The sequence below is a fragment of the Vibrio frigidus genome (genome assembly GCF_042465995.1).
GTDB lineage: Bacteria > Pseudomonadota > Gammaproteobacteria > Enterobacterales > Vibrionaceae > Vibrio.
This window is the reverse complement of sequence record NZ_JBCDMC010000013.1, coordinates 1-115,343: the sequence shown is the minus strand read 5'-3', so window position 1 is coordinate 115,343 and position 115,343 is coordinate 1. Positions and strand designations below refer to the sequence as shown.

Genomic DNA, 115,343 nt, shown 5'->3' with positions numbered 1-115,343 from the left:
ACAAGTTACCAACGGTAAGTTTAACGACTTACACATGTTACCAGTAGTAACATGCTGTTTAAATATTTTAACAAACTAGATGCTTCATCGATTGATAATATTAACGACATTCAACATGAGTGCTGTTAATTATAATAAATAGGTGTTTATCTAATTGGTTAAACCATAATTTAATATTAATAATGCAGGATTATTATGGAACAATCTTCTATATGGCTCGATCTTCTGTCGAGTCAAACAACCTTGTCATGGTTGTTAGTCGCGAGTGTTTTTGGTGTCGCGCTGCTCATGAGCTTATTTGTCTTGGTAAATGGCACATCCAAGATAGACGGAGGCTTTAGCGGCAAGATGATTCAACGCTGGTCGATTCCTAGCGTAATTGTACATTGGTTAGGAGCAATTCCTTGCCTTATTTTGATTCTTACTGGCATCGTTATTGGTGCGGCAAAAGTTCTATTCGAACCTGGTAGCACGAGTTGGGCAAACGCGGTTCAATTTTCATCCAATTTGCATGAAATAGCCGTATTTCCGTTCATAGTTGGTGCTTCTATCATTGTGACAATATGGTGGAAGAAACAGCTATTTAAAAAATATGATATTGACTGGTTTAAAAAAGCAGGTGGATACATAAACTTCGGCGACAAACAACATCCAGAAGCAGGGTTTGCGAATGGTGGTGAGAAGCTTTGGTTTTGGGTATTCGCAATCAACTTCTTAATTCTATCTATTACAGGCCTTATGTTATTTTTTCCCGAAATAGCACCTACCTATAATACCGCGCCTGTTGTTATTTCTCTTCATATCATTTCTGCGATGATTATCGGTGCATTTGCCGTGGTACATATCTTTATGGCTACCGTAATATCCGAAGGTGGCTTAAGCAATATGATCAATGGTAAGTGCGATGAGAACTGGGCTAAACAGCACCATAATCGCTGGTATAACACTCTAAATAAAAAAGAAAAATAAGGCTAAAATCATAATGGATAGACGTAAAGCGATTAAGCTACTCGCCGGCGGAACTACCGTATCACTGGTGTCAGCCTCTCCTGTTATTGCATCAGTGATGGCTGGCGATTCAAAAACAAAAATCAAACGCTTAGCAATGGCAATTGATCTTCGCCGTTGCAATGGTTGTAAAGCCTGTGTTACCGCTTGCAATCAAGAAAACGGTAACGAAGCTCATGAACATCGTACCCAAGTTTTGCAAAGCAGCACTCAAATCAATGGCAAAGACTACGTAGTTAACCTTCCTCTCCTGTGTAATCAGTGTGAAAACCCTGTATGTACCAAGGTCTGCCCTACTGGCGCAACCTTTAAACGAAATGAAGACGGTATTGTTGTTGTTGATTCAACCGGTTGCATCAACTGTAATTTCTGTGTCTACACCTGCCCTTATGACGGTGTACGTTTTACCAACAGTAAAACTGGAACAGTAGACAAGTGCAATTTCTGTATTCAGAGAACATCTCAAGGCTTTTTACCCGCTTGTGTCGAAACCTGTACTGGTGGTGCTCGTGTCTTTGGCGATCTTAATGATCCAGACAGCGAAATAGCGAATTTACTCAACACACAAGAAGCGTTAGTGCTGCAATCAGATAAAAATACTCAACCTAACGTTTACTACATTGGCTTAACGGATGCAGAAAGTGAGCAACCGCATAGCTTGAACTCCGAACCGACATGGCAGCGCTAATTATGGATCGTAGACAATTTTTAAAAACTGGAGCCGCGGTAACCATCACAGGCGGAATGACAAGCATCGCAAAAGCCAGTGCATCTGAAACAAGTGCTGACATAAGCCGCTATGCACCATTAAGCCCTGAGCCTGAGTTCATTTTTGGTCCAGACAATAAACTCGTCAATAACCCGAAGCAACGCTTTGCATTTACCAAGTGTTTTGGCTGTTATAACGTGTGTGGAGCCCGTATACGGATTGACAATGAGACTGACCAAATACTGCGTGTATGTGGCAACCCATATGCGCTCTCTACCAATTCCGGAGGACCGATAGCAATGGATGTTTCTCCACAAGACGCCATGTTGCAACTTTCTGGAGAACAAGGAAATCAAAATCGAGCCACACTATGTGGACGAGGCAATGCAGTACCGAATGCGATAACGGATTCTCGTCGCGTGACAACGTGTTTAAAGCGAGTTGGGAAACGTGGCGAAAATCAATGGAAGACTATCTCGTATGAACAATTGCTCAAAGAAGTTGTTGAAGGTGGCGATCTATTCGGTGAAGGTGCAGTCGAAGGATTAAGGGATATCTATGACGAGAAAACCGTCGCTAATCCAAACTATCCTGATTTTGGTCCAAAGAAAAATCAATTATTAGTGACCGGGTGTTCTGAAGATCCTGCTCGATGGGGATTCTATAAACGTTTTTCTGAAGCGAGCTGGGGAACCCCTAATATCGGCAACAAAGATTCATATTGCGGGCACCAACAGGTTGCTGGTTGTGCATTAGGAGTCGAAGACGGAGCCAATAGTGGTGCGCTGCCGACCACTGATTTTGAGCATTGTGAATTTGCTATTTTTATCGGCACCAACCCAGGTTTAAGCGGCATCAGTCTAAACTCTGCGTCTAAGCGTCTCGCTGATGCCCGTACACAAAATCCTAGATTCAAGTATGTTGTTATCGATCCTATCTTGCGTTCACTTACCTCATCATCTACATCTGATAAATGTGAATGGGTACCTATACGTTCGGGTGGTGATACCGCATTAATGCATGCCATGATGCAGTACATCATCAATAACGAACGATACAATAAATCCTATCTAGCGGCGTGCAGCCAAGAAGGCGCAAGCAAAATTGGTGAGATCAATTACACCAACGCCCCGTTCTTAGTTGTTACTGATGAAAAACATCCTTTGTATCGTCGATTCCTCACAGCAGAGGCATGCGGTAAGGGAGACGCGGATACCAAGATGGTTATCGATGCTAAGAGCCAGCAATTAACTACAGCAGACAGCTCCGCACCTTGTAATGTTACCTTTGTCGGAGAGATAGCGGACAACGATGGTCAAGCCATACAGGTAGCCACTGCATTCTCTTTATTGGCAGATCGAGTTAATAAGTATTCGATGTCTGACTACTCTAACGAGTGTCAAATACCAGAAGAGAAGATCATAGAACTCGCTAATGAGTTCACTTCTCACGGACGTCGTGTCTCAATCGAAACGAATACTGGATGCAATGCCAGTGATGGTGGGCAGTTTGGATTTGCGATGATAATGCTTGCCACATTAGTTGGTGCACATAACGCGAAAGGTGGCATGCTGCATACCGGTAGTATGGGCTTTGAGAATACCTCGCCTTTATACGATATGATGGCGTTTGAACATGTCCACGTGAGTGGTTTTAATGCTGAACGTTCTGGTGACTATCGTCAAAGTAACGAATATAAAGAAAAGGTCGCAAAAAATATCAATCCATTCCCATCGGACTCTCCGTGGAATGAAACCTTTGTACAAGACAATGCAGGCGAACTGCTTGTTGCTCATGCCAACGGCAACCCGTTCAAATTTAAGGCTTGGATAGCATGGGCCAATAATCCTCTTTATGCATGTTCAGGTTTGAAAGATCAGGTCGAAGATTCCATCAAAGATCCAAAGCAATTGGGCCTAATTATCGCGTCAGACCCGTATTTTAATGAAACCAATATTTACGCAGATTATTTCGTGCCAGATTTGGCACAATATGAACAGTGGGGCGCTTCTCGTCAGTGGGGAAGTGAGTTAATGGGTGATGTCGTTTCATTCCCGATTATTTCTCCTAGAACACCAATAAATGCAGATGGCAATCAGGTGTGTATGGAACAGTTCCTTATCGATGTTTCAAAGCAGCTCAATCTTACCGGTTTTGGTGACCATGCCTTTAAAGACACAGCAGGAAATACAAAAGCTATCCACACTCCGGAAGATTACTATATTCCCGTATTGGCGAATCTAGCTCATAGCGACGAAGTACTCCCTAATCCAACAGAAGAAGACGTTAAGTTTACCAGCGTAGATAGAATATATCCGCAACTGAAAGCTCGATTAAAAGCGGAAGAAATAGGACCAACCATGTTCCTATTTACCCGAGGTGGCCGCTACTATCCAGTAGACAGCCGTTACGAAGGTGAATTCTTTAATGAGATGATGAGATGGGATGCTGAGTTTCAAGTCTATAATGAAGGTCTGGCGCATATCACTAACTTCCATTCTGGAGAGTATCTCGATGGCCAGCCTGTCTACGACAAGCAAAGGTTTTGGGATGGCACGGCTATCCGTGACTTATGGACCGAAAGTGAGTACCCGCTATCATTTTCCACCTTTAAACACCAGCTACGTAGTCCTTATTCGGTAACATTAAAAAATATTACGGCTCTAGGTGCATCAAACTTTATTCAGATGAACGAGATTGACGCCATTAAATATGGACTCAAAAGTGGAGACATAGCCCGAGTAACATCGCCAAAAGGTACCTTTATTGAAGGTGTTGTCCAAGCGGACTCTACCGTTGCAAAAGGCTGTATAGCGATACCCCTTGGCTTTGGACACACAGCATTTGGTGCCAGTGACATCACCATTGATGGAAAAACACTTGCTGGAATTAAGGAAAGGAGAGGTGGAATGAGTGTCAACGCCTTTAATGCTGTTGATCCAACCAGAAAAGGGGCGAGCTTATATCGAGATGCCACCTTTGGTTCCACTGCCCGACACGGAATACCCGTTAAAATAGAAAAAGCCTAATCGACTCTAACCAAGAAAAACAAGGACGCCATTCGGTATCCTTGTTTTTACTTGTCGTTATGTCGATGACGCCCACAGAATATTATATGGCGTGTGATAGCATTTCCTTTCTATAGGTTACGTACATTTCGCAGATACCTATCTTCAAGGTTATTTCATAGAGCTGAGACCAAACGTATTACCTTCGGTATCCATACATATGCTCACCCAACCAAATTCTCCAATCGACATTTTAGATCTAATTACTTCACCACCCGCGCCTTTCACACGTAATTCCTCTGTTAAACAATCTTCAACACCAAAATAAATAAGAGTGCCACCTGTTGCTGGACCTGACCCTTCTCTTTTTACGAGAGCTCCGCCAGCACCGTATGACATCATGTCGGTCGGAAAGCTCCTCATTACTGCATTACTATCTGTAGGGTCTCGCATACTATCTAATTTATTTTTAAAAACAGATTGATAAAAAGAAACTGCTCTATCCATATCATTCACATAGATATCAAACCAGCCGATTGCATTTTGATTCATGACTTCATCCTTTTTGTGTTTAAGTCATGACAGAGAATAATCAACCAGATATTTTAAGTATTGTATAAATCAGACATCAAATTTACGATAATATTCTTCCGGTGTGTATCCTGTAATTTTGCGAAAAGAACGAATAAAGTGTGATTGGTCGGCATAAGAATCCAAATAGTGCTGTTTGAATGACTGCTGTAATCGTAAGACTTTAATAAGGTCATGAGGAGAAAAACCTGTCGATTTTTTGAGTACACGTTGTAGTTGACGAGGAGACATTTGCACTGAATCAGCCATGGCAGTCACAGTATGAATAGAGTCTATCGTTGACAGTATTTTCTCTGTTACAGAGTTTGCTGCGACTTGTTTTTCATCGATAAGTTGATCGACTAATTTTGACAGAACGGACTGTTTGGAGGGAAAATTTAGTTCAGTAAGTTCGTTGCCTATACCAATCAATGGTAAATCACCTAAGTATGGCGTCCCGACAAAACTATCGGAGGTTTCATTTAGGTTACCTTGCCACACGCCAGGAAAGAATTGAATACCAACATAATGAAACTCTTTGCCCAGATTAAGTTTTTCGTAAGTAGTACGAAGTGCTGTAACACCAGCGATTCGAGTATCTTTTTGATTGAACAGAATATTCACACAAGCATCAGGCAAAGCATGAAGGCAAAAATCACTCGGTAATTTTATCTCTGTTTTTAACTCCCAAAAGCTATGTACTAACTTAGCAAGAACCCTTGGTGGTTTTGCTTCCTTATAACTTACTGATTGTACTACTTTCTCTATCCCGTCTTGTATTGGGTCATACATATATAAGCCTTATAACCGTTAATTGGATATTATCATCCACTATCTAAATAAAGGTTATAAGGCTTTTTGTAAAGAAATTAATACCATTGAGAATATAAAAGAGAGGACTTGAATCGCCATGACTTTCGGCAACAGATTTTGAATTCTAGGGAATAGACAGAAACAAAGACCGCAGCAATGATATTACATCTAAAAACTGATGGTTTTATCGGCCATAATTACCCACTGAGCTAAATCATCCATTGTGGCAGATTCACAGCCTTCAATAACATCAAGTCCAGAGAGCCCGCGAGCCTGAACGCAAGAGCCACAAAACTTCACTTGGTTGTTTTGCGCAATCACTATCTCCAGCATTTGTTGAATATTATAGCCTTCATTCGGAGACTGCTTAGGTAAAATAGCAGTAACAGCATCAGACAATAAAAATAAGCTCACCTTAACAGGTTTCCCCTCTTGCTCATTAAGTTGTATAGCAAGACGCAAAGCATTAAAAAGCTTTTCAGAGCCATAGGGAGCATCGTTAACAATAATAAGAACATGTTGCATAGAGTAGAACCTTCTACCAAAAAGCGGAAAGGAAAAGAGTAACATTGTAATAAAAATGAAAGGGTTAAAAAGATCACGTTATAAATGCTAAGTTTATAATTACTCTAGATACAACAAAGCCCCGACGTTAGTCGAGGCTTTGTTATTTAAATAATGGTACCGGTGGGCGGACTTGAACCGCCACGCCTTTCGGCAACGGATTTTGAATCCGTCGTGTATACCAATTTCACCACACCGGCATCGTAAGGCTAATGCCCTTTGATGCTTGGCATTATACGGATGAAACTAAGGGGTGCAAGAGGAAATTCCTTAGTTGTGAGTCAGTTGTTGAATAATTAGCCATGTAGTCATCGGTTCTCGTTCCATTAGCTCAGTTTCCTCAGAATGTAACGTTTACCCATTTGGTTCAAATATCGGAAACACAACTAGGAGTAAGCTCAATGATCAACTCTCGTAACCATTTGTGACTGGGATCATTTTCAAAATGTCGGTGCCATAATAAAAAATACCCTCCCGAGTCCAACTTTACAGGAATAGGCTTAACAATAAGATTAGCATCCATGTTAAGTACTTTTACCGAAGACTCTGGATAACACATCAACAGATCACTCTGTTCGCACAATTTAACGGCACTTGGCACATCTGACATGTTAACAGCATTATCTAGCTGCCTATTTTCAGATAGCAGTATTTCCTTTAACAACCACCCACTAATACCACCAATAGTCACCTGCAGATGACGGTACTTCAGAAAGGTGTCAATGTTCCAATCTTCGTTTAAGGCTGGATGTCCTTTCCTCATGAGGCAAACGGAATGATCTCGTACTAGTTCAATATAATTCAGCTCTTCAGGGATAGCATTAACATGGGATTTAGCCCGTTCGTCCCACTCAAAAATTGCGATTCCAAAGTCTATTTCCCGCCTCAGTAAACACACAAGGCTGTCTTCATTCCAAGTTCGGCTAGTAATACTAATACTCGGAGCCTGTTTGAGTAAACTAGGCATAAAATACGGATAGGCAACCGTATAGGCCGTTTCTACCAAATCAATATTGAACCTACGTCTGCTTTTATTGGGTTCAAACGTTGAAGGAATGGTGAGTTGATCTATTTGCTTAAGTACCTCATGGATGTTTGGCGCAAGAGATAATGCTTTGGGCGTTGGTGTCATCTCCCTAGACGTACGCTCAAACAACGGGTCATCAAATGCTTCACGTAATTTTGCCAGTTGCTTACTCACCGCGGATTGACTTAGGCATAGACGATCAGCCGCTGCCGTAACATTACGCTCTTCTAGTAAGACAGCCATTACTCGCAACAAATTCACATCAAAATCTTTCACATATGCTCCACTAACGACTGAGTTGATCCAACTTATTTTATAAGGATACTCACTGTTTTCAATCAAATTGAGCAATCGACTTCATTTATGTTCGTTTAATTGGCCTATATCGGAATTGAAAATGAACATTCTGCCGATAAGCTCTCTTTTCAAATACTCGACAAATCTATATGCTGTTTCAAAAATCAAATCAGAATAACTAAAATGACAACAAAACAATCCTTACCCCCAGCAGGCGTCATTCGACGTTTAGCCGCTCTTTTGTATGATGGCATTATCGTTCTTGCTATTGAAATGTTTGCTGCAGGATTGATCATTGCCATTTTGGAAGCCTGTGTGGCTTTAGGTGTGATGACTTACGGTTCATACCAAGATCCGGGTGAGTTACTAGGTTCGCACCCTATCTGGAGCCATGTCTTTACCCTTTATTTAGGTGTTATTTGGATTGGCTTCTTTGTCTATTTTTGGACAAAAGCAGGACAGACTGTTGGAATGCGAACGTGGAAATTGCGAGTTCAAAACCCTGATGGGAGCTTAATCTCTCGTACTCAAGCACTTATTCGAATTGGTACTTCTGGTTTTGGTCTAGCGAATCTTTTGGTCCCTTTTGATCTTAAAAAACGGGGTTTTCATGATATTTGGGCAAAAACCGAAGTCGTCGTTTTACCAAAGGTATACTAACAAGCGTAATAGATTAAAAAGCGATCATTTCATCAGAAGGTAAATGATCGCTCCAAAGGTGATTCTATAAAACTAGGCCACCATCAATCTTTAGAACCTGTCCAGTAATAAACTGGCTCTTACTTGATGCTAGAAATGCGACACCATCGGCAATATCTTGCGCGGTTCCCATTCTTCCTAAAGGCGTCTTTTTCTGCATATACTCAATGACCTTTTCTGGTAACTCATTGGTCATCTCGGTGGAAATAAAGCCCGGCGCAACGCAGTTCACCCTGATTTGAGCGCCTTTTCTTGCTAGCTCTTTCGCCCAACCTTTACTCATGCTTATCACGCCACCTTTTGAAGCCGCATAATTACTTTGACCTATGTTGCCGTCGGTTCCAACGATTGATGAAATATTAATAATGCTCCCGGAGCCCTGCTCTAACATTAATGTTGATACCTGTTGAGTGAGGATAAAAACGGCCTTTAGGTTGATATCGAGTACTTTATCCCAATCGCTAGACAACATATCGCCAAGCATTGCATCTCTGGTGATGCCTGCATTATTGACGAGCACGTCAACGTTATGGAACCTCTCTTTTATATCTTTTACTGAATTGGCGACTGCAACCTGATCACAAAGATCGAGTTGATAACAATAAAGCGCTTCACTTTTTTGCCAATCTATCACCACCATATCAATAGCAATCACAAAAAAACCATCTTTTATCAACTGCTGGCTAATCGTCTTCCCAATCCCTCGAGCAGCTCCCGTTACAATCGCAATTTTTTTATCCATTGTCATTATTCATCCTTAAATCAAAGTGAGTTTGGAAAATAGTTTTATCCATTTTGGTTAGGTTGGAAGCGATCTTGGGTTTAAATTCCATCTGTGATAGAACATCTTTTTCTAGGTCTATACCCGGCGCGATTTCTGTCAACTCCAATCCTGTTGACTCTAATTTAAACACTGCCCGCTCTGTAATATACAATACTGTTTTGTTACTTAATTGGGCTTGCTTCGCGCAGAAAGTAATCTGTTCAACCTGAGACAAAAACTTGGTATTTTCACCTTCAGAAAGAATATTTAGTTGGCCATCTTTACACTCAATTTCCAACCCTTTTGCAGTAAATGTTCCGCAAAAATAGACCTGTTTAGCATTCTGGGTAATGTTAATGAAACCACCACAGCCCGCTATTTTGTCACCAAATCGAGAGACATTAATGTCTCCTTTTTTATCGCATTGAGCTAAACCAAGGAACGCCTGATCTATCCCACCACCATCATAAAAATCAAACATTTGATCTTGGCTTATAATTGCCTGAGGATAAGACGAAGCGCCAAAATCTAACCCTCCAGCAGGATTGCCACCAACAGCACCAGGTTCAACGGTCAATACAAACTGATCGAGTACGCCAGATTCACTGGCTGCGGCTGCAATATATTCAGGCACACCAATACCTAAATTAAGGATAGATCCTCGTTTCAGTTCCATTGCTGCTCGACGAGCAATCACTGTTTTTGCATCCAATATCATAGGTGATACTTTGATTGTCTCCTTAGGCTCAGTATATTCTCCAACAAACGCAGGATTCATCTGAGTTGCAAAGGTTTGCATGTGCTCAGTCAAATCGTGACATTGAACGATTGCATCAACAAATATACCGGGGATCTTTACAGCATGAGGGGATAACTCTCCCGCTTTAACGATGTGCTTAACCTGCACAATAACTTTGCCACCACTATTTTTCGCCGCCTGCGCCGCCGCGAGACTTTCAACAATTAGACACTCATCTTCCATAGTGATGTTGCCATTTTCGTCAGCTGTTGTTCCGCGTAATATAGCTATATCAACTGGTAACTTATGATAAAAAAGGTGCTCTTCACCTTGTAGATCAATAAGCTCTACCCAGTCTTCCTTGGTGACTTTATTGATCTTTCCACCTTCAACTCTAGGGTCGACAAATGTACCAAGACCCACTTTACTGATCGTGCCTAATTTACCAGCAGCTGTATCCCTAAGGAGGTGTGAAATAATCCCTTGAGGTAAATTGTAGCCTTGAATGCGCTCAGAAACGGCAAGTTCTTGTAATTTGGGAACCAAGCCCCAATGACCGCCGATCACTGTTGATACCATCCCTGCTTTCGCCAAATGATTCACAGCTCGACCTTTTCCATCTCCCTGCCCAGCGGCGAAAATTAAGGTTAGGTCTTTCGGTGTGCCAAAAGAATCAAACCTTTCTCCAATTGCCCTTTCTATTGCCTCAGGAACAACACTACCTATAAAGCCACCTAGCATTATTGCTTGGCCATCTTCTATCCATTCCGCTGCTTGCTTCGCTGTTAGTTGAATTACCACAATTCACCATCCTTGTTTAACCTATAGGATAGTGATTGTTATGGATAAGTTAAATTGCAGATATAGAGAGAGACAATTTCAAAAATGAAATAATATAATCGGAATCGATTACAGCCTAAATTCCCATTCAAACGGGAATTTAGGGATACTTTTCTTCGCAGAACCCCATTACGTCTTTGCGGAAATAGTGACGCTAGATTTCTTTGTGTTTATGGATAAAGCCCCAATCAGCCAATATGGAGTAGGCTGCAGGAATCATAAACAATACCAACAATGTAGAGGCAAAAATTCCGAATACGATCGAGATAACCAGCGGTTGTATTACTTGAGCTTGCAAACTTGTCTCGGTAAGCAGCGGTAACAAACCCGCCGCAGTAGTCATAGAGGTTAAAAATACGGCTCTAAATCTTTCTCTACTCGCCTTCACGACCGAATCGTGCACGCTGTCTCCCTCATCGACATGATGTCGTATATATTGAACAAGCAATATAGAGTCATTAACCACGATACCTGCTAATGAAACAAAGCCCATCATACTCGGCATACTAAGAGAGTGCCCCAAAAGAAAGTGCCCCCAAACTACACCAATAAAGGCAAGGGGTATCGCAAGCATCACTACGAAGGGTTCTAGGTAGCTCCGGAATTGATAACTAAGAATGACAAAAACACCAAAGAGACCAAGCAAGAAACCTTTACCCATCGATGCGGCGGTTTTAGCAGAGTCCTTAGATTGACCTTCAAAGTCAAATCGCAAGCCGGGATATTTTATCTTCAGCTTCGGGGCTTGTTCCGTTTGGAATTGAGAAATTATCGATGCCGAACTGACTTTTGAGTTATCAACATCGCCATAAACACTTATTGTCCTAAGCCCATCTATTCGCTGGATGCGTACATAATTTCTCTGAAAATCTAACGTTGCAACCGTGCCAAGGGGCAGTTGGCTGCCGTCAGTCATTATGATGGGGAAATTAGCTAATTGCTGTAAGTTACCCGCTTGAATCTTATCTAAACGCACTTCAATGGATATATTTTCAACCCCAATTTGAATCTCGTCGGCTGTCTGACCAAAGAATGCTGATCTAAGTTGATTAGCAATAATCTGTCCGTTTACACCATAGGTTTCTGCGCCGGGACGAAGCTTGATCAATACTTCTTCCTTGCCCATACGCATATCGTCTAGAACGCCGTAAACACCGTAAAACTCATTCAGGTATTCTTGTATATCAATAGAGGCCGCTTTCAACTCATCAAGGTTGTCGTGTTTAACGCGGATTTCTATATCTCGACCACCCGGCCCCATTGTTGGTTGCTTAAAGACCAACGAAATAGGCTCCGCTAGTTCACCAATATCTTCGCGCCATGCATCGACAAAATCATCAATCACAGTATTACGAATCTCTGCCCCCAAAAGGTCCAGACGCACTGTCGCTATATGTGGCCCAGACTCATCGGCATCCTGATTGGCATTGAATTGGCTGGTAATGTGCTGCACAAGTGGCACACCATCTTCCACTTCCTCTGTCCACTTGGTATTCAGTCGTTTTGCAGACTCAATCAGTTTATCTACAACAATTTCTGTTTGGCTAAGTGATGATCCTGGAGGTAAAATAATTCTCGCTTCAACAATATCACCATCTAGATCTGGAAACGGGACAAACTTAACCGCACCTCCAACAATAAGTGCAACGGAGGCAAGCAACATAGTGAACACACCACCAATAAAGGCATAGCGGTACTTTACAACCTTATCAACGGCACGAATAAGTGTGGTATTGCGGAAATGTTCAAATCGTTCCAACAGTACTCGTTTAAATTTGACTGGCTGGCGTTCTTTTTTCGCTTTATGCAAAGAATGAGAAAGGTGATTAGGCAGAATTAAAAACGCTTCAACTAAACTTAATGACAGCACAAGAATAAGAACCTGTGGGACAGCTTTGAGTACCGCACCCATTTCACCATCAAGAAACAGTAAACTTCCAAAGATACAGACCGTTGTTAAGAATGAAGAAATGACGCCGGGCAATACTTTTTTAACGCCATTCACAACGGCATCATCTATTTTTTGCCCTCGATCTAGATGCGAAGCGATGGATTCTGCAATGACAATGGCATCATCCATCATGATACCTATTGCCATTAAAAGCCCAACCAAAGACATAATATTGATGGACAGACCCAACTGAGCCATTAAGAATAAGCCACCCAAAAAAGCGACGGGTAAACCGGCGGCGACCCAAAAAGAGTATCGAAAGCTAAAGAACAGCCACATGGTTGCAAATACCAAGACGATTCCCTGCCAACCATTACGTAGCATCATGGTTAGACGATCCCATAACACTGAGGACAGATCATTTGTCAGCTCTAAAGTGACGCCATCTGGAGCGACTAAGCGCATATCATCAACGAAACGGACGACGTTATCTTTAATTCTTAAAGCATCATCTTCTTTGTTTTTGCTTATTTTCAGCACCGCCGATGGATGACCGTCAAACAGCACTTTCTGTTCGTCTAATTCAAACCGATCCGTGATAGTCGCTATATCCTTCAGACGAACAATCGAACCATTAGGACCAGAGCCAACAGCAATCGTATTTAACTCTTCAGGTGTCACCCGTCTTTCATCAAATCGAATCAAAAAATTCTTGTCTGGGGTCTCTATATTACCACTTGGCAGTTTAATATTTTGTTTGCCTATCTGCGTTGCAATATCCCCAACGCTAAGCCCAAGTTGACGAATGGCTTGAGTATTTAGTTCAACTCTATATTGATGATCTGAGAAGCCACTTACGTCAACCAAAGAGACATCGTAATCAAGCTTCATAATGCGCTTTAATTCTTCCGCATAAGCCTTAAGTTCAGGCCACGAAGTATCAGCGGTAATAGCGACATCAACAACGGGCTCATTCCAATCGAGTTCTTGAACAACTGGGGATTCAATTTCTGACGGAAAGTCATTTATTGAATCGATCTGAGTCTGCACATCCACCAGCATTCTACTGATGTCGGCCTTTTCACTTAGCTTTATTATCAGTCTTGCCGAACCTTCGACCGCTTCACAGCGGGTCTCTTCGATATTCGCGAGGCCATCGACTGCGTCTTCCATACGAATGCAAATGCTTTCTTCAACTTCCTGCGGTGATGCTCCCGGATACACAACACCAGCCATAATATAGGGGGGACTAAATTCGGGAAATGTTTCTCGTTTTATGGTTGAAAGTGATGTGATACCCAATATAAGCAGGGACAACATCAATAGATTCGATGCGGTTGGATGCTTAGTAAAGAAACGGATCATGCCGCATCCTCCTCAACTGGCACTGGCTGTGCACTTTCGATTTTGAGCAGCATACCTTGTAGAGCAGGTAATAAATCATTTAATACCAATCTCTCCCCGTGCTCTAATTCGCCATCAATCACCACCTGGTTATCTCTACGATACAAAACAGAGACCGGTCTAATATCTAATTTGTTGTCCACGTCCATGATATACACGCTGTCACCATGAAGCGCGCGCTCTGGTATTACCCAACTCGGGTTTTCTTGACCAATTAGTTCCGCACTGACAAACATACCATTCACTAGTGGAGGGATATTGCTCGCGTTTAATGTCGAGTAATCTTGCTCGATTTCTAAAATAACCCCAGCGGTCGCCTGCGTAGCGTCCACCGTTTCACTTATACGAGCGACTTTTGCAGACCAACGAGCGGTCAAACTACCACTAGACAATTCAATCCAAGAGGTAATGCCACTCATATCCGGTTGCGAAACACCTGAATCATTGTTTATGAAATAGGCCAAACTGGAGGCAATCAATTGCAAATCATGAATAGACAACTGTGCTTCCACTTCCATCGTGGTAGTACCATGTGCTGTCACCATCGTTTGTTGAAGGTTTACAACTTGATTGTCTTCAATATCGACCTCGGCAATACGAAGGTCTTGCGGCAATATAATCGAGGTTTTCTCTAGTGAGCGTTTTGCCTCTGTTACCTTAGATTCATTTACTTTTACCTGAGCTTGAGATACTTTTCTTTCATCAGGATAGAGAGATAACTGATTCTGCATATCCTGCACCAGTTTTTGCTGGGATAGATAGGTTTGATTTTGCTGATCGACATCAGATTGAGAAGTAAGTCCTCTCTTTTTTAGATTTAGCTTTCTATCCAATTCATTTTGACTGATTGAAAGTCGGTTTTTCTCTATCTTCACTGTTCCTTTTAGATTTTTTTCTTCTTGGTTAAGCTTGGCTAATTGCGTTTTGCTGGAACTTAGATCGGCTTCTGCTTGGGCAAGTTTCAATTCATAATCTAGTGGGTCGATTCGCAATACCTCTGTTCCCGCTTGAAGAATACGACCTTTTTCTAACTCAGGATTTCTGTAAACAACCTTACCCGTAACCTCAGCAATCGCTTTCCACTCAAACTTAGGCGCAACCTTTCCAAAACCGATTGCAATTGGTGCCATCGCCTTTAACTCTAAAGGCATCACTTTTACTAATCGCGCTCTATCCCCAGCGGGTTTGACAGAGAGATCCGGCTTCATTTTGATAGCAGTAAACAGAATAACAATACCAATAGCCAAAACTGGAAAGAAAAGAAGTTTGCGATTAATGTTCATTATTTTCCCCAAGAGAAATTTGATGTTCTGGTGACAAAAAACCATGTGTTAAGGTTTTTATATTATGTTCTAAAAGTTGTTCAAGAAACGACGAGTTTAGCTCTACACCATGGAACTCCAGCATGGCGCGAGGGGCGATAAAAGGAAACACCATCATACTAATAAAAGTAACACGACACAGTTTTGGGTCTACTCCTTCTCTGAGGACTCCCTCTTCCAAAAGACGAATAAACATCGTTTCTTGTGCCGGTTTTGTCACCTCTTTGAATATTTTTTCAATTAGTCTGCGCTGCATATCCGATTCAGACATATTCATTATCTGGGCTATCAAGCGAGGAAATTCAGGTGTATTAGCCATAGTTTGATAATAAGCCCGCATTAAACCAATTAAACTATCTTGACTAGAAGATTTAACCATCGCCTTCATTTGCTGATTAATCGGCTCCATAGTGTCTCGGATTACCGTTTCAAATAAACCTTGCTTATTACCGAAATAATAGCGAATCATGGCAATATTTACGCCGGCACTGTCTGCCACTAATCGCGTAGATACCTTCTCATATGGCATCACCATATAAAGCTCTCGAGCATGACTAATCAATTTCTCTCGTGCCTGAGTACTCTCGCTAGGCCTGCCCACTTTTCGTGGCATAATTACGCTCCAATTAATCAACTGATTAATTATAGTTGCCTTTAGCCTAAAAATGGTACTCGTTTAATTCATCAATATTTGTTTATTCGATTAATTAATAACGTATTTCCTTGTGAAAGGATGGCATGGGTATATAGAACTTTAAAAACAAGAATGATTTATGCCATTTTCACTCATGTATAATTTTGAATAAAAACCCAACATATGACTTGACGCAAGTCATCTAGTGCGGTACTAATTGAAACATAAATTTGTGGATATCATTTACTTTTGGAAAAGAACATAAAATGACATTTAATTTTTCGACACTCCTCAACCTCCTCCTTATCGTGAAACAATCGCGCGGGTAGGCAGTGGACGAAAAACACCACATAGATTTCTAAAAGCCCGCTAACAAGCGGGCTTTTTTATAACTAAATAAAACTCAACAGCCAGTTAACAGAGACAAATGGTTAACATAGAAACGAAAAGGAAGCAGGTATGAACGATCAAGTCATTATATTCGACACCACATTACGTGATGGCGAACAAGCACTTTCAGCAAGCTTAACGGTAAAAGAGAAGTTGCAGATCGCCTATGCCCTCGAACGTCTCGGTGTCGATGTAATAGAAGCAGGGTTTCCTGTCTCCTCACCGGGTGATTTTAAATCGGTGCAAACCATTGCTAAAAATATCAAAGGTAGTCGTATCTGTGCACTATCGAGGGCGGTAGCCAAGGATATTGATGTTGCGGCTGAATCATTGAAAGTGGCAGAAGCATTTCGAATCCACACGTTTATTTCTACCTCCACAATTCATGTAAAAGACAAATTGCGTCGCGATTATGATGATGTCGTGGAGATGGGCGTTCAAGCAGTAAAACGCGCTCGAAACTATACCGATGATGTGGAGTTTTCTTGCGAAGATGCAGGGCGTACGCCTATCGATAATTTATGTCGTATGGTAGAGGCAGCAATCAATGCTGGAGCAACAACCGTAAATATCCCGGATACTGTCGGATACACAGTACCGAGTGAATTTGGTCGCATTATCGAACAACTTTTCAACCGTGTGCCTAATATCGATAAGGCGGTTATCTCTGTTCACTGCCATGATGATTTGGGCATGTCGGTCGCAAACTCTATTACTGCCGTTCAGGCAGGTGCTCGTCAGGTTGAAGGTACCATTAATGGTATTGGTGAACGTGCAGGTAATTGCTCGCTAGAAGAAATAGCGATGATAATCAAAACTCGTTCAGAGTTGATGGGAGTTCACACGGGTCTAAAACACGATGAAATACACCGTACGAGCCGCCTTGTTAGTCAGCTATGTAATATGCCAATTCAAGACAACAAAGCGATTGTTGGTGCTAACGCATTTAGTCATTCTTCTGGCATCCATCAGGATGGCGTATTGAAAAACAAAAATACCTACGAGATCATGACGCCTGAGTCTATTGGACTTAAAAACAAAGCGTTGAACTTAACCAGCCGTAGTGGCAGAGCAGCAGTTAAAAGTCATATGGATGACATGGGCTACAAAGAAGAGTCGTACAATCTAGATGCACTTTATGATGATTTCTTAAAACTAGCGGATCGTAAAGGCCAGATCTTCGATTATGACCTAGAAGCGTTAATGCATTTTGCTAATCTTCGTGATGAAGATGACTTCTACAAATTGAACTATTTGAGCGTACAATCGGGTAGCGTAATGGCAACCACCTCAATCAAGTTGCAGTGTGGTGATAAAGAACAGTGTGAGGCTGCGGTAGGTAACGGCCCTGTTGATGCTCTTTATCAATGTATTTATCGCTTGACTGGATACGAAATAGTGTTGGATAAATTCGATCTCACTGCAAAAGGTGAAGGCGAAGATGGCCTTGGTCAAGCTGACATTATTGCTAATTATAAAGGCTGTAAATACCACGGAACAGGTCTAGCCACCGATATCGTAGAGGCTTCAGGTCAGGCACTATTACATGTAATAAACAGCATTCATCGTGCGGATCAAGTGGCCGAAATTAAGCAGTTGAAAAAAAATACACAAACCGTTTAAAAATACCGATTACAATTTAACATACACAGGAAAAACATGACCATGGCAGGCAAAGAATACAAAATAGCCGTTTTACCGGGAGACGGCATTGGCCCGGAAGTAATGCAGCAAGCACATAAAGTATTAGACGCTATAGAGAAGAAGCACGGAATGAGCTTCTCTAAAGAAGAACACGATGTAGGTGGTATCGCTATCGATAATCACGGCTGCCCGTTACCGGAAAGCACGGTTAAAGGTTGTGAAGCAGCCGATGCGGTTCTATTTGGCTCGGTAGGTGGTCCAAAATGGGAACATCTACCGCCAAATGATCAACCAGAGCGCGGTGCTTTGCTTCCATTGCGTAAGCACTTCCAGTTATTTTGTAACCTTCGTCCAGCCCAAATTCACGCAGGGTTAGAGTCTTTTTCACCACTGCGTGCCGATATTTCAGAAAAGGGATTTGATATCGTCGTTGTGCGTGAACTAACGGGTGGTATTTACTTTGGCCAACCGAAAGGTCGTGAAGGCGAAGGACCAAATGAGAAAGCATTTGATACCGAAATCTATCATCGATATGAAATAGAGCGTATTGCTAAAATTGCCTTCGAATCTGCTCGTTTACGCAACAAAAAAGTATGCTCTGTCGATAAAGCCAACGTTCTACAAAGTTCTATTTTGTGGCGTGAAGTTGTTGAAGGTATCGCTAAAGACTACCCAGATGTTGAGCTATCACATATCTACATCGATAACGCGACAATGCAGCTCATCAAAGATCCGTCTCAGTTTGACGTGATGCTTTGTTCGAACATTTTCGGCGACATTATCTCTGACGAATGCGCCATGATTACTGGTTCTATGGGTATGCTTCCGTCGGCAAGCTTAAATGAGAGCAATTTTGGCCTGTACGAACCAGCTGGCGGATCCGCCCCTGACATTGCAGGCAAAAACATAGCAAACCCTGTTGCTCAAATTCTCTCTGCTGCTTTAATGCTTCGCTACAGCTTAGGTGAAGAGCAAGCAGCACAAGATATAGAAATGGCGGTATCTAGAGCGCTAGAAGCCGGAGAGCTCACTGGAGACCTTGCTAGTGACAAGCCTGCTCTATCTACATCTGAAATGGGCGACAAAATCGCTGGTTACATTTTTCACTAATAAAAATAGTTACTTGAATAAAAACGTTTAACTTAATAGAAAATGGCTGCTCCATATCGAGTAGCCAGTCGACTCCATCAAGGAAGAAGCAATGTCTAAAACCTTATATGAAAAAGTCTACGCTGCTCACGTCGCTGTTGCAGCCGAAGGCGAAAACCCGATTCTATATATCGACCGTCACTTAGTTCACGAAGTCACGTCACCGCAAGCGTTTGATGGCTTGCGTGAGAAAGGTCGTAAAGTACGCCAGTTGGGTAAAACCTTTGCCACAATGGATCACAATGTTTCCACAACCACCAAAGACATTAACGCTTCGGGCGAAATGGCTAGAATTCAAATGGAAACCTTATCGAAAAACTGTGAAGAATTCGGTGTTACCCTTTATGACCTAAACCATAAATACCAAGGCATAGTGCATGTTATGGGGCCTGAGCTAGGTATTACCCTTCCAGGTATGACCATTGTGTGTGGTGATTCACATACAGCAACACACGGTGCTTTCGGTTCTCTGGCTTTTGGTATCGGTACATCCGAAGTGGAGCATGTATTAGCAACGCAAACATTAAAGCAAGATCGCGCTAAAACGATGAAAATAGATGTCCAAGGTAAGGTAGCCGACGGCATAACAGCGAAAGATATCGTACTGGCTATCATCGGCAAAACAACCGCTGCCGGCGGTACAGGCTATGTCGTTGAGTTCTGTGGTGAAGCGATACGTGACCTTTCAATGGAAGGTCGTATGACTGTCTGCAATATGGCCATTGAACTTGGAGCTAAAGCAGGGCTTATCGCACCAGACCAGACCACTTTTGACTATATCCAAGGCCGTGAATTTGCACCTAAAGGCGCAGACTGGGATGCCGCAATTGAATATTGGTCGTCGTTAAAAACAGATGATGATGCAACCTTTGATGCAACTGTCATCCTTGAAGCTTCGAGCATTAAACCTCAAGTCACCTGGGGGACAAACCCAGGTCAGGTTATTGCTGTTGATGAACCTATTCCTGCTCCTGAAAATTTTGCAGATGCAGCAGAAAAAGCTTCCGCTATAAAGGCATTAGCCTATATGGGCTTAGAAGCTGGAAAAGCATTAACTGACTATAACGTGGATAAAGTGTTTGTTGGTTCATGTACAAACTCTCGTATAGAAGATATGCGTGCAGCCGCGGCAGTTGCAAAAGGTCGCAAAGTTGCCGATCACGTTCAAGCGCTGATCGTTCCGGGATCTGAGCAAGTTAAAGCTCAAGCGGAGCAAGAAGGCCTTGATAAAGTATTTATCGACGCTGGTTTTGAATGGCGTTTGCCAGGTTGCTCTATGTGTCTAGCAATGAATAATGACCGCTTAGGTCCAAAAGAGCGTTGTGCTTCAACCAGTAATCGTAACTTTGAAGGTCGTCAAGGTCGTGATGGTCGTACACACTTAGTCAGTCCAGCGATGGCTGCTGCTGCAGCAATTGCTGGTCATTTCGTTGATATTCGTAAACTATAAGGAGCAAACAATGTCAGGTTTTAAAAATCACACAGGCTTAGTTGTCCCTCTGGATCTTGCAAATATCGATACGGACGCCATTATTCCAAAGCAGTTTCTTCAAAAAGTAACACGATTAGGGTTTGGTCAGCACCTTTTTAATGATTGGCGCTTTCTAGATGATGCAGGTCAACAACCTAACCCTGAATTTGTCATGAACGAGGTTCGTTATCAGGGCGCTTCAATCCTTATCGCTCGTGAAAACTTCGGCTGTGGTTCGTCACGCGAACATGCACCGTGGGCGCTGGCAGATTATGGTATCAAGGTAATGATTGCGCCAAGTTTTGCTGATATTTTCTACGGTAACTCAATCAACAATCAAATGGTTCCTGTGCGCTTAACCGATCAGCAAGTGGATGAAATATTCCAATTTGTTCAAGCAAATGAAGGCGCTCAGGTTACCGTTGATTTAGAAGCGATGAAAGTAACCGCAAACGACAAACAATACTCATTTGAAATAGATGAGTTCCGTCGCCACTGCTTACTTAACGGCTTAGACAATATTGGATTGACGCTTCAACACGAAGAAAAAATATCTGCGTATGAAGATACCATCCCCGCATATATGAAGTAGACGTGGTAAATAACCAGTTTTGAGCGATTGATTCGAATCACTCGCTCAAAACTGGCTCATCTTAATTAGGATTAGAGTCCTCATCAATTTTAATTCAATGAAATTTAATTCTCACTTTCATGGTCTATCCTAATGAACATGTTCTTCAATTGGATTACCTATGAAATACTTATTACTTAGCATTGGCTTACTCTTCTCGGCTTTTTCCTTTTCAGCTCCAAAGGCTGAGCTTTGGGACTATTGGAACCGCACGGACGAGCAAAACACTCAAGCTATCTCTCATCTTAAGTGGCAATATTTTTTAGATAACTATCTTGTTGAAAAGAAGGAAAACACACTTGTTCGCTATAAAAATGTGACGCCATCTGATAAGCAGCAGCTCAAGTCTTATATATCAGATATGGCTAAGCTCGATCCTCGAATCTACAATAAAGCAGAACAATACGCTTATTGGGTAAACTTATATAACGCGCTGACCGTGAATGTTATTCTGGACAACTACCCTATCAAATCTATTACCAAACTAGGTGGGTTGTTTAGCTTTGGTCCATGGGGTGATGAAATAGTCACCGTTACAGGTAAAAAGCTAAGCTTAAACGATATTGAACACAGAATTCTAAGACCAATCTGGCAAGATGCTCGTACTCATTATGCGGTCAACTGTGCAAGTTTAGGCTGTCCCAACCTACAACCGGTCGCATTTGATGCAACGAATCAAGAGATGTTGTTAGAGCAAGCGGCGGGGAGTTTCATCAATAGCAATAAAGGTATTAAGCAGTCAGGTAACAGCATTGTACTGTCTTCTATTTACGAGTGGTTTCCCGAAGATTTTGGTTCTAAGGAGGCACTGACCAATCATCTAAAAAAATATAGACCAACGCTTTCTCTTAACTTCGATAAAGTTAAGTACGATTACAATTGGGACCTAAACGAGGCCAAATAATGATGCTGTACTTTCTCTAACCAAATACTGTCATTCCTGTAAAAACAGGCAAAATTGTACTTCTGTTGTCTCCACTTTCGTGGAGACAACAGACTTTGATAACCTCAAGCCCGTCATTCTCGTGAAAACGAGAATCTATGTTCTATTTAATCCCTTTCTCTTTTTTAATCAGATCATAAGCCGCTTGAATATCCTGTGCTTTCTCTTTGGCCATTTCCATCATTTCAGGAGGTAGACCTTTTGCTACAAGCTTATCTGGGTGATGTTCATTCATGAGTTTACGATAAGCTCGCTTCACTTCTTTAGAATCCACATCATCAGTGATGCCTAATACTTTGTAAGCATCCGTAAGCTGATCCGCTGTCGTTGCTTGTTGCCAAGCCCCGCCTTGCCCTTGAGAATGATTCCAACCGCCAGCACCGCCCTCTCTTTGAAAACGAAAGGCCGCCTCTTGCATTTGCAATCTCTGTTCAAGCTGCTGAGTTGAAAACCCTAACCCTTTAGCGATAGCATGCAGAACGGTCCTTTCTGAAGGATGAAGATCGCCATCAGCAAATGCGGCTGATATCTGCAACTCTAAGAAAAACTGTAAAAGATCATGCCTTCCTCCAGATGATATACGAACCCGCTCAAGTATTTCGTTCAACGGAAAACCACTGGATTTACCCTCGCGGAATGCATCTTGAGCCGATTTTTTCTGATCACCTCGAAGGTTCATTCGTTGCATCATCGTGTCAGCGAGCTGGATCTCTTCTTTTGTTACTTGCCCTTTGGCTTTAGCAACATGCCCCATAACAGAAAAAGCAGCCTTAAAAAACTCTGCCTGTTTTTCCGCTTGATTGGGTCCACCTGAAAACGCGCTGGATGCTCTAAATCCTGCTTGGCTAAGTCTTCTTGCTTTATCAAACTGATGCCCTAAGAACAAACCAAACAGTGCGCCAAAAGCTCCTCCAAAAAGGAAACCAAAAAATATGCCTAAAATTTTGCCAAAAATGTGCATTATTATGCTCTCAATTATGAATTTTTGTTATGTATTGCGATCTTACATTGTTTGAACGCTCAATTGCTTTGAATTAAAAATAACTTCGAATTAGCGACACAACTCAATAGTTAAGATTGTTTTTGATGCCCATCATCACAAGTTCAGGTTATTATAAGGAACATTTTATATCAGAACAGGTCTATTTGACCTCTGAATGAATCAAGTTACACAGGATAGTTAAACTCGATGCTACTTTTCCCTCGCACACTGTTAGCTGCATCTATTAGTGCAGCCGTATTCGTGCCAACAACTCAAGCTGAAACGTCACAAGACCCTAGTGTGCAGGAAATGCCCTCTACAGATCAATGCTTGATTGTGGATTCATCCACCAAAAATGACACAGAAGTCCCTGTGCATGTTGAAGCTGATAACGTCGAAGCGATAAATGGCGATAAAGCGACCTATACTGGTGAGGTTGTTATAACCCAAGGACATAAGCGCATATCCGCTGATACAATAACCTTACACCAACAAGATAATATTGTTGTTGCTGAAGGTAATGTGCATTCTTATGATGGCCAGATCAAAACCATTTCGGATAAAGCCACAACGAGTCTAGATTCAGACGTTGCCACACTGGAAAACACTCAATATGAGTTTCTATGTGAGGATGGACGTGGTGACGCAAAGGTTATTTATCGTAAAGATAAAGCATTTTATGAACTGGAAGATGGCACGATCACTTCCTGTCCAGAAGGTGACAATTCATGGAGACTAAGAGCGTCGTCGATTGAAATTGATCAGATTGATGAAGAGGCAACGCTGTTTAATCCAAGAGTTGAGGTTCTCTCGGTTCCCATTTTTTATCTGCCTTATTTAACTATTCCGATCGGTGATACCCGCAAAACAGGTTTCCTATACCCAGCCATCTCCTTAGACAGTAAAAATGGTTTCGGACTGACCGTTCCCGTCTATTGGAACCTTGCTCCTAATTACGATCTACAAACTGATTTTAATTACATGGAGAAACGCGGTACGCAACTTGATGCGAAGTTTCGTTACCTCACAGGTATAGGTTCCGGCTCATTCAGTACAGAATATCTTCCTGATGACAAAAAATACCTCGATAAAGGCGACCGCTGGGGTTTTAACTGGAGTCATACAGGCGTATTTAAAGAGGCATGGAAGTTTGAAATTGACTACTCAAAAGTCAGTGATATCACTTATTTTACCGACATCGATTCTAATATAGGTAATCGTGAAGACGGGCAACTGCTTCAATCTGGCGAAGTATCATACCGATCCGAACGTTGGGATACCACATTATTGGTAAGAGACTTTCAGGTATTGTCAACCGGCAGCTATCCCTATCGTTTGATGCCTCAATTAGAATACAACTATTACGCACCCCACTTTTACTCTAAGCTCGATTTTAATTTATTAAGCCATGTCAGTCGATTCGAAACGGATGACCCAGATAGCCCATCCGCTACTCGTTTACACTTTGAGCCAACGCTAGCCTTGCCGCTATCCACGACTTGGGGCACGTTTACTGCTGAAGCAAAGCTGTTTCAAACCTATTATGAGCAAGATCTTGACAACCTAACCACAAGCAATGATTACGAAGAACAGGTTTCAAGAACCATTCCTCAGATAAGAATTCATTCAGGATTGTATCTAGAGCGAGATACCTCTCAAATTTTAGGCTATACCCAATCACTTGAACCGCAGATTCAGTATTTGTATATTCCTGAAGAGGATCAATCGGAAATCTATTCTGGATACGATACAACCAAGCTACAACTTGATTACGACGGGCTTTTTCGCAGTAAAAAATACAGCAGTGTTGACTATATTGCTCCAGCAAATCAATTCAGCTATGGTGCATCTACGCGTTTCTTTGATGATGAATTTAAAGAGAGAATGAATCTCTCATTTGGACAGATTCTCTACCTCAATGATTCCTATAATGATTCCGTCTCAAATGAAAAATCATCATCTTATTCAGCTTGGGCATTGGATACTGAGTTTAACTACGATGACTACCTTTATTATCAAGGTGGATTTCAATTCGACACGGCGTCATCTAAGGTACAACTTGCTGATAGCACATTGGAATATCGATACTCAGGTGGGTACAGCCAACTAAACTATCGTTACGTTTCACTAGATTATATTGCTAACAATGTCGACTTTATCAGCGAAGATGATTATACATCCTACACACGTGAAGGTGTCAGCCAGTTAGGGTTTATCACCGCTTATGACCTTGGCCGAAGTTGGAAGCTAAATGGACAGTATTTCTACGATACCAACGAAAAAGTGAACCTTGAGTGGTTAGCAGGAGTCAACTATACCAGTGATTGTTGGTATATCGGCTTCTCATACAGCAATCAACTCTACAGTTGGGATGAAATAGGGGTTGGCTCACCGACCTATGAACAAAACTTTACGGTGAATTTTGGTATTGTAGGCTTTGGCCAAACGATAGCCGGTGGTTCAGGTTTAGCTGGTGTCGATTCATCTAATGCCGCTTTAGGCTATAGTCGACCTTTCTCTCTTGGAAATTAACAGTCTTGCCATCGAGCAAGACGAATTTATTGGTATACATTAAATGAAAATGTGGAAACACACCCTAATAGTTTTTTTATCTGTACTGTCAGCCTCAAGCATGGCAGCACCCGTTGAGCTAGATAGAGTCGCGGTCATCGTAAATGATGGTGTCATATTGCAAAGTGATATTGATATCGCGATTGTCACGCTTGAAACCAACTCGAAGAAAGGCAGCCAAGCTTTGCCAGATATCGACGTATTACGTGAGCAAGTATTAGAAAAGCTTATCGTCGATACTATCCAGTTCCAAGAATCAGAACGCCTTGGGGTAAAGATCGATGACAACCGTTTGAATCAAGCGGTTCAAGAAATCGCCAAAGAAAGAAACCTAACTGTCGACCAACTACAAAACTCGCTCACCGAAGATGGGGTGAGTTATGCCACGTTTCGAGAGCAAGTCAGGAAAGAGATTGCGATTTCCGAAGCTCGTAATGCACTCGTTCGTCGTAGAATCAACATATTACCAGCAGAAGTAGAGAGCTTATCCGAACAACTCGCTACCGAGACCAACGCCTCTGTACAATATCGACTTCAACATATCCAATTGCGACTTGAAGAGGGTACCGACAAACAAGCACTTGAGAAAGAGGCCAACGATATTATTAAGAAGCTTGATCAGGGTGAAGATTTTTCTACCATGGCAATCAGTTACTCAAAAGGACCTAAAGCATTAGAAGGTGGTGATTGGGGATGGCTACGTAAAGAAGAAATGCCAACAATATTTGCGGATCAAATAACAACGCAGGCAAAAGGAGCGGTTATTGGGCCATTTCGAAGTGGTGTTGGGCTTCATATCATCAAAATCACGGATACTCGAGGGTTAGAAACTGTCGCAGTCACAGAAGTTAATGCCCGCCATATATTGATCAAAACTTCGGTAATACTCAGTGATGAAGGCGCCCAAAAACAACTACAGAACTACGCTCGTCGCATCGAATCTGGAGAGATCAAGTTTGGTGAGCTCGCAGAGCAACACAGTCAAGACCCAGGTTCTGCGGCTAAAAATGGGGAGTTGGGCTACCAAACCCCAGATCTATATGTCCCAGAATTTAAACACCAAGTAGAGATATTACCCATTGGTCAAATAAGTGAGCCGTTCAAGACCGTTCACGGCTGGCACATTGTTGAAGTACTTGATCGACGTGAAGTTGACAAAACAGATACAGCACTGACCAATAAAGCCTATAGAATTCTTTTCAATCGTAAATTTAATGAAGAAGCCTCAGCTTGGATGCAAGAAATAAGAGCCAGTGCGTTTGTTGAATTTATTGAAAATGGCGAAGGTGAAGAACAATAATGTCGACCAGAAGAATTATCGTCACAGCAGGAGAGCCCGCTGGAATAGGGCCAGATCTTGTCTTAGCTTTATCACAATCGAATTGGACACACCAGATCGTGGTCTGTGCAGATAAAACCTTGTTAGCTCAAAGAGCAGCAGAGCTTGGGATCAATGTAACGCTTGTCGATTACGATGTAACCATCGCGGCAAAACCCCAACAGGCAGGATCACTGCTTGTTGATCATATTTCACAAGCTGAACCTTCAATCGCGGGTCAATTGAATGAAAAAAATGGCCACTACGTCTTAGCGACATTAGAACGGGCCAATAATGGGTGTATGAGCGGAGAATTTGACGCTGTCGTAACCGGTCCGGTCCATAAAGGCGCGATCAATCGAGCCGGTGTCGCTTTCAGTGGGCATACCGAATTCTTTGCTGAGAAGTCAAATACGCCCTTAGTAGTCATGATGTTAGCAACAGAAGGACTGCGTGTTGCTTTAGTCACTACCCATTTACCATTAGCTTATATATCAAAAGCCGTTACAGCAGAGCGGCTAGAGAGTATAATCCGCATCCTTCATGACGACTTGGTCAATAAGTTCGCCATCAAAGCGCCTAAAATCTATGTATGTGGACTCAATCCTCATGCAGGAGAAGATGGATGTTTAGGTGATGAAGAGATCAAAACGATCACCCCAACCCTTGAAAAGCTTAGGGCTGAGTGTGATTTTGATTTAATTGGGCCGTTACCGGCAGACACCATTTTTAATGAAAAATATTTAACAGACGCAGATGCCGTGCTTGGTATGTACCATGATCAAGTATTACCTGTGTTGAAATATAAAGGTTTTGGACGATCAGTAAACATTACTCTTGGTCTACCCTATATAAGAACATCTGTCGATCACGGTACAGCACTGGATCTGGCAGGAAAAGGGCTAGCGGACACAGGAAGTTTCCAAACAGCCCTTAAACACGCGATAGAATTAGTTGAAAAAAAACCTTTTGTTAATAAGGGTCCTTTAATTGAGAGATAATAATGAGAAATGATGTCCACTTGGGACACAAAGCGCGTAAACGTTTTGGTCAAAACTTCCTGAATGACCCCTATATTATTGATGGTATTGTTTCTGCTATCAACCCTTTACCCGGGCAAAACCTTGTTGAAATTGGACCAGGACTTGGTGCAATTACAGAACCCGTTGGGAAAGAGATCGATAAATTTACCGTTATTGAACTTGATAGAGATTTAGCTGAACGTTTACGTAATCACCCCGATCTTTCGTCCAAACTGACGATTTATGAAGGTGATGCGATGAAATTTGACTTTACTCAGTTGATTAAACCAAACAATAAATTACGTATATTTGGTAATTTGCCTTATAACATCTCTACACCATTAATGTTTCATCTCTTTAAGTTTCATAAAGATATTCAAGACATGCACTTCATGTTACAAAAAGAAGTCGTCAATCGATTAGCCGCAGGCCCTGGTAGTAAAACATATGGTCGATTGACCGTTATGGCTCAATATTACTGCAAAGTTGTGCCTGTGTTAGAAGTGCCACCAACCGCCTTTATCCCACCACCTAAAGTAGATTCAGCCGTCGTTCGTTTGGTTCCCTATGAAGAGATTCCTTATCCTGCAACTGACTTAAAATGGTTAGATAGAGTATGCAGAGATGGGTTCAACCAAAGACGTAAAACAGTCAGAAACTGCTATAAGCACTTGTTAGATACTGAAACATTAGAAGCTCTAGGTGTCAATCCAGGTATGCGCCCTGAGAATTTAACCCTTGAGCAATTTGTCGACATGGCAAACTGGTTAGAGAAACATCACAGCTAGAATAAGAAGCCCACAACGCTATTATCGACAATTGAACTATTGAGGTGAACATGGACGTTATTCAACCTTGTATCAAATGCCAAGTACACGCTAAGTATGTAGAAGAGCAATCTCAACCGGAACATAAACGGTACGTGTTTGCCTACATCATCTCCATCAAAAATCTAAGTAACCAGACGGTTCAACTCATTGGAAGACGCTGGTTAATTACGGATGCAGATGGAAAGCAGATGACAGTTGAAGGTGATGGTGTTGTCGGGAAGCAACCCTACATAAAAAGTAACGACGACTACACCTACACAAGTGCAACCGCAATAGAGACGCCTGTTGGTGTAATGCAAGGTCAATACATAATGAATGATGCAGACGGTGCTGAATTCATCGTAGAGATCGATCCGTTTAGCTTAGCTATCCCAAACATTTTAAATTAAAGAGTGTAATTACGTGGCGAACTACATTGTTGGTGATATTCAAGGCTGCTTTGATGAGTTACAACTACTATTAAACAAGGCCAATTTCGATCCGAAAAACGACACTATTTGGTTTGCTGGTGACTTAGTCGCCCGAGGTCCTAAATCCCTTGAGACACTGCGATTCGTTAAGTCTCTTGGCTCTGCGGCGATAACCGTTTTAGGTAATCACGATCTACATTTACTTGCCGTTTCTTTGGGGATTCACCCACAAAAGAAAAAAGACCGAACACTGCCTATATTCTCGGCACCAGATAGAGATGAACTTCTAGATTGGCTTAGGCATCAACCGTTGATTGCTGAGCATGACGAGTTTGTCGTTTGCCATGCGGGCATCTCACCTCAATGGGATAGAAAACAAGCCTGTGCAGCATCTAAAGAAGTCGAAGCTGAACTGCAAGGGGATAACTGGAGATGGCTCATAGAAGAAATGTATGCTAACTCACCAGATTATTGGGATGAGAATCTACAAGGAATCGAGCGCTATAGGTACATTATTAACGCCTTTACTCGCATGCGTTTTTGCTTTACAGATGGTCGGCTAGATATGCTATGCAAGCTCCCTCCTCAAGACGTCACATCTAAAAAACTGGTCCCTTGGTTCAAACTAAAACAGAGAATAAAATTGGATAAAACCATCTTATTTGGTCACTGGGCCGCTCTGTCCGGTTTTGAAAATAAACACGCGATAGGTTTAGATACTGGTTGTGTCTGGGGTGGCACTTTAACCATGCTACGCTGGGAAGATAAAACCTTTTTCAGCCAAGACAGCTTAAGCTAATTGTCAGAAACCCCAGAGCAATTAGCTTAAACAAACCGATTAGGTCCTACTGTACATAGAATCTACATGTACAAGGAGTCTCATTTTTCAAGAACAACAAACCGCATATTATGAACATTTTTTTCATCCGCTAAAAACGACTCAGAATAGGTCTCTTTCCACTCGTCTCCCCAATCAGGAAACTTGGTGTCACCCTCTACATCTAATTCTATGTAGGTTAAATACAAGCAGTCCGCCTTATCTAAACACGCTTGATAGATAGACCCACCGCCAATAATCATCACTTCATCATACTCAGTGACAAGCCCAACCGCCTGTTCAACCGAAGTAACACAATCGACACCTTCTATCACTAGCGATACATCGCGACTAATGACAATATTTTGCCGACCAGGAAGAGGACGGCCAATAGAATCATAGGTCTTACGACCCATAATAATTGGCTTACCCATAGTACATCGCTTAAACCAAGCGAAATCAGCGGGTAAATGCCAAGGCATTTGATTCTCTTTACCTATAACTCTGTTTTTCGCCATTGCGGCTATCATGCTGATTTTCATTTTATGATACTTCTCGTTTAAATCACGGATCTGCGTCGATAGAAGAGTAACCCTGGCATCGCCAACCCAATGGCAAGCCCTGCGATAATAAACATCGCTTTCAAAAAGTTCTCCATCAATACCGACACCAATTCAGGGGTATAACCTAAATGATTTATCTCTACTAATGCGATCATGGCTTTAAAAGCAAAGACACCAGGAACCATAGGTATTAGTGCCGCGACGGTAAATACCTTGGGATGAGCCAAAAACTTACGAGACCAATAAACACCAATCATACCAACGATTGTCGCAGCAAAAAAAGTCGCCCATTCTATAGGTACACCATATTGCAGCATCAGATACCTTGAACCATGTCCAATCGCACCACCAACCGCGCAATACTTTAGTGCTTTTTGTGGCACATTAAATACAAGAGCAAAACCTACTGCAGGAATAGAGGCAAAAAACATATCATTTAGAAGACCAATTACTATTTCCATTATCCTACCCAACCCCAGACGCCGACCAGCGTCATTGCGCCAACAATACCTAAACAGGTTGCCAGTGTTAACAAACTTCCCATTACAAAACGGGCAATACCTATGTTTATATATCCCTTAACCATATCAGCAACAGAATTAATCAATGGAAAACCAGGCACCAGCATCAATACTGAAGATGCCATTGCGATAAAAGGATGGTTACCGATACCATATACCATGGCTTGAGCAGAAATAAGTGTGGTGACAAAAGCCGTTACAGCAAAGTTAATTAAAGGGTTAAAGTGCCGATGACCGATCTCTTGTCTTACGACCATTCCAATAGCTGAGGCTAAAAAGGTTATCGAGACAATAGACCAATCACCTCCAGCCAAGTGGCTAAATGATGCGCAAGATAGTCCTATCATTAGAACAACCAACCAACGATTATACCTAGCAGGACTGATCTTATTCAATCTATCCTGTGCCAGAGAGTAATCTAGTAGCCCTTTCTCCATCATGATGCAGATACGTTGAATTTGAGTAACAACGCGCATATTTATGCCGCGATCTGGCGCTCGCCTTGTCGTCGTCATACAACGATCATGAATAAATGTCGTCACGACAATTGAATTAGCAGACAAAGACACTTCTACTTCGTCAGCATCACTTGCTAAGCCCATGCGTCGCATAATATCCGCAACCAGAGTACTTTCTGCTCCATGAGCCAACAACATCTGTCCTGCTTGAGCAACTAACCGAGAAATAGCGCGTTGCTTATCCTCTATACTCATATTTGTGTCCACTTAATGTCCTTATACTTGGGTCTGTTGATCTTTCGTGATTAAATTTTGTTCGAGATAAAAGCGTTGTTATCGCGGCGAGAGGTTTGTAGCTTAGTTATTTTCCCAATTTAGTATCATTTTATACCTACCTATCGATCTAACTCGCCTATACGCTATATATTGCCTCAAAATTCATACGTATAATATGATTTGAGCATAAAAAAACCGCAACATACTGTCGCGGTTTCATTGAGAATATTGATTTAGAGAACATCAGTCACGAACATAGATAACATGACCATCATCTAAATCGTCGTCATCATCATCATCCCAACCATCTTCTGTGATGACATCTTTGCCAGATATGGCATCTTTATGGTAGTCATCCCACATAAAGTCGACTTTATCTTCTTCAGTCAATTCAAGCTTTTCTCTTGGAAGCGCATCCATGAAATTAGCCAGCTTATAACAAAGATCTTTGGTCCCGTTCTTGTTTACAGCGGAGATCTTGAAATACTCATCTTCCCATCCTAAAGCATCCACTATTTCTTGAATCTTCTCATTTGCTTCATTTTCAGGAAGAAGATCAATTTTATTGAAGATCAACCAACGAGGTTTTTGCGATACTTTCTCACTGTACTGCTCAAGTTCGTCAATGATAGTAAGTGCATTCTGCACAGGATCACTACCATCGATAGGCAGAATATCAACCATATGCAATAGAACGCGACAACGCTCCAAGTGCTTGAGAAAACGAATACCGAGTCCCGCACCTTCTGCAGCGCCTTCAATCAAACCAGGAATATCGGCAACGACAAAGCTCTTTCCAGGAACAACACTCACCACACCTAAGCTAGGGATCAAGGTTGTAAAGGGATAATCAGCGACTTTAGGTTTAGCTGCAGACACAGAACGAATAAAGGTCGACTTACCTGCATTAGGCAAGCCTAGCATACCTACGTCAGCAAGCAGTAGCAGCTCTAAACGCAGTTCACGCACTTCACCTTTAGTACCCATTGTTTTTTGACGGGGAGCTCGGTTCACAGAAGATTTAAAACGTGTATTACCTAAGCCGTGCCAACCGCCTTTTGCGATCATCACTTTTTTTCCGTGCTCAGCAACTTCACCAACAATTTCATTAGTGTGTATATCTACTGCACGTGTACCAACAGGTACTTTAAGAACTTTGTCTTGCCCACGCTTACCAGTACAGTTACCACCACTACCATTTTGGCCACGTTCGCCAGGATAAAAACGTTGAAAACGGTAATCAATAAGGGTATTCAAGTTTTCATCGGCGACCAAATATACGTCACCACCATCACCGCCATCGCCACCATCCGGGCCACCTTTGGTGATGAATTTTTCTCTCCAGAAACTTACAATGCCGTTGCCGCCATCACCCGCTTCTACTTTTACAACCGCTTCATCTACGAATTTCATCTCTTACTCCGCACTGGGTGTAACTATCATCCTAAAGGAATAATAATAATGTTAGCAGATCCAACATCAATCAGATCGATCACCCAAGATCAATTACTATCTGCTCAATAGAACATAAAGAAAAAACTCTTTAGTCCAAGACATCTCTTTATTTATGTTCTGCTATAAATAAAAAACCCCGCCTAATCGGCAGGGCTTTTAAATTCAGCTTGAAACTAAAAATTAATCAGCTTCGATGCTTACGAATTTACGGTTTTTAGGACCTTTAACTTCAAATTTCACTTTACCTTCAGATAGAGCGAAAAGAGTATGATCTTTACCGATACCAACGTTTGTGCCTGCGTGGAACTTAGTACCACGTTGACGAACAATGATATTACCCGCTAGAACTGATTCGCCACCAAAACGCTTAACGCCAAGACGTTTGCTTTCTGAATCGCGACCGTTACGAGTAGAACCGCCAGCTTTTTTGTGTGCCATTGTATATCTCTCCTAACTAAATTAAGCGCTAATACCAGTGATTTTCACTTCAGTGAACCACTGACGATGGCCTTGTTGCTTACGAGAGTGCTTACGACGACGGAACTTAACGATTTTAACTTTATCGCCACGACCGTGCTGAATCACTTCCGCAGTTACTCTACCGCCCTCAATAAGAGGAGCACCAATAGCAATTTCTTCGCCATTAGCGACCATAAGAACAGTATCGAACTCAACTGTTGCGCCAGTTTCAACGTCTAATTTCTCTAAACGAAGGGTTTGGCCTTCGCTTACTCGGTGTTGTTTACCACCAGATTGGAAAACAGCGTACATTTTTTACTCCGCTTTTTCCGCACAGCCTATGCAATTGTACGAGCATTTGGGGTGTGCGCTAAACTAATCATCAATAGGGCGCAGATTCTACGTGAATGTACTTCCTATGACAAGCCATATTTGTAAAAAAATGGCGAAAAGATAATCGCCAAACAAAAGTGGGAGAATCATGCCTTTAGATGGTGTAATTTTCAATGTTTTTTAGTGTAATATTAGACAATTATTAGAAACAGATGCCCTTATGGGAACTGAACTCAGCCGGAAAGAAGATGGATTTTAAAGCTATCCAAGCACTTACTGCCAGTGACATGGTAAAAGTAAACGAAATAATTCAAGCTCAATTGAACTCAGAAGTAACATTAATAAACCAATTAGGTTTTTATATTGTTAGTGGTGGTGGTAAACGTATTCGCCCACTTCTTGCCCTTTTGTCGGCGAAAGCACTTGGATATCAAGGAAATGATCACCAAATGGCGGCTGCGTTTATTGAGTTTATCCATACCGCAACCTTACTCCATGATGACGTTGTTGATGAATCAGATATGCGTAGGGGGAAAGAGACCGCTAACATAGCCTTTGGTAATGCCTCTAGCATTTTGGTAGGCGATTATATGTACACTCGTTCTTTCCAAATGATGACAAGCTTAGGATCCTTAAAGATCCTTTCATTAATGAGTGAAGCGGTAAATGTAATTTCTGAGGGTGAGGTGCAACAGTTGATCAACTGCAATGACCCTAATACCTCTGAAAAAAACTATATGCAGGTTATATATTCCAAGACAGCTCGGTTATTTGAATCGGCCACTCAAATAGGTGCCATTCTAAACAACGCGTCTGAGGATGTTGAGCTCGCAATGCAGAACTACGGTAAATACCTAGGTACGGCATTCCAGTTGATTGATGACGTACTTGATTACACTGCCGACGGAAAAGAGATGGGAAAAAACGTTGGTGATGACCTAGCTGAAGGAAAGCCTACCCTTCCTCTTATCTATGCCATGCAAAACGGTAACGAACAGCAACGCATGATGATTCGTGAGGCAATAGAAAAAGCCAATGGTATGGAGAGGTTGGATGATATATTAGCGGTTATGCAAGAAACTGGTTCTCTCGAATACACCACTCAATTGGCCTATAACGAAGCAGACAAAGCCATTGCAGAGCTTAGTATCTTGCCGGAATCAGAATATAAAGACGCATTGATTGCCCTTGCCCATCTGGCTGTAAAACGAAATAAATAAGACGCTGACCTAGAATAAGCAGTTGAGCGAAAGGTATAGAAGAAGAGGATTCTAATCAGCCTCTTCTATATTGTGCCTAATTCAAATATTGTCTGCTTTCTCTTTTCATCTATAGCGCTGTCCTTTTCAGCCATCAAAGATATCAATCTATAGAAAACAATATCGAATATAGCCATTTGCGAGATTTGCGCAACACTGCTCATCACATCGAGATGCTCTTCGCTATAAAAGAAAGGAAGAGTTACATCAGAAAGATCATTTAACGTCGATTGGCCACCGCGGGTAATCGCTATAATTTTACACCCTGATTTCTTCGCGACCTCTACTCTAGAGACAATCTCTTCCACTTCACCATTTGCATTCAATACTAATACCACATCTTTCTCGCCTATTTGTCGAGCGAAGCCATCTTGTAAATAACTATCTGATTGGAAACGCACAGACTTATTCAACTGCATAAATTTTTGCATGATATGAGACGCAACCACAGATGATGAGCCAAGGCTAAAAATAACAATGGATTGTGCGTCAAAAAATAAATTCGACACTTCTTCTATTCTATCTGCCGCCAATGACTCAACACTGTGCTCTAAACTTTCTGTTAATAAATAAGACGAAGTTTTGATGATATTTTTCAGCGAGCCACTTCTGCTAAGGTCACTATACGATGAACGGCTACTTCGTTGCGCTTGCAATGCCATGTAGTCGAACTTAAACACCGAGTACCCCTTATATCCCAAACTCTGAGCAAAACGAACGATAGAGGCATTGCTAACCCCACAACGCTTACCAAGTGCAATAGCGCTCATTTCAGATATGTCGGTATCAAGTAATAAAAGCTGAATTGCAATTTTCATTTCAGCATCATTACCAACCTGCGATAACGATTCCAATTTTTTCATCAATATAGACATAATTAACCTAACACAAGCGTATTGCTCAATACAATTCAGGACGAAGACAGCTTAGGGCGAGACAATAGTAACAAAAAAGGCAGCGTAGATACGCTGCCTTTTAATCGCTGAATGACTTATTGTTACTTAGCGAACTCTTCGCCTTTAGCAATGTCACCGTTCAACGTATCTAACATGCCATCAAGCGCTTGCTTCTCAAATGCACTCAATACACCGTAACTTAATACCTCTTCGACACCATTCTTACCTAATTTAACAGGCTGTGCGAAGAAACGAGTATGTTCACCAGCCCCTTCAACGTATGCACACTCAACGATACCTTCTTCACCACTTAACGCTTTAACTAAAGCGATGCCGAAGCGACATGCTGCTTGGCCCATAGAAAGCGTTGCAGAACCGCCACCGGCTTTTGCTTCCACAACCTCAGTACCTGCATTTTGAATGCGCGTAGTTAATGCAGCAACTTCTTCGTCAGTAAACTCTACACCTTCAACTTGAGATAGCAAAGGAAGAATCGTGACACCAGAATGGCCACCAATAACAGGAATACGAACTTCACATGGATCTTTATCTTTTAGTGCCGCAATAAAGGTTTCTGAACGGATCACATCAAGAGTTGTAATACCAAATAAACGACGCTTATCGTATACACCCGCTTTTTTTAATACGTCTGCTGCAATAGCAACCGTTGTATTAACTGGGTTAGTAATAATACCAACCAATGCCTTAGGGCAAGTCACTGCAATTTTCTCTGCCAGAGATTTAACAATCCCTGCGTTTACATTGAAAAGATCTGCGCGATCCATACCAGGCTTACGAGCAACACCAGCGGAAATAAGCACAACATCAGCCCCTTCAAGTGCTGGAGTTGGATCTTCGCCAGCGTAACCTTTGATAGAGACAGGGGTAGGGATATGACTCAAATCAGCGGCAACACCCGGTGTAACTGGAGCGATATCATATAGGGCTAAATCAGTACCTGCTGGAAGTTGGTTTTTTAGTAAAAGAGCTAGAGCTTGTCCAATTCCACCTGCAGCACCAATAACGGCTACTTTCATAGTAGTTCTCCTTGATAAGTTAAGATTAATTTTGATTCACGTAAATTTTATGTTGTTAATATAGGGTATACATACGAAATTAAATGAATCATTAATCGATTACAATTAATTAACTTCAGCTTTGCGACTTAGCGCAACTCACATATGACGTGCTACAAAAGTCGTATTGAAATCTAGAACTTACCCGTAATGGTAAATGTAGATGAGATGTAGCAACTCTAAAATTTTTTGTCGCTATATAGAGTGATAAAAATAACAAATTTCGGGGGATTATTTGATGAATGGAGAGAGAATGTGAGAAGATGCAGCCATTGAATGGTATGAGACGAATAAAACATCATGCGCAATACAGAAAAACAAGATAATTTAGTTAAAGCCTTTAAATCAATATTAAAAGAAGAACGATTTGGTTCTCAAGGTGAAATTGTTGATGCTCTGAAATTAGAGGGATTTGACAATATTAACCAATCCAAGGTATCTCGAATGCTCACCAAATTTGGTGCGGTAAGGACGAGAAATGCCAAAATGGAAATGGTCTATTGTTTGCCTGCTGAGCTTGGCGTTCCTACTACGTCTAGCCCATTACGTGAACTTGTTTTAGACATAGACCACAACAATGCGATTGTTGTCATTCATACTGGCCCTGGCGCAGCACAACTCATTGCTCGACTCTTAGATTCCTTAGGTAAATCAGAAGGTATATTGGGCGTTGTCGCGGGCGATGACACCATATTCATTACACCAACGATGAATGTGACGACGAAGCAATTGTTTGATTCCGTTTGTTCACTTTTTGAATACTCTGGTTAATACTTGAATCTATGCAGTGCCAATATGTTTTTTCTTTGGCCGATAGTTCAAAAGTCCATAGTTGCTAAAAAAGCACCATTGATACCGTGACTTATGTCACAAATAAAAACTCTCCTTGCATGAATCAGTCATTATACTAAGTGACTGATTTTTCTGTGTAAAACAAAAAACCAATCGTTCACTCTCCCTCTGTGGCACAAAGTTCACCTTTGATTTAGTTAGGATTATTATAAGTAGAACCCTTTTTTTGTTACCATACGGCCACTTTTTCATGAATTTGATTGAAAAAGGTGCCTTTTCCAAACAGGAAGCGCCTGTAACAGCTAGACTTAAGCACTACAGGATAAATAATAAATAAAAAGGAACATTCATGGCATTTCGAAAACTTGTCCAAGTTGGTGTAATTGCAGCAACAATACTGGGTGCAAGCGCAGTTAACGCTCAGGAATTTATTACTATTGGTACTGGTTCTGTCACTGGGGTTTACTACCCAACGGGTGGCGCAATTTGTAAACTAGTAAACAAAGGACGCAAAACCCATAACATTCGTTGTTCTGTTGAATCTACTGGTGGTTCGATCTATAACATCAACACCATGCGTGCAGGCGAACTAGACTTTGGTGTTGTTCAGTCTGACTGGCAATATCACGGATACAACGGAACAAGCAAATTCTCGGAGCAAGGTGAATTTAAAAAGTTACGTGCAATGTTCTCCTTACACACCGAACCATTTAACATCATAGCCCGTACAGATTCAGGAATTAATGGCGTTGCAGACCTTCAAGGTAAGCGCGTAAACATTGGTAACCCAGGGTCTGGTGATCGTGCAACGATGGGCGTTGTAATGGATGCATTTGGTTGGACAAATGACAGCTTCAAGCTAGCTTCAGAGTTGAAAGGTTCAGAGCGATCACAAGCACTTTGTGATAACAAAATTGATGCGTTCATTTATATGGTTGGTCACCCAAATGGCTCTATCAAAGAAGCAACAACATCATGTGATGCGAAACTTGTTTCCGCGACGGGCCCTGAAGTAGATAAGATTGTCGGTGATAATCCATACTATACTTATACCGCTCTACCTGCAGGAACTTACCGTGGTACCGAAGGGGATATTAATAGCTTCGGTGTTGCCGCAACGATGGTTACCACAACCGATGTTTCAGATGAAGTTGCCTACAATTTAGCTAAGGCAGTCTTTGAGAATTTTAGCACCTTCAAGCGCCTGCACCCTGCGTTCGCCAACCTTAAAAAAGAAGATATGGTAAAAGCAGGTATCTCTATTCCTCTACACCCTGGTGCCGAGAAATACTACAGAGAAGTTGGCCTTCTTAAATAGTTATTTTTACGTTATTCGTTAATTTAAGGAGGCATTTGCCTCCTTATCAATTTATTTGTTAAAGACTTTCTTTAACACTATTTTCAGATAAATCAATTTGCTGTACTAAGCTAAAACGGAGCCGCTCTGTTTGAAAGGTAGAATCTTTGACCTTTTATAACCTAAACATATTTCACTCTTGTTTTGGCATACAACAATAGACCATCAATATAAGGATAAAGTACATGACGCAGACAACCAAACCGTCTCCAGATGTGCAAGAAATGGTGGCCCAATCCGATACCGGTGCCCGAAACCCGAAAGGAGTTCCTGGCCGTGTTTTGTGGTTTGTGCCGCTTTGCTGGTCATTATTTCAACTTTGGTACGCATCACCATTACCGTTTATTTTCAATTTTGGCGTACTTAATGACACACAAGCCCGATCTATCCACTTAACATTCGCTATTTTTCTAGCATTTACGGCCTATCCAGCACTTACCCATTCATCACGTGACAGAGTTCCTCTGGTCGACTGGGTTTTAGCGTTAGCGGGTAGCTTTTCTGCATGTTATATCTATTTGTTTTACGCCGAGCTCGCCGATCGCTCCGGTGCGCCAACAACATTTGATATTGTTGCTGCTGTTATTGGTATGGTGCTCCTTATGGAAGCAACGCGCCGAGCGTTAGGTCCCCCATTGATGGTGGTTGCCGCCGTATTTCTATTTTACACCTTCGCTGGCCCTTATATGCCAGATGTTATTGCCCACAAAGGAGCGAGCTTAAATAAAGCAATGTCTCATCTTTGGTTAACAACAGAAGGTGTGTTTGGTGTTGCATTAGGTGTTTCTACCTCTTTTGTATTTTTATTTGTACTGTTTGGTGCAATGCTTGATCGTGCTGGCGCCGGAGGGTACTTTATCAAAGTCGCCTTCTCTCTACTTGGTCATATGCGCGGAGGCCCTGCAAAAGCCGCGGTTGTAGCATCAGGCCTTTCCGGTTTAGTGTCCGGCTCATCTATTGCTAACGTAGTGACCACTGGCACATTTACCATCCCTTTAATGAAGCGTGTTGGCTTCTCTGGTGTAAAAGCTGGTGCCGTAGAGGTTGCCGCTTCTACCAATGGACAATTAACACCACCGATTATGGGTGCCGCTGCCTTCTTAATGGTTGAATATGTCGGCATCTCTTATGTGGAAGTTATCAAGGCAGCAATATTACCCGCTCTAATCTCATACATCGCTTTACTTTACATTGTTCACTTAGAAGCATGTAAGGCAGGTATGGTCGGTCTACCGCGACGTCACACACCAAAATTTCTAAACAGTATGTTGTCATTTGTCGGTTCGATCCTTGGCTTATGTGTGCTAGGTGCCGCCGTTTATTATGGCGTAGGTTGGACAAAAGACGTGTTCGGCGCTGCCGCAACGCCTATCGTAACCGTCGTATTGCTTCTCGCTTATTTAGGCCTAGTCAGTATATCGGCCAGATATAAAGAGCATGCTCATATGTCAATAGACGAAGAGCTATTGGAAGTACCTGATGCTGGGCCGACGATTAAGTCTGGTCTCCACTTCTTGTTGCCTATTGTTGTATTGGTTTGGTGTCTAACCGTTGAGCGTTTTTCCCCAGGGCTCTCGGCTTTCTGGGCAACGGTCTTTATGATATTCATCTTACTAACTCAACGTCCTCTTATGGTGTTTTTTGCAAAAGAAGGCGATATCAAAGAGAGTATTAAAGAAGGCTTTGTCGACCTATCAGAAAGCCTTGTATCAGGTGCTCGCAACATGATAGGTATCGGTGTTGCAACCGCAGCAGCAGGTACGGTTGTGGGTGTGGTAACGCTTACGGGTATTGGCTTGGTCATGACCGACTTTGTCGAATTCATCTCTGGCGGTAGTATCATATTAATGCTGCTATTTACGGCCGTCATCAGCTTAGTGCTGGGGATGGGGCTACCAACAACAGCAAACTATATTGTGGTATCAACGTTAATGGCTCCGGTCATCGTAACGCTTGGCGCCGCTCATGGTTTGATCATCCCATTGATTGCTGTTCACCTATTTGTATTCTACTTCGGTATTCTAGCCGATGATACGCCACCGGTAGGTCTCGCCGCCTTTGCCGCTGCGGCGATAGCGAAATCTGACCCTATTCGTACGGGTATACAAGGTTTCACCTACGATATACGAACGGCAATTTTGCCATTTATGTTTGTATTTAACACCCAGTTATTACTAATGGGTGTCGACACTTGGTGGCATTTATTCCTAACGGTAGCGTCTTCAATTATTGCTATGCTGATATTTTCAGCAGCAACTCAAGGATATTGGTTTACTAAGAGTAAGTGGTGGGAAACGGTGCTTCTTCTCATATTAACATTTACCTTCTTTAGACCCGGATTTTGGTGGGATATGGTCTATCCAGCGAAAGATCATTACTCAGGAGTAGAGATAGCTCAAATTACCGAAAATCTCGATGTGGGACAATCGCTTGAGTTAAGAGTCTCTGGTGAAAACCTAGAAGGTAAATACATCGAGAAAACCGTTGTTTTACCATTTGAAGACGACGCAAAAGGTGCAGAAGAACGAATTGCATCGATGGGTTTGATGCTGGTTGAAACCGACAATAAAATGATCGTCGACATGGTTGAATTTGGCAGCCCAGCAGAGTCTGCGGGAGTCGACTTCGATTGGGAAATCAAGTCGGTCATTGTACAAGCCGAACGACCAATGAAAGAGTGGGTATTTGTACCTGCACTGCTATTAGTTATTGGTTTAGGGTTAAATCAGAGACGTCGCGCTCGTAAGGATGAACTAAGCGCGTAGTATTTTTCGGCATTAACAATTTATCGTTAATGCCAGAAATAACTGAATAGGGATAAATAGGGTGAACGCCCTCCTAATGTAGAGATAATATAATGTATAAACAAATCCTTGTTCCTGTTGATTTAAATGATAAAGGCTTTTCAGATAGAGCGGTAGAACTGGCCGTTTGGCATGCGAAAGCATCCAATGCAGAGGTTCATCTTTTGACTGTGCTTCCTGGTATTCACATGTCAATGGTCGCGACTTATTTTCCAAAAGATGCAGCAAATAAGATGAAGCAAGACGTTAAGCGACAGCTTCAAAAGTTTGCCAGTCAGCATGTAAAGGAAGATGTGGTCTATAAAACACATGTAGCAGAAGGCAAGCCTTACGCTACTATTCTTGAGTTCGCAAGCAAACTAGGCGCAGACTTAATCATCATGCCTAGCCACAAGCGTTCAAAAGTAGATAAAGTTGTACTCGGGTCTGTGGCAAGCAAAGTTGTCCAAAACTCACCGATTAATGTACTGGTAGTAAAACCGCAAGGATAAGCGGCAGCAGCAACATTAATGATGGAATCAAAATAAACGCTATTGAATAACATTGCGCTCTCTGATTCTTAATTATTTTTTAATAGTTTATAATTTGGCAACACTTTATCTACGGTAAAGTGTTGTAATATCTCTTTTTTTGCCTCTTTATAAAAATCACATGCAACAAAAGCTGTGGTTAATTCATCGTTCCTTGGATGATAAAAACTTAGCTCCGTTGAATGTAGTTCTAATCTATTGGTGTAGGTTTGTGCCTCTGGATGTGCATAGAACTCATCGCCAATAATAGGGTGACCTATTGCCATCATATGCACTCTCAGCTGATGCGATCGTCCAGTGATGGGCAGTAATCGAACCAAAGTAGTATGGGCTTCTCGACTCACCACTTGATAATATGTTTGAGAGGGTTTCCCATGCTCATAACACACTTTTTGTCTTGGCCTATTAGGCCAATCACAGATGAGAGGTAAATCGATAAGCCCTTTATCTTGTTCAAGGTCACCCCACACTCTTGCGTAGTAAACCTTATGGGTCAATCGATATTGAAACTGTTTCTTAATGTGTCGTTCCGCATCTTTGCTTAACGCAAATAACATCAAACCAGACGTTGCCATATCGAGACGATGAACGACCTGAATTTCTGGGTACTCGACCACCAATCGACTCCAGAGACTGTCGTAATGCTCTTTTAGCCTACCGGGAACCGAAAGCAGTCCAGCGGGTTTATTAGCCACTAAGATATAGTCATCTTGGTCGATTATTTGAATAGGATCTTGCGATGGAAAATAGTCGATCATTGGTTTTCGATTTCTCAGTAAAAATTTTGATAGTTATCTAATAAAACACAAGCAACCTATGACAGGTTACTTGTGCCTTATTGTCATTGAGGTCAGATAAACCTAATCTTATTTATGCGAAACAACAATGAGTCGTAATGAATCGAGCTGAATCTGAGCTTTAGAGATATACCCCGTCAGCTCTAGAATTTGATTTTCTATCGCTTGTAGTTCTTCATCACGAATATTTGGATTCACCGCTTTTAGTGCTTGTAACCGCTCAAGCTCGCCATTTAAAGCGCTAAACATCTCTTTTTGCGCCTGCTCTCTAACGATGTCGAGTTTACCACCGATACATTCTTCACCTGCCTCAATAAGCTTGCGAATATCGCTTTGTACACTCGATACAAGCTTACTCGCTAAGTGGCGATTGACCGGGCTCAACTGGCGGTTAAAGCTTTCGAATTCTACTTGATCTGAAAGGTCATTCCCTTTGCCATCCATCATCAAACGAATAGGTGTCTGTGGTAAATATCCACTGATCCCGCTTCGTTTTGGTGCTTGTGCATCAACCAAATAGACAAGTTCTAATAGCATAGTGCCAACGGGTAATGCTTTGTTTTTAAGCAGAGAAACCGCCGTTGTACCAACCCCTTCACTCAATAAAAGGTCTATACCACCTTGAATCATCGGATGTTCCCAACTGATGAAGTTCATATCCTCACGTGATAGTGCCGTTTCACGATCAAAAGTGATGGTTGCACCTTCATATGGAAGACCGGGATAACTTGGTACCATCATATGTTCAGAAGGAGTCACAACGAGTGCTTTCTCGCCTTTATCATCTTGATTCAGACCAATGGTATCGAACAAGCTAAGCGCGAACGTGATCAGGTTTGTATCGCCATCGGTACTGGCAATCTTTTCTACTATTTTCAGTGCTTGTTCGCCACCATTAGAATGCATCTCTAACAACCTATCTCGACCATGTTCTAATTGAGCTTTGAGCTCTTGATTGAGTTTATTGGATGCACTTATTAACTGCTCAAGATCGCTACCTTTTCCACCCGCAAGAAGATCCACCAGCTCGTCGGAATATTTGTCATAAACTGCGCGCCCTGTTGGACAGGTTTCAGAGAAAGCTTGTAGCCCTTCCTCAAACCAACGAGCTAAAATACCTTGAGAAGAACCATCAAGATAAGGCACAAAAATATCGATATCTCGTTGCTGACCTATTCGGTCTAAACGACCGATACGCTGTTCCAATAAATCAGGATTAAATGGCAGATCGAACATGACTAGTTGATTAGCGAACTGAAAATTTCGCCCCTCAGAGCCAATTTCAGAGCAAATAAGAACCTGAGCACCACCTTCTTCTTGTGCGAAATAAGCAGCCGCTTTGTCTCGTTCTATAATCGACATGCCTTCGTGGAAAACGGTGGCACGGATACCCTCTCGTTCTCTCAATGCTTGTTCTAATTGAAGTGCCGTGGTCGACCTAGAAGCAATCACTAAAACTTTCTCTGAGCGCTTCTCTTTTACCTTCTCAATCAACCAATCAACTCGAGAATCGAACTGCCACCACGAACCACCCTCTAACTCTTGAAAAATCTCTTCTGGGTAGAGCTTTCGTATTGCCTTTGCTTCTGAAGGTAGATCTTTATCGAGCATGTTAGATACTCGCATTGCTCGTGCATACTGTTCAGGCATGACCATTGGCAACAAATGAACCTTACGCTTTGGGAAACCCTTAATCGCCGATCGTGTATTTCTAAATAACACACGCCCAGTCCCATGGCGGTCCATAAGATTATCGATCAACTCATGACGGGCTTTATCTTTCTCTTCGTCAGGAAGTTCTGCTTCAATAATTCGAAATAGTGGTTCAACATCTTGTTCAGAAAGCAGTTCCGTTATCTGATTTTTGACTTTATTTTCAAGCATATTTCCAGAAAGCAGATTACTTACCGCGTCAGCAACCGGTTCATATTGCTTTTCTTCTTCAACAAAAGCTTGATAATCATAGAAACGGTCGGGGTCAAGAAGACGCAAACGGGCAAAATGACTCTCATGACCTAACTGCTCTGGCGTTGCCGTTAATAGCAAAACAGAAGCCGTATTATTCGCTAAACCTTCTACAACCTGATACTGACGGCTAGGCGCATCCACACTCCATTCTAAGTGATGTGCTTCATCGACAACGAGCAGGTCCCAATTACCATCCACAATTTGTTCAAAGCGCTTTTGATTCTTGGTCAGAAAATCCAAAGAACAGAGCACATACTGCGCAGTATCAAATGGATTTTCCGCATCAACATCAACTTCGACACAACGTTCTTCATCAAAGATAGAGAAATGCAGATTAAAACGACGCATCATTTCAACAAGCCATTGGTGCTGTAGTGTTTCCGGCACAACAATTAGAACACGTTCTGCACTACCGGATAACACTTGTTGATGGATAATCATTCCGGCTTCAATGGTTTTACCTAACCCCACTTCATCAGCAAGCAAAACGCGAGGTGCGTGTCTGCGCCCTACTTCATGAGCGATAAATAATTGATGGGGGATAAGGCCTGCACGCATTCCGCATAAACCACGCATCGGGCTCTTATGCTGTTGGTATTGATTCTTCAACGCGCTATAACGCAATACAAAGTTATCCATTCGATCTATCTGACCTGCAAACAGCTTGTCTTGCGGTTTATTAAATCGAATTTGGTTACTAAGGAATATCTCTCTTAGCATAATGCCACTTTCTTGCGTATCTTCTCTTGTACCTACATAGGTTAGAAGACCATTATCTACTAAAACTTCTTCTACCTTTAGAGACCAACCTTCTTGGCTCTCTGTGGAATCTCCAACATGGAATATAACGCGGGTAATTGGGGCTTCTTTTTGGGCATAAACTCTATTTTCTTCAGACGCAGCGAACATTAACGTAACGGTTCTTGCGTCCAACTCTACGATAGTACCTAAACCCAAATCGCTTTCTGTATCACTTATCCAGCGTTGACCCAAAGCAAATGCCATATGATTGATTACCTCTATGTTGGAGTAGACTCGCGTCTATTATTCTATTTGATGATGCCTATTGATACACATATTATAGGCAGATAAAAGCGACTATTCTCCTATTTATCTAGAAAGAAAAGCCGAGTTTTTTAAGGTCGCCAATATTACTTCAAGCCGCTATATAGGTCACGACTAAAAGAGAATAAAGTGATAATTGTCGAAACGGAGTTTATCTAGAACCAAGAACGTTCAAACGATTAGGTCAACTTGTACCCGCTTTTACAAACGCACGTAATTTTTCGTTGCTGTGTTGAGCACTTAATTGAATGATGGGCTCATGAATGAGTGCTTTATACTCATCGACAAAGAGGAAATCTGTCGCTATCGCTTTCGCATCACTAATATGATGCGTCACCATCACTACGGTAATCTGTCTATCACCCGCAAGGCGTTTAACGAGCATCAACATTTCTTCTCTTAAGATAGGGTCGAGAGCCGAAAACGGTTCATCTAACAACCAAATACGGTGTGGTTGAACAAAACAACGTGCTAATGCTACACGCTGCTTCTGACCACCGGAGAGTTTTTCTGGTGTTCGATCTAATAGCTCATCCATGCCGACCTGTTTAGCCGCATCAATCACCTGATCTTTTTGTGTCACCGTTAGCTTTAAACCAGGATGCAACCCTAAGCCAATATTTTCTCTAACCGTTAGATGGCTAAACAAATTGTGTTCTTGGAATAGCATGGCGAAAGGCCTTAAATGGGGCTCTTTGTTAAGCAAAGAGGCATCATTAACCGATATGTTTCCACTTTCTGGATGGATAAACCCTGCAATAAGGGCCAGTAAGGTTGATTTCCCAGAGCCACTAGGCCCCATAAGCGCGACAATGCGGCCATCTTCAAGCATAAAATCAAACTTAAAAACTTCTTTATGATAGCGATATTGAACATTAGCGACGTGGAGCATACGTTTTCCCAAATACCTTTTCGACTAAAGTGAAACTGCCTACGCTTAATAGCAATAACGTTAAGGATACCACCGCTGCTGCTTCCATTTGATAACTACCTAATAGTTGAAAAAGATACAGAGGCAAGGTTCTAAAATCTTGGCTGCCAAACAGAGCTATTGCACTAAGATCACCCATAGAGAGCATGAAACTTATCGCAAATGCTTGTGCTATCGGTTTTTGTAATCCTCTCCATTCTATCAATAAAAATCGACGCCAACCTTTCATTCCCAAACTCATGGTGAGAAATTGATACTGTTGCAATATCTGAAAGAATGGTTGGGACAATGTTTTAATTACATATGGCAACGCCATCAAACTATTAACAGCAACCACAATAAAAAATGCGAGGCTATACACATCGGTTATTTTTCTAAGCAGTAAAAACAACCCTGTACTGATTACCAAACCGGGCGTAACGAGAATTATGGTACCAATAAGTTCGATACCATTCGCATAATTAGAAAGGCCCTTACTTCTCCATATTCGACTTGTTTGAAGTATCGCGACACCAATAAACAGAGCGATGACACTCGCCGAACAAGCAATACTTAATGAAGCCTTAACCGCTTGCCAAAATCGGTCATCTTGAAGCACTTGCCACAGTTTTGAATTCAATCCGCTCAGTACCACCATCATCAACGGTGGTAAGACGATAAATGACGCAAAGGCTATCCAACTGCAATCCCATAATTTTGCGCGGTTATTGTCTTTAGTAAAGATGATCGGGTGCTGATTGGATTGCATAGTTAAAATATTTGGCTTACTTATTTTTTGTATCGATAGCGATAACAAACCGCACAATAACATCTGCCATATTGCTAATAACGCACCAGCCTGCAAGTCAAAATCAAATTTAATAGCTTGGTATATCGCTAACTCTATTGTCGTTGATTTTGGCCCACCACCCAACGCCATAACGGTAGCAAAACTCGTAAAACAGAGCATGAATACTAAACCACAAACATGAGGTAACTGTTGTCGCAACCTTGGCCATTCTACCCACTTAAATTTGTACCAATGACTCATACCGAGGTGAGAACAGAGCTTATGTTGTTCAGGAGGAATACCTTCTAAAGAGAGAAGCAATAAACGACTAGCATAAGGTAAATTAAAGAATACATGCGCGAGCAATATGCCATTTAGGCCATATATTGAAAAGGGTAATTCAACGTCCCATTTATTGAGCCACGTCGCCAATAAACCGCTATTTCCATAAATGGCTAACAGACCGAAAACGCCCACAAGAACAGGTAAAACAAGTGTGCTTGAAAATAACTTTAATAGAAACGATTTACCCATGAAATTCCGTCTTGATAGCGAGTGCGCTACGGGTATAGCTAAACCAACACTGAGCAGCGTTGACAAAAAAGCTTGGTAAAAACTAAATTTGGTGACATGTAGATAGTAAGGGTCAGACACTACCTGAGTAAGATCGAGATGGGGCGCGTATGAAATAAGCGCCCCAAATGCCGAGGTGACAAAGACCACGATAAACACAGCAATAACAATGCCTAACTTCGGCGTTTTATTCATAATTCAGGGCACTCGGACACTACAGTCTCTATTGAAAATTCAGCTTATACCAATCAGGGGAATCAATTACAAACATGTCTGATTGAGTATTATTGGACTAACGCTGATTGCCATTCTCTTATCCAGTTTTTGCGCATTTTAGACACTTCATCAGAAGAATATGAAAGTGCTTTTTCCGGAACCGTCAGCGTCTCAAAACCTTCAGGCAGTGGAACATTCGTCACTGGGTACATCCAGTTACCTGTTGGCATTGCTGATTGGAATTCGTTACTTAGAATAAAGCTCATAAACTCGTCAGCGAGCTTAGGATTTTGGGAACCTTTCACTTTTGCAGCGACTTCAGTTTGCATGTAATGCCCTTCATTAAAAATAGCCGCGGCATATTTTGCATCATTTTCAGCAATTAAATGATAGGCAGGAGAAGTGGTGTAAGACAGAACAAGGTCCGCTTCTCCCTTCAAAAACATCGAATACGATTCAGACCAGCCTTTGGTCACGGTCACGGTTTTTTTAGACAGTATTTCCCACGCTTTACTAACGTCATCACCATACACAGACTTCATCCAAAGTAATAAACCTTGTCCAGGTGTAGAAGTACGTGGATCTTGATATATCACTTTTAAATCATCACGTTGTTCAACAAGTTCTTTTAAGCTCTTAGGTGGGTTTTGTAGATTATCTTTGTTATATACAAAAGCAAAATAACCGTAATCAAAAGGAACAAATATACTGTCTGACCACCCCTTAGGCAGTGTTGTTGTAGAGGTATCTACGCTATGTTCTGTTAACAACCCTGTCTTTTTTGCTTCCGTCATTAAATTCGTATCTAACCCTAAAATGATGTCCGCTTTACTGTTGCTATCTTCTAGACGTAAACGATTAAGAATAGACACCCCATCATCTAATGCGACAAACTCTAAGTCACAACCACATTGAGCTTCAAAGGCTTTTTCAATTTTTGGGCCTGGGCCCCAATCGGCGGCAAAAGAATCATAGGTGTATACCGTCAGTTTATCGGCGGCAAAAGTAGAAAATGAAAGGATTACTGTTAATATTGAAGCTAAGGTTGAAATAGTGTATTTCACTGGACGCTCTCCATGTTTTGAGCGGCACAGGCTTGAGGGAGGACTTTTGATTTATCCCGCTCAATTCCTACGCCAGTATTATCTGGTTCAGGTGTACGGGTTCTAAGGAAAACTTAATCTCAGCCCAATAGTTGATTATTTTAAAAAATAACTATTGAGCACCCCGATGAGTCGACAGTGATTGTATACGTAATGTTATGAAGATACTAGCCACGAGAACAGATGCTTATCCGCCATGTTAACAAGCCAATTTATCGATTGTCATATCCCCAACGCGCAACGAGTTTTTGCTCTATATCGAGATGATCTAATATTCTTGCCACCATAAAATCCACCAAATCGTCGATAGTTTTAGGTTGATGATAGAACCCCGGAGCCGCTGGCATAATAGTCACACCCATCTGAGAAAGCTTATGCATATTCTCTAAATGCAATGTAGAAAAAGGGGTTTCTCTAACAACCAACAATAGCTGACCGCGTTCTTTCATAACCACATCTGCGGCTCGTTCTATGAGGTTGTCCGACATGCCATGAGCAATGGCAGCCACACTACCTGCAGAACAGGGGCAAACCACCATTTTTTTAGGTGCGGCACTGCCTGAGGCAACGGGAGAAAACCAGTCTTCTTTACCACACACTTCTAATCGTTCAGGTTTGCAGTTCAGTTGTTTAATCAGCACCGCTTTGGCCGCTTCAGGACCACTCGGTAACTTTAGATTGTGTTCGGTTGCCATCACAACACGAGCCGCTGAAGAAATGAGCAGGTAAACCTTATAATCTGCCGCTAGCAGGCATTCTAGCAACCGTAAACCATAAGGTGCACCAGAGGCGCCAGTAAATGCCAAGGTAATTGTTTTTTCTTTAATCATCTACATTCTCTGTATTGTTAAAATGTTTACTATTTCGGTTGGATAAAATCTATTTACTCTTAGCCAATCCATCTAACAACCTATCGTGAATATCGTCAAAGCCACCATTACTCATCACGAGTATTTGATCGCCCTCCGCTGCCTCTTGCAAAATCTCAGCAACAAACACGTCTATATTATCACTCACAAAAGCAGGTTGAGCACAGTGTTTGGCAATGTCTTCTACTGACCATTTTAAGTTATTTGGCTGATACAGGTATACAGAGTCAGCTTTAGATAACGACGTCGCGAGCGTTTCTTTATGGATACCCATCTTCATCGTTGCTGAGCGAGGTTCCAATACCGCAATTATTTTTTTCTTCCCCACCTTATTACGCAACCCATCCAGTGTCAGTTCTATCGCGGTAGGGTGATGAGCAAAATCGTCATAAACCGTGACACCTGCAACTTCACCTTTTAGTTCAAGTCGTCTTTTGGTATTAATGAACGACGCTAAAGATTCGCAAGCCAGATCAGCAGTAACACCGACATGTCTTGCTGCTGCCACCGCCATCAATGCATTACTAACATTATGATCACCAACCAAATCCCACTTAACCGTACCAACTAATTCGCTTCGAAAAAAAACATTGAATTCGCTGCCATCTTTTTTAATTTTCTCTGTTTTCCAATCACAAGATTCATCTCCGATCAGCTCTTGTTCACTCCAGCACCCCCTTTTCAATACATCTTGAAGCGCCAATTCGGATTTAGGGGAGAATATTCGACCATTGCTCGGGATTGTTCGTACTAAGTGATGAAATTGTTTCTTAATTGCCTCAAGATCATCAAAAATATCGGCATGATCGAACTCGAGGTTGTTCATTACTAAGGTGCGAGGGTGGTAGTGAATGAATTTTGAGCGTTTATCGAAAAATGCACTGTCATATTCATCAGCCTCAACGACAAAGAACATACTGTTTCCTAGACGCGCAGATACCCCAAAATTCCCTAAAACACCACCCACAAGGAAACCTGGCTCGTAACCACAATCTTCAAGTATCCATGACAACATGCTTGCTGTTGTTGTTTTTCCATGGGTACCGGAGACGGCTAATACCCATCTATCATGGAGAAGAAACTCTTTTAACCACTGTGGACCAGACGTATATTTTAGATTGTGATCAAGGACATGCTCTACACACGGGTTCCCCCTACTCATGGCATTACCAATTACAACAAGATCAGGGTTGGATTTTAGTTGTGAGGGGTCAAAACCCTCAATAATTTCTATACCTTGAGATTCAAGTAACGTACTCATGGGTGGATACACATTTGCGTCGCTCCCTGTTACTTTATGCCCCAGTTGACGAGCTAACACCGCCGCGCCCCCCATAAAGGTTCCACAAATCCCCAAAATATGAATGTGCATTTTATTTTTCCTAAGCTTGCTTGTTTGACTGCACTAATGTGATCGATCTATCAGAGATAAGCAATCATTCGACTCAGTTGCAGATAATATGTGATACGTAGTTGAAACAATCTGTATATCAAGTAGTTACTTCATTACCAATAAAAAGTTTAATGCCATACAATTGAACCTGTTGCAACGAACATATAATAATGAATTAGCGCTATAAGTCATTGTAACGAAAAAGCCCTCTAAATCATCAGAAAACGTTAAGGATATAACATGTCTGAATTTCGCACACTTGGCGAATTTATAGTAGAGAAACAAAGTGACTTCCCCCACGCTAGTGGAGAACTATCTTCATTATTAGCCTCAATTCGCCTTGCAGCAAAAATCGTAAACCGTGAAATCAATAAAGCAGGACTTGTTGATATAACCGGCTCGGTTGGTGCTGAGAATATACAGGGTGAAGAACAACAAAAGCTGGATTTATACGCGAATGAAAAATTCAAAGCGGCACTCGAAGCTCGTGATCAAGTGTGCGGAGTGGCAAGCGAAGAAGAAGATGAAACCGTTGCATTTAATAAAGAGCTAAACAAAAACGCAAAATATGTGCTCTTAATGGATCCGCTGGATGGATCATCTAATATCGATGTCAATGTTTCCGTCGGTACGATTTTCTCAATTTACCGCCGCGTTTCACCCGTTGGCACACCACCAACGCAAGAAGACTTTTTACAACCGGGTGACAAACAAGTTGCCGCAGGTTATGTGATATACGGTTCATCAACCATGTTAGTGTACACAACGGGTAATGGTGTGCATGGTTTTACCTATGACCCTTCCATCGGTTCTTTCTGCTTATCTCATGAAAGTTTAATCACCCCTGAAACTGGCTCTATTTATTCCATCAACGAAGGCAACTATATTCGTTTCCCGCAAGGGGTTAAAAAGTATATAAAATATTGCCAAGAGAGTGTACCTGAAGAGAATCGACCTTATACTTCGCGCTATATTGGCTCGTTAGTTGCTGATTTTCATAGAAACTTACTAAAAGGCGGGATCTACTTATATCCGAGCACAGAAAGTCATCCTAATGGTAAGCTTCGCCTTCTTTATGAATGTAATCCTATGGCATTCATCATTGAACAAGCCGGTGGCATAGCGTCTGACGGTAAAAATCGAATCATGGAGCTGAAACCAACCGAGTTACACCAACGTGTACCTTTCTTTGTTGGATCGAAAGCGATGGTCAATAAAGTGGAACAGTTTATTGACCAGTATCCCAACGAATAACGTTTTATCTTCATAAGAAAAGCCGCTTATCGTCAAAAATAAGCGGCTTTTCTTTTTACCTTATCGACCCAAACACCTTCTAAAATTACTTATTTCGATACAACCAGTTGCCTGATGTTATCGCTTCATCAAGTGGACTCACTTCTTGATAAAGATAAATCCACGCCGATCCATAAGGCGTATCTATAGGGTCTCGTCTATAGTCAATTGGAACATTTTCGAGACGATCTAATCGCTGTAGAACATCATCATCAACACTATACACTTCACCTAACACCTTACAATTGCCCTGCGTGACGCCTGGAGAGGAGCCGTAATTGAACAATTGATAGTTCGGTTCAGTTTCAAAAAAACCAAGGTACTCACACTCACTAAGTACGTGATGATTAGATTCACCTTTACGCAACGTTCCGTAAACAAAAACCAGATGTCGCATGTATTACTCCCTAATCAAATTCAAATTGATATAACAGATCAACGGCACTATCCATTCCTGACACCGCTTCCAAATATAAATCGGTGACTAATTTATACCTAACTGTGAATTCCCCAAATGAGTCAAATATACCGACCCCATATTTCACTTGTAGTTCTGGAGTCAGATAACCACTGACCGTCACCTGAGATTCTTCTCCAGATCCAGCGGTGTCCAACTGCAGATCAGACACGCCAAAAGTTTCACCAATTTGTCCTACTAACTGCCCACTCTTAGCCAAACTTAGTCCAATTAAGGCCGTTGTCATACTACTGCCACCAGCCGCACCATCAAGATCTTGTCCTCTCAATAAGTAGGACAAAGCATTCTGTTGCGGCATAGATGGTTTAGAGTAAACCTCTATTGCTGGCTCGTTTGCCGGGCCAGTTACTCGAATACCCGCCACGACATCATCTTGCGTGTTGTCTGGGTTTCGTACCGCATCAATAGCAAGGTAAGGTTGATCTGCCGGCCCGTTCATCAACACTTTCCCTTCAACAATGATTAAGTCTTGTCCAAAAGATCGATAAGCGCCATTGACGACCTCAATCTCTCCAACAATAAATGGCCCTTTATCTTTTTGGGTTACATTCAGTTTGCCGACGAGTTCGCCCTTTAAACCAAAGGCCGCCAATTTAAAGTCATCGCCAATATGGATATTTACGTTTGTTTCCACCTCGATAGGAAGCGCTGTACTTGCTTCTTCAGGCTGAAGGTTTTTATTCAAAATTACTTCATCGGAAGAGACGCCTATTGCACTAGGCGGCAGTTCTTCAACCGTAATATTTCCCCAGGGTAGATAAATATCGCCTTCAATAATTGCTCGTTTAGGGGTAATGGCGATCTGCATGTCTGGCTTTATTTTTACTTGAACGATCGGTGGAAGAGTGACATTCAGCTCTTCGGCAAACACTTTCACATTGGTCGACCAAGCGGATAAATCTTCCCAGTTTGCGTCTCCATCAAGTTGTAACACACCGTCAGGTGTTTCGATATCCGCATTTAACCGCGCATTATAGCCAGAGAAATCGATGGCGATGATCCCATTATTAACTTCAACAGGTGCGATATCACCTTGAGCAATAATGTCACCGATGACAAATTTGCCATTAACTTTTGGATGTTTAACTGGACCTGAAATTCTTATATCGGAATTTATATCCGCATTTACCTTGCTGTACTCTCCCACCAAAGGCTGAATCATATCTAAATTAATATTATCTAAAATAATCTGAGCATCCAATCCTTGATGTGTAGCTTGAACATCTGGTACTTTCAGGTTTCCTTTAATATCCCCATTATTTGCAAGATCAAAAAGCCAATCGACCGCAAGGCTATCCTTGTGTAACTGAGCATTGAGTACAATGGATTCCCAAGCTAATACTATGGGTTGTTCTATCTGTTGTGTTAGCTTTCCTTTAGGTAATGAGACCTTAAATTCAGCATCTGGTTTTTTATTGGGCCCCCAACTTGCCCATGCTTCAGCATTGAATTCCCCATCGATAATGGTCCCTTTAGGGATAAACATATCAAGTTGACTAAACACAAAACTTTGAACTTCAAGATGCGCTTCACCTGACTGTCCCGCAACGAGATCTTTACTTAGACAAACCTCCGAGTTAGCTTGTGTCCAGCAATGGGCTTGGACATTGGCAACTTGACTATCGACAAGAAAACTAACCGCAACAGGATGGTCTAGAGACCAAGGGCCTTGCACCGTAGACAGTTCCGCTTTATCTAGTGTGCCCTTCCAAGTTAATTCAGGCTTTTCATGCAAACCACCAGCAATATGAATATTCGATTTTAGTAAATCAGACAGCACATCAAGACTAAGTTGGTGTTTTTTTTGCGAACCAAAAAATGAAAGATCAATCGAGTCTATTGTCTTATTTTCATACACAACGTTACTTATCTTAAGGTCAAGCTCGCCAGCAGGTGCTGGTAATGGTGCTAAATTACTGGAAAGAGTAATATTAGAAATAGTCGCAATATCTAGATACGCGATTTTTTCTGCAGAAAGATCGGTGCGAATTTCAGGTGTCTTAAGTTCACCACGTAATGCAATTTGACCATTAATACTGCCTTTAAAGTCAGGAAGTGATTTTTCAATATCCGGAAAATTAATACTTGTATCCATTGCCCACTTTTTATCGAGTTGCCCTGAAATATTTAATCCATTAGGCCCATGCTTGACGACAAGTCCACTTGTCATCACTTTGAGATCACCTGATCCCTTTGCATCGCTCGCGAGTAATTCACCTTCAATAGTAAGAGGGTATTCTCTAATTATTCCTTCAATATCCAAAAGCGGTAATTCAACCTGCCACCCCCCTGATTCAAATAACTCTCCAGTGGTCGTTAATGATCCGTTAACGACACCTTCTGCTTGCTCCCACTCCAATCCCGGTTGAATATTTGACAAGCCCAATTTGGCTTGCCAATTAACCGGGGATTGCCAGTTGGCCATGACTTGACCAGAAACCTCCCCGCCGAGAGTTTTAAGTAGAATAGATTCAAGCTCCACTTGTTCTAAATTGCCTTCGCCTTTTACTGCAAGGTCGAGAGGTGGGATACCTTTTCCGTCGGCAACGGTCGCGATATCTAATTGGTAGCCCTTTAATGAACCATTGGATTTAATATGGTCAACATCCACGGTGTAATCAGCGACCCCAGTTAATGGCCATTGCACGTGACCGGCAGTTAATTCGATATCAAAAGGTAATTCAGGATCAAGCGATTCAATTCGCCCATTTAACCGCGCTTCAATTACGCCGGTAAGCTGCGCATCAAGTTGTAGTTCTGCTACGCTCCCTTTTGCTATTAATACGAGATTTTGCCCTTTTAGCTCCGTCTGCTTGACCAACGCCGATGCGTCCAAAACTAGCGGATAGCCATCTTTCAATTCAATTTCTGACTTCAATTCAATATCAGCTTGTGGCGTATCTAACGTAAGTTGTTTTACATTAACCGCGTAGCCTTGTGCATGCGTGGATAACCCAAGATGATTTACTATAACGGGCGTTTCACCTTTTACGCTAAAACGAAATAAGTCAAATCTCTCCAGATCAATCTCTAAAGGAATCAACACATCGGGTAGCATAATTGACTGCTTGGTTTGATCAGTATTGGCAACATCTTTTGGTTCTGATGCTTTATCAGCAACCTCAGCCAATTCAACGCTAACGTCCTCAAAGATAGTGGGATGGATGGTTAACTTACTACCACTCATCTCTATTTGACTGGTGAAGGTTTGCCAATTGATTTTATTTCCCAAAATATCTAGGTCGATATCAGACAGCGATAGATTGCGAACATAAATGGGGACTGGTAGTCGGATTTCAGTTAAAGGTTCTGATGATTCAGAAGGGCGTTCTTCACTCGCGGGTGGCAATCCAGTTAAAGCCAAGTCTAGACCATCAATTTTCAACTGTTCAACGCAAACCGACGGCGTAAGAAAACAGCTAGGCGTAATAGCCAAAGTAATTTCTCTACTTTTTGCTTCGATATAAAACTCGTCCGACTTATAGGAGATATCAAACAGAGAGAATTCAGGTAACAACGCCCCTTCACTCTTCATAATCTCCAATTTAGGCAAGGCTTTCTGAGCCCCCCAAATAACAGCATTGAGGCCACTATTGGTAAACAGGAGCCCCAATAAAAGCAACAAAATAAGTAAAATCAGGCCTATAACACCAAATAAAGATCTTACTATCCATTTAGTCACTATCTTCGTCATAACTCTGGTCCCAACGCAAAGTGAACGCGGAACTGATCACCGCTTTCTTCAGCCAGTCCCCAAGCTAAATCAAGTCGAATTGGTCCAACAGGGGATGCCCATCGAACACCAAAACCAGTACCAATTTTAGCCTCTGGTGTAGCAGACCATGCATCACCAGCATCGACGAACGCCGCTAACCACCAATCACCTTTAATTCTATATTGATATTCAAGTGTACTCGTTGCCATGTATTTAGCCCCAATAAGAGCTCCAGTATCATCTGTAGGAGAAATAGATTCATAATCGTAACCACGCAGATTATTATCGCCACCAGCAAAAAAACGAATAGAAGGAGGAAGGTCAAGAATGTTATCGACAAAGTTTGCCGCTAAATCGACACGAGCGATGCCCCGATGATTGCTTCCCAAGCTATTAATCCAAGTTGAACGGGTCTGAATGCGCAGCATTCGTGCTCTTGATATCACGCTGTCATCAGACAATTCAAAACTCACCGAATACTTATTACCAAACTTAGGCATTGAGCCACCAGAGCTTTTCGTCTTTGAAAAGGAAACACCTGGAATCGCCATTTTTATATCGTCATTTTGAGAGCCTTGAGTAAAGTCTTCATGTAGATACTTTAAAAAAAGGTTTCTATGCCAACCATTTTCCAACTGCCAATGCCGTTCAACAACAGTGCTCACCTCTAAGCTATCTGTATCAAGTTTATCTTCATACTTCATACCATATTGAATCCGATAATATTCGTTAAGCACGTCCTCTAAAGGAATCTTATAGCCTAAAACAATCGTTTGCTCTGGAGAAGAGAGCGATAAGCTTGAATCAAAACTGTGTCCGTACGTGTTAACCCATGGTTTATTCCACTTCAATGTCCCCCTAACGCCAACATCCGTAGAATAACCTATACCCGTTTCTATCTTATTCTTCGATTGCGGAGTTAGAGATACTTCCATTGGTAGCAATTGATTTTCTTCCACATTTTTCAAATCTGGTTTGACAAAAACGGAAGAGAACCACTCTGTATTTGATAGACGTTGATTAAGCAAACCAACATCGGAAGCTAAGTATGGTTTACCTTCTTCATAAGGTATCAGAGAGCGCACTTTATCTTCTTCTATTTGGCTGCCCACAATAATGGTTTTTCCAAAATTATACCGAACGCCACTATCATAATGTAATCGTATAAAAGCTTGATTAAGCTCAGGTGCAACCTCTAATGCCGTCTTTGTAAAATCTCCATCAAAATACCCTTTTGACAAGGCTAAATTTCGGATACTCTTTTTTAGTGCGTCGTATTTACTATGATCTAATATCGATTGCTCTACCAAGCCAGACTTCGCAATCAATGATAGAAAATCTGGATCTTGTTTCGCTCCGCCCTCTAATTCAATGTCGACAACGTCAATCAATACAGGCTCACCTTTTGCAACTTTAGCCGTCAAGGTTTCCTCATTTTCAGAGATAATAAAAGTGATTTCAGGTTGATAATAACCAAGTGCTTTAAGTGCGGTGATAATAGTATCTCGAAGGCGAGACTGAAAGCGAAGCGATGTAGAGTAATCCTCTTCGGCGATTGCAGCGACATATACATTCGTATTCTCTTCAAGAGTCCCTTCTAACCCTTCAATATTTAAAGCAATGCTTGCCCATGCCCCCTTGCTTAATAGCAACAACATAGACAGAACAACGGTCAACTTTTTTATTATTTTAATAGTTTGAAACACAGACTGAAACGAACCTTATCGCGGTGATATATCCTTATGAACAAAGCTTAACCCATAATGAATCAACCTTATACACATGTGTTATCAAGATGTCATATTATGTGTATTATTAGTGAAATATCACATAAGTCTTTTGTTATATAAGCATTTGTTTCTGATTAGCTGATATCGATATAAGCAGAAGAAGACAATCCTTTATACTCAATCCATTAAGACTGGAAAAGGACCGAATATCATGTTCAACAAACAGAAAGTAGTGACAAGTGAAACCGCATTAAAAGGACGTTCGACACCGATATCCATCACCGAAAAACACGTTGTAAACGATACCGACATCACCGCTCCAGTACCTAAAGGTTATGAAGAAATAGTGCTAGGACTTGGATGTTTTTGGGGCGCCGAACGTTTATTTTGGTCACTGGAAGGGGTTCATTCGACGTCTGTAGGATACAGTGGCGGCCACACTGAGAACCCAACTTATGAAGAGGTATGCACGGGCAAAACAGGTCATACTGAGGCTGTGCGAATCATATTCAATCCTAGTATCATCAAACTATCACAACTTCTCAATTATTTTTGGGAGAAACACGACCCGACTCAAGGCATGCGTCAGGGAAATGATCTCGGCAGCCAATACCGCTCTGCAATTTACACGTTTAATAACGAGCAATTTAAGATAGCCAAAGAGAGCGAAGCGCAATACCAATCTGCATTAGATGAACAACAAAAAGGTCAGATCACAACGGAAATAGCAGTGGCCAACATATACTATTTTGCAGAAACCTATCATCAACAATATTTAGCAAGAAATCCAAACGGATACTGTGGATTAGGCGGAACAGGTGTCTGTTTCCCACCAAACGTATAGCCTAATTTTTTATGCGCTAGACGGATATTCAGAAAGCCCACATTTACACCACGGCAATAGTAAGGTTATCGATAGTGAAGTTCACTTCTTTCATTATCGATAGTTTTTTCTTATCCGTTAAATCAGGAAGTAATACTCTCCCGCTATCGAAATAAAATACGCCAACACCTTCAATTGAAAACTCCCCCTTAAAAAGGTTTTTTACAAAACGGGCCACTTGAAGTGGGCGATAGGTGGAAAAAATTCGAGTCATAATAGGCAACATTCCCTTCATCAATACCAAACCCGTCGTGGTAAATCTTTACAACATTCCCTGACAGCTAAACACAATGAATAATTAACTCAGAATAACACGCAACTTTAGAACCAAGTTCAAGAAAATCGTCACCTTTTTTTACTTTTTCAACTACGCTATGTATACCTAGCTAAACGCCATTCTTAAGAATGACCCGTTTATTTCTAGGAGGATAAACCCCAAAATTAATAAGGGGTTAAGCTAAAATAAAAGGAATATAAAATGAAAGGAAAGTCTCTCACTGCATTGATACTGTGCACCTCACCAATATTGGGCTTCGCGCACACTATTACCTTAGAGCAAACCGTACCTAATGTTGCCATTGTGGAACACGGCGAACTTTTTGTTGAAAATAAAGATATCGCTTATAGAGAGTGGAACAGCACCCAACTCCCCAATAAAGTTAGAGTTATTCAAGCTATTGCGGGGCGAAAAAGCGCTAAAAAAATGAACGCGGATTTGATGGCGGCAATAACCGCATCAAAATTTCCGGCAGATCGCTATCAAACAACCACCATTATCAACCAAGATGATGCGATGTGGGGTACCGGTTCATTTGTAAAATCATCCGCTGAAGACAGTAAGACCGAGTTCCCATGGTCTTCTATTGTTCTGGACAAAAATGGGACGGTCGCGAAATCTTGGCAACTACAAGAAGAGAGTTCAGCCATTATTGTGTTAGATAAAGAAGGAAAAGCTCTCTTTATAAAGGAAGGGACATTAGTAAAAGACGAGATAACTCAAGTACTTAATATTATTTCTGCTAGCTTGTAATCTCTTGTTCATCTTTTTATGAAAAAATGGCGCTATTGCGTCATTTTTTCATGACCGATAAATTTCAATCATTAATGACAATTATTCACATTTGTCTTGCAGAGTAATTGTTATATTATTACATTTAATGTCCTAGCATCCATTTTGTATCAATTATGAACGCACAGTTTGTTGGTTATACTCGCCTTACCGTAAAAAGGTTAACCTCATTTGTCTTAGTACTTGTACTATGGACCGGCTTTGCATTCATTGAACATCAACTAGATATTGATAAAGCACATCACGAACATCATCATTGCCAGCTTTTTTCTCACGCAATTCATGGTGTGTCATCTGCATTACCTGTTTTACCCGTTATCATTCAAAAACCATTTCAAATAGACATTGATTCTATCGCGGCGGCTTTTCGAACCCTACCGATAGAGAAAGCACGAGCACCACCGAAGTCCTCAATTCACTCATCGTAAATAGATAACCTGAACTCAGGCTAACTATATTTAATTATTTTCAAATTGAGGTTTTTCAACCATGACACACATATTCAAATTATCACTATTATCGACACTCGTTTTAGCTGTATCCGCACAAGCCGAAGAAGGTTTTCGCCAACATGAGGCTCACATACATGGCCACGTTGAGTTTAATATGGCGCAAGAAGGCAGCGAATTATTAGTAGAGATTACCGCTCCGGGCTCTGATATTGTCGGCTTTGAACATGCACCGGCAGACGAACAACAACATCAACTGATTGAACAAGCAGAGCAAACCTTAAAAAAAGCGGAAAGTATTTTGCTTATCTCTCAAGATGCTAATTGCCGTGTAGAACATATTAATGTGACCAACACATTGGAAAGCGAGGAGCAACATGCCGAGCATGAAGGTGATGAACATGATGGGCATGAAGGTGATGAGCATGATGGGCATGAAGGTGATGAGCATGATGGGCATGAAGGTGATGAGCATGATGGGCATGATGGGCATGAGCATGAAGAAAGTGGGCATGGCCAATTCACCGTAGAATATCATTTTGAATGCAGTGATATAACTAAGCTACATCAGGTGAAAACGACGTGGTTTGAGCACTTTCCTAAAACGGATAAAATTAGTGTCAATTTATTAACGGATACTAGCCAAAAAGCGTTAGAACTTAACAGTAACCACACTCTTATTCAGTTTTAGCTTATAGGTGGCTACATCGCTCTTTCAGATGTGGTCACCTACATCATGGCAATGGAACAAACAATGAACAGACCAACCAAAGTTGTCTCGCTCTCACAGATTAGTTACCGTTGGACGAACGATATATCACCAACGCTAAAGTTTGATCAATTAGATATTAATCGAAGTGAACATCTATTTATTAAAGGTCCAAGTGGAAGTGGGAAGTCGACATTACTTGGCTTGTTAACCGGGATCATTACCCCTCAAAATGGCAAAGTACAGATTTTAGATACCGACATTTCTACACTTAAGCAGAACCAAAGAGATAAATTTAGAGCCGATCATATCGGCTACATTTTTCAACAATTTAATCTGCTACCTTATCTATCAATGATTGACAATGTGATTCTACCTTGTCATTTTTCAAGAATTCGAAAGGAAAACGTCGGCGGTGATCTAAGAAAAACAGCGGCCCAACTGCTAAAACGCTTACACCTAGATGAAAAACTACTCAATAAACCCATTATTGAATTGAGTATCGGGCAACAACAGCGCGTAGCCGCTGCTCGAGCGCTCATTGGACGCCCCGAGCTGCTTATCGCGGACGAACCCACTTCTTCACTAGACTTTGACAACCGAACCGCCTTTATTGAACTGCTTATGGAAGAGGCTGAACTCGCCAAGTCTACACTGATATTTGTCAGCCACGACCCAACGCTTGAATCGATGTTCGATCGAAGTATTCAACTCAATGACCTTAATGAACAAGCGTTAACACTCGCTAAGGGGGCGATATGAAAACCATCGCTCACTTAGCTTGGAAAAGCCTTACCAACAGAAAAGCGACAGCAATACTCACTATATTAACCGTTGCCATTTCTGTCATTTTGTTGATGGGGGTTGAACGCATACGAACCCAAGCAAAAAGCAGTTTTGCAAATACTATCTCAAGCACAGATCTTATTGTCGGTGCTCGTTCTGGTTCAGTAAATCTTCTACTCTATTCCGTCTTTAGAATAGGCAATGCAACTGCTAATATAGATTGGAAAAGCTTTGAAGAAATCCGCCAACAGCGCTCTGTAAAATGGGCTATCCCTATCTCTCTCGGCGATTCGCACAAGGGTTTTAGAGTCATGGGGACGAATCAAGATTACTTCAAACACTTCAGGTACGGAAAAAAACAACCACTTGAACTAAAAAAAGGACGACCATTTAACTCGTTGTTTGAAACCGTTCTGGGTGCCGATGTAGCAAAGGAACTCGGTTACAGCATTGGCAGTGACATCATTATTGCTCACGGCATAAGTGATGTTGCTTTTAGTCGACATGACAACATCCCATTTAAGGTTGTCGGCATATTTGAACCGACAGGTACACCTGTAGATAAAACCGTACACGTTTCATTAGAAGCGATAGAAGCTATTCATGTGGGATGGGAATCAGGCGCAAATTTAGGTAATACACCTAATGTTGATGCGTTAACTCAACAAAAGTTCCAACCCGAACAAATAACCGCGTTCATGCTTGGATTGAAATCTAAAATTCACACATTTGCCTTACAACGGAAAATAAACACTTATAGAAAGGAACCCCTAAGCGCTATTTTGCCAGGTATCGCTTTACATGAATTGTGGGGCATGATGTCAGTAGCAGAAACAGCACTAATGGCGGTATCCGGATTTGTCGTTGTAGCAGGCTTACTAGGTATGCTAAGTAGTCTACTTACTAGCCTACAAGAACGACGTAGAGAAATGGCCATTTTAAGAGCGATGGGAGCACGACCCAGACACATATTTATATTGCTGATAAGTGAAGCAAGCGCATTAACCTTCGTAGGCATTATAGCTGGCCTCATTGGTCTTTACTCTCTGCTCGCAATTGCTCAACCGATTATCCAGCAGCTCTATGGCGTCAACGTCGAGCTATCCATGATCACTGGTCACGAATGGATGCTTTTAGGGCTCGTACAACTTGCCGGTGTCATTATCGGTTTTATTCCAGCATTTAGTGCTTACCGTCAATCATTGGCGGATGGCATGACAATTCGAATATAAAAGTCATAGGTAAAATATGAAAAATATAGCAATAATTATCAGTTTATTAAGCGTCTTTCTGATACCAATTCAAGCGGTTGCTTCAGGTGAAAGCACCTCAACAAAGCAATCCGAATTATTACAATTGGAATGGATAGATTTAATTCCAGAAAATGAAAGAAACCTAGTAGATAGTGTTGGCATGCCTTTGCAACTCAGTCACGAAAAAGACACTCCTGAACAGTCCAAATTGGGTGGTGTTAGGCAGGAATTGAACGGAAGCATTGTTAAGATCCCAGGCTTTGTTATCCCGCTAGAGGGTGATGAAAATATGGTTACTGAATTTATGCTTGTTCCCTTTTTAGGTGCTTGTATTCATGTTCCACCACCGCCACCAAACCAATTAATCTATGTACGCTTTAAAGGCGGAGCTCCCGTACAGGAATTATGGGATGTCGTCTATATCGTAGGAAGGCTAAAGACAGAAACGGTCAGTCACGAATTAGCAGAAGTGGGATATGTTATCGAAGGGATGGCAGTTGAAGCTTATGATGACCAGTAATCAAGAGGTAATCTAACTTACTTATTGGTTTATTTGTTTCATTGATTGATTATTACATCAAAAAATTAGACAGATAAGCCAATACTGCTACATATATAACGAAAAGCAATGTAGCAGATAGCTGCTTTTTAAACTTATTGTCGTTCGACTGCGCCATCTTGAATCTCATAATAGTTAACAACTTTAACATTTGATTATCATATCAGATAAAAATTGAAACACGAGCTAAAGGCAAACATTAATCGAGATAACTGCTGCCCTCCTGATCCACAACAATTTTATATATAATGAATGGTAATATCACCGTTTTTTTTATTGCTAATTGTAATGGTTACAACACCATTCACTATCGCTTTAGGTCTTATAACCTTCAAAAATCAACATTAGTTACACAAGCATTGAGCCAAATCAGTGGCATATAACGCGATAACACGTTACATTTTTACTGACTAAAACGGAATAGGATTGTGGGGCATGGCAGAAAAAAGAGCACCCGTCACTATAGATAACAGTGAAACGAATCAGAATAGTGACCACTCAAAAAAGAAATCTGGCTACATCAAAGATAGTGCTAGCCGTGTGGCTAGCATAGCCGAAACCTATGGACTGGATGCGTTGTTACAGTCGAGTCCCACGCAGAAATCCATTTTAGAAAGAGCACTAAATAGAGACAAACAACGTAGAGAACAAAGGCAGAAAAATTTAGAAACAATCATCAAGTTCTCACATTCATTCTGCAATGACGAAACCGCTGGTGACCCAGACCAAGATTGGCTCAATCGATTTTTCGATCTAGCTCAGGATATTCACAATAGCTCCATGCAAAGGCTTTGGGCTCAAATCCTAAAGCTTGAAGTAACAAACCCAGGGTCTACATCAGTAAAAGCTCTTCAGGTGCTAAAAGACATGACACCAAAAGAGGCGCAGTATTTACAAAAAGCAGCCGCCTTATCATGCAGCTTTGGGGGGGATAACTCGAAGAAACTGCTTATTGGATTCCGAACCCAAAGCGGTCTGTTTAGTTTCACCAAAAGGGACGTAGAAGAAACCATTAACTTAGGTAGCTATCAACTTCCCTATTCAAGTATCTTACTTCTGATTGAGTTAGGTTTAGTGATTGGCACAGAATTAGAGTCAGGCGAGATTGAATTTGACCCGGCGCTATTGCTCGATTACCAAGGGAAAATCGTCTCACTCCAACCAATGGGGAAAGGTAGCCGTTTACTCTATTATCGCTTAAGCCCCGTTGGAAATGAATTATGTAAACTTCTTGGCAATAAACCAAACATGAAATATTTTGACCAACTTGTTGGTTTATTGAGTCAGAAGTTTACCGTTCAAACTGAGGCCAAAGGAACGATTGACCACTTAGTTTGATAATAAGATCAAGGCATCAAGAAGTTATGATGCCTTTTTGCTGCAACACGGCTAAACATATTTCAACCAAATCATTAACCTCTTTGTCACCTGCCGGTAAGTTAATCTCTGGCTGTAACGGTAATTCGTAATTTGAATCTATTCCCGTAAAATTCTTAATCTCTCCTGCTCGGGCTTTTTTATACAAGCCCTTTGGATCTCTTTGCTCACACACCTCCATCGATGCATTGACAAATACCTCTAAGAATTCGCCTTCTGGGAGCAGTTCTCTCACCATTTGACGTTCTTCTCTATAGGGAGAAATAAAAGCAGAGAGAACAATTAGACCCGCATCCGCCATCAACTTACACAGCTCACCAACTCGGCGTATATTCTCTTTTCTGTCTTGTTCGGAGAATCCTAAGTCTTGGCATAGGCCATGGCGTACATTGTCGCCATCCAATAAATAGGTATGAAACCCCATATCTGCCAACACATTCTCTAGTGCACCTGCGACGGTAGACTTACCCGCGCCAGATAACCCCGTAAACCAGAGCACAACTGGCTTCTGCTGCTTAAGCCTCGCTCTCGTCTCTTTATTCACAGCATGCTGGTGCCACACAATATTACTATCTTGGGTAGACGTATTTCTTTCTGCCATGAGAAAGCAACTCCTTACATTAAAATGGGAAAAAATAGGGGATCAACGTTAAAACTAAAATGGAATAAATAATTGAAATAGGAATACCAACTCGTATGTAATCACTGATCCGGTAATTTCCTACGCTATATACAATTAGATTGGTTTGGTAACCGTAAGGAGAGACAAAACTTGCGCTCGCTCCAAATAATACGGCCATAATGAAAGGCATAGGATCCACACCATAAGCGACAGCCATGCTGTACCCAAGCGGAAACGACAATGCTGCCGCGGCATTATTAGTCACAAGCTCTGTAAGCACGAGAGTTAAAAAATATGTCGCAACTAACGCGCCAAAAACACCCCATCCATTAAGGGCCTCAATAAAAAACGCCCCCATTTGTGTCGATAGCCCAGACGAAAGCATCAACTGAGCAATGCTCAATGCGGACCCCACGATGACAACAATATCTATCGGAAAACGACGGCGTAATTCAGTAAAACTGATAATACCGAGCGCTAACAGTCCAAAAAGATAAACAGCTAACCCTTTGATCATGGGTACAATATCAAATAAAGCGAAGCCAATAACAAAAGCAAAACCGATTAAAACTATATTTGACTTACTCAAATCAAGTTTGGCGCTTGAGTCGAGATCATTCACTAACAAAAACTCTCGATTATGACGGCTAACTTCATACTCAAATCGTTTACCAGGGACAATGATGAGTGTATCCCCGGCCGCTAACTGTATCTTCCCTAAACCACCTTCTAATCTCTCATGACCTCTTCGAATTGCCACCACCACCGCATCAAAACGATCTCTAAACTGGCTTGAAATAAGCGTTTTATTGCAAATAGATGCGGAAGAGCTGACGACGACCTCAAGCAAATTCTGTCCATTTAGATGGTGCTGTCCAAACAGTGTGATACCTTTAATTTCTTGCAATGTCGCAACACTTTCTATATCACCGCAAAACATCAATCTATCTCGAGCTAGCAATACAAAGTCAGGTGTCACCGAAGTGATGACCTCGCCATCTCGAATCACCTCCGCCAAAAAAAGCTTACGCAATGCCCTCAATCCATTTTCAGTAATCGTTTTTCCCACCAATGGAGAGCCCGCTTCAACTCTAGCCTCAAGAAAATAAGGTAGATCGTCTTGATTCTTATCCTCATTATCTGGTAACAAATAACTGAGGGGGATAAGGATGAGCAACCCACCCGTGAGTACGGCTAAACCAATCATCGTTGGTGCAAAAAAACCAAGACTTGGTAAACCCACATTTTCGACAAAGCTGTTGATGATTAAATTGGTAGAGGTACCGATCAACGTCAACGTTCCCCCTAAGATGGCAGAATAGGAAAGAGGAATGAGCAATCTAGATGGGGGATGTTGTTGATTACGTTTTATTGCCCCTATTAAGGAAACAACAACCGCAGTATTATTGGTAAAAGATGAAAGTATTGCCGTAGACAACCCCAGTTTCGCTACAACCGTTCCGAGTTTCCCTTCAGAAATATGATAACTAACCCAACTAATTAGACGCGTTTTCTCAAGTGCACAGGAAACAAGGACAAGCAAAACTAAGGTAAGTAACGACGAATTAGTAAAATTATTCGCGATACTTTCTAGTTCTATCTGACCAGTAATAAAGGCGATAAATGCAGCGCCTGCAAAAATAAAACTGGGTTTAAGTTTAGTCCAGATCAAGCATGCGACAACACCGACTAATAACGTCAATATAAAACTTTGTTCCCACATAACTTGCCCTCAAAATAGCGGAATTAATCCTATGAACTAACGTTAAATTACCGCTAATACCCGATGTAACTAGATCCCCACTTTCGTGCAATATTGCCCGGTTAGTGCTAAATACTTCGTCATTCCCGTGAAAACGGGAATCTTGGTGATATTAGATCCCCATTTTCATGGGGATGACGTCAGTTTTCGTCAGGATGACAGGTTTGAATAACCCTAACTGAACAGCATTACACTTTCGTGGGGGTGACGTTATTTCTCGTAAGGATGACGCCGTTTTCCGAGAGAAAGACCATCTTTAAAGAACCTTCATTGCATCTTAAATTTTCGCATCCCAAGATGGGAAATATTTGAGAATCAACGCTTTTAGTTCATGTTCAAAGGCGTTGATATCTCCAACATTCGACGACTCATCTTTTTGGTCTAAACGCTCTCGCACAAGGCCAGCACCAACCGTCACATTGGTCAGTCTATCGATAATGATAAAACCACCCGTATCCGGGCTATCTACGTACTTATCGATCGGAATTGTTTCTGTAAGTGACCACTCACACTGTGCTATACCGTTAAGAGGGATAGCGTTGGTATCAAAACGAGACAGGTTATTCACATCATACTGGTGACGAATAACATCAACTTGGCCTAACGTTTTTTTACCCGCTATCTTAATGTCGTATTGACGGCCTATATTGAGTGGCTCTTCTGTCATCCAAACTATATCGGCTAATACATGATTAGATGATTCAATAGCCGCACCATCGGATACTAATAAATCTCCACGACTAATATCTATCTCGTCTTCTAATGTCAGCGTGACCGCTTGACCTGCGTAGGCCGTATCTAAGTCACCATCAAACGTTACAATCCGAGCAACTTTAGAAACCTTACCCGAAGGTAGTGCCTTAATCTCATCTCCAACGGAAACGGATCCTGAAGACAATGAGCCAGCAAAACCTCTAAAATCAAGATTTGGTCGATTCACATACTGAACTGGGAAACGAAACTCTGTGCTACTAGCTTGTACGGAAAGATCCACATTTTCCAAAAGAGAAAGAAGTGGTTCCCCCTGATACCATGTCATCTCATCACTTCTATCTACGACGTTGTCGCCTTCTAATGCCGATAGAGGTAATAATTGAATATTAACGTCGCTTTTTAGTTTTTCAGAAAAATCTAAATACTCAGCCTTTATCTCTTCAAATCGTTGCTCTGAATACTCCACCAGATCCATTTTATTTATCGCTACGATGAAATGCTTGATTCCAAGTAAGCTGGCAATAAATGAATGGCGGCGTGTTTGATCAAGTACACCTTTTCGTGCATCCACTAATATAACTGCGACATCACACGTTGATGCACCAGTGGCCATATTTCGAGTGTATTGCTCGTGACCCGGGGTATCCGCAATAATAAATTTACGTTTCTGGGTAGAAAAATAACGGTAAGCGACATCAATGGTAATACCTTGCTCACGCTCCGCTTGAAGTCCATCAACAAGAAGAGCTAAATCGGGTCTTTCACCTGTCGTGCCAACACGTTGGCTATCCGAATGAACGGCGGCAAGTTGATCTTCATATATTTGTTTTGAATCATGAAGCAAACGTCCAATCAAAGTACTTTTACCGTCATCTACCGAACCACAGGTTAAAAAACGAAGTAAGGATTTGTGTTGATGTTGATTTAAATATTCTTCAATACCCAGCTCGGATAGTTGAGCTTCTACTGCGCTGTTCATATATCTTTCCTTAGAAATAACCTTGACGTTTCTTGAGTTCCATAGAGCCGGATTGGTCACGATCTATCGCTCTACCTTGTCTTTCGCTCGACGTTGCAACAAGCATTTCTTCAATAATCTCAGGTAGTGTTGTCGCTTCCGACTCAATCGCTCCAGTCAATGGGTAACAACCTAATGTTCTGAAACGTACATTCTTTTGTTCCACTTTCTCTCCCTCTTCGATAGGCATTCTTTCGTCATCAACCATGATCAACATGCCATCACGTTCAACAACAGGGCGTTTTTCCGCCAAATAAAGTGGAACAATTTCAATATTTTCTAGATAAATATATTGCCAAATATCCAACTCGGTCCAATTGGAGAGTGGGAATACTCGGATACTCTCACCCTTATTAACCTGTCCGTTATAGGTATGCCAAAGCTCAGGACGTTGGTTTTTTGGGTCCCACGTATGATTTTTGTCACGGAACGAATAAACGCGCTCTTTTGCACGCGATTTCTCTTCATCACGGCGGGCACCACCAAAAGCGGCATCGAAACCATATTTGTTTAGAGCTTGTTTGAGTCCCTGTGTTTTCATGATATCGGTGTGCTTTGAAGAACCGTGAACAAATGGATTAATGCCCATTTCAATACCTTCTTGGTTCTTATGTACTAAAAGCTCGAATTCATATTTTTTGGCGGTCTTGTCTCTAAACTCAATCATCTCCTTGAATTTCCAATCCGTATCTACATGGAGTAGTGGGAAGGGGATTTTTCCTGGATAAAACGCTTTGCGAGCGAGATGAAGCATGACAGAAGAATCTTTACCGATGGAATACATCATCACCGGATTTTGAAACTCTGCTGCAACTTCACGAATAATATGGATGCTCTCAGCTTCGAGCTGCTTTAAGTGAGTAAATCTTTGTTGATCCATCTTGACTCTTCCTTTGGCTCTTTGCTGAGCGTGGCTAATATTGTTATCTGTCTCTAATTCATTTTTAATTAATGTTATAAACACTAACTAAGCGTATTGTTCGATAGGTTGGTGTTGAGGTTGCGTATTAGAAAACCAATCCAGTTTTTCTGACAAACGAACCACTTCTCCTATCACAATTAATGAAGGTGATTCGGCTTGTACCGCTAACTCTGCTAGCTGATTAAGCGAACCTTTCAACACTCGCTGAGTGGCCTGTGTACCTCGCTCAATAATTGCAATTGGGGTATCACTTGCTCTGCCGTGAACAATCAATTGGTTTTGTATATGTTTTGATTTCATCAATCCCATATAAATGACTAACGTCTGCTTTCCTCTTGCGACTGTCGACCAGTCGAGTTGGTCACTATCCTCTTTCAAGTGTCCAGTAATAAAGAGCGCTGACTGTGCATGGTCTCTATGAGTCAGAGGAATTCCTGCATAAGCAGTTGCACCAGCCGCTGCTGTAATCCCTGGAATAACTTGGAATGGAATATTTGCATCAAAAAGCACTTCTAACTCTTCGCCACCTCGGCCAAACATAAACGGGTCACCACCTTTAATTCTGGCAACGCGATAACCTTGCTGAGCAAAATCAACGAGCAACTTGTTCGTTTTCTCTTGAGGAACACTATGATGTCCCGCTTTTTTACCAACACACACCAGAATGGTTTCGTCAGGAATTAGCGCTATAATTTCATCAGAGACAAGGTAGTCATAAAGCACGACATCAGCCTGCTGCAAAAAACTCAGCGCTTTTATCGTTAACAACTCAGCGTCACCCGGCCCAGCACCAATAAGTGCAACTTCTCCCCGGCTTAAGCGGCTTTTACCGAAAACAGGCGTTATACTATTGCTCACCAGTTTTGGTTTATCGCTAGGGGATATTTTGTGTATGTCCGAGCTCTTCATGCCGCTATCTCATTTTCAGTTGATGATTGTATTATGAACAGACTTCTATATTACTTGAAATTCTAAAAGTTCATTTTTTATTCTAAAAAGTGATAAGGGATTAATTCGAGGCTGCGTGAAAGGAGATAAAGTAGACAAATCAGAGATAATTAACACGTGAATGTCACATTTCGTGAAGGAGATATAACATTTCTTGCATAAAAATCTGATACCTTCACCCCTTAAATATCAAACGATATGGTATGTCCCCAGAACATATTGCACTGTTGGGTCTCATTCGACCCACGTTAATTAACAAGGATTGGAGCAAATTAATGACCATTAAGCCACTATCTCTTGCTGTACTAACCAGCATGCTAGCAATGTCAGGCTCTGCAAATGCAGAAACAGTTAACCTACGTATTATAGAAACAACAGATATCCACGGTAACGCCTACTCATTCGATTACTACAAAGGTAAAGAGTCTAAAAAGATTGGCCTATCTCGCGCAGCGACCTTGGTTAAAGAAGCTCGCAATGAAGTAACTAACAGCGTTCTTGTCGATAATGGCGACTTAATTCAAGGTAGTCCAATGGCTGACTACATGGCGTCTAAAGGCATTGTATCTGGCGAAGTTCATCCTGTTTATAAAGCAATGAATCAACTTGGTTATCAAGTTGGTAACTTAGGTAACCATGAATTCAATTACGGTTTAGATTTCCTTAAAGAATCCGTAAATGATGCCAATTTCCCTTACGTCAACGCGAATATTTATGACAAGGCAACAGGTGAAAACTACTTTACGCCTTATATTATTAAACAATATTCGTTTAAAGATTCTGACGGTTTTCCTCGTTCAATTCGTATCGGTTATATCGGTTTTGCACCACCTCAAATTCTGACTTGGGATAAAAAGAATTTAGAAGGTAAAGTTATCGCGAAAGACATCAAAGAAACGGCAGAAAAATTCGTTCCTATGATGAAAGCTGAGGGTGCTGACGTTATCGTTGCAATCCCTCACTCAGGCATTTCAAAAGACCCGTATAAAAAAGGCGCTGAAAACTCTGTCATCTACCTAAGTGAAGTAGAGGGTATTGATGCCATTGCATTTGGTCACTCTCACTCTGTCTTCCCTGGTAAAGGATATGATGGCATTCAAGGTGTTGACAACGAAAATGGTATAATCAACGGCGTAGCCGCTGTTATGCCCGGCCGTTGGGGTAGCCACGTTGGTGTTATGGACCTAGAGCTAGACTTCGATAAGAAGAAAGGTGTGTGGGGTGTTACCAGCAGCAAATCAGAAGCGCGCGCTATCTATGATCGCAAAGCAAAAGCATCTTTGGCGGAAAACGATGAAGGTATTGTAAAAGCACTTGCTGCTGATCACGCCGCTACGTTAGAGTTTGTCAACCAACCGATTGGTAAAGCAAACGACGTGATGTATAGCTACCTAGCGCTTGTTCAAGATGACCCGACAGTCCAAATTGTTAACGCTGCACAAAAATCGTATGTGGAAAAGTTCATCCAAGGCGATCCAAATCTAGACGGTATCCCAGTGCTGTCTGCCGCTGCACCATTTAAAGCTGGTGGTCGTAAAAACGATCCATCAGGCTACACCGAAGTTGAGTCAGGCCAGCTCACTTTCCGTAATGCTGCTGATCTTTACCTATATCCAAACACATTAGTTGCTCTAAAAGTTACAGGTAAAGAAGTAAAAGAATGGTTGGAGTGTTCATCAGGTCAATTCAACCAAATTGACATCAATAATGCTGGACCGCAGTCACTCGTAAACTGGGATGATTTCCGTACGTATAACTTTGATGTTATTGACGGAGTAAACTATCAAATCGATCTTACGCAACCAGCTAAATATGATGGCAACTGTAAAGTTATCAATCCAGATTCACAACGTATTGTAAATCTAACATACCTAGGAAAGCCTGTTGATATGTCGCAAGACTTCATCATTGCGACGAACAACTACCGCGCCTACGGTGCTAAGTTTGCTGGAACAGGTTCAGATTTCATCGCATTTGATGCACCAGATGAAAACCGAAGCATCCTCGCCGCTTACATCAGTGAAGTAAGTAAAGAAAAAGGGGAAGTGACACCAAGCGCTGACAATAACTGGTCATTTGCTCCTATCATGGGTGCCCAGAAATTAGATATTCGCTTTGAAACTTCTCCTAGTGAAAAAGCAGCTAAATTTGTAGAAGAAAAAGGTCAGTACCCGATGACAAAAATAGGTATGGATGAAGTAGGCTTCGCCGTCTATAAAATAGATCTACAAAAGTAATCGATAAATCATCTATGATAAAGGCCGTACTCTTTAATAGAGTACGGCCTTTTTATGTGGGAGATAAATAAGATGAATCAGGATTTGCTACACCAATTACAAGAACATGGTTTCACACATGAAGAGATTGCAGAGGTCTGTGAACTCGTTTCTCCATTAGAGCTTCCAACTCGTCATATTTTGGTCAATCAAGGAGACAGACCCAGTCATGTTTATTTTTTATTAGATGGCCTTTGCCACTCTTGTTACTTAACGGAAGATGGTAAAAGCTTCAGCAAAGAATTCTACTGGGAACAAGACTGGATCATCGGATTTGAAAGCTTAATTAGCGACCAACCTTCGCCATTTCTTTTAGAATCCCTCACCGCTGTCAGTCTTCTTTGTATTCCTATCGATGCATTACGAATATGGCGAGAAGAAGCAAACCCTTTATACATAAAACTACTGGAAACTCAGCTAATATACAAAGAGTCTAAAGAACGATTTATGTTGCTTTACTCTCCTGAAGAACGCTATGAGATTTTTTGTAGCCACTACCCTGATCTAGAATCGAGATTAACGGATTATCAGATAGCCGCTTACCTTGGAATCACCCATATCAGCTTAAGTAGAATAAAATCACGTCTAAAAGCAAAAAAGTTAATTAACAAAAGTTAATGATTGTTAATCACTTAGTTGCTATTTTCGTAAAAAATAAACCCAAAAGGTAATTTATGATTCACTGGCAACGCCTAAGTTTTGAAGAACTCACCACAATACAGCTGTATGAACTGCTTAAATTACGCATTGATGTATTTGTAGTAGAACAAAACTGTCCCTACCCTGAATTAGATGACAAAGATACATCTCATGGGGTTTATCAACTTATTGGCTATCAAGATGGGGTGATTGTTGCGTGCGCTCGATTGCTGGAACCCGGTATAAGCTTCGATAAGGCATCAATAGGTCGAATTGCAACTAGACAATCATCGAGAGGCAACGGACTTGGGCACCAGTTATTTCGTAAAGCATTGATAGAATGCCAAGAATTATGGCCCAATCAAGCCATAGATATTCAAGCCCAGGAATACCTGAAAGACTTCTATCAAGGCTATGGTTTCAAAGGCTATACCAACTCTTATCTTGAAGACGGCATTCCCCATATAGATATGAGACTAGAGAATTAAATTTGCCCGCAATGAAAACGATGCGACTCGCGCTAATAGCGCTAATATTTGGTAACCTATTTGCCTCTTTATCTGATGTAGCCGTTAAGCTTTTAGATAATGAGTCTTCAGTTTACCAGTATGTATTCCTACGCCAACTTATTGCAACACTCGTTGCTGCACCGCTTTACTATAGAGCTAGGAAACAGAGTGACCTCGCGGTTAATTGGAAGATAACTGCCATTAGATCACATCTAATCATAGTCGGAGCAGGCTGTATGGTAGTAGCAATTACTCACTTACCTCTCGCAACAGCAAATGCTGTTTTTTATGCGGGGCCGCTGTTAATGTTGCCTTTATCAATTTGGTTATTAAAAGAGACACTAAAAATTGAAAAAGTCATCGCCTCTATAATAGGTTTCACTGGCGTGTTAATTGTACTACGACCTTCTCAGTTTCATTGGGCTGCAATTTTCGCGTTAGGCACTGCGATGTCACTCGCTCTATTCCACGTTTTGGTCCGTAAATTACCATCTGAGCACTCGGTTATTCATACCCTTTTTTGGACAAGTGTTGTTTCTCTACCCATTTCTGGTTTATTAGCTCTATTCGACTGGCAACCGCTAGGACTTACTCAATATTTTTGGATTTTGGCGAGCTCACTCTGTGTTTTAGCTTACAATGCACTTGCGGTCTTTGCCTATAAAAAAGCACAAGCCGATGAGATAGCGCTCGCCGAATACTCTGGACTCATTTTTGTCACTCTATTCGGTGTTTGGTGGTTCAACGAGATACCAGATCTACTTACTTTGATAGGTATTATTCTTATCGTAATGCCATTGATTCCATACCGCGCTCTAAACCGAGCATACAGAATAAAACGACCTCAATAACATGTCAGATAAGTAATATCTGGAGGTCAATTTACTTACTTCTTCCATATCCGCCGTCTGATAAACGGAAAAACATAACAGACGTTCCCGATTTTTCGAGCTGTAGAATATCTAGATGTCCTTCCGCTGCCAGTTTAAATCGAACAAGTTGACCTTCTCTGATCTTACTTAAAGGTTTATCTAATCCTTCTATCGCAATCAAGGCGTTCAGATCTGCCATTGACAAGCTATTTGCACGAAACACTTTCGCTAATGTATCACCAGATTGAACCGTATACTCCTGCCACTCATCTGTTGTTGTCAAAGCATGCTTGGTGCCGCCTTCTTCGCTTAATGACGTTGTATTGACCGTTACCTCTTTTCGAACGGGCTCCGCGTTCGTCGTCTTAATGATGTCAGTACTTATTTCTGATTCTACCGGAGGTACTGGTATGAAAAGTAATACAATGACAAACGGAACAAGAATCATCAATGCCCATTGGTGCAACTTAGGTAAGCTGGTCCAAAATTCTTTTATAGAACTTACATCTACCTTAGTGATCCTATCTTTGAAACCATCAAGAAGGCCTGTTTCTTGTTTCTTCCTATTTCGACGATTCATAGAGATCACTCCTTTTATTTACAGCACGTTACATAACTAACGAAAAAATTAAAAAACCAAAAACTGCTAACCAATTATAGTTTTTAAAGAGAATACAGGATAGCGATTAATTGAAAACAGTTACACAGTTTATTCAAGCGACTAATACTGGTATCCTGTGCGCTTTATTTACTCAAGAACAATAGAGAGACAACATGTCTGACATCAAACTGGATACAGTAGAACATAAAGCAAGCTACGGTATTGGTCTACAAATGGGCCAACAACTTGCAGGTAGTGGCCTTGAAGGTCTTAATGTTGACGCTATCGCTAAAGGTATCGCAACATCGCTAACTGGAGATATGCCTGAAATTGAAATTGACGAAATCAACGCAGCACTTCAAGAGATCCACACGCGCGCTGAATCTGCTCGTGCAGAAGTATCTAAAGCAGCAGCGGCTGATGGCGAAGCCTTTCTAGCGGACAATGCTCTACGTCCTGAAGTAACAGTACTAGAATCTGGCCTGCAATATGAAGTGCTCACTGAAGGTACTGGTGAAGTACCAACTTCAGATAAGCAAGTTCGTGTTCACTATCACGGTGAGTTAACTGACGGTACTGTTTTCGATAGTTCTGTTTCACGTGGCGAACCAGCTGAGTTTCCAGTAACTGGCGTAATCAAAGGTTGGGTTGAGGCACTTCAACTTATGCCTGTAGGGTCTAAGTGGAAACTATGTATCCCGCAAGACCTAGCTTATGGCGAACGTGGCGCAGGTGCTGCTATCCCTCCTTATGCTGCACTTGTATTCGAAGTTGAGTTACTAGACATCCTTTAATCGTCTATACCTTGATTGAATAAGCGGTGATCTTCACCGCTTTTTTTATGCCCACTTTTACCACTCGTCTTCAGCTTTTAAAACACGACCGAATTCTTATATATAAAACAAAGTGCTAACAACTTTTCACGAAACTCAGGTTATACTTTTCGTTATGTCACTGGTCTATGCAATAGACCTTCTTAAAATGGAGATTTAACGTGAAAAAAATCACGCTATTAACAGCACTTACCACCTTAATAATTTCAATGCCGAGCCACGCTTTATTTGGTTTAGGTTCAGACTCAGATACAAAATTAGATACTGACGCAATCAAATCGATGGCAGGTTCGCTTTCCACCGAGGCATCGAAACAAGAAAGTTCTCCCCTACTTGATGCACTTACCAGTCAACTTAATGTATCACCAGAGCAAGCTTCAGGAGGTGCAGGTGCACTTCTAGCCCTAGCATCAAGCTCTCTGTCAGGTAGTGAATCAAGTGAGTTAGGGAACCTTATTCCCGGCATGAGCAGCTTGTCCAGCGCAGCTCCGGGTTTACTTAACATGGCTGGTGACATGAGTGCGGTAACAGACATTTTTACCAAGTTGGGCTTAGACCCATCAATGGTAAGTCAATTCGCCCCAGTTATATTAGAATATTTGACCGGGCAAGGCGCCTCTAGCGGATTGCTAAGCTCTCTTGGTTCTCTTTGGAAATAGACCGTTTCCTCTAGAAACAAATAACGCCCTGTACCATTAAAACATCAAACTAAACTCACCACTCTGGTGAGTTTAGTTTGTTTACAATCCTTCAACAAAAAATTAACCACTTGTTTAGTGGCTTAGATTTATGCGATTCTGTATCTCTTATTTCAAGGACGTAGATAAAGAGAGAGAAAAATGAGAGACGAAACCCTATCCATACATTTCGGTTACGAGACGGACCCAACAACCAAATCAGTCGCAACCCCCATCTATCAAACTGTTGCATACGAGTTTGACAATGCTCAGCATGGCGCCGACCTATTTAATTTAGCCGTTCCAGGTAACATCTACACACGCATTATGAACCCAACCAATGATGTCCTCGAAAAACGAGTGTCCGCTTTAGAAGGCGGTATCGCTGGGCTTGCCGTAAGTTCTGGTAGCTCTGCTATTCATTATGCGATCTTAACCTTAGCCCAGTTAGGCGATAACATCGTTTCAACTCCACAATTGTATGGTGGTACCTATACTCTTTTCGCGCATATGTTACCGAATTTAGGAATAGAGGTTCGTTTTGCTAAAGATGATAAACCTGAAAGCCTAGCCGAGCTAATTGACGACAAAACCAAGGCAGTTTATTGCGAGTCTATCGGAAACCCCGCAGGTAATATCATTGATCTCAAGAAGCTCTCTGACCTTGCTCATGCGCAGGGAGTACCTGTCATCGTCGACAATACGGTTGCAACACCTGCAATCTGTAAACCTATCGAGTTTGGTGCTGATATTGTTGTCCATTCGCTAACCAAATACATAGGTGGACACGGGACGACTTTAGGCGGAATGATTGTCGATTCTGGTAAATTCCCTTGGGCCGAACATAAAGAGCGCTTCCCTGTATTTAACCTTCCAGAACCCTCTTACCATGGTGTCGTTTACGCAGAAGCGTTCGGTCCCGCGGCATTCATCGGTCGTGCTCGCACCGTCCCTCTTCGCAATACTGGCTCCGCGCTTTCCCCTATGAATGCATTCATGCTACTTCAAGGTTTAGAAACGCTGTCATTACGTATGGAGCGTCATTGCGAAAATACCCTCAAGGTAGCCGAGTATTTACAAAACCACGATAAAGTCAGTTGGGTAAGTTATGCAGGATTACCTGATTCTAAATTCTATCCTCTTGCCGAAAAATACATGAAGGGTAAGCCATCTGGGATTCTCTCCTTTGGCCTAAAAGATGGGTACGAAGCAGGTGTACGCTTCTATGACGCACTCCAGATATTCAAACGCCTAGTAAATATCGGTGATGCCAAATCTCTAGCATGCCACCCAGCCTCTACGACACATAGACAGTTAGATGAAGCAGAACAAAAGCAAGCTGGTGTGAGTCCTGAAATGATCCGTTTATCAGTAGGTATTGAACATATTGATGACATTATTGAAGATTTAGAGCAAGCGCTGAAGGCATGATTTCTTAGATAGTGAGTATTGGGTAGTAATAAGCTCTCCTTTTGGGCGGGCTTTTACTTCTCAAAACCGAATAGCGTACCCGTTCGAGTTTCAAGATTCAAAATTTAGAAAGCAAAAAGCCGAGCATTACGCTCGGCTTTTTAGTTCTATCAGAACTTATTCAGCAGATGCTTCTTCAGAAGCTTCTGGGCGATCTACAAGCTCAATGTATGCCATTGGAGCTTTATCACCGGTACGGAAACCACATTTTAAAATGCGAGTATATCCGCCCTGACGACTCGCGAAACGCGGGCCTAGTTCATTAAATAGTTTTGCTACAACTTCGTTATCACGAGTGCGAGCAAATGCCAGACGACGGTTAGCAACACTGTCGGTCTTGGCTAGTGTAATCAAAGGCTCAATTACGCGGCGTAGTTCTTTTGCTTTAGGCACGGTAGTTTTAATAACTTCGTGACTAACAAGAGAACAAGCCATATTGCTGAACATCGCTTTACGATGACTGCTGTTGCGGTTGAGTTGACGACCACTCTTACGATGGCGCATGACCTAATCCTTCTAACTAGTATCGATTAATCTTCAGCGATTGACGCAGGCGGCCAGTTCTCTAGGCGCATGCCAAGAGAAAGACCACGTGAAGCCAGTACGTCTTTAATCTCTGTAAGAGATTTTTTACCAAGGTTTGGCGTTTTAAGTAGCTCAACCTCAGTGCGCTGTACAAGATCACCGATGTAGTGAATCGCTTCTGCTTTCAAACAGTTAGCAGAGCGAACTGTTAGTTCAAGATCGTCTACAGGACGCAGTAGGATCGGATCGAATTCTGGCTTCTCTTCCTTCTCCTCAGGAACACGTACATCACGAAGATCTACGAATGCATCCAATTGTTCAGCTAGGATTGTAGCTGCACGACGGATAGCTTCCTCAGGTTCCAGAGTACCATTCGTTTCCATATCGATGACAAGCTTGTCTAAATCAGTACGTTGTTCTACACGTGCCGCTTCTACAGCATAGGCGATTTTATCGACTGGGCTGTAAGTAGCGTCAACAAGTAGACGACCGATTGGACGCTCATCTTCTTCAGTATGGATACGAGCAGAAGACGGAACATAACCACGACCACGTTCTACTTTAATACGCATAGCGATTTCAGCTTTGTCATCCGTTAGGTGACAAATAACGTGCTCAGGGTTAGCGATCTCTACATCACCATCGTGGGTGATGTCACCTGCAACAACAGGGCCTGAGCCTGACTTATTCAGTGTTATAAACACTTCATCTTTGCCTTCGGCAACGCGCACAGCCAAACCTTTAAGGTTTAAAAGAATTTCAAGAACATCTTCTTGAACGCCTTCTTTAGTGCTGTATTCGTGCAAAACGCCTTCAATCTCTACTTCTGTTACGGCACAACCCGGCATAGAAGATAGTAAAATACGGCGAAGCGCATTACCTAGAGTATGACCAAAGCCACGCTCTAATGGCTCAAGAGTTACTTTCGCATGTGTCGAGTTGATCTGTTCGATGTCAACAAGACGTGGCTTAAGAAATTCTGTTACAGAACCCTGCATTGTGTCCTCTCTTTAGTTTAACCTTACTTAGAGTAAAGTTCGACGATCAAGTGTTCGTTGATGTCAGCTGACAGATCTGAACGTTCAGGCATACGCTTGAATGTTCCTTCCATTTTGCTACCATCTACTTCAATCCAAGTTGGTTTTTCGCGTTGTTCAGCGACTTCAATAGCCGCTTTAATGCGAGATTGCAATTTAGCTTTCTCACGAATTGAAACAACATCGTTAACCGCAACTTTGAAAGAAGGAACGTTTACAACTTTACCGTTAACTAGAATAGCTTTATGGCTAACTAATTGACGTGCTTCTGCGCGAGTTGCGCCAAAGCCCATGCGGTAAACTACGTTATCAAGACGACCTTCAAGAAGCTGAAGCAGGGTTTCACCTGTATTGCCTTTAAGGCGTGCAGCATCTTTGTAGTAGTTACGGAATTGCTTTTCTAAAACGCCATACATACGACGAACTTTCTGCTTCTCACGAAGCTGAACGCCATATTCAGATAGACGGCCTTTACGAGCGCCATGCACACCTGGTGCGTTATCAATTTTACACTTGGTATCTATCGCACGGACGCCAGACTTAAGGAATAAGTCTGTACCTTCGCGACGGCTAAGCTTTAGCTTAGGACCCAAATATCTTGCCATGATTCTTCTCCAATATTCCTAGAAACGAAAAACGTTATACGCGACGTTTCTTAGGTGGACGACAACCGTTATGAGGGATCGGAGTTGCATCTACAATATTAGTGATGCGGTATCCAGCTGCATTTAGCGCACGGATAGTTGACTCACGACCAGGACCAGGGCCCTTAACCATAACTTCCAAGTTCTTTAGACCATATTCTTTGGCCGCTTCGCCTGCTCGTTCAGCTGCAACCTGTGCTGCGAACGGAGTAGACTTACGAGAACCACGGAAACCTGAACCGCCAGCAGTAGCCCAAGCTAGTGCGTTACCTTGACGGTCTGTTATCGTAACGATTGTGTTATTGAAAGAAGCATGAATATGCGCTACGCCATCAGCTACTTGCTTGCGTACGCGCTTACGAGCGCGTGTTGGTTGTTTTGCCATTGTACTCTCTACCTTATCCGATTAACGTTTGATCGGCTTGCGCGGACCCTTACGGGTACGTGCGTTGGTTTTAGTACGCTGTCCACGTAGTGGTAGACTGCGACGATGACGAAGACCGCGATAACAGCCAAGGTCCATAAGACGCTTGATGTTCATCGAGACTTCACGACGTAGATCACCTTCTACAGTGTACTTGGCGACACCATCACGCAGTTGATCAATCTGCTCTTCAGTTAGTTCACTGATCTTAACATTTTCAGCAATACCCACTTCAGCTAGAATAGCCTGAGCGCGAGTCTTACCAACGCCGTAAATCGCAGTAAGCGCGATTACAGCATGTTTTTGATCAGGAATGTTAATGCCTGCTATACGGGCCACTATTCACTCCTAGTACTTAAATAAGAAATTATCCGCAGCAAAGCCCGTAGAGGATACGCTGCGGTTTACTACTTCTTTTGCACGCAAAAGGTAGGCCGAGCAATATACTCGACCAACCTTTACATTTCAAGTAAAAATTTCTGTTAGATTAACCTTGGCGTTGTTTATGCTTTGGTTCACTGCAAATCACACGCACAACACCGTTGCGCTTGATAACTTTACAGTTACGACAGATTTTTTTAACGGAAGCACGAACTTTCATTGCTAAACTCCGTAAATGGGAATCTAAAGCTTTTTCCGCTATTAGCGGTTGTAGCCTTTTAGATTCGCTTTTTTCAACACAGAATCATACTGTTGTGACATCAGATGAGTCTGTACCTGTGCCATGAAATCCATGATTACAACCACTACGATAAGTAGTGAGGTGCCGCCAAAATAGAAACGTACGTTCCACATGACCATCATGAATTCAGGAATCAGACAAATAAAGGTAATGTATAAAGCACCCGCTAGGGTTAGTCTAGTCATCACTTTATCAATGTATTTCGCTGTCTGCTCACCTGGGCGGATGCCTGGTACGAAAGCGCCAGACTTCTTCAAGTTATCTGCTGTTTCTCTTGGGTTAAATACTAACGCCGTATAAAAGAAACAGAAGAAAATAATCGCTGATGCATAAAGCATTACATATAACGGTTGACCAGGGCTTAGCGCTAGTGACACATCGGTTAACCAACCAAATGTAGCACTCTCACCGTTCTGACCAAGCCATTGAGCTAATGTTCCTGGGAACAAAATGATGCTCGATGCAAATATTGCAGGAATAACACCAGCCATGTTTATCTTAAGTGGCAAGTGTGTACTTTGCGCTGCGAAAACTTTACGACCTTGTTGACGTTTTGCATAGTTAACGACGATACGACGTTGACCACGCTCCATGAAAACAACGAAATAAATCACAGCGAAAGATAGTACTGCAATAAACAACAGAAGAAGTACGTGCAATTCACCTTGACGCGCTTGCTCGATTGTTTGTCCAATTGCCGAAGGCAATCCAGCTACGATACCCGAGAATATAATTAACGAGATACCGTTGCCAATTCCGCGCTCTGTAATTTGTTCACCTAACCACATCAAAAACATGGTACCAGTTACTAAACTTACGGTTGCAATCAGGGTAAACATGGTTTGGTCTATAACAACCAGATTGTCGACCATGTTTGGTAGGCCTGTTGCGATACCTAGAGCTTGGAATGTAGCTAACACAAGCGTTCCGTAGCGTGTATATTGGCTAATCTTGCGACGCCCTGCTTCACCCTCTTTCTTGAGTTCAGCTAACGCTGGGTGTACTACAGTTAGCAACTGGATAACAATCGACGCCGAAATATACGGCATGATACCCAGTGCTAATATAGATGCACGCTCTAAAGCACCACCAGAGAACATGTTAAACATTTCTACAATGGTGCCTTTTTGCTGTTCGAACAAATCGGCAAGTACAGTTGCGTCAATACCAGGTAGCGGTACAAAAGAACCGGCTCTGAATACTAATAACGCTATTACTACGAATAGTAAGCGCGACTTCAGTTCAGCCAAGCCGCTCTGAGTACTACGAAAATCTTGTCCTGGTTTCTTAGCCATCTGTACCTCAACCTTCGAGATTATTCCTCGATTTTACCGCCGGCAGCTTCAATTGCAGCTTTAGCGCCTTTAGACACGCGTATACCTTTAACAGTTACTGCTTTGCTGAGGTCACCAGAAAGAACAACTTTAACAAACTCGATGTTCTTAGTGATAACGTTAGCCGCTTTTAGACTGTTAAGATCTACGACGTCTCCCGTTACTTTCGCTAGTTCACCTAGACGAACTTCAGCAGTCACTAAACTCTTACGAGAAGTGAAACCGAATTTAGGTAGACGCTGTTTCAAAGGCATTTGACCGCCTTCAAAACCTGGACGGATTGAACCGCCAGAACGTGACTTTTGACCTTTGTGACCACGGCCACCTGTTTTACCAGTGCCTGAACCGATACCACGACCTACGCGCTTCTTAGAAGGCTTAGAACCCGCAGCCGGTTGTAGAGTATTCAAACGCATTCTGATTACTCCTCAACTTTAACCATATAGCGAACTTTGTTGACCATACCACGAATACATGGTGTGTCTTCAAGTTCAACCGTATGGTTGATGCGACGAAGGCCTAAACCTTTCAAGCACAACTTGTGCTTAGGTAAACGACCAATTGAGCTTTTAGTTTGAGTTACTTTAATAGTTGCCATCGTGTTCTTACTCCGAAATAGATTCAACAGTGAGACCACGTTTGGCAGCAACCATTTCTGGTGACTTCATGCCGCTCAAACCATCAATAGTCGCGCGTACAACGTTAATCGGGTTCGTAGAACCGTATGCTTTCGCAAGAACGTTGTGAACGCCAACAACTTCGAGTACAGCACGCATTGCGCCACCGGCAATGATACCTGTACCTTCTGCTGCTGGCTGCATGTAAACCTTAGAGCCAGTATGACGACCTTTCACCGCGTGGTGTAATGTGCCGTCGTTTAGCGTGATCGTAACCATGTTACGACGCGCTTTTTCCATTGCTTTCTGAATCGCAGCCGGTACTTCACGAGCTTTGCCGTAACCGAAACCAACGCGACCATTACCGTCACCAACTACTGTCAGTGCAGTAAAGCTAAAGATTCGACCGCCTTTAACCGTTTTTGAAACACGGTTAACAGCGATTAACTTTTCGTTAAAATCTGTAGCTTGAGCTTGTTGTTGTTCTTTAGCCATCTTCCAAACCCTACCTTAGAATTTAAGACCAGCTTCGCGAGCAGAATCTGCTAGCGCCGCTACTCTGCCGTGGTATTGGAAACCAGAACGATCGAATGCAACACCAGAGATGCCTTTTTCGATAGCGCGCTCGGCAATAGCTTTACCTACTACTTTAGCTGCGTCAACGTTACCAGTATTCTTAACTTGCTCACGGATCGCCTTTTCTACAGTAGAAGCTGAAGCGATAACCTCAGAGCCATTCGCGGCAATTACCTGTGCATACACATGACGTGGAGTACGGTGTACAACTAAGCGAGTTACGCGAAGTTCTGCAATCTTACGACGTGCACGTGTAGCACGACGGATGCGAGATGCTTTCTTATCCATAGTGTTACCTTACTTCTTCTTAGCTTCTTTAGTACGCACATGTTCATCTGCGTAACGAACACCTTTGCCTTTATAAGGCTCAGGTTCACGGTAAGAACGAATGTCAGCCGCAACTTGACCAACAAGTTGTTTATCACAACCGGTCAGTATAATTTCAGTTTGGCTAGGGCACTCAGCCTTAATACCTTCTGGTAGAGCATGCTCTACAGGGTGTGAGAAGCCAAGAGTTAGGTTTACGTAGTTGCCTTTAACAGCAGCACGGTAACCTACACCTTTAAGAACTAGCTTCTTAGTAAAGCCTTCAGTAACACCAACAACCATGTTATTTACTAGTGCACGAGCAGTACCTGCTTGAGCATTCGCTTTAAACACACCTTCAACTGGGTTGAAAGTTAAGTTGTTTTCTTCCTGTGCGACTACTACTGCGTTATTAATAACGCGAGATAGTTCACCCTTTGCACTTTTTACAGTGACTTCTTGGCCGTTCAATTTCACCTCTACGCCTGCTGGAATAGAGACTGGTGCTTTTGCGACACGAGACATAATCTACTCCTATTAAGCTACGTAGCAGAGAATTTCACCACCAAGACCTGCCTTGCGGGCAGCGCGGTCGGTCATAAGACCCTTGGAAGTGGACACTACAGCAATACCCAAACCGCCCATCACGGATGGAAGCGAGTCTTTATTCTTATAGACGCGCAGACCAGGACGTGAAACACGTTGGATTTGCTCAATTACAGGATTAGCTTGGAAGTACTTAAGCGTAACTTCTAGCTCTGGTTTTGCTTCGCCTTCGACAGCGAAGTCAACGATATAACCTTCAGCTTTTAGCAAAGTAGCAATTGCAACTTTAAGCTTTGAAGAAGGCATTTTCACAGCAACTTTAGTTGCTGATTGACCGTTACGAATGCGGGTCAGCATATCCGAAATCGGATCTTGCATGCTCATAATATATACTCCAAATGATTAAGCGGCAATTACCAGCTAGCCTTACGAAGTCCAGGAATCTCGCCTTTCATACAAGATTCACGAACCTTGATGCGGCTAAGACCGAACTTACGTAGGAAACCGTGTGGGCGACCAGTTTGGTTGCAACGGTTGCGCTGACGAGATGCACTTGAATCACGTGGTAGAGATTGCAATTTAAGAACTGCATTCCAACGATCTTCTTCAGATGCGTTTTTATCGCTGATGATAACTTTTAGTTCAGAACGCTTTTCAGCGAACTTAGCTACAAGCTTTGCACGTTTAACTTCACGTGCTTTCATTGATTGTTTAGCCATAACAGTAACCCTTCACCTTACTTGCGGAATGGGAAGTTAAAGGCAGCCAGCAGAGCACGGCCTTCCTCGTCGTTTGCAGCAGTTGTCGTGATAGTAATATCAAGACCGCGCACACGATCGACTTTATCGTAGTCGATTTCCGGAAAGATGATTTGCTCGCGAACGCCCATGCTGTAGTTACCGCGTCCGTCAAAAGACTTAGCGCTAACACCACGGAAATCACGTACACGGGGAAGAGCGATAGAAATCAAACGCTCGAAAAAATCCCACATACGCTCGCCACGCAAGGTTACTTTACAACCAATCGGATAGCCTTCACGAATTTTAAAACCTGCAACAGATTTACGCGCTTTAGTGATAAGTGGCTTTTGACCAGAAATGATCGCCATATCAGAAGCTGCGTTTTCCAGCAGTTTTTTATCGTTAATTGCTTCACCAACGCCCATATTTAGGGTGATTTTATCAATCCTAGGGACTTGCATGACGCTTGAGTAGCTGAATTCTTTGGTCAATTCAGCGACTACAGACGACTTGTAGTAATCATGCAGTTTCGCCATAGTAGAACTCCAAATTACTTCTATTAGTTAGAAACGACTTCGTTGTTAGATTTAAAGAAACGAACTTTCTTACCATCTTCCAAACGGAAACCGATACGGTCTGCTTTACCAGTTGTTACATTAAAGACTGCAAGGTTGGAAGCATCAATAGCTGCTTCTTGTTCAACGATGCCACCTTGTTGACCTAGAGCCGGAACCGGCTTTTGGTGTTTCTTAACAAGGTTGATTCCTTCAACTATAACTTTACCAGTAGTTAGAACCTTAGTTACTTTACCTTTCTTGCCTTTATCTTTCCCAGCAAGAACGATTACTTCGTCATTACGACGGATTTTAGCTGCCATTTTGTTGCCGCTCCTTACAGAACTTCTGGTGCCAGAGAGACTATTTTCATAAATTTCGCATTGCGAAGTTCACGAGTCACTGGACCAAAGATACGTGTACCGACTGGTTGCTCAGTAGTGTCATTTAACAATACACAAGCATTACGGTCGAAGCGAATGACAGAACCGTCAGGGCGACGTACGCCTTTACGGGTGCGAACTACCACCGCCTTCAGAACATCACCTTTTTTTACTTTACCGCGAGGAATTGCTTCCTTTACAGTAACTTTGATGACGTCTCCGATGTGTGCATAACGGCGGTGAGAGCCACCCAGAACCTTAATACACATTACTCTGCGAGCGCCGGAGTTGTCCGCAGCGTCGAGCGTACTTTGCATTTGGATCATGTTAGTGCTCCGCTAAAAATTAATACTAGACCCTCTCGGGTCGGGCTGCCCCTTTTATAAGGGCTGCGAATTGTACCACCCTTTTTTAAAATTGGGTAGACAAAAAACTAACGGCTCCAAAAATAATTTGGAGCCGTTATTTACGTTATAGAAATCGCAAAAATTAAATCGTTTTCGCTTTTTCTAAAACGCTTACCAAAGTCCAAGATTTAGTCTTAGACAATGGACGACACTCAGAAATTTCAACTGTATCGCCTAGGCCACACTCGTTGTTTTCATCATGTGCATGCAGTTTGGTCGTGCGCTTTACGAACTTGCCGTAAATTGGGTGTTTAACCATACGCTCGATAGCTACAGTGATAGACTTGTCCATCTTGTTGCTAACTACACGGCCTTGCATAGTACGGATATTGTCGCTCATTATGCGCCTGCCTTCTCAGTCAAAACAGTTTTCACACGTGCGATATCACGACGTACAGCTCGTAGAGTATGAGTTTGCTGCAATTGACCAGTCGCTGCTTGCATACGCAAGTTAAACTGTTCGCGAAGCAATCCCAATAACTCTGAATTAAGCTCTTCAGCGTTTTTTTCGCGTAGATCTTGTGCTTTCATCACATCACCTGCTTAGTTACAAATGTTGTTTTGATTGGCAGTTTACGAGCCGCTAGGCGGAACGCTTCACGTGCCAACTCTTCAGGTACACCGTCCATTTCGTACATAACTTTACCAGGTTGGATTTGGGCGACCCAGTATTCTACGTTACCCTTACCTTTACCTTGACGAACTTCAAGTGGTTTTTCAGTGATAGGTTTGTCTGGAAAAATACGAATCCAGATTTGACCTTGACGCTTAACGTGACGCGTCATCGCACGACGTGCTGCTTCAATCTGACGTGCAGTTAGACGGCCGCGGCCGACTGCTTTCAGACCGAAGGTTCCGAAGCTTACATCAGTACCTTTAGCTAGACCACGGTTGCGACCAGTCTGAACCTTACGGAATTTAGTACGTTTAGGTTGTAACATCAGTCGTCTCCTTATTTACGGCCTTTACGCTGCTTCTTAGGCTTGTCAGCCTTTGGCTCTACTGCGTTAGCAGCCGGCATACCATCTAGAATTTCACCTTTGAAAATCCAAACTTTAACGCCGATCACACCATATTGGGTGTGAGCCGAAGAAGTTGCGTAATCGATATCAGCACGTAGAGTGTGTAGAGGAACACGGCCTTCACGGTACCATTCAGTACGCGCGATTTCAGCGCCGCCTAAACGACCGCTTACTTCAACCTTGATACCCTTCGCACCTAAGCGCATTGCGTTTTGTACTGCGCGCTTCATAGCGCGACGGAACATGACACGACGCTCTAACTGAGACGCTATGCTATCAGCCACTAATTGACCGTCTAGCTCTGGTTTGCGTACTTCTGCAATATTAATTTGCGCCGGTACACCTGCAATTTTAGCTACTGCTGCGCGTAGCTTCTCTACGTCTTCACCTTTTTTACCGATAACTACGCCTGGGCGAGCTGTGTGAATAGTCACACGGATGCTCTTAGCAGGACGTTCGATAACGATACGTGACAAAGATGCTTTTTGTAGTTCCTTAGTTAGGAACTGACGTACCTTGAAGTCGCCGTCTAGGTTGTCAGCGAAATCTTTGGTATTAGCAAACCATGTAGCATTCCAAGGCTTGACGATGCCAAGACGAATACCATTTGGATGTACTTTCTGACCCATTGCTTACTCTCCTAGTCTCTAGCGTTCTGCTACAACAATACTGATGTGGCTTGAACGCTTCAAGATACGATCGGCACGGCCTTTAGCACGAGGCATAATACGCTTCATGATAGGACCTTCATCTACGAAGATTTTTGCGACATTAAGATCGTCAATGTCCGCACCTTCGTTGTGTTCCGCATTTGCGATTGCTGACTCTAGAACTTTCTTAATAAGAACAGCAGCTTTCTTGTTGCTGAACGTTAGAATTTCTAGAGCTTGGTCAACAGTTTTACCGCGAATTTGGTCTGCAACTAAACGAGCCTTTTGAGGCGAAATACGGGCAAAGTTATGTTTAGCGATAGCTTCCATTATCTAATCCCTATTTCTTTTTCGCTTTCTTATCTGCAGCATGGCCGCGATAAGTACGAGTAGGTGCAAATTCACCCAGTTTGTGACCGATCATTTCATCAGTTACAAATACTGGTACGTGCTGACGACCATTATGGACAGCGATGGTCAAACCGATCATAGTTGGTATGATCATTGAGCGACGGGACCAAGTCTTAATAGGCTTTTTGTCTCCGCTTTCCACCGCTTTCTCTACCTTCTTCAGCAAGTGTAGGTCAATAAAAGGACCTTTCTTGAGAGAACGTGGCATGGCGATTCCTCTTTATAGATTATTTATTACGACGACGTACAATGTACTTGTCGGTGCGCTTGTTCTTACGTGTCTTAAAGCCTTTAGTAGGCATACCCCAAGGTGAAACAGGGTGACGGCCACCAGAAGTACGGCCTTCACCACCACCATGTGGGTGATCGACTGGGTTCATTACCACACCGCGAACGGTTGGACGAACACCACGCCAGCGATTTGCGCCAGCTTTACCTAGTTCACGTAGCATATGCTCAGAGTTACCAACTTCACCGACCGTAGCACGGCCTTCAGAAAGAACTTTGCGCATTTCACCTGAACGTAGGCGTAGAGTTACATATGCACCGTCGCGAGCGACGATTTGTGCGTATGCACCTGCAGAACGAGCAATTTGTGCACCCTTACCTGGTTTCAATTCAACACAGTGAACTGTAGAACCTACTGGGATGTTGCGCATCGGCAGAGTGTTACCTGCTTTGATAGGCGCATCAACACCAGATTGTAATTGGTCACCCGCTTGGATGCCTTTTGGTGCAATGATGTAGCGACGCTCGCCGTCTGCGTACAGAACTAGAGCAATGTTTGCGCTACGGTTTGGATCGTATTCGATACGCTCAACTTTCGCTGGGATACCGTCTTTAGTACGCTTAAAGTCAATTAAACGATAATGGTGCTTATGACCACCACCGATGTGACGTACTGTAATACGACCGTTGTTGTTACGACCACCATTTTTAGAGTTTTTCTCTAAAAGTGGAGCGTATGGCTTACCCTTGTGAAGGTCAGCGTTAACAACTTTAACTAAGTGACGACGACCAGGGGAAGTCGGCTTACATTTAACAATAGCCATTCTAAACTACTCCTGTTATTCCGCACCGCCAACGAAGTCAAGATCCTGTCCTTCTTTCAAAGTAACGTAGGCTTTTTTCACGTCTGAACGACGGCCTTCACGTTGACCTTGACGCTTGGTCTTACCCTTAAGAATAAGAGTATTTACAGTCTTAACTTCAACTTCAAATAGCTTTTCTACTGCTGCTTTGATTTCTCTTTTAGTTGCATCTTTTGCTACTTTGAAAACGATAGTATTCGCTTTCTCTGCAGCCATAGTTGCTTTTTCAGAGATATGTGGAGCACGTAGAACTTTTAGTAGACGCTCTTCAGTCATCATGCCAGCATCTCCTCAACTTGCTTAACTGCTTCAGCAGTTATAAGAACCTTGTCAAATGCTATAAGACTAACTGGATCAATCGCAGTTACGTCACGAGCATCAACTTTATAAAGGTTACGAGCAGCTAAGAATAGATTTTCATCTACTTCGCCAGTTACGATTAGAACATCATTAAGCTCAAGTTCTTTAAGCTTAGCTACTAGCTCTTTAGTTTTTGGTGCTTCTACTGAGAAGTTATCAACAACGATTAAACGCTCTTGACGAACAAGCTCAGAAAGAATGCTTTTCATAGCTCCGCGGTACATTTTTTTGTTAACTTTTTGGCTGTGATCCTGTGGTTTCGCAGCAAAAGTAACACCACCTGTACGCCAGATTGGGCTACGAATTGTACCAGCACGTGCACGGCCAGTACCTTTTTGACGCCAAGGCTTAGCTCCGCCGCCAGATACTTCAGAACGAGTTTTTTGAGCACGAGTACCTTGACGAGCACCTGCTGCAAACGCAACAACTACTTGATGTACAAGAGCTTCGTTAAACTCACGTCCGAAGGTAGTTTCGGAAACAGTTAGTGCATCAGCACCTTTAACTATCAATTCCATTACTTACTCCTAGACGTTATGCTTTAACAGCTGGTTTTACGATCACGTTGCCGCCGATTGAGCCTGGTACTGCACCTTTAATAAGAAGCAGATTGCGCTCAGCGTCAACACGTACGATCTCAAGGTTTTGAGTAGTAACACGCTCAGCTCCCATGTGACCCGCCATTTTTTTGCCTTTAAACACACGACCTGGAGTTTGACATTGGCCAATTGAACCCGGTGCGCGGTGAGACAAAGAGTTACCGTGAGTCATATCTTGAGTACTGAAGTTCCAACGCTTAATTACGCCTTGGAAGCCCTTACCTTTAGATGTACCAGTAACGTCTACTTTTTTAATTTCATTGAATAGTTCTACATTTAGCTCAGCGCCAACTTCAAACTCTTCTCCGTTTTCTAAACGGAATTCCCAAAGACCGCGACCAGCTTCAACACCTGCTTTCGCAAAGTGACCAGCTTCTGGTTTAGTTACACGGTTAGCTTTCTTAGTACCAGCAGTAATTTGGATAGCTGCATAGCCGTCGTTATCAAGTGTTTTAACTTGAGATACACGGTTAGCTTCTACTTCAACAACTGTAACTGGGATAGAAACGCCTTCTTCGGTAAATACGCGGGTCATACCCACTTTACGTCCGACTAGACCAATCATTCTACTAATCTCCCTTAACCTAAGCTGATTTGAACATCAACACCAGCGGCAAGATCCAAACGCATTAGAGCGTCTACAGTCTTGTCAGTTGGTTCAACGATGTCGATCAGACGCTTGTGGGTACGAATTTCGTACTGGTCACGCGCATCTTTGTTAACGTGTGGAGAGACTAGAATAGTGAAACGTTCTTTACGTGTAGGTAGTGGAATAGGACCACGAACCTGCGCGCCGGTACGTTTTGCTGTTTCTACGATTTCCGCTGTCGACTGATCAATTAATTTATAATCAAAAGCTTTAAGACGGATACGAATACGTTGGTTCTGCATGAGACAGAGCTCCAATAATAAATAAATTACACAAACAATATCGCCACTCAAACCTATATAGATAGGTGAATGCCGATTGATTCATGTGAAACCGTGGCTTCCAAAATTAGGAAACGTTGTCAGCTAAATTTGAACTAGCTCTTACGTCTAGTATTTTATTAACTGCGAACATAAGCTGAGTATACGTTACTAGGTAGTTTCTAATAAAAGAAAACCCTACTCCTCAGTGCTCATTGGTTCACAACTGACTTAAGCCAGTGCGGCGTATTATACAGATCACAAAAGGGGATGCAAGGGGGTGATGGCTAATTGGTCGAAATATCCTGAATTTCAAGTTTTAGGCCTTGGTAAAATTACATATTAATAAACACCCTTTAAGTTCGAGAAACGAAATGCCTCTTTCATACATCATTTTATATATATTTAAGAAACCATGAACACGATGACAGCACCTGCAACCACCAAACAACCACCGATTCTACGCAGTTGGTTGTCTGACTGTTCGCTAAGTTGCGCGACCATTGACCGCCAGCCTCGAGGGGCAAGAAGTGGTCCTATTCCCTCCACAACTAAGACAAGTCCTAGTGCAACCCATATCGAATTACTCATTTATATCCCTTAATAAAAACAACCTGCAAGCAGCTGGCCTTGAGTGTTATAGTTTTATTATTCTCACATACGTCATCGTCTACGAAAATGCCCTTATGCGTAAAAAAACAAAAGGCCCCCGAAGGAGCCTCTATTTTACCGCTGACGTAGCATCCGCAATAGATAAGTAATTACTTATTTGCTCCGCCGCTCGAATCATTCATATACTTAAAGAAATCACTTTTTGGATCAAGAACGAGGATATCACTCTTGTCAGAAAACGATTTTTGATAAGCAGTTAATGAGCGCAAGAAACTATAGAACTCAGGGTCTTTACTATATGAACCTGAATATATAGAAGCCGCTTCCGCGTCTGCTGAACCTCGAGTTACTCGAGCTGTTTTGTCTGCTTCTGCAAGTACTGTTGCAACTTCAAGTTCCGCTTGAGCACGAATAATTTCAGCTTTTTCGCGACCTTGAGAACGGTGTTTACGAGCAACCGACTCACGTTCAGCACGCATACGACGATAGATGGATTCACTGATTTCATCTGGAAGATTTATTTTCTTCATTCTGAAATCAACAATGTAAACACCTAAGTCCTTCATTGCACTTGGACGTGTATCGTTCAATACTTCCAACATGATTATGTCACGTTCACCATCCACTTCTAAAGCTTCAAGGGCAGACACAGGAATTGTCTCGCCATCTTCACCAAGAACGGGGGTAATTAGCTCACTACGAGGACCAGATACAATCTGCTTGATTTCGCGAGCACCAATTTCTGAACGAAGAATATCTGTGACTTTACGTTCAAGAAGAGCTTGAGCTGTTAACTGATTACCACCACCAGTTGCCAAATAGTATTGACCGAAATCTTCGATTCGCCACTTAACATAGGTATCGATAATAACGTCTTTTTTCTCAGCTGTTACGAAACGGTCAGCCTGACCATCCATCGTTAGGATTTTCGCATCAAGTTTCTTTACATTGTCAAACAACGGCATTTTAAAATGCAAACCTGGTTCGTAAATCCTAGACATGTCGGTGTTATCTTTTAATATTCGACCAAATCGAATAACGATTCCACGTTCACCTTCAGGAATAACAAATAGTGACATTAGCATTAACGCTAGCGCAGCAAAAATTACAGGGATAGTTAATTTACGCATTCTTAGTATCTCCCTTGACGTGTGCTAGTTGAGCGATCAGGTGATGTGTCTACCGGAGCGGCGTCAGAACGTTGAGACTCTAACTGTAAATCATCATACGTTGATGTCGATGTCCGTTTTGTTGTCGAACTACCTGAACCTTGTCCAAGCTTATCCATTGGTAAATAAAGTAAATTACCGCTAGATTCTGAATCAATCAGCACTTTAGATGTTGAACTATACACTCCTTCCATTGCATCCAAATACAAACGATTACGAGTAACATCTGGCGCTGCATTATATTCAGGAAGTAACTTCTCGAACTGTGCAACCTGACCAAGAGCTTCGTTAACTGTACGTTCGGTGTAACCTTGTGCTTCTTTCTTCAAACGTTCTGCTCGACCCGTTGCTTTAGGAAGAATTTCATTTTTGTAAGCTTCCGCTTCACGAATGAAACGTTCTTCATCTTCTCGAGCAGCGATGGCATCATCAAATGCATCTTTCACTTGCTCAGGAGGACGTGAAGATTGGAAGTTCACATCAACAATTATCAAACCCATATCGTAGTTATCGATAATTCGATTTAGCGTTTCTTGCGTACTTTGACGAATCTGTTGACGGCCACTGGTCAAAATTGCATCCATCAATGAGTCACCAATAACGGCACGAAGAGCAGAATCTGTCGCTTGACGTAAACTATCATCCGCACTGGTCACTCTAAATAGATATTTATATGGGTCAGAAACCCTATATTGAACACCCATTTCGACTGTTACGACGTTCTCATCTTTAGTCAACATGGTACCTGATGCGCGCAGTGCTCTAATTGCTTGCACGTTTACAGGTGTCACTTCATCAACAAAACGAGCGCGCCAATTTAGACCGGGGTCTACGATGTGATCATATTTACCTAGGCGTAATACAACACCTTTCTCTGCTTCACCTATAGTGTAGAAGCCCGAGAATACCCAAATAGCGATAGCTACAACAGCAATGAGGCCGAAACCTATTGCTCCGCCGCCGCCACCAATTGAAGGTATGCCACCCTTTTTACCAAACTTTCCACTCAGCTTTTGACTCAGTTTATTAAATACTTCGTCTAAATCTGGTGGGCCTTGATCTCGGCCACCGGACTGTTTACCACGATCATCTTTATTACCCCAAGGGTCATTATCGCGGCCATTATTGTTGCCATTGTTATTTCCAGGCTCATTCCACGCCATTAGAAAGCTCCATCATGATATGACGTTATACTGTAGCAGCCCTGTGGTGAACGATAAAGTCACCCAAAACTGCCCCTTCTCTTTTTTCAAGTCTAGACCAATCTACCTGTTGCATTCGGATATCGATCAATAAGTTACCATCTGTTTCATATTCTTCGCTCAGAATGCTCTTCATTGCAAAGAATGTACTACGAAGTCGACCTTGGTGCTGCGGCGGAACTCGCAATCGATATTGAACCATTTGGCTTGCCAAGCGCTCTGTTAGCGCTTCAAATAAGAGATCGATTCCCTTACCTTCCATTGCTGAAACCCAAACCCTTTGAGGGGTGCCTTCCTCATCTCGCTCTATGCGGGGGTTCTGACCTTCAAGATTATCAATTTTATTCATGACAATTAGAGTTGGTACTTCATCAGCATCAATCTCTTCTAATACTACATCAACCGCGTGGATATTTTCACGAAATCGGTCATCACTAGCATCAACAACATGTAACAAAATGTCAGCTTCTTGCGTTTCTTGCAATGTTGCTTTGAAGGCTGCAACTAGATCATGGGGGAGATGTCGGATAAAACCAACCGTATCCGCTAAAATAGCTGGCCCAACATCCATTAAATCGATTTTACGAAGCGTTGGGTCTAAGGTAGCAAACAATTGATCTGCTGCGTAGACGCCCGCGTTAGTAATTCGGTTAAATAATGTCGACTTTCCCGCATTGGTATAGCCTACAAGTGAGATTGTAGGTATTTCTGCTCGATTTCTTGCACGCCTACCTTGTTCACGTTGTTTAGAGACTTTCGCTAAGCGACGTAATATCGCTTTGATTCTGTCACGTAATAAACGCCGATCCGTTTCTAACTGTGTTTCTCCTGGGCCTCTTAAACCTATACCACCTTTTTGTCTCTCTAGGTGAGTCCACCCGCGGATAAGGCGAGTAGAAAGATGGCGAAGCTGTGCGAGCTCCACTTGCATTTTACCTTCATGAGTACGAGCTCGTTGGGCAAAAATATCGAGTATAAGACCTGTACGGTCTATTACTCGACACTGGCATAGAAGTTCAAGATTTCTTTCTTGGCCAGGAGAGAGCGCGTGATTAAAAATCACGATTTCAGCCCCAGTTAATTGGACTGCTTGCGCAATCTCTTCGGCTTTACCCTCTCCAACATAGTATTTAGAGTGCGGAGCTTGTCTACTACCAGTAATAACTTGTAGTGTATTAACTCCGGCTGAAGAAGCGAGCAATTCACACTCACTAAGATCTTCCCACTCACCTTCTTGCGTGAAGTTGATATGAACAAGGATAGCCTGTTCACCGGCTTCATAACGGTCAAACAAGCAATAAATCCCTTACTATTAAGTGTTTATAATTATTAATCGTCTGATTTCTCTTCTGGGCGGTCGCCTTGTGGACGATCTGTATTTGTATGATGAGTCACTGCGCGTGCTGGGACGACAGTAGAAATAGCATGCTTATAAACCATTTGGTTTACAGTATTTTTCAAAAGAATCACAAATTGATCAAAAGATTCGATCTGACCTTGAAGTTTGATACCGTTCACTAAATAAATTGAAACAGGCACACGTTCGCGACGTAGCGCGTTTAAGAATGGGTCTTGTAAAGATTGCCCCTTAGCCATTTTTATTTTCCTTATTTGATTGTTGTAATTATTTAGCTATTGGTGCTGTTTTTGCCTTTGAGCTAAATGAATCCAATAGGCCTTACCATCTTTTACTTATGCCCTTTAAGCTATAGCTCAATAAGATAAGACTTTCACGCAAAAACGATCACATTATACACAGCATTTTTAGTTTGAGGTTATTTCGTTAGAGATAATCTCAAATGCCTCATTTATGTTCTCGCTATCTAACCAAGTTAAATTATCCCAGCTGCGTAACCAGGTAATCTGCCGCTTGGCCAATTGACGAGTAGCACAGACTCCACGAAAAATCGCTTCCTCCAAACTGCTATTCCCGTCTAAATAATCCCACATCTGTCGATAGCCAACGCATCTAATGGATGGCAAATTGACATGAAGATCTTTTCGAGCATAGAGTGCTTTCATCTCTTCTTCAAACCCGGCTTCGATCATTTTTTCAAATCTAAGCTCAATACGACGATGTAGTTCCGTTCGTTCTTTAGGAGATATTGCAAACTGCTTAACATTATATGGGAGAGGCTCCCCTTTTATCTGCGTCAGTTCAGTTAAAGTTTTACCTGAAATTCGATAAACTTCCAATGCCCTTGATAGTCTTTGAGGGTCATTTGGGTGGATTCTCTGTGCCGATACGGGATCAAGATCTCGTAATTGCTGATGAAGGGTATCCCAACCTAACGTTAAGGCTTCCTCTTCGATTTGCTTACGAATATCTTGATCCGCCGCAGGGAGAGGAGAAAGCCCTTCTAATAGAGCCTTATAATAGAGCATAGTTCCCCCTACAAGCAGAGGAATTTTACCTTCAGAAACAATATCACTCATTTTCTGCAAGGCATCTCGTCTGAAATCCGCAGCAGAATACGCCTCTATTGGATCGAGAATATCGATCAATCGATGTGGGGCGAGTGCTAACTCACGAGCGTCCGGTTTAGCCGTACCAATATTCATACCTTTATAGATAAGAGCAGAATCAACGCTAATAATTTCAACCGGAAATTTCTGCCTTAATTTTATCGCCAATTCTGTTTTACCAGATGCGGTTGGCCCCATCAAGAATAGAGCTAAAGGTAATTCATTATTCATTTTCAAAATATGTTCATCAGTGAGTGCGAGTTATAGATCCGTTTCAAATAGCGAAACTTTGTAATTGTTAACAATTAGCTTTTAACAAACATCGAAATAGTGTCCTTAAAATTAACCGTTTGGACGAAAGTTGAGTCATGTAGAGGTAATATTCCGTCCCATAACTGTTCTAATTCGGACAACAGTTGTATACCTTCAGATAAAGTGTAGCTACTTTTAACCAGAGTAATCTGATCCGCGAGCCAATTCGCAACGTCAGTAGTGGGTGAAGCACTCTCCATCAAGGTTAAGAAAGATAACAGTTCTGGTATGACTTTTTGTAAATTTTGTTGTCGTAGAGGTTGAGGGACTGTCATAACCAATATGCTCGAACTGTTTTTCTCTTTAAGTTGTATCGCAAACGAATCTAACAGGTCTTGATACTTTTTATACGTTGCTAAGTCTTGCTTGGTCATCTTTATTGACAACGGAACCAACAATGGCTGCGGAGTCAAAAAATGCTTGTCTGTTTGTAGCTGTCCAAGTATCCGATACCATTCGGCCTTCATAAGCGAGATCAATACTTCACCGATATCTGATTGCGTGAGTAAAAACTGTTGTCCTACAATCGAAAACGCCTTACCTATAGAGCTCACTTGCGTTTCATTTGGCACTGAGATGACTTGTGGGTCAACCAAGGCCCGTTTTATTGGTTCTATATGTGGCGTAGCCAATAAATCATTGTAATTTTTTAACTCTCGCTTTGACGGTTTCGCCTCCTGCTTGTGATTCTCTGACCGCGAACGATCAGATTTAACACGTGCCGCTTTTAAAGGCTCAGGCCAGTTTGTATTGGAATGCTCTTGAGAGGCGAGACTATCTCTTTCTTTAGTTCTATCTAATTCAACACTAGCTGCATAGTCTGGTCTTCCCGGGTATGCCGGAACATTATTAACCGCTTCCATCACCTGATTCTGAGTGTTATCAACCGGCTCGGTATGATATGCCGATTCTAACGTCTTGGGCTCATCAACACGAAAGCTTTGCGACAACGAATCTGCTAACGCCTGATAAATAAAATCATGCACCAAACGCCCCTGATGAAAACGAACCTCATGCTTAGCCGGATGGACGTTAACATCGACTTGGTGAGGGTCAATTTCAATAAAAAGCACATAGCTGGCAAACTGTTCTGGGCGCAGGCTGCTTGCATAGCTTTGGCGGATAGCATGATTAATCAATTTATCGCGCATCATTCGCCCATTAACATAACAGTACTGAAGATCGCTTTGTTGCCTTGCGCCTTCAGGTGAGGTAATCCAACCATGCAAACGCAAACCATTATGTTCTAGCTCAATGTTCAACATATGACGAACAAAATTCGAACCACATACTGCTGCAATTCTTTTTTGAGTTTGAACACTATTTTTTGCGGTACGGTATTGGCGTGCTAATTTACCGTTATGTTTTAAATTGATAGTGACATCAAATCGACTTAACGCGATACGTTTAAGAAGCTCGTCAATATGTGTAAATTCAGTTTTATCCGTTCGCAAAAATTTACGACGCGCAGGTGTATTAAAAAATAAGTCTAAAACCTCTACCGTAGAGCCAATAGGATGCGCCGTTGGTTGAAGTTTTACCTCCATGTCACGACCTTCACTATAAGCAGACCATGCTTGCTCTTGAGTTGCCGTTCGAGAAGTCAACGTTAATCGTGATACGGCGCTGATACTTGCTAAGGCTTCACCACGAAACCCTAGGCTCATTATCGCTTCGAGGTCATCAAGAGTATGTATTTTTGATGTAGCGTGACGGCTAAGCGCCAACGCCAATTCATCTTTAACAATACCTTTGCCATTATCACGAACACGAATTAACTTACTGCCACCTTTTTCGATATCGATATCGATTCGAGTCGCGCCAGAGTCTAGGCTATTTTCTACTAGCTCTTTTACGACTGAAGCCGGTCTTTCAACCACTTCTCCTGCCGCGATTTGGTTTGCCAGACGGGCTGGCAGAATTTTTATCGTCATTTATTTGGAATTAACAATATTTGTCCAACCGCTAAGGTATCTGAGCGTAACTTATTCGTTTTTCTTATGCTGTCGATCGTGACACCATACTTTTTAGCTATCTTACTCAAAAACTCGCCCCGCTTCACTTTGTGTTTCCTAACTGGTAGATCTTTTAGCTTGACCGTAATCTTTAGTTTTTGCCCAACCCACAGGGTTTCACGCTTCAAACTATTTTGTTGTTTGAGACTCGCAACTGACACTTTGTATTTACTGGCAATCTTACCCAAGTAGTCTCCAGGTTTTACGGTATGAGTGATCTCTTCTGTTTCTACAGGGTTGTTCGCTTTAGCGATGGCTATCGGTTTACTATTTCCCGGTATTATCAGCACTTGCCCTATCTTTAACCCTGAACTCTTCAAGTTATTCGCTTTCATTATCGCTTGTGTAGAGGAGCCATATTGTTTAGCAATGGCTGAAAGTGAGTTACCTTTGACTACTCTGTGTTTTTTAGCCGTTTTACGTTGAGCAAACAACGTCCCTTCTGGTGGATTTTGTTCAAAATACTGAACTATCGATTTAGATAGCGCTCTAGCCAACTTGTCTTGATGGCTTCTTTGGAACAATAGTTTCTCTTCAGTTGGATTCGAAATAAAACCAGTTTCAACCAAGACAGAGGGTATATCCGGTGATTTTAGAACCGCTAAGCTCGCATGAACAGGTTCTTTCTTGTGCAAACGAGTAACTTTACCCATCTCTTTGAGTATATTCGTTGCAACTTTATAGCCTTCTTTTTGAGAATGACTAAATTGCAGATCAAGCAATGTTTGACTGACATTTTTATCGGTATTGGTTTTTGCCAATACTTCACCTGCCCCACCGAGTAATTCTGACTGTTCTTCATGCTTCTCTACCCATCTCGAAATTTCGGTATTGGCTCTGCGAGTATTGAGCACAAACACAGAACCACCTCTCGGTTTAGCGGATCGAAAACTATCGGCGTGTATAGAAACGAGTAAATGTGCTTTGCTGCTTCTAGCAATATCAGAACGTTTATTAAGATTAACAAAGTAGTCTCCCTTTCGAGTCATTACCGCCTTAACTCCAGGAACACTATTGAGTTGCTCTGCTATCTTTCTAGAAATACTCAATGTCGCATGTTTTTCGTATTTTCTAGTGGGGCCAATAGAACCGGGGTCTTCACCACCATGCCCAGCATCTATCGCGACGATAATGTCTGCATTTCCAGCCAATTGGGACGCATCTTTACTGACTGCTGTTGCAGAGGCGTTGCTTACTGGTTGATTCGGATTTGAACTAGATTTTGACGAATGCGGCAAATCAACAACAAGTCGATGACCATATTGTCCACCAGGTGTGGGCTTGAGTTTGAATAGATTTGGGGTGACTTTTGCTTTTAATTCAAAGACCAATCGATACGTGCCTTTAGACGGCGCAGTGCTGCTTCTAATTTTCGCGAGTATCTTACTGTCTTTAACTAAGACAGGTAGCTTAGCGGTAAGATTCGTATTTTTTAAATCTACCACCACTCTATATGGGCTCGATAGCGTAAAATAACTGAAATCCACTTCGGATTTTAGATCGACGACGACTCGGGTTTCATCTGGCGAAGGCCAAACACGCACGCTTTCCAGTTCATTAGAAAACGCATTAGATGTCACCATTAATAGCAAACTGGTGATGAACACATAAACGGCTCTTATTTGCTTACAGATCAAGACAACTCCAAACGATTAAGCAACATATTTCCATAGTCATTATTTGCTATCAGAAGCGCAATTCTTTGCTCTCCTAGATAACGTAATTCAATGTCCAAATCTGCTTTGGGCAATAAACCTTCACCTTTTTCAGGCCACTCAACCAAACAGATGGCGTCTGGCGTGAAATAATCTCTAATTCCCATAAATTCCAATTCTTCTGGATCCGATAAGCGGTATAGGTCAAAGTGATAAACCTGCCAATCCTTTAATTGATAAGGTTCGACCAACGTATAGGTAGGACTTTTTACATGACCTTGATGCCCAAGCGCTTTAACAAAACCACGACTGAATGTCGTTTTACCCGCACCTAAATCACCATGTAAATAAATAGTGGTCTGCTTTGAACATAATTGTGCGAGCTCGCTTCCCATTTCGATGGTAGCTTGTTCGTCTATTAAATTAAATTTTTTTGTATTCATATTACACATTAAGCCACTAGTGATGATGGTAGTATTTTATCCTAATGAACGCCATTCCCAGCCTAGTTAGGAATAGTTTTTCAACTATTTATAAATCAAAAGTCACTATATATAAATCAAAAGTCACTGTATATAAATCAAAATTCAACTATATAAAAATCAAAAGGTTCAGAATAGTAAATCGTGTTTAATTTGAGAGACAAAACCTGAAAGGAAAAAATTGTAAGCTTCGCTATATTTACTCACCTTTACCTTAACCCACTTGAATAGCTCTATCACGCTAATTCAGGTAAAATTACTAATCTTTCATCTATCTAACTATTCTTATGAACTACCTAGCTTTAGCAGAAAAAATCAAACAGTGGGGCAAAGAGCTTGGTTTTCAACAAACTGGTATTTGTGATGTTGACCTATCTCAGCATGAAGAGGCAATGCTTAATTGGTTAAAGGCAGGATATCATGGAGAGATGGAATGGATGTCACGCCACGGCACAATGCGTTCTCGCCCAGACGAACTTCTTCCGGGAACAGTCCGAGTCATCAGTGTTCGCATGGATTATCTTCCTCCAGAAGCTCAGTTTGCTAGTAACCTTAATAATCCTACTCAAGGGTACATTAGCCGGTATTCTTTAGGGCGCGACTATCACAAGTTGGTAAGAAACAAGTTAAATCAATTAGGTAAGATGATAGAAATTGAAGTTGGCACCATGGGGTACCGCCCCTTTGTCGACTCCGCACCAATATTAGAACGACCTCTAGCCGAAAAAGCAGGCATTGGTTGGACAGGAAAGCATTCCCTCATTATTAATCGCACTGCGGGTTCGTGGTTTTTCTTAGGTGAACTTCTTGTCGATATCCCTCTACCTGTCGATGATGTCGTCGAAAATGAATGTGGTAAGTGTAATGCGTGTATTACTTCCTGTCCGACTCAAGCCATTATTGAGGATGGCGTTGTGGACGCTAGAAAATGTATCTCATATCTCACTATCGAATATGACGGTGTTATTCCTACAGAATATCGAAAGGCCATAGGTAATCGCATCTATGGCTGTGATGATTGTCAGCTTGTCTGTCCATGGAACCGTTTTTCAGATCTAACGCAACAACAAGATTTTCATCGTCGAACCTATTTTGCGTCACCAGATTTATTAACGCTGTTCTCTTGGAACGAAAAAGAGTTCCTCAAAAATATGGAAGGTTCTGCTATACGCCGAATTGGGCACACTCAATGGTTGCGTAATATTTCTATCGCCTTAGGCAACGCCCCATACTCCCAAGACATTGTTTGGGCATTGGAAGACAAACTGGGACTCACATCGACACTGGATGAGCATGTGAACTGGGCGATAGAAGAACAGATGAAACACGTACCAAATGGGAATACGAATAGTGAGCACATATCAACCCTGTCCAATAAAACAAAACGCCTGATTAGGGTAGTACAAAAAGGATTGCCCAGAGATGCGTAGCCTAAGAGGCTTGATTGATATCGTTCGCAAAGCTGAGAATGTGGAAAAAACCTTTTGTCACCCCTCAAAACATTTCGATTAAAAAAGTTAAACACAAATCAAAGAAATGACGAGGATCAATAAACAACAAGTTAATGATCCTTTCTATTTTTACCCTGACCTCGTAAAACTCACTAATAATCCTTATAAAACATTATGTTGCATAAAAATTGAAAGATATGCAACTCTGTATCACAGATAGAGGATCTTGCGGAGTATTTGCTTTTTTTTAGTCGATCTGACTTTTACTCACTAGGTTATCCACAGAAAAAAATAAGTGGATAAGTCTGTTGATTATTTTTCTTAAATGATAGGAAGCGTCCATTCCGCTTGAGTTTAAGCGGTGGAAAAGCTAGCAGTATAAAACTAGTGAGATACATTTTCATGGGGGAGTAATGCTTCACAGCATTAGGAAAAAGAGCGTTTGAAATAAACTATTTAATAACAGCTCGAAGGTTATGAGAATAACACTTTCAAATTGGTTGCGGGGGCTGGATTTGAACCAACGACCTTCGGGTTATGAGCCCGACGAGCTACCAAACTGCTCCACCCCGCGTCCGTATACTTCTTACTTATAAAACTAATCACTCAGCGAAATAAGCATCACCGTTAAGTACCGTGAGAACTTTTTATCTATTTTTAACAACAAATAACAATTTGGAGCGACACATCGGGTTCGAACCGATGACCTCAACCTTGGCAAGGTTGCGCTCTACCAACTGAGCTAGTGTCGCAATGATATCCTGAAAATATTCAAGTTATCTGAAATTGGTTGCGGGGGCTGGATTTGAACCAACGACCTTCGGGTTATGAGCCCGACGAGCTACCAAACTGCTCCACCCCGCGTCCGTATACTTATAAACTAAGCATCACCGTTAAGTACCGTGAGAACTAATTACCTGAGACTGAAAGATTTTGGAGCGACACATCGGGTTCGAACCGATGACCTCAACCTTGGCAAGGTTGCGCTCTACCAACTGAGCTAGTGTCGCATTCTGTACGTCTTTCGTCGTTCAGGGCTGCGAATTATAAGAGCATTTTTTTGTGATGCAAGTCCTTATTACAAAAATAATTCATTTTCTTGCTGTTTGATGAAAAATGAGCCAATAAAAGCAGAAATGCATCAATATTCACGATATGCAAATTATAAATTCATAAATTGCAACGTAAAAAACAGCTTAACGACACCATTTTTGTATTAAAAATTGGGGTCGTTAAAACAATCTCATTTTGTTAGATAGAGAAAATCGTCGTTCTGTAATATTTTAGTTCCGCAATAGATTCTTTAATATCATCTAACGCTAAATGACTTCCGGTTTTCTCAAAACCATCCAACACTTCTGGTTTCCAACGACGAGTCAGCTCTTTCAATGTACTCACATCGACATAACGATAGTGGAAATACTCTTCGAGTAAAGGCATGTGTTTGTACAGAAAACGTCGATCTTGCCCAATACTATTTCCACAAATAGGCGACTTACCTTTCGGCACCCATTCTTCTAAGAAGGTAATGGTTTGCTTTATTGCCTCACTTTCATCAATGTCGCTCGCTTTTACACGAGTAACCAATCCGCTATTAGTGTGTGTATTTGTGCACCAATCGTCCATTTTCTCTAATTCTTGATCCGATTGATGGATTGCAAGAACAGGACCCTGAGCAAGAATGTTTAACTCGCTATCAGTAACAATTGTCGCTATTTCAATGATCTTGTGTTGCTCCGGGTCTAAACCCGTCATCTCAAGATCGACCCAAATTAAGTTTTGATCGCTGAATGACATAGATGAATTGCCTATTTTGCTTGTAAAAGAGGTATCATACTCGTCCAACAGATAGTGATAAAGCCTAGAATGAGCGAAAGGTAAACGTGACTAAGAAGAATAAGCTAACCAAAGGTCAGGTTCGACGTGTTCGTTCCAACCAAAGCAAAAGACTAAAGCAAGAAAAAACCATCCACTGGGATGAGGAGATGTTAGGTACTACGAAAGTAGGCTTGGTCATCACTCGCTTTGGCCAACATGCTGATATTGAAGACCTAGAAACAAAAGAAATTCATCGCTGTAATTTGCGTCGAGGAATTGAAAGCTTAGTTTCTGGTGACAAGGTTATCTGGCGCGCTGGGCTTGAATCTATGGCTGGCATTTCAGGTGTAGTAGAAGCGGTCGAGCCAAGAGTGTCTGTTTTAACTCGGCCAGATTACTATGACGGCCTAAAGCCAGTCGCCGCTAACGTTGATCAGATGGTTATTGTATCTTCTGTTTTACCTGAGTTGTCTCTCAATATTATTGACCGATATTTGATCGCTTCTGAGACACTAAAAATATCGCCTTTAATCGTACTGAACAAGATTGATCTTCTAAACGAAGAACAGATTAAAGAGTATGCAATTCAACTACAAACCTACGAAAAAATCGGCTACAAAGTACTCTTTGTCAGTAAAGAAACTGGCTATGGTATCGACGTTTTTGAGGCCGAATTGCGAAATAGAATTAACGTTTTCGTCGGTCAATCAGGGGTTGGGAAATCCAGCTTAGTCAACGCTCTAATGCCAGAGGTTGATATAGAAGAAGGCGCGGTCTCTACTAACTCAGGATTAGGTCAGCACACGACGACAGCTGCACGCTTGTACCATATATCAACAGGTGGTGACCTTATTGATTCACCTGGCATTAGAGAGTTTGGATTATGGCACCTCGAAGCAGATGAAGTTACCCAAGCTTTTGTTGAATTTAAGTCTCGTTTAGGTGAATGTAAATTTAGAGATTGCAAACACCTTGATGATCCCGGCTGCATGCTCAAAAAAGCGGTAGAAACAGGCGAAATAAGTCGTGAACGATTTAACAGCTATCACCGAATAATTGACAGCATGGGTGAAAACAAAGCCAACCGTCAGTACTCTCGAAACAAAAAAGCAGATTAATAAGTATTGTCTATACTCTGCACGTTACGTTTTAGATACAAATACCATGGCACGATGTGACATCGCAGAAATACTGACAATTTCTCATAAATTAAGTAACATCTGCGTCTAAACAATGAGTTTTTAAATTAGATATGACTTTATCAGACAACATTAAAATTTGGTTTCAATTGTGGGCACCAAAACACGCGATCACTCGTGTAGTAGGTAAATTAGCATCGGCCAAATTAGGTCGTGTCACGACCGCAGTGATCACCATGTTTATTAAACAATACAAAATAAATATGGATGAAGCGCTGCATTCCGATCCCGCATACTTTAAAACATTCAATGATTTCTTTGTACGTGAACTTAAAAAAGACGCGCGTATGTTGAATAATGATACACAGGTCATAACGCATCCAGCAGATGCTTGTGTCAGTCAGTTCGGTCCTATCGAAAATGGCCAGATAATCCAAGCTAAATCCCATGATTTTTCAGCACTAGAACTCCTAGGTGGAGATACAACACTGTATGATGAATTTGAAGATGGTAGCTTTGCGACTCTTTATCTTTCTCCTAGCGATTATCACCGTGTTCATATGCCATGCGACGGCGTACTGCGCAAAATGATCTATGTACCGGGTGACTTATATTCCGTAAACCCATTAACCGCTGAAAACATCCCAAACTTATTTGCACGTAATGAACGGGTTGTCTGTATTTTTGACACCAAGTTCGGCCCGTTAGCACAAGTATTAGTAGGGGCCACGATTGTTGGTAGCATTGAACTCATTTGGGCCGGAACGGTAACTCCACCACGAGGTAACACTGTATATTGCTGGGATTACCCAGCAAATGGCAATACCTCAGTCTTTCTGAAGAAAGGAGATGAAATGGGTCGATTTAAACTTGGTTCTACTGTAATCAACTTATTCAGCAAAGATGCTATCGACTTTGACGCTAGCATGGGCAACGGTGTTTCAACGAAGTTAGGTACGGCATACGCCAACATCAAATAGATGCAAAACCACCTGAATGTCGGGTTACGAGCAATAATGTAACCTGACATCTACTTCATTATTAATACCGACGGTACCCCGTGACAAAACCTGAATAAAATTCGTCTTATAATTTGACTAAAAACACATCCCTTACAAAAAATCTATTTTCATTTTCAAAACACCAAGCTGATCTTAGTAACAAAAAACCGCTTACTTTATGCTAGGTTGCAGACACTTTTAACTTTCTGCCTTAGGCTACGTCGCGAAATAGAAATATGAGAATGCAAACTTAGCTGCTGGGTCACACTTATGGGGTTGTATGTAAGATGAAGAAAAAATTTGATACCGGGATTTTGATCAAGCTACTCATTTGCTTTGCCATACCTTCGCTTGTTCTCATGCTGCCAATAGATTCGATTCCGATAGATAACCTTACCCTTATTCAACATCGGTTACTTGCCATATTCCTTCTAGCCGCTCTACTTTGGGTGCTGGAACCTGTACCTGTATTTGCAACCTCTATCTTAATCATCGCCCTAGAACTGATCATGATTTCAAATAAAGGTTTACATCTATTTCGAACCCCACCTGAAGGCCATGAGCTAGGAGAGTTGATGAAATACACCGATATTTTCAGTGCTTTTTCATCGCCAATCATCATCCTTTTTATGGGTGGATTCGCACTAGCGATTGCGGCCTCCAAATACGAGCTTGATAACAACCTAGCGCGTGTTTTATTAAAACCATTTGGAACAGAACCACGCTTCATCATGCTTGGTTTAATGCTTATTACGGCTGTTTTTTCCATGTTTATGTCCAACACAGCAACAACCGTAATGATGCTCGCATTGCTTGGTCCTATCGTTGCATCAGCACCTAAAGGGGACTTAGGCATTAAAGCCCTCGTTCTATGTGTACCGATTGCTGCCAATACAGGTGGTATCGCGACACCTATCGGCACCCCACCAAACGCCATAGCGCTTCAGTACCTCACTGGAGAGAACAGTATTGATTTCTTGTCCTGGATGATGATGGGCTTACCGTTTGTCGTTATCCAGTTAACACTGGCTTGGTTCTTATTACAGAAGTTTTTTCCTTCATCGCAAAAAACAATGGTTCTCAAATTAGATGGTACGTTTAAAAAAAGTTGGCGAGCTATTGTCGTTTACATCACCTTTGCCGCAACAATATTACTCTGGATGACCACCAAGCTTCACGGCATGAATACGTACGTGGTATCTATTATTCCTTTAGCCGTATTTACGCTAACAGGCATCATGGGTAAACAAGAGCTTAAACAGATTAACTGGGATGTACTGTGGTTAGTCGCAGGGGGTATCGCTATTGGTATTGGCTTAGATAAGACGGGTCTTGCCGTGGCACTTGCTCATGCTATTGACTATAGCGCGTTGTCTCCCTTTGCTGTTGTTATCACGCTTTCTCTTGTCTGTTGGCTCATGGCTAACTTTATGTCCAATACCGCAACAGCTAACCTGCTTATGCCTATCGCAGCGGCTATCGGTGCCTCTATGGAGAGCTTATCTGCAATAGGCGGAATACAAGGACTGCTCGTCGTCGTCGCGTTCTCTGCGTCACTCGGTATGATACTGCCAGTTTCTACCCCACCTAACTCGCTTGCTTATTCCACAGGACTTATTGAAAGTAAGGATATGGCAAAAATGGGGATTATTATGGGGGTAGTTGGGCTGCTTATTGTTTATGTCGCCGTACTCATTATGACTTAAAGTATTTTAGTCTCATAGTGGTCAACAGACAAAGTCAGTAGCGAACATCTACTGGCTTTGTCTATTTTATCTGCTGTATTGTAAAGAATGGTTAATGTCTAATTACGCTGATAATCCATTTTGCGCTTAAACACATTTTCCTTAAAATTAAAGTTATTACTCACTCAGATCTAGTTGTGGCGTGATTTTTACGGCATAGTTGGTTCCATTCAATGTAATGCTTAGAAATCACTATGTCATATGAGTGGCTAGCCCTAGCTGCAGCTTTTTTGTGGGCAATCTCCAGCATAATCTCTGTCGTCCCAGCCCGCCACTTGGGTGCGTTTTCTTATAGTCGATGGCGTATGGGTTGTACGGCCATCATTTTGACCATTATGGCTTCCTTTACCGGTGGCTGGTTCACAGTAACGTCAGTTCATATTACCCCCATGGTTTTGTCTGGATTGATTGGTATTTTTATCGGAGATACCGCACTGTTTGCCTGTATGAACAGAATGGGACCAAGGCAAGCCGGGCTATTGTTCGCCTGTCACGCCGTATTCTCTTCCATTCTCGGCTATTTTCTTTTCAGTGAAACGATGAGCACCATTGAGTTTGTAGGGGCAAGTTTGGTTTTCGCCGGCGTTCTTATCGCTATATTCTTTGGTAAGAAAAAACAAGGTCAACACGACTGGGAAGCGATTAAGGGCAATGTATGGATTGGTGTTTCTCTTGGCTTACTCGCGGCTATTTGTCAGGCTCTTGGTGGCATCATTGCCAAGCCCGTTATGCAAACCGCCATTGATCCTGTTGCTGCGTCCGCCATCCGAATGATCGCTGCATTTTTAGCCCATGCATTATTTAGAGCGACAGGATCAAAAATAGCGAGGTCAACTAAACCAATAACGGTAAGGGTATTAGGCGTGACTTTTATCAGCGGCTTCTTAGCGATGGCGATTGGAATGACGCTCATTCTTTATGCGTTAAGAGACGGCAATGTTGGAATGGTCGCCTTACTCTCTTCGACGACCCCGATTATGATTCTACCCATCTTATGGTTCTATCTAAGACAGAGACCAAATCGATTCGCATGGTTAGGTGCCATTTTGGCCGTTGTAGGCACCGGAATATTAGTAAGTTAGTCATGAGATTATTGAATGATGCGCTTTCACAATCTTATATCTATCATCAGGCTCTTGGAAAAGAAAACGCGGTTACTTCATCAATATGTTCCTTTCCCTGAGCAAGCATCACTAGCCTATCAATACCCAATGCAACACCAGCACAAGCTGGCAAACCTGCCTTTAACGCATCAATGAGATGATAATCAATAGGCTGCATTTCTAAACCTTGTTCTCTACGCTTTTGATTATCCTCAATGAACCTAGAAAGTTGCTCTTGTGGGTCGTCCAATTCATGAAAACCATTGGCTAATTCAACACCTTTAAAGTAAACCTCAAATCGGTCAGCTACCCTAGGATCACTTGGATTGATTTTGGCCAAAGCAGCTTGAGTAGCAGGAAAATCATAAACAAATACGGGACTTTGCAAACCAATTTTAGATTCAATACCTAAGCTAAACAACAACTGCAACAAGGTATCTCTGTTTTGTTCAGGGCCCGCAATATCACCTAAACCCAATGTGACTGCTACCTCTTTTAGTTCCTGCATAGAGGCTTCAAGCGGACACACCTCTAATGTACTCAAAAACGCTTGTTGATAAGTAATCCGAACCGATTTACCAGTAATCAATACAAGCTGTAATAACTCGTCCATTTCATCCATCAAATCGTGATGATCAAACCCTATTCGATACCATTCCAACATGGTGAATTCCGGATTATGATAGCGTCCATTTTCCTCATTTCGAAAAGACTTACAAATCTGATAAATAGAGCCACTACCCGCCGCTAATAACCTTTTCATATGAAATTCTGGACTCGTCATTAGATATAATGCTTTTCCATCTGCATAACCAGGACCAATAAAGTCTGTTTTAAAGGTATGTAAGTGACGATCCGTCACGGTCGCATGGCTGATTGCTGGCGTTTCCACTTCAAGTACGTCCCTATTGACAAAGAACTGTCGAATATCAGCAATCAATTTCGCTCTTAATTTGAGCGAATCGATACTCGCGCTAGGTTGCCAGCTCTCTTTATTCATATTTCTAAGTCCGTGTAAGTGATTGGTATGTATTCAAAGCTAAATGACACACGTTGAAAGTTAAATTCATAAAACGCATCTCAGTGATGAACATCACACATTCAATAAATGCCAAGTTTGCTGTCATATTTCTACGATAAAAAACCGCCAATATCAATTTATTCCTGACATCGCTCCCGTAAACTAGTTTCAGGTCAAAAAAATAATTTAAAACTAAATACGCATCGCATACGATGATGGGCTTACGTTCATCTCTATTACTTTGCAAATACACACACTGGAGGATAACTGTGCAAATAATTACCACAGATATCGCAGTGATCGGCGCCGGTGGCGCTGGTCTTCGAACTGCAATCGCAGCGGCTGAAGCAAATCCTGAGCTAGAAGTAGCCCTGATTTCTAAAGTCTACCCAATGCGTTCACATACTGTCGCCGCTGAAGGCGGCTCTGCCGCCGTCATCAAAGATGAAGATTCACTCGATAACCACTTCAACGATACTGTTGGTGGGGGTGATTGGTTATGTGAACAAAATGTCGTTGAATATTTTGTTGAAAATGCAACGAGAGAAATGATCCAAATGGAGCAATGGGGTTGTCCATGGAGCCGTAAAGAAAACGGTGAAGTGAACGTCCGTCGCTTTGGGGGAATGAAAGTAGAACGCACATGGTTTGCCGCCGATAAAACCGGCTTCCATATGCTGCATACGCTTTTTCAAACCTCTATCAAGTACAATCAAATCAAGCGCTTTGATGAGTACTTCGTGGTTGACCTACTGGTTGAAAACGACGAGATTCAAGGCTTGGTTGCGATTCACATGTCCGAAGGTGAGCTTGTTACGATTAAAGCGAAGTCTGTTGTACTGGCGACAGGTGGTGCGGGACGAGTTTATAACACCAACACCAACGGTGGCATTGTTACCGGCGACGGTATGGCACTGGCGTATCGCCACGGTGTGCCTTTGCGTGATATGGAATTTGTTCAGTATCACCCAACGGGCCTTCCTGGTACGGGTATATTGATGACCGAAGGGTGTCGTGGCGAAGGCGGCATCATCGTCAACAAAAATGGCTACCGTTATCTGCAAGATTACGGCATGGGACCAGAAACCCCGGTTGGAGAGCCGAAAAACAAATATATGGAACTGGGTCCTCGAGACAAAGTTTCTCAAGCGTTTTGGCACGAGCAGCAAAAAGGTAACACCATCGACCATCCCCTTGGCGATGTGGTGCATCTAGACCTGAGACACTTAGGTGAAGAGTACC

The 115,343-nt window shown here is 42.0% G+C and carries 116 protein-coding genes, 5 tRNA genes and 1 riboswitch; of the genes, 42 read left to right on the top strand and 79 right to left on the bottom strand.

Translation table 11 applies throughout. The annotated features are described in order from the left end of the window. The first annotated feature begins 195 nt into the window (after positions 1–195). The 3 genes from AACW90_RS19710 to AACW90_RS19700 are packed head-to-tail and all read left to right on the top strand — an operon-like array spanning position 196 to position 4,746. Positions 196–969, top strand: a complete 774-nt coding sequence (locus AACW90_RS19710; RefSeq protein ID WP_390237933.1) for a formate dehydrogenase subunit gamma — start codon at positions 196–198, stop codon at positions 967–969. 13 nt (positions 970–982) lie between these two features. Beyond that, positions 983–1,696 carry a 4Fe-4S dicluster domain-containing protein gene (locus AACW90_RS19705; protein WP_390237930.1) on the top strand — a complete coding sequence of 238 codons (714 nt, stop codon included), beginning with the start codon at positions 983–985 and terminating at the stop codon, positions 1,694–1,696. A 2-nt stretch (positions 1,697–1,698) separates the two neighbouring features. Continuing rightward, positions 1,699–4,746, top strand: a complete 3,048-nt coding sequence (locus AACW90_RS19700; protein ID WP_390237927.1) for a tetrathionate reductase subunit A — start codon at positions 1,699–1,701, stop codon at positions 4,744–4,746. Between the two features lie 150 nt (positions 4,747–4,896). Here AACW90_RS19700 and AACW90_RS19695 read toward each other — a convergent pair whose 3' ends face one another. The 5 genes from AACW90_RS19695 to AACW90_RS19675 all read right to left on the bottom strand — a co-directional run bounded on the left by AACW90_RS19695 (position 4,897) and on the right by AACW90_RS19675 (position 7,975). Further along, the gene (locus AACW90_RS19695; RefSeq protein WP_390237924.1) at positions 4,897–5,277 is read right to left on the bottom strand and encodes a VOC family protein; all 381 of its coding nucleotides are present in this window, start codon (positions 5,275–5,277) and stop codon (positions 4,897–4,899) included. Positions 5,278–5,346: 69 nt separating this feature from the next. After that, positions 5,347–6,087 carry a DUF6597 domain-containing transcriptional factor gene (locus tag AACW90_RS19690; protein ID WP_390237922.1) on the bottom strand — a complete coding sequence of 247 codons (741 nt, stop codon included), beginning with the start codon at positions 6,085–6,087 and terminating at the stop codon, positions 5,347–5,349. Positions 6,088–6,276: 189 nt separating this feature from the next. Then, positions 6,277–6,633, bottom strand: a complete 357-nt coding sequence (locus AACW90_RS19685) for a DsrE/DsrF/TusD sulfur relay family protein (RefSeq protein WP_390237919.1) — start codon at positions 6,631–6,633, stop codon at positions 6,277–6,279. 154 nt (positions 6,634–6,787) lie between these two features. After that, a tRNA-Leu gene (locus AACW90_RS19680) sits at positions 6,788–6,872 on the bottom strand. Between the two features lie 167 nt (positions 6,873–7,039). Beyond that, positions 7,040–7,975 carry a LysR family transcriptional regulator gene (locus AACW90_RS19675; protein WP_390237916.1) on the bottom strand — a complete coding sequence of 312 codons (936 nt, stop codon included), beginning with the start codon at positions 7,973–7,975 and terminating at the stop codon, positions 7,040–7,042. 204 nt (positions 7,976–8,179) lie between these two features. Here AACW90_RS19675 and AACW90_RS19670 point away from each other — a divergent pair, with 204 nt between their 5' ends. Beyond that, positions 8,180–8,656 (top strand): RDD family protein, encoded by a 477-nt coding sequence (locus AACW90_RS19670; RefSeq protein WP_390237914.1) that lies wholly within the window; start codon positions 8,180–8,182, stop codon positions 8,654–8,656. Between the two features lie 64 nt (positions 8,657–8,720). On the opposite strand, the gene AACW90_RS19665 is transcribed toward AACW90_RS19670, so the two are convergent. From AACW90_RS19665 to AACW90_RS19645, 5 genes are all read right to left on the bottom strand, one after another. Then, positions 8,721–9,443 carry an SDR family oxidoreductase gene (locus tag AACW90_RS19665; protein ID WP_390237912.1) on the bottom strand — a complete coding sequence of 241 codons (723 nt, stop codon included), beginning with the start codon at positions 9,441–9,443 and terminating at the stop codon, positions 8,721–8,723. Further along, on the bottom strand, positions 9,430–10,998 hold the full coding sequence (locus AACW90_RS19660; RefSeq protein ID WP_390237910.1) for an acyl CoA:acetate/3-ketoacid CoA transferase: 1,569 nt from the start codon (positions 10,996–10,998) through the stop codon (positions 9,430–9,432). Before AACW90_RS19660 ends, AACW90_RS19665 begins: the two co-directional genes overlap by 14 nt. A gap of 193 nt (positions 10,999–11,191) precedes the next feature. Next, complete coding sequence (locus tag AACW90_RS19655; RefSeq protein WP_390237907.1) at positions 11,192–14,293, bottom strand: efflux RND transporter permease subunit; 3,102 nt, start codon at positions 14,291–14,293, stop codon at positions 11,192–11,194. After that, positions 14,290–15,615: an efflux RND transporter periplasmic adaptor subunit gene (locus AACW90_RS19650; RefSeq protein WP_390237905.1), complete on the bottom strand. Its 1,326-nt coding sequence runs from the start codon at positions 15,613–15,615 to the stop codon at positions 14,290–14,292. Before AACW90_RS19650 ends, AACW90_RS19655 begins: the two co-directional genes overlap by 4 nt. Next, positions 15,605–16,267, bottom strand: a complete 663-nt coding sequence (locus AACW90_RS19645; RefSeq protein WP_390237903.1) for a TetR/AcrR family transcriptional regulator — start codon at positions 16,265–16,267, stop codon at positions 15,605–15,607. The genes AACW90_RS19650 and AACW90_RS19645 overlap by 11 nt, the downstream gene beginning before the upstream one ends. A 480-nt stretch (positions 16,268–16,747) precedes the next feature. Between AACW90_RS19645 and leuA the strand changes: the two genes are divergently transcribed. From leuA to AACW90_RS19620, 5 genes are all read left to right on the top strand, one after another. Continuing rightward, positions 16,748–18,301, top strand: coding sequence for a 2-isopropylmalate synthase (gene leuA, locus AACW90_RS19640; RefSeq protein WP_390237901.1), 1,554 nt, complete (start codon positions 16,748–16,750; stop codon positions 18,299–18,301). 42 nt (positions 18,302–18,343) lie between these two features. Further along, positions 18,344–19,432 carry a 3-isopropylmalate dehydrogenase gene (gene leuB / locus AACW90_RS19635; protein ID WP_390237899.1) on the top strand — a complete coding sequence of 363 codons (1,089 nt, stop codon included), beginning with the start codon at positions 18,344–18,346 and terminating at the stop codon, positions 19,430–19,432. Between the two features lie 91 nt (positions 19,433–19,523). Beyond that, on the top strand, positions 19,524–20,921 hold the full coding sequence (gene leuC, locus AACW90_RS19630; protein ID WP_390237897.1) for a 3-isopropylmalate dehydratase large subunit: 1,398 nt from the start codon (positions 19,524–19,526) through the stop codon (positions 20,919–20,921). 10 nt (positions 20,922–20,931) lie between these two features. Beyond that, positions 20,932–21,534, top strand: coding sequence for a 3-isopropylmalate dehydratase small subunit (gene leuD, locus AACW90_RS19625; RefSeq protein WP_390237894.1), 603 nt, complete (start codon positions 20,932–20,934; stop codon positions 21,532–21,534). Positions 21,535–21,694: 160 nt separating this feature from the next. Then, on the top strand, positions 21,695–22,477 hold the full coding sequence (locus tag AACW90_RS19620) for a DUF547 domain-containing protein (protein ID WP_390237891.1): 783 nt from the start codon (positions 21,695–21,697) through the stop codon (positions 22,475–22,477). 142 nt (positions 22,478–22,619) lie between these two features. Here AACW90_RS19620 and djlA read toward each other — a convergent pair whose 3' ends face one another. Further along, on the bottom strand, positions 22,620–23,477 hold the full coding sequence (gene djlA / locus AACW90_RS19615) for a co-chaperone DjlA (protein ID WP_390237889.1): 858 nt from the start codon (positions 23,475–23,477) through the stop codon (positions 22,620–22,622). Positions 23,478–23,705: 228 nt separating this feature from the next. Here djlA and lptD point away from each other — a divergent pair, with 228 nt between their 5' ends. Genes lptD through AACW90_RS19585 form a run of 6 tightly spaced genes read left to right on the top strand, consistent with a single transcriptional unit; the run spans position 23,706 to position 30,448 of the window. Continuing rightward, a complete protein-coding gene (gene lptD, locus AACW90_RS19610) occupies positions 23,706–26,030 on the top strand; it encodes an LPS assembly protein LptD (protein WP_390237886.1) in 2,325 nt (774 codons plus the stop codon). Between the two features lie 43 nt (positions 26,031–26,073). Beyond that, on the top strand, positions 26,074–27,369 hold the full coding sequence (gene surA / locus AACW90_RS19605) for a peptidylprolyl isomerase SurA (protein ID WP_390237883.1): 1,296 nt from the start codon (positions 26,074–26,076) through the stop codon (positions 27,367–27,369). Next, positions 27,369–28,388, top strand: coding sequence for a 4-hydroxythreonine-4-phosphate dehydrogenase PdxA (gene pdxA, locus AACW90_RS19600; RefSeq protein WP_390237880.1), 1,020 nt, complete (start codon positions 27,369–27,371; stop codon positions 28,386–28,388). The genes surA and pdxA overlap by 1 nt, the downstream gene beginning before the upstream one ends. Positions 28,389–28,390: 2 nt before the next feature. Beyond that, on the top strand, positions 28,391–29,197 hold the full coding sequence (rsmA, locus tag AACW90_RS19595) for a 16S rRNA (adenine(1518)-N(6)/adenine(1519)-N(6))-dimethyltransferase RsmA (RefSeq protein ID WP_195706579.1): 807 nt from the start codon (positions 28,391–28,393) through the stop codon (positions 29,195–29,197). A 50-nt stretch (positions 29,198–29,247) separates the two neighbouring features. Continuing rightward, complete coding sequence (apaG, locus tag AACW90_RS19590; protein WP_390237876.1) at positions 29,248–29,628, top strand: Co2+/Mg2+ efflux facilitator ApaG/CorD; 381 nt, start codon at positions 29,248–29,250, stop codon at positions 29,626–29,628. Positions 29,629–29,641: 13 nt separating this feature from the next. Further along, positions 29,642–30,448, top strand: a complete 807-nt coding sequence (locus tag AACW90_RS19585) for a symmetrical bis(5'-nucleosyl)-tetraphosphatase (protein WP_390237874.1) — start codon at positions 29,642–29,644, stop codon at positions 30,446–30,448. 80 nt (positions 30,449–30,528) lie between these two features. Here AACW90_RS19585 and folA read toward each other — a convergent pair whose 3' ends face one another. From folA to rplU, 6 genes are all read right to left on the bottom strand, one after another. Then, positions 30,529–31,008 carry a type 3 dihydrofolate reductase gene (folA, locus tag AACW90_RS19580; RefSeq protein ID WP_390237871.1) on the bottom strand — a complete coding sequence of 160 codons (480 nt, stop codon included), beginning with the start codon at positions 31,006–31,008 and terminating at the stop codon, positions 30,529–30,531. Between the two features lie 17 nt (positions 31,009–31,025). Continuing rightward, a complete protein-coding gene (locus tag AACW90_RS19575; protein WP_195706575.1) occupies positions 31,026–31,490 on the bottom strand; it encodes a threonine/serine exporter family protein in 465 nt (154 codons plus the stop codon). Beyond that, positions 31,490–32,257 carry a threonine/serine exporter family protein gene (locus AACW90_RS19570; protein WP_390237968.1) on the bottom strand — a complete coding sequence of 256 codons (768 nt, stop codon included), beginning with the start codon at positions 32,255–32,257 and terminating at the stop codon, positions 31,490–31,492. Before AACW90_RS19570 ends, AACW90_RS19575 begins: the two co-directional genes overlap by 1 nt. 270 nt (positions 32,258–32,527) lie before the next feature. Then, entirely contained in the window at positions 32,528–33,697 is a 1,170-nt protein-coding gene (cgtA, locus tag AACW90_RS19565) for an Obg family GTPase CgtA (protein WP_390237868.1), read from the bottom strand. 222 nt (positions 33,698–33,919) lie between these two features. Beyond that, positions 33,920–34,177, bottom strand: a complete 258-nt coding sequence (gene rpmA, locus AACW90_RS19560) for a 50S ribosomal protein L27 (protein ID WP_195706573.1) — start codon at positions 34,175–34,177, stop codon at positions 33,920–33,922. 21 nt (positions 34,178–34,198) lie between these two features. Continuing rightward, positions 34,199–34,510: a 50S ribosomal protein L21 gene (gene rplU, locus AACW90_RS19555; RefSeq protein ID WP_195706572.1), complete on the bottom strand. Its 312-nt coding sequence runs from the start codon at positions 34,508–34,510 to the stop codon at positions 34,199–34,201. 269 nt (positions 34,511–34,779) lie between these two features. On the opposite strand from rplU, the gene ispB reads away from it, so the two are divergent. Beyond that, positions 34,780–35,751, top strand: coding sequence for an octaprenyl diphosphate synthase (gene ispB / locus AACW90_RS19550; RefSeq protein ID WP_390237865.1), 972 nt, complete (start codon positions 34,780–34,782; stop codon positions 35,749–35,751). 65 nt (positions 35,752–35,816) lie between these two features. Here the strand turns inward: ispB and AACW90_RS19545 are convergent, their stop codons facing one another. Together AACW90_RS19545 and mdh are read right to left on the bottom strand one after the other, a co-directional pair. Further along, entirely contained in the window at positions 35,817–36,665 is an 849-nt protein-coding gene (locus AACW90_RS19545; RefSeq protein WP_390237863.1) for a MurR/RpiR family transcriptional regulator, read from the bottom strand. Between the two features lie 122 nt (positions 36,666–36,787). Continuing rightward, complete coding sequence (gene mdh, locus AACW90_RS19540) at positions 36,788–37,723, bottom strand: malate dehydrogenase (RefSeq protein ID WP_390237861.1); 936 nt, start codon at positions 37,721–37,723, stop codon at positions 36,788–36,790. A 339-nt stretch (positions 37,724–38,062) separates the two neighbouring features. Here mdh and argR point away from each other — a divergent pair, with 339 nt between their 5' ends. From argR to AACW90_RS19520, 4 genes are all read left to right on the top strand, one after another. Continuing rightward, positions 38,063–38,533: a transcriptional regulator ArgR gene (gene argR, locus AACW90_RS19535; RefSeq protein ID WP_275135463.1), complete on the top strand. Its 471-nt coding sequence runs from the start codon at positions 38,063–38,065 to the stop codon at positions 38,531–38,533. Positions 38,534–38,903: 370 nt separating this feature from the next. Further along, entirely contained in the window at positions 38,904–39,872 is a 969-nt protein-coding gene (locus AACW90_RS19530; RefSeq protein ID WP_390237858.1) for a TAXI family TRAP transporter solute-binding subunit, read from the top strand. Positions 39,873–40,096: 224 nt separating this feature from the next. After that, a complete protein-coding gene (locus AACW90_RS19525; protein ID WP_390237856.1) occupies positions 40,097–42,676 on the top strand; it encodes a TRAP transporter permease in 2,580 nt (859 codons plus the stop codon). 92 nt (positions 42,677–42,768) lie between these two features. Then, positions 42,769–43,206: a universal stress protein gene (locus tag AACW90_RS19520; RefSeq protein WP_390237853.1), complete on the top strand. Its 438-nt coding sequence runs from the start codon at positions 42,769–42,771 to the stop codon at positions 43,204–43,206. 68 nt (positions 43,207–43,274) lie between these two features. Here AACW90_RS19520 and AACW90_RS19515 read toward each other — a convergent pair whose 3' ends face one another. From AACW90_RS19515 to mpl, 7 genes are all read right to left on the bottom strand, one after another. Continuing rightward, positions 43,275–44,003 carry a pseudouridine synthase gene (locus AACW90_RS19515; RefSeq protein ID WP_390237851.1) on the bottom strand — a complete coding sequence of 243 codons (729 nt, stop codon included), beginning with the start codon at positions 44,001–44,003 and terminating at the stop codon, positions 43,275–43,277. A gap of 108 nt (positions 44,004–44,111) precedes the next feature. After that, entirely contained in the window at positions 44,112–47,015 is a 2,904-nt protein-coding gene (rapA, locus tag AACW90_RS19510; RefSeq protein WP_390237848.1) for an RNA polymerase-associated protein RapA, read from the bottom strand. Between the two features lie 244 nt (positions 47,016–47,259). Next, positions 47,260–47,967: a thiamine ABC transporter ATP-binding protein gene (gene thiQ / locus AACW90_RS19505; protein ID WP_390237846.1), complete on the bottom strand. Its 708-nt coding sequence runs from the start codon at positions 47,965–47,967 to the stop codon at positions 47,260–47,262. Beyond that, complete coding sequence (gene thiP, locus AACW90_RS19500) at positions 47,951–49,546, bottom strand: thiamine/thiamine pyrophosphate ABC transporter permease ThiP (RefSeq protein WP_390237965.1); 1,596 nt, start codon at positions 49,544–49,546, stop codon at positions 47,951–47,953. Before thiP ends, thiQ begins: the two co-directional genes overlap by 17 nt. Positions 49,547–49,632: 86 nt before the next feature. Further along, positions 49,633–50,628, bottom strand: a complete 996-nt coding sequence (gene thiB, locus AACW90_RS19495) for a thiamine ABC transporter substrate binding subunit (RefSeq protein ID WP_390237844.1) — start codon at positions 50,626–50,628, stop codon at positions 49,633–49,635. A gap of 47 nt (positions 50,629–50,675) precedes the next feature. Beyond that, positions 50,676–50,804, bottom strand: a riboswitch (TPP riboswitch). A gap of 75 nt (positions 50,805–50,879) precedes the next feature. Beyond that, complete coding sequence (locus AACW90_RS19490; protein ID WP_390237842.1) at positions 50,880–51,497, bottom strand: flavin prenyltransferase UbiX; 618 nt, start codon at positions 51,495–51,497, stop codon at positions 50,880–50,882. Positions 51,498–51,546: 49 nt separating this feature from the next. Further along, on the bottom strand, positions 51,547–52,908 hold the full coding sequence (gene mpl / locus AACW90_RS19485) for a UDP-N-acetylmuramate:L-alanyl-gamma-D-glutamyl-meso-diaminopimelate ligase (protein WP_390237838.1): 1,362 nt from the start codon (positions 52,906–52,908) through the stop codon (positions 51,547–51,549). Between the two features lie 261 nt (positions 52,909–53,169). Here mpl and fbp point away from each other — a divergent pair, with 261 nt between their 5' ends. Further along, a complete protein-coding gene (gene fbp / locus AACW90_RS19480) occupies positions 53,170–54,183 on the top strand; it encodes a class 1 fructose-bisphosphatase (protein ID WP_390237835.1) in 1,014 nt (337 codons plus the stop codon). Between the two features lie 85 nt (positions 54,184–54,268). Here fbp and AACW90_RS19475 read toward each other — a convergent pair whose 3' ends face one another. The 3 genes from AACW90_RS19475 to tamA are packed head-to-tail and all read right to left on the bottom strand — an operon-like array spanning position 54,269 to position 60,103. Continuing rightward, the gene (locus tag AACW90_RS19475; protein WP_390237832.1) at positions 54,269–54,619 is read right to left on the bottom strand and encodes a gamma-glutamylcyclotransferase family protein; all 351 of its coding nucleotides are present in this window, start codon (positions 54,617–54,619) and stop codon (positions 54,269–54,271) included. Positions 54,620–54,629: 10 nt separating this feature from the next. Next, the gene (gene tamB, locus AACW90_RS19470) at positions 54,630–58,394 is read right to left on the bottom strand and encodes an autotransporter assembly complex protein TamB (RefSeq protein WP_390237828.1); all 3,765 of its coding nucleotides are present in this window, start codon (positions 58,392–58,394) and stop codon (positions 54,630–54,632) included. After that, positions 58,391–60,103 (bottom strand): autotransporter assembly complex protein TamA, encoded by a 1,713-nt coding sequence (tamA, locus tag AACW90_RS19465; RefSeq protein ID WP_390237963.1) that lies wholly within the window; start codon positions 60,101–60,103, stop codon positions 58,391–58,393. Before tamA ends, tamB begins: the two co-directional genes overlap by 4 nt. 253 nt (positions 60,104–60,356) lie before the next feature. Between tamA and msrA the strand changes: the two genes are divergently transcribed. Beyond that, positions 60,357–60,989 (top strand): peptide-methionine (S)-S-oxide reductase MsrA, encoded by a 633-nt coding sequence (gene msrA, locus AACW90_RS19460; RefSeq protein WP_390237825.1) that lies wholly within the window; start codon positions 60,357–60,359, stop codon positions 60,987–60,989. A 43-nt stretch (positions 60,990–61,032) separates the two neighbouring features. Here msrA and AACW90_RS19455 read toward each other — a convergent pair whose 3' ends face one another. Then, entirely contained in the window at positions 61,033–61,242 is a 210-nt protein-coding gene (locus AACW90_RS19455) for a DUF1107 family protein (protein WP_390237823.1), read from the bottom strand. Between the two features lie 264 nt (positions 61,243–61,506). Between AACW90_RS19455 and AACW90_RS19450 the strand changes: the two genes are divergently transcribed. The 7 genes from AACW90_RS19450 (at position 61,507) to AACW90_RS19420 (ending at position 67,191) form a co-directional block, all read left to right on the top strand. Further along, on the top strand, positions 61,507–62,058 hold the full coding sequence (locus AACW90_RS19450) for a YtfJ family protein (protein ID WP_390237820.1): 552 nt from the start codon (positions 61,507–61,509) through the stop codon (positions 62,056–62,058). Between the two features lie 155 nt (positions 62,059–62,213). Next, positions 62,214–62,525, top strand: coding sequence for a DUF2607 family protein (locus tag AACW90_RS19445; protein WP_390237818.1), 312 nt, complete (start codon positions 62,214–62,216; stop codon positions 62,523–62,525). Between the two features lie 61 nt (positions 62,526–62,586). Next, the gene (zrgA, locus tag AACW90_RS19440) at positions 62,587–63,237 is read left to right on the top strand and encodes a zinc uptake protein ZrgA (protein ID WP_390237815.1); all 651 of its coding nucleotides are present in this window, start codon (positions 62,587–62,589) and stop codon (positions 63,235–63,237) included. A 63-nt stretch (positions 63,238–63,300) separates the two neighbouring features. Further along, positions 63,301–64,017, top strand: coding sequence for an ABC transporter ATP-binding protein (locus AACW90_RS19435; RefSeq protein ID WP_390237812.1), 717 nt, complete (start codon positions 63,301–63,303; stop codon positions 64,015–64,017). Next, positions 64,014–65,273 carry an ABC transporter permease gene (locus tag AACW90_RS19430; RefSeq protein ID WP_390237809.1) on the top strand — a complete coding sequence of 420 codons (1,260 nt, stop codon included), beginning with the start codon at positions 64,014–64,016 and terminating at the stop codon, positions 65,271–65,273. The genes AACW90_RS19435 and AACW90_RS19430 overlap by 4 nt, the downstream gene beginning before the upstream one ends. A 16-nt stretch (positions 65,274–65,289) precedes the next feature. Beyond that, entirely contained in the window at positions 65,290–65,814 is a 525-nt protein-coding gene (locus tag AACW90_RS19425) for a DUF3299 domain-containing protein (protein ID WP_390237806.1), read from the top strand. A gap of 474 nt (positions 65,815–66,288) precedes the next feature. After that, positions 66,289–67,191, top strand: coding sequence for a TIGR03899 family protein (locus AACW90_RS19420; protein WP_390237804.1), 903 nt, complete (start codon positions 66,289–66,291; stop codon positions 67,189–67,191). 16 nt (positions 67,192–67,207) lie between these two features. Here the strand turns inward: AACW90_RS19420 and cysC are convergent, their stop codons facing one another. From cysC to cobA, 5 genes are all read right to left on the bottom strand, one after another. Further along, entirely contained in the window at positions 67,208–67,831 is a 624-nt protein-coding gene (gene cysC, locus AACW90_RS19415; RefSeq protein WP_390237801.1) for an adenylyl-sulfate kinase, read from the bottom strand. Positions 67,832–67,850: 19 nt separating this feature from the next. Then, positions 67,851–69,575: an SLC13 family permease gene (locus AACW90_RS19410; protein WP_390237798.1), complete on the bottom strand. Its 1,725-nt coding sequence runs from the start codon at positions 69,573–69,575 to the stop codon at positions 67,851–67,853. 316 nt (positions 69,576–69,891) lie between these two features. Beyond that, positions 69,892–71,307, bottom strand: a complete 1,416-nt coding sequence (gene cysN / locus AACW90_RS19405) for a sulfate adenylyltransferase subunit CysN (protein WP_390237796.1) — start codon at positions 71,305–71,307, stop codon at positions 69,892–69,894. A gap of 10 nt (positions 71,308–71,317) precedes the next feature. Further along, on the bottom strand, positions 71,318–72,265 hold the full coding sequence (gene cysD, locus AACW90_RS19400; RefSeq protein ID WP_390237960.1) for a sulfate adenylyltransferase subunit CysD: 948 nt from the start codon (positions 72,263–72,265) through the stop codon (positions 71,318–71,320). Positions 72,266–72,313: 48 nt separating this feature from the next. Beyond that, complete coding sequence (cobA, locus tag AACW90_RS19395) at positions 72,314–73,177, bottom strand: uroporphyrinogen-III C-methyltransferase (protein WP_390237793.1); 864 nt, start codon at positions 73,175–73,177, stop codon at positions 72,314–72,316. 314 nt (positions 73,178–73,491) lie between these two features. On the opposite strand from cobA, the gene AACW90_RS19390 reads away from it, so the two are divergent. From AACW90_RS19390 to AACW90_RS19375, 4 genes are all read left to right on the top strand, one after another. Further along, complete coding sequence (locus AACW90_RS19390; RefSeq protein WP_390237790.1) at positions 73,492–75,453, top strand: bifunctional 2',3'-cyclic-nucleotide 2'-phosphodiesterase/3'-nucleotidase; 1,962 nt, start codon at positions 73,492–73,494, stop codon at positions 75,451–75,453. A gap of 72 nt (positions 75,454–75,525) precedes the next feature. Continuing rightward, positions 75,526–76,110: a Crp/Fnr family transcriptional regulator gene (locus tag AACW90_RS19385; RefSeq protein ID WP_390237788.1), complete on the top strand. Its 585-nt coding sequence runs from the start codon at positions 75,526–75,528 to the stop codon at positions 76,108–76,110. A gap of 56 nt (positions 76,111–76,166) precedes the next feature. Beyond that, on the top strand, positions 76,167–76,619 hold the full coding sequence (locus AACW90_RS19380) for a GNAT family N-acetyltransferase (protein ID WP_390237784.1): 453 nt from the start codon (positions 76,167–76,169) through the stop codon (positions 76,617–76,619). 11 nt (positions 76,620–76,630) lie between these two features. After that, positions 76,631–77,491, top strand: coding sequence for a DMT family transporter (locus tag AACW90_RS19375; protein ID WP_390237958.1), 861 nt, complete (start codon positions 76,631–76,633; stop codon positions 77,489–77,491). A gap of 31 nt (positions 77,492–77,522) precedes the next feature. Here AACW90_RS19375 and AACW90_RS19370 read toward each other — a convergent pair whose 3' ends face one another. Then, on the bottom strand, positions 77,523–78,092 hold the full coding sequence (locus tag AACW90_RS19370; RefSeq protein WP_390237782.1) for a LysM-like peptidoglycan-binding domain-containing protein: 570 nt from the start codon (positions 78,090–78,092) through the stop codon (positions 77,523–77,525). Positions 78,093–78,286: 194 nt separating this feature from the next. Here AACW90_RS19370 and bamJ point away from each other — a divergent pair, with 194 nt between their 5' ends. The 3 genes from bamJ (at position 78,287) to AACW90_RS19355 (ending at position 81,054) form a co-directional block, all read left to right on the top strand. Beyond that, positions 78,287–78,907, top strand: a complete 621-nt coding sequence (bamJ, locus tag AACW90_RS19365; RefSeq protein WP_390237777.1) for a BamJ family beta-barrel-assembly machinery protein — start codon at positions 78,287–78,289, stop codon at positions 78,905–78,907. Positions 78,908–79,107: 200 nt separating this feature from the next. Continuing rightward, positions 79,108–79,605 carry a DUF2780 domain-containing protein gene (locus AACW90_RS19360; RefSeq protein WP_390237774.1) on the top strand — a complete coding sequence of 166 codons (498 nt, stop codon included), beginning with the start codon at positions 79,108–79,110 and terminating at the stop codon, positions 79,603–79,605. Between the two features lie 180 nt (positions 79,606–79,785). Then, a complete protein-coding gene (locus AACW90_RS19355) occupies positions 79,786–81,054 on the top strand; it encodes an O-acetylhomoserine aminocarboxypropyltransferase/cysteine synthase family protein (RefSeq protein ID WP_390237771.1) in 1,269 nt (422 codons plus the stop codon). Between the two features lie 156 nt (positions 81,055–81,210). Here the strand turns inward: AACW90_RS19355 and rplQ are convergent, their stop codons facing one another. The 37 genes from rplQ to tsaE all read right to left on the bottom strand — a co-directional run bounded on the left by rplQ (position 81,211) and on the right by tsaE (position 104,784). Further along, positions 81,211–81,597 carry a 50S ribosomal protein L17 gene (gene rplQ, locus AACW90_RS19350; RefSeq protein ID WP_195706535.1) on the bottom strand — a complete coding sequence of 129 codons (387 nt, stop codon included), beginning with the start codon at positions 81,595–81,597 and terminating at the stop codon, positions 81,211–81,213. A gap of 26 nt (positions 81,598–81,623) precedes the next feature. Next, complete coding sequence (locus AACW90_RS19345) at positions 81,624–82,616, bottom strand: DNA-directed RNA polymerase subunit alpha (RefSeq protein WP_195706534.1); 993 nt, start codon at positions 82,614–82,616, stop codon at positions 81,624–81,626. A gap of 23 nt (positions 82,617–82,639) precedes the next feature. Then, positions 82,640–83,260 (bottom strand): 30S ribosomal protein S4, encoded by a 621-nt coding sequence (gene rpsD, locus AACW90_RS19340; protein ID WP_195706533.1) that lies wholly within the window; start codon positions 83,258–83,260, stop codon positions 82,640–82,642. Positions 83,261–83,294: 34 nt separating this feature from the next. Beyond that, a complete protein-coding gene (gene rpsK, locus AACW90_RS19335; protein ID WP_171754181.1) occupies positions 83,295–83,684 on the bottom strand; it encodes a 30S ribosomal protein S11 in 390 nt (129 codons plus the stop codon). A 21-nt stretch (positions 83,685–83,705) separates the two neighbouring features. After that, positions 83,706–84,062: a 30S ribosomal protein S13 gene (rpsM, locus tag AACW90_RS19330; RefSeq protein ID WP_390237765.1), complete on the bottom strand. Its 357-nt coding sequence runs from the start codon at positions 84,060–84,062 to the stop codon at positions 83,706–83,708. Between the two features lie 148 nt (positions 84,063–84,210). Beyond that, entirely contained in the window at positions 84,211–84,324 is a 114-nt protein-coding gene (gene rpmJ, locus AACW90_RS19325; RefSeq protein ID WP_000868186.1) for a 50S ribosomal protein L36, read from the bottom strand. Positions 84,325–84,365: 41 nt separating this feature from the next. After that, a complete protein-coding gene (gene secY / locus AACW90_RS19320) occupies positions 84,366–85,700 on the bottom strand; it encodes a preprotein translocase subunit SecY (RefSeq protein ID WP_195706531.1) in 1,335 nt (444 codons plus the stop codon). 20 nt (positions 85,701–85,720) lie between these two features. After that, on the bottom strand, positions 85,721–86,155 hold the full coding sequence (gene rplO, locus AACW90_RS19315; protein WP_275135428.1) for a 50S ribosomal protein L15: 435 nt from the start codon (positions 86,153–86,155) through the stop codon (positions 85,721–85,723). A 5-nt stretch (positions 86,156–86,160) separates the two neighbouring features. Continuing rightward, positions 86,161–86,337: a 50S ribosomal protein L30 gene (gene rpmD / locus AACW90_RS19310; RefSeq protein ID WP_195706529.1), complete on the bottom strand. Its 177-nt coding sequence runs from the start codon at positions 86,335–86,337 to the stop codon at positions 86,161–86,163. Between the two features lie 7 nt (positions 86,338–86,344). Beyond that, positions 86,345–86,851, bottom strand: a complete 507-nt coding sequence (gene rpsE / locus AACW90_RS19305) for a 30S ribosomal protein S5 (protein WP_195706528.1) — start codon at positions 86,849–86,851, stop codon at positions 86,345–86,347. A gap of 15 nt (positions 86,852–86,866) precedes the next feature. Continuing rightward, the gene (rplR, locus tag AACW90_RS19300; protein WP_390237759.1) at positions 86,867–87,220 is read right to left on the bottom strand and encodes a 50S ribosomal protein L18; all 354 of its coding nucleotides are present in this window, start codon (positions 87,218–87,220) and stop codon (positions 86,867–86,869) included. A gap of 9 nt (positions 87,221–87,229) precedes the next feature. Then, on the bottom strand, positions 87,230–87,763 hold the full coding sequence (gene rplF, locus AACW90_RS19295; RefSeq protein ID WP_275135427.1) for a 50S ribosomal protein L6: 534 nt from the start codon (positions 87,761–87,763) through the stop codon (positions 87,230–87,232). Between the two features lie 12 nt (positions 87,764–87,775). After that, positions 87,776–88,168, bottom strand: coding sequence for a 30S ribosomal protein S8 (gene rpsH, locus AACW90_RS19290; RefSeq protein ID WP_195706525.1), 393 nt, complete (start codon positions 88,166–88,168; stop codon positions 87,776–87,778). A 29-nt stretch (positions 88,169–88,197) separates the two neighbouring features. Next, positions 88,198–88,503: a 30S ribosomal protein S14 gene (gene rpsN, locus AACW90_RS19285; protein WP_195706524.1), complete on the bottom strand. Its 306-nt coding sequence runs from the start codon at positions 88,501–88,503 to the stop codon at positions 88,198–88,200. 17 nt (positions 88,504–88,520) lie between these two features. Further along, positions 88,521–89,060: a 50S ribosomal protein L5 gene (rplE, locus tag AACW90_RS19280; protein ID WP_195706523.1), complete on the bottom strand. Its 540-nt coding sequence runs from the start codon at positions 89,058–89,060 to the stop codon at positions 88,521–88,523. Positions 89,061–89,083: 23 nt separating this feature from the next. Then, positions 89,084–89,401 carry a 50S ribosomal protein L24 gene (gene rplX, locus AACW90_RS19275; protein WP_195706522.1) on the bottom strand — a complete coding sequence of 106 codons (318 nt, stop codon included), beginning with the start codon at positions 89,399–89,401 and terminating at the stop codon, positions 89,084–89,086. Positions 89,402–89,415: 14 nt separating this feature from the next. Further along, complete coding sequence (gene rplN, locus AACW90_RS19270; RefSeq protein WP_017036074.1) at positions 89,416–89,787, bottom strand: 50S ribosomal protein L14; 372 nt, start codon at positions 89,785–89,787, stop codon at positions 89,416–89,418. 163 nt (positions 89,788–89,950) lie between these two features. Continuing rightward, a complete protein-coding gene (rpsQ, locus tag AACW90_RS19265) occupies positions 89,951–90,208 on the bottom strand; it encodes a 30S ribosomal protein S17 (RefSeq protein WP_195706521.1) in 258 nt (85 codons plus the stop codon). Then, a complete protein-coding gene (gene rpmC / locus AACW90_RS19260) occupies positions 90,208–90,399 on the bottom strand; it encodes a 50S ribosomal protein L29 (RefSeq protein ID WP_195706520.1) in 192 nt (63 codons plus the stop codon). The genes rpsQ and rpmC overlap by 1 nt, the downstream gene beginning before the upstream one ends. After that, positions 90,399–90,809 carry a 50S ribosomal protein L16 gene (rplP, locus tag AACW90_RS19255; RefSeq protein ID WP_195706519.1) on the bottom strand — a complete coding sequence of 137 codons (411 nt, stop codon included), beginning with the start codon at positions 90,807–90,809 and terminating at the stop codon, positions 90,399–90,401. The genes rpmC and rplP overlap by 1 nt, the downstream gene beginning before the upstream one ends. Positions 90,810–90,820: 11 nt before the next feature. Beyond that, entirely contained in the window at positions 90,821–91,519 is a 699-nt protein-coding gene (rpsC, locus tag AACW90_RS19250) for a 30S ribosomal protein S3 (protein WP_390237750.1), read from the bottom strand. An 18-nt stretch (positions 91,520–91,537) separates the two neighbouring features. Continuing rightward, entirely contained in the window at positions 91,538–91,870 is a 333-nt protein-coding gene (gene rplV, locus AACW90_RS19245) for a 50S ribosomal protein L22 (protein WP_195706517.1), read from the bottom strand. 10 nt (positions 91,871–91,880) lie between these two features. Further along, positions 91,881–92,159, bottom strand: coding sequence for a 30S ribosomal protein S19 (gene rpsS / locus AACW90_RS19240; protein ID WP_001138114.1), 279 nt, complete (start codon positions 92,157–92,159; stop codon positions 91,881–91,883). Between the two features lie 19 nt (positions 92,160–92,178). Continuing rightward, positions 92,179–93,003, bottom strand: a complete 825-nt coding sequence (gene rplB, locus AACW90_RS19235) for a 50S ribosomal protein L2 (protein ID WP_195706516.1) — start codon at positions 93,001–93,003, stop codon at positions 92,179–92,181. Between the two features lie 15 nt (positions 93,004–93,018). Then, entirely contained in the window at positions 93,019–93,321 is a 303-nt protein-coding gene (gene rplW / locus AACW90_RS19230) for a 50S ribosomal protein L23 (RefSeq protein ID WP_195706515.1), read from the bottom strand. Continuing rightward, entirely contained in the window at positions 93,318–93,920 is a 603-nt protein-coding gene (rplD, locus tag AACW90_RS19225) for a 50S ribosomal protein L4 (RefSeq protein ID WP_195706514.1), read from the bottom strand. Before rplD ends, rplW begins: the two co-directional genes overlap by 4 nt. A 16-nt stretch (positions 93,921–93,936) precedes the next feature. Further along, on the bottom strand, positions 93,937–94,566 hold the full coding sequence (rplC, locus tag AACW90_RS19220; RefSeq protein WP_195706513.1) for a 50S ribosomal protein L3: 630 nt from the start codon (positions 94,564–94,566) through the stop codon (positions 93,937–93,939). A 14-nt stretch (positions 94,567–94,580) separates the two neighbouring features. Continuing rightward, positions 94,581–94,892, bottom strand: coding sequence for a 30S ribosomal protein S10 (gene rpsJ, locus AACW90_RS19215; protein ID WP_017053625.1), 312 nt, complete (start codon positions 94,890–94,892; stop codon positions 94,581–94,583). 423 nt (positions 94,893–95,315) lie between these two features. Further along, the gene (locus tag AACW90_RS19210; protein ID WP_390237740.1) at positions 95,316–95,501 is read right to left on the bottom strand and encodes a DUF2065 domain-containing protein; all 186 of its coding nucleotides are present in this window, start codon (positions 95,499–95,501) and stop codon (positions 95,316–95,318) included. A 170-nt stretch (positions 95,502–95,671) separates the two neighbouring features. Continuing rightward, entirely contained in the window at positions 95,672–96,652 is a 981-nt protein-coding gene (hflC, locus tag AACW90_RS19205) for a protease modulator HflC (protein WP_390237737.1), read from the bottom strand. A 2-nt stretch (positions 96,653–96,654) separates the two neighbouring features. Beyond that, on the bottom strand, positions 96,655–97,854 hold the full coding sequence (gene hflK / locus AACW90_RS19200) for an FtsH protease activity modulator HflK (RefSeq protein ID WP_390237735.1): 1,200 nt from the start codon (positions 97,852–97,854) through the stop codon (positions 96,655–96,657). Between the two features lie 25 nt (positions 97,855–97,879). After that, on the bottom strand, positions 97,880–99,187 hold the full coding sequence (gene hflX / locus AACW90_RS19195; protein WP_390237732.1) for a ribosome rescue GTPase HflX: 1,308 nt from the start codon (positions 99,185–99,187) through the stop codon (positions 97,880–97,882). Between the two features lie 35 nt (positions 99,188–99,222). Continuing rightward, on the bottom strand, positions 99,223–99,489 hold the full coding sequence (hfq, locus tag AACW90_RS19190) for an RNA chaperone Hfq (RefSeq protein WP_195706508.1): 267 nt from the start codon (positions 99,487–99,489) through the stop codon (positions 99,223–99,225). A 168-nt stretch (positions 99,490–99,657) separates the two neighbouring features. Beyond that, positions 99,658–100,590: a tRNA (adenosine(37)-N6)-dimethylallyltransferase MiaA gene (gene miaA, locus AACW90_RS19185; RefSeq protein ID WP_390237730.1), complete on the bottom strand. Its 933-nt coding sequence runs from the start codon at positions 100,588–100,590 to the stop codon at positions 99,658–99,660. Positions 100,591–100,664: 74 nt separating this feature from the next. Next, the gene (mutL, locus tag AACW90_RS19180; RefSeq protein WP_390237726.1) at positions 100,665–102,605 is read right to left on the bottom strand and encodes a DNA mismatch repair endonuclease MutL; all 1,941 of its coding nucleotides are present in this window, start codon (positions 102,603–102,605) and stop codon (positions 100,665–100,667) included. Beyond that, entirely contained in the window at positions 102,602–104,269 is a 1,668-nt protein-coding gene (locus tag AACW90_RS19175) for a LysM peptidoglycan-binding domain-containing protein (RefSeq protein WP_390237955.1), read from the bottom strand. The genes mutL and AACW90_RS19175 overlap by 4 nt, the downstream gene beginning before the upstream one ends. Before the next feature lie 50 nt (positions 104,270–104,319). Continuing rightward, a complete protein-coding gene (gene tsaE, locus AACW90_RS19170; protein WP_390237723.1) occupies positions 104,320–104,784 on the bottom strand; it encodes a tRNA (adenosine(37)-N6)-threonylcarbamoyltransferase complex ATPase subunit type 1 TsaE in 465 nt (154 codons plus the stop codon). Between the two features lie 326 nt (positions 104,785–105,110). Between tsaE and queG the strand changes: the two genes are divergently transcribed. Continuing rightward, complete coding sequence (gene queG, locus AACW90_RS19165) at positions 105,111–106,253, top strand: tRNA epoxyqueuosine(34) reductase QueG (protein ID WP_390237721.1); 1,143 nt, start codon at positions 105,111–105,113, stop codon at positions 106,251–106,253. 518 nt (positions 106,254–106,771) lie between these two features. Here queG and AACW90_RS19160 read toward each other — a convergent pair. The 5 genes from AACW90_RS19160 to orn form a co-directional block, all read right to left on the bottom strand. Further along, positions 106,772–106,848 (bottom strand) — tRNA-Met (locus tag AACW90_RS19160). A 102-nt stretch (positions 106,849–106,950) separates the two neighbouring features. Continuing rightward, positions 106,951–107,026: transfer RNA gene (locus AACW90_RS19155), tRNA-Gly, on the bottom strand. Between the two features lie 35 nt (positions 107,027–107,061). After that, a tRNA-Met gene (locus tag AACW90_RS19150) sits at positions 107,062–107,138 on the bottom strand. Positions 107,139–107,208: 70 nt separating this feature from the next. Next, positions 107,209–107,284, bottom strand: a tRNA-Gly gene (locus tag AACW90_RS19145). 241 nt (positions 107,285–107,525) lie between these two features. Further along, positions 107,526–108,071: an oligoribonuclease gene (gene orn, locus AACW90_RS19140; RefSeq protein ID WP_390237718.1), complete on the bottom strand. Its 546-nt coding sequence runs from the start codon at positions 108,069–108,071 to the stop codon at positions 107,526–107,528. 86 nt (positions 108,072–108,157) lie between these two features. Here orn and rsgA point away from each other — a divergent pair, with 86 nt between their 5' ends. The 4 genes from rsgA (at position 108,158) to AACW90_RS19120 (ending at position 113,059) form a co-directional block, all read left to right on the top strand. Beyond that, positions 108,158–109,210 (top strand): small ribosomal subunit biogenesis GTPase RsgA, encoded by a 1,053-nt coding sequence (gene rsgA / locus AACW90_RS19135; protein WP_390237715.1) that lies wholly within the window; start codon positions 108,158–108,160, stop codon positions 109,208–109,210. Between the two features lie 134 nt (positions 109,211–109,344). After that, positions 109,345–110,211, top strand: coding sequence for an archaetidylserine decarboxylase (gene asd, locus AACW90_RS19130; protein WP_390237713.1), 867 nt, complete (start codon positions 109,345–109,347; stop codon positions 110,209–110,211). Positions 110,212–110,519: 308 nt separating this feature from the next. Beyond that, the gene (locus AACW90_RS19125; protein WP_390237711.1) at positions 110,520–111,938 is read left to right on the top strand and encodes an SLC13 family permease; all 1,419 of its coding nucleotides are present in this window, start codon (positions 110,520–110,522) and stop codon (positions 111,936–111,938) included. A 233-nt stretch (positions 111,939–112,171) separates the two neighbouring features. Next, a complete protein-coding gene (locus AACW90_RS19120; protein WP_390237709.1) occupies positions 112,172–113,059 on the top strand; it encodes a DMT family transporter in 888 nt (295 codons plus the stop codon). Between the two features lie 46 nt (positions 113,060–113,105). Here AACW90_RS19120 and epmA read toward each other — a convergent pair whose 3' ends face one another. Beyond that, positions 113,106–114,080 (bottom strand): elongation factor P--(R)-beta-lysine ligase, encoded by a 975-nt coding sequence (gene epmA / locus AACW90_RS19115; RefSeq protein ID WP_390237707.1) that lies wholly within the window; start codon positions 114,078–114,080, stop codon positions 113,106–113,108. 290 nt (positions 114,081–114,370) lie between these two features. Here epmA and AACW90_RS19110 point away from each other — a divergent pair. Further along, a partial coding sequence (locus AACW90_RS19110; RefSeq protein WP_390237704.1) for an FAD-binding protein occupies positions 114,371–115,343 on the top strand: 973 nt, incomplete at its 3' end.

Excerpts from the sequence above, each read along its gene's own strand:
- AACW90_RS19710 (WP_390237933.1), top strand. The coding sequence starts at position 196 with ATGGAACAATCTTCTATATGGCTCGATCTTCTGTCGAGTCAAACAACC.
- AACW90_RS19705 (WP_390237930.1), top strand. The coding sequence starts at position 983 with ATGGATAGACGTAAAGCGATTAAGCTACTCGCCGGCGGAACTACCGTA.
- AACW90_RS19700 (WP_390237927.1), top strand. The coding sequence starts at position 1,699 with ATGGATCGTAGACAATTTTTAAAAACTGGAGCCGCGGTAACCATCACA.
- AACW90_RS19695 (WP_390237924.1), bottom strand. The coding sequence starts at position 5,277 with ATGAATCAAAATGCAATCGGCTGGTTTGATATCTATGTGAATGATATG.
- AACW90_RS19690 (WP_390237922.1), bottom strand. The coding sequence starts at position 6,087 with ATGTATGACCCAATACAAGACGGGATAGAGAAAGTAGTACAATCAGTA.
- AACW90_RS19685 (WP_390237919.1), bottom strand. The coding sequence starts at position 6,633 with ATGCAACATGTTCTTATTATTGTTAACGATGCTCCCTATGGCTCTGAA.
- AACW90_RS19670 (WP_390237914.1), top strand. The coding sequence starts at position 8,180 with ATGACAACAAAACAATCCTTACCCCCAGCAGGCGTCATTCGACGTTTA.
- AACW90_RS19665 (WP_390237912.1), bottom strand. The coding sequence starts at position 9,443 with ATGACAATGGATAAAAAAATTGCGATTGTAACGGGAGCTGCTCGAGGG.
- AACW90_RS19655 (WP_390237907.1), bottom strand. The coding sequence starts at position 14,293 with ATGATCCGTTTCTTTACTAAGCATCCAACCGCATCGAATCTATTGATG.
- AACW90_RS19650 (WP_390237905.1), bottom strand. The coding sequence starts at position 15,615 with ATGAACATTAATCGCAAACTTCTTTTCTTTCCAGTTTTGGCTATTGGT.
- AACW90_RS19645 (WP_390237903.1), bottom strand. The coding sequence starts at position 16,267 with ATGCCACGAAAAGTGGGCAGGCCTAGCGAGAGTACTCAGGCACGAGAG.
- leuA (WP_390237901.1), top strand. The coding sequence starts at position 16,748 with ATGAACGATCAAGTCATTATATTCGACACCACATTACGTGATGGCGAA.
- leuB (WP_390237899.1), top strand. The coding sequence starts at position 18,344 with ATGGCAGGCAAAGAATACAAAATAGCCGTTTTACCGGGAGACGGCATT.
- leuC (WP_390237897.1), top strand. The coding sequence starts at position 19,524 with ATGTCTAAAACCTTATATGAAAAAGTCTACGCTGCTCACGTCGCTGTT.
- leuD (WP_390237894.1), top strand. The coding sequence starts at position 20,932 with ATGTCAGGTTTTAAAAATCACACAGGCTTAGTTGTCCCTCTGGATCTT.
- AACW90_RS19620 (WP_390237891.1), top strand. The coding sequence starts at position 21,695 with ATGAAATACTTATTACTTAGCATTGGCTTACTCTTCTCGGCTTTTTCC.
- djlA (WP_390237889.1), bottom strand. The coding sequence starts at position 23,477 with ATGCACATTTTTGGCAAAATTTTAGGCATATTTTTTGGTTTCCTTTTT.
- lptD (WP_390237886.1), top strand. The coding sequence starts at position 23,706 with ATGCTACTTTTCCCTCGCACACTGTTAGCTGCATCTATTAGTGCAGCC.
- surA (WP_390237883.1), top strand. The coding sequence starts at position 26,074 with ATGAAAATGTGGAAACACACCCTAATAGTTTTTTTATCTGTACTGTCA.
- pdxA (WP_390237880.1), top strand. The coding sequence starts at position 27,369 with ATGTCGACCAGAAGAATTATCGTCACAGCAGGAGAGCCCGCTGGAATA.
- rsmA (WP_195706579.1), top strand. The coding sequence starts at position 28,391 with ATGAGAAATGATGTCCACTTGGGACACAAAGCGCGTAAACGTTTTGGT.
- apaG (WP_390237876.1), top strand. The coding sequence starts at position 29,248 with ATGGACGTTATTCAACCTTGTATCAAATGCCAAGTACACGCTAAGTAT.
- folA (WP_390237871.1), bottom strand. The coding sequence starts at position 31,008 with ATGAAAATCAGCATGATAGCCGCAATGGCGAAAAACAGAGTTATAGGT.
- AACW90_RS19575 (WP_195706575.1), bottom strand. The coding sequence starts at position 31,490 with ATGGAAATAGTAATTGGTCTTCTAAATGATATGTTTTTTGCCTCTATT.
- cgtA (WP_390237868.1), bottom strand. The coding sequence starts at position 33,697 with ATGAAATTCGTAGATGAAGCGGTTGTAAAAGTAGAAGCGGGTGATGGC.
- rpmA (WP_195706573.1), bottom strand. The coding sequence starts at position 34,177 with ATGGCACACAAAAAAGCTGGCGGTTCTACTCGTAACGGTCGCGATTCA.
- rplU (WP_195706572.1), bottom strand. The coding sequence starts at position 34,510 with ATGTACGCTGTTTTCCAATCTGGTGGTAAACAACACCGAGTAAGCGAA.
- ispB (WP_390237865.1), top strand. The coding sequence starts at position 34,780 with ATGGATTTTAAAGCTATCCAAGCACTTACTGCCAGTGACATGGTAAAA.
- AACW90_RS19545 (WP_390237863.1), bottom strand. The coding sequence starts at position 36,665 with ATGTCTATATTGATGAAAAAATTGGAATCGTTATCGCAGGTTGGTAAT.
- mdh (WP_390237861.1), bottom strand. The coding sequence starts at position 37,723 with ATGAAAGTAGCCGTTATTGGTGCTGCAGGTGGAATTGGACAAGCTCTA.
- argR (WP_275135463.1), top strand. The coding sequence starts at position 38,063 with ATGCGCAATACAGAAAAACAAGATAATTTAGTTAAAGCCTTTAAATCA.
- AACW90_RS19530 (WP_390237858.1), top strand. The coding sequence starts at position 38,904 with ATGGCATTTCGAAAACTTGTCCAAGTTGGTGTAATTGCAGCAACAATA.
- AACW90_RS19525 (WP_390237856.1), top strand. The coding sequence starts at position 40,097 with ATGACGCAGACAACCAAACCGTCTCCAGATGTGCAAGAAATGGTGGCC.
- AACW90_RS19520 (WP_390237853.1), top strand. The coding sequence starts at position 42,769 with ATGTATAAACAAATCCTTGTTCCTGTTGATTTAAATGATAAAGGCTTT.
- AACW90_RS19515 (WP_390237851.1), bottom strand. The coding sequence starts at position 44,003 with ATGATCGACTATTTTCCATCGCAAGATCCTATTCAAATAATCGACCAA.
- rapA (WP_390237848.1), bottom strand. The coding sequence starts at position 47,015 with ATGGCATTTGCTTTGGGTCAACGCTGGATAAGTGATACAGAAAGCGAT.
- thiQ (WP_390237846.1), bottom strand. The coding sequence starts at position 47,967 with ATGCTCCACGTCGCTAATGTTCAATATCGCTATCATAAAGAAGTTTTT.
- AACW90_RS19490 (WP_390237842.1), bottom strand. The coding sequence starts at position 51,497 with ATGATTAAAGAAAAAACAATTACCTTGGCATTTACTGGCGCCTCTGGT.
- mpl (WP_390237838.1), bottom strand. The coding sequence starts at position 52,908 with ATGCACATTCATATTTTGGGGATTTGTGGAACCTTTATGGGGGGCGCG.
- fbp (WP_390237835.1), top strand. The coding sequence starts at position 53,170 with ATGTCTGAATTTCGCACACTTGGCGAATTTATAGTAGAGAAACAAAGT.
- AACW90_RS19475 (WP_390237832.1), bottom strand. The coding sequence starts at position 54,619 with ATGCGACATCTGGTTTTTGTTTACGGAACGTTGCGTAAAGGTGAATCT.
- tamB (WP_390237828.1), bottom strand. The coding sequence starts at position 58,394 with ATGACGAAGATAGTGACTAAATGGATAGTAAGATCTTTATTTGGTGTT.
- msrA (WP_390237825.1), top strand. The coding sequence starts at position 60,357 with ATGTTCAACAAACAGAAAGTAGTGACAAGTGAAACCGCATTAAAAGGA.
- AACW90_RS19455 (WP_390237823.1), bottom strand. The coding sequence starts at position 61,242 with ATGACTCGAATTTTTTCCACCTATCGCCCACTTCAAGTGGCCCGTTTT.
- AACW90_RS19450 (WP_390237820.1), top strand. The coding sequence starts at position 61,507 with ATGAAAGGAAAGTCTCTCACTGCATTGATACTGTGCACCTCACCAATA.
- AACW90_RS19445 (WP_390237818.1), top strand. The coding sequence starts at position 62,214 with ATGAACGCACAGTTTGTTGGTTATACTCGCCTTACCGTAAAAAGGTTA.
- zrgA (WP_390237815.1), top strand. The coding sequence starts at position 62,587 with ATGACACACATATTCAAATTATCACTATTATCGACACTCGTTTTAGCT.
- AACW90_RS19435 (WP_390237812.1), top strand. The coding sequence starts at position 63,301 with ATGAACAGACCAACCAAAGTTGTCTCGCTCTCACAGATTAGTTACCGT.
- AACW90_RS19430 (WP_390237809.1), top strand. The coding sequence starts at position 64,014 with ATGAAAACCATCGCTCACTTAGCTTGGAAAAGCCTTACCAACAGAAAA.
- AACW90_RS19425 (WP_390237806.1), top strand. The coding sequence starts at position 65,290 with ATGAAAAATATAGCAATAATTATCAGTTTATTAAGCGTCTTTCTGATA.
- AACW90_RS19420 (WP_390237804.1), top strand. The coding sequence starts at position 66,289 with ATGGCAGAAAAAAGAGCACCCGTCACTATAGATAACAGTGAAACGAAT.
- cysC (WP_390237801.1), bottom strand. The coding sequence starts at position 67,831 with ATGGCAGAAAGAAATACGTCTACCCAAGATAGTAATATTGTGTGGCAC.
- AACW90_RS19410 (WP_390237798.1), bottom strand. The coding sequence starts at position 69,575 with ATGTGGGAACAAAGTTTTATATTGACGTTATTAGTCGGTGTTGTCGCA.
- cysN (WP_390237796.1), bottom strand. The coding sequence starts at position 71,307 with ATGAACAGCGCAGTAGAAGCTCAACTATCCGAGCTGGGTATTGAAGAA.
- cobA (WP_390237793.1), bottom strand. The coding sequence starts at position 73,177 with ATGAAGAGCTCGGACATACACAAAATATCCCCTAGCGATAAACCAAAA.
- AACW90_RS19390 (WP_390237790.1), top strand. The coding sequence starts at position 73,492 with ATGACCATTAAGCCACTATCTCTTGCTGTACTAACCAGCATGCTAGCA.
- AACW90_RS19385 (WP_390237788.1), top strand. The coding sequence starts at position 75,526 with ATGAATCAGGATTTGCTACACCAATTACAAGAACATGGTTTCACACAT.
- AACW90_RS19380 (WP_390237784.1), top strand. The coding sequence starts at position 76,167 with ATGATTCACTGGCAACGCCTAAGTTTTGAAGAACTCACCACAATACAG.
- AACW90_RS19375 (WP_390237958.1), top strand. The coding sequence starts at position 76,631 with ATGAAAACGATGCGACTCGCGCTAATAGCGCTAATATTTGGTAACCTA.
- AACW90_RS19370 (WP_390237782.1), bottom strand. The coding sequence starts at position 78,092 with ATGAATCGTCGAAATAGGAAGAAACAAGAAACAGGCCTTCTTGATGGT.
- bamJ (WP_390237777.1), top strand. The coding sequence starts at position 78,287 with ATGTCTGACATCAAACTGGATACAGTAGAACATAAAGCAAGCTACGGT.
- AACW90_RS19355 (WP_390237771.1), top strand. The coding sequence starts at position 79,786 with ATGAGAGACGAAACCCTATCCATACATTTCGGTTACGAGACGGACCCA.
- rplQ (WP_195706535.1), bottom strand. The coding sequence starts at position 81,597 with ATGCGCCATCGTAAGAGTGGTCGTCAACTCAACCGCAACAGCAGTCAT.
- AACW90_RS19345 (WP_195706534.1), bottom strand. The coding sequence starts at position 82,616 with ATGCAGGGTTCTGTAACAGAATTTCTTAAGCCACGTCTTGTTGACATC.
- rpsD (WP_195706533.1), bottom strand. The coding sequence starts at position 83,260 with ATGGCAAGATATTTGGGTCCTAAGCTAAAGCTTAGCCGTCGCGAAGGT.
- rpsK (WP_171754181.1), bottom strand. The coding sequence starts at position 83,684 with ATGGCAAAACAACCAACACGCGCTCGTAAGCGCGTACGCAAGCAAGTA.
- rpmJ (WP_000868186.1), bottom strand. The coding sequence starts at position 84,324 with ATGAAAGTTCGTGCTTCCGTTAAAAAAATCTGTCGTAACTGTAAAGTT.
- secY (WP_195706531.1), bottom strand. The coding sequence starts at position 85,700 with ATGGCTAAGAAACCAGGACAAGATTTTCGTAGTACTCAGAGCGGCTTG.
- rplO (WP_275135428.1), bottom strand. The coding sequence starts at position 86,155 with ATGCGTTTGAATACTCTACAACCGGCTGCGGGTTCTAAGCCTTCTAAG.
- rpmD (WP_195706529.1), bottom strand. The coding sequence starts at position 86,337 with ATGGCAACTATTAAAGTAACTCAAACTAAAAGCTCAATTGGTCGTTTA.
- rpsE (WP_195706528.1), bottom strand. The coding sequence starts at position 86,851 with ATGGCTAAAGAACAACAACAAGCTCAAGCTACAGATTTTAACGAAAAG.
- rplR (WP_390237759.1), bottom strand. The coding sequence starts at position 87,220 with ATGGATAAGAAAGCATCTCGCATCCGTCGTGCTACACGTGCACGTCGT.
- rplF (WP_275135427.1), bottom strand. The coding sequence starts at position 87,763 with ATGTCTCGTGTCGCAAAAGCACCAGTCTCTATTCCAGCAGGCGTAGAG.
- rpsH (WP_195706525.1), bottom strand. The coding sequence starts at position 88,168 with ATGAGCATGCAAGATCCGATTTCGGATATGCTGACCCGCATTCGTAAC.
- rpsN (WP_195706524.1), bottom strand. The coding sequence starts at position 88,503 with ATGGCTAAACAATCAATGAAAGCACGTGAAGTTAAACGTGCAAAGCTT.
- rplE (WP_195706523.1), bottom strand. The coding sequence starts at position 89,060 with ATGGCGAAACTGCATGATTACTACAAGTCGTCTGTAGTCGCTGAATTG.
- rplX (WP_195706522.1), bottom strand. The coding sequence starts at position 89,401 with ATGGCAGCTAAAATCCGTCGTAATGACGAAGTAATCGTTCTTGCTGGG.
- rplN (WP_017036074.1), bottom strand. The coding sequence starts at position 89,787 with ATGATCCAAATGCAAAGTACGCTCGACGCTGCGGACAACTCCGGCGCT.
- rpsQ (WP_195706521.1), bottom strand. The coding sequence starts at position 90,208 with ATGAGCGACAATATCCGTACTATGCAAGGCCGTGTAGTTAGCAACAAG.
- rpmC (WP_195706520.1), bottom strand. The coding sequence starts at position 90,399 with ATGAAAGCACAAGATCTACGCGAAAAAAACGCTGAAGAGCTTAATTCA.
- rplP (WP_195706519.1), bottom strand. The coding sequence starts at position 90,809 with ATGTTACAACCTAAACGTACTAAATTCCGTAAGGTTCAGACTGGTCGC.
- rpsC (WP_390237750.1), bottom strand. The coding sequence starts at position 91,519 with ATGGGTCAGAAAGTACATCCAAATGGTATTCGTCTTGGCATCGTCAAG.
- rplV (WP_195706517.1), bottom strand. The coding sequence starts at position 91,870 with ATGGAAGCTATCGCTAAACATAACTTTGCCCGTATTTCGCCTCAAAAG.
- rpsS (WP_001138114.1), bottom strand. The coding sequence starts at position 92,159 with ATGCCACGTTCTCTCAAGAAAGGTCCTTTTATTGACCTACACTTGCTG.
- rplB (WP_195706516.1), bottom strand. The coding sequence starts at position 93,003 with ATGGCTATTGTTAAATGTAAGCCGACTTCCCCTGGTCGTCGTCACTTA.
- rplW (WP_195706515.1), bottom strand. The coding sequence starts at position 93,321 with ATGATGACTGAAGAGCGTCTACTAAAAGTTCTACGTGCTCCACATATC.
- rplD (WP_195706514.1), bottom strand. The coding sequence starts at position 93,920 with ATGGAATTGATAGTTAAAGGTGCTGATGCACTAACTGTTTCCGAAACT.
- rplC (WP_195706513.1), bottom strand. The coding sequence starts at position 94,566 with ATGATTGGTCTAGTCGGACGTAAAGTGGGTATGACCCGCGTATTTACC.
- rpsJ (WP_017053625.1), bottom strand. The coding sequence starts at position 94,892 with ATGCAGAACCAACGTATTCGTATCCGTCTTAAAGCTTTTGATTATAAA.
- AACW90_RS19210 (WP_390237740.1), bottom strand. The coding sequence starts at position 95,501 with ATGAGTAATTCGATATGGGTTGCACTAGGACTTGTCTTAGTTGTGGAG.
- hflC (WP_390237737.1), bottom strand. The coding sequence starts at position 96,652 with ATGCGTAAATTAACTATCCCTGTAATTTTTGCTGCGCTAGCGTTAATG.
- hflK (WP_390237735.1), bottom strand. The coding sequence starts at position 97,854 with ATGGCGTGGAATGAGCCTGGAAATAACAATGGCAACAATAATGGCCGC.
- hfq (WP_195706508.1), bottom strand. The coding sequence starts at position 99,489 with ATGGCTAAGGGGCAATCTTTACAAGACCCATTCTTAAACGCGCTACGT.
- miaA (WP_390237730.1), bottom strand. The coding sequence starts at position 100,590 with ATGAATAATGAATTACCTTTAGCTCTATTCTTGATGGGGCCAACCGCA.
- mutL (WP_390237726.1), bottom strand. The coding sequence starts at position 102,605 with ATGACGATAAAAATTCTGCCAGCCCGTCTGGCAAACCAAATCGCGGCA.
- AACW90_RS19175 (WP_390237955.1), bottom strand. The coding sequence starts at position 104,269 with ATGGTGACATCTAATGCGTTTTCTAATGAACTGGAAAGCGTGCGTGTT.
- tsaE (WP_390237723.1), bottom strand. The coding sequence starts at position 104,784 with ATGAATACAAAAAAATTTAATTTAATAGACGAACAAGCTACCATCGAA.
- queG (WP_390237721.1), top strand. The coding sequence starts at position 105,111 with ATGAACTACCTAGCTTTAGCAGAAAAAATCAAACAGTGGGGCAAAGAG.
- orn (WP_390237718.1), bottom strand. The coding sequence starts at position 108,071 with ATGTCATTCAGCGATCAAAACTTAATTTGGGTCGATCTTGAGATGACG.
- asd (WP_390237713.1), top strand. The coding sequence starts at position 109,345 with ATGACTTTATCAGACAACATTAAAATTTGGTTTCAATTGTGGGCACCA.
- AACW90_RS19125 (WP_390237711.1), top strand. The coding sequence starts at position 110,520 with ATGAAGAAAAAATTTGATACCGGGATTTTGATCAAGCTACTCATTTGC.
- AACW90_RS19120 (WP_390237709.1), top strand. The coding sequence starts at position 112,172 with ATGTCATATGAGTGGCTAGCCCTAGCTGCAGCTTTTTTGTGGGCAATC.
- epmA (WP_390237707.1), bottom strand. The coding sequence starts at position 114,080 with ATGAATAAAGAGAGCTGGCAACCTAGCGCGAGTATCGATTCGCTCAAA.